Annotated in this window: 98 protein-coding genes, 3 tRNA genes and 1 pseudogene (2 of these 102 only partly in view); 47 read left to right on the top strand and 55 right to left on the bottom strand. The window is 68.2% G+C overall.

Annotated elements, in window-relative coordinates; genetic code table 11:
• From AC5WS7_RS20965 to AC5WS7_RS20975, 3 genes are all read left to right on the top strand, one after another.
• Positions 1 to 24: the 3' end of a RecQ family ATP-dependent DNA helicase gene (locus AC5WS7_RS20965; protein WP_495956442.1), read on the top strand. 2,076 nt of this gene lie to the left of the window's left edge; 24 of the gene's 2,100 nt are visible here — the last part of the coding sequence; its start codon lies off the left edge, out of view; it ends in the stop codon at positions 22 to 24.
• Positions 25 to 310: 286 nt separating this feature from the next.
• The gene (gene ligD, locus AC5WS7_RS20970; RefSeq protein WP_495956240.1) at positions 311 to 1,297 is read left to right on the top strand and encodes a non-homologous end-joining DNA ligase; all 987 of its coding nucleotides are present in this window, start codon (positions 311 to 313) and stop codon (positions 1,295 to 1,297) included.
• Positions 1,298 to 1,338: 41 nt separating this feature from the next.
• On the top strand, positions 1,339 to 2,268 hold the full coding sequence (locus AC5WS7_RS20975; RefSeq protein WP_495956241.1) for a D-isomer specific 2-hydroxyacid dehydrogenase family protein: 930 nt from the start codon (positions 1,339 to 1,341) through the stop codon (positions 2,266 to 2,268).
• Between the two features lie 24 nt (positions 2,269 to 2,292).
• Here the strand turns inward: AC5WS7_RS20975 and AC5WS7_RS20980 are convergent, their stop codons facing one another.
• Together AC5WS7_RS20980 and AC5WS7_RS20985 are read right to left on the bottom strand one after the other, a co-directional pair.
• Positions 2,293 to 2,802 (bottom strand): pyridoxamine 5'-phosphate oxidase family protein, encoded by a 510-nt coding sequence (locus tag AC5WS7_RS20980; RefSeq protein WP_495956242.1) that lies wholly within the window; start codon positions 2,800 to 2,802, stop codon positions 2,293 to 2,295.
• Positions 2,803 to 2,948: 146 nt separating this feature from the next.
• Positions 2,949 to 3,443, bottom strand: coding sequence for a DUF4254 domain-containing protein (locus AC5WS7_RS20985; protein WP_495956243.1), 495 nt, complete (start codon positions 3,441 to 3,443; stop codon positions 2,949 to 2,951).
• Between the two features lie 365 nt (positions 3,444 to 3,808).
• Between AC5WS7_RS20985 and AC5WS7_RS20990 the strand changes: the two genes are divergently transcribed.
• The 3 genes from AC5WS7_RS20990 to AC5WS7_RS21000 all read left to right on the top strand — a co-directional run bounded on the left by AC5WS7_RS20990 (position 3,809) and on the right by AC5WS7_RS21000 (position 6,008).
• Positions 3,809 to 4,513, top strand: a complete 705-nt coding sequence (locus tag AC5WS7_RS20990; protein ID WP_495956244.1) for an ESX secretion-associated protein EspG — start codon at positions 3,809 to 3,811, stop codon at positions 4,511 to 4,513.
• Positions 4,514 to 4,598: 85 nt separating this feature from the next.
• The gene (locus tag AC5WS7_RS20995; RefSeq protein ID WP_495956245.1) at positions 4,599 to 4,973 is read left to right on the top strand and encodes a hypothetical protein; all 375 of its coding nucleotides are present in this window, start codon (positions 4,599 to 4,601) and stop codon (positions 4,971 to 4,973) included.
• Positions 4,974 to 5,009: 36 nt separating this feature from the next.
• Positions 5,010 to 6,008 carry a hypothetical protein gene (locus AC5WS7_RS21000; protein WP_495956246.1) on the top strand — a complete coding sequence of 333 codons (999 nt, stop codon included), beginning with the start codon at positions 5,010 to 5,012 and terminating at the stop codon, positions 6,006 to 6,008.
• Positions 6,009 to 6,611: 603 nt separating this feature from the next.
• Here the strand turns inward: AC5WS7_RS21000 and proB are convergent.
• From proB to AC5WS7_RS21045, 9 genes are all read right to left on the bottom strand, one after another.
• Positions 6,612 to 7,712, bottom strand: coding sequence for a glutamate 5-kinase (gene proB / locus AC5WS7_RS21005; RefSeq protein ID WP_495956443.1), 1,101 nt, complete (start codon positions 7,710 to 7,712; stop codon positions 6,612 to 6,614).
• Positions 7,713 to 7,993: 281 nt separating this feature from the next.
• Positions 7,994 to 9,454: a GTPase ObgE gene (obgE, locus tag AC5WS7_RS21010; RefSeq protein WP_495956247.1), complete on the bottom strand. Its 1,461-nt coding sequence runs from the start codon at positions 9,452 to 9,454 to the stop codon at positions 7,994 to 7,996.
• Between the two features lie 175 nt (positions 9,455 to 9,629).
• Positions 9,630 to 9,896 carry a 50S ribosomal protein L27 gene (rpmA, locus tag AC5WS7_RS21015; RefSeq protein WP_067890806.1) on the bottom strand — a complete coding sequence of 89 codons (267 nt, stop codon included), beginning with the start codon at positions 9,894 to 9,896 and terminating at the stop codon, positions 9,630 to 9,632.
• A 108-nt stretch (positions 9,897 to 10,004) separates the two neighbouring features.
• Entirely contained in the window at positions 10,005 to 10,316 is a 312-nt protein-coding gene (gene rplU / locus AC5WS7_RS21020; RefSeq protein WP_040820290.1) for a 50S ribosomal protein L21, read from the bottom strand.
• A 428-nt stretch (positions 10,317 to 10,744) separates the two neighbouring features.
• Positions 10,745 to 14,374, bottom strand: coding sequence for a translation initiation factor IF-2 N-terminal domain-containing protein (locus tag AC5WS7_RS21025; RefSeq protein ID WP_495956248.1), 3,630 nt, complete (start codon positions 14,372 to 14,374; stop codon positions 10,745 to 10,747).
• A gap of 576 nt (positions 14,375 to 14,950) precedes the next feature.
• Positions 14,951 to 15,367 carry a nucleoside-diphosphate kinase gene (gene ndk, locus AC5WS7_RS21030; RefSeq protein WP_067683967.1) on the bottom strand — a complete coding sequence of 139 codons (417 nt, stop codon included), beginning with the start codon at positions 15,365 to 15,367 and terminating at the stop codon, positions 14,951 to 14,953.
• A 308-nt stretch (positions 15,368 to 15,675) separates the two neighbouring features.
• The gene (locus tag AC5WS7_RS21035) at positions 15,676 to 16,065 is read right to left on the bottom strand and encodes a DUF4233 domain-containing protein (protein WP_495956249.1); all 390 of its coding nucleotides are present in this window, start codon (positions 16,063 to 16,065) and stop codon (positions 15,676 to 15,678) included.
• The gene (gene folC, locus AC5WS7_RS21040) at positions 16,062 to 17,435 is read right to left on the bottom strand and encodes a bifunctional tetrahydrofolate synthase/dihydrofolate synthase (RefSeq protein ID WP_495956444.1); all 1,374 of its coding nucleotides are present in this window, start codon (positions 17,433 to 17,435) and stop codon (positions 16,062 to 16,064) included. Before folC ends, AC5WS7_RS21035 begins: the two co-directional genes overlap by 4 nt.
• Before the next feature lie 74 nt (positions 17,436 to 17,509).
• Positions 17,510 to 20,212 (bottom strand): valine--tRNA ligase, encoded by a 2,703-nt coding sequence (locus tag AC5WS7_RS21045; protein WP_495956250.1) that lies wholly within the window; start codon positions 20,210 to 20,212, stop codon positions 17,510 to 17,512.
• A 408-nt stretch (positions 20,213 to 20,620) separates the two neighbouring features.
• Here AC5WS7_RS21045 and AC5WS7_RS21050 point away from each other — a divergent pair, with 408 nt between their 5' ends.
• Positions 20,621 to 20,992: a hypothetical protein gene (locus AC5WS7_RS21050; RefSeq protein ID WP_495956251.1), complete on the top strand. Its 372-nt coding sequence runs from the start codon at positions 20,621 to 20,623 to the stop codon at positions 20,990 to 20,992.
• Between the two features lie 9 nt (positions 20,993 to 21,001).
• Here AC5WS7_RS21050 and AC5WS7_RS21055 read toward each other — a convergent pair whose 3' ends face one another.
• Positions 21,002 to 21,985, bottom strand: a complete 984-nt coding sequence (locus AC5WS7_RS21055) for a diacylglycerol kinase family protein (RefSeq protein ID WP_495956252.1) — start codon at positions 21,983 to 21,985, stop codon at positions 21,002 to 21,004.
• A complete protein-coding gene (locus AC5WS7_RS21060; RefSeq protein WP_495956445.1) occupies positions 21,982 to 23,559 on the bottom strand; it encodes an FAD-binding oxidoreductase in 1,578 nt (525 codons plus the stop codon). The genes AC5WS7_RS21055 and AC5WS7_RS21060 overlap by 4 nt, the downstream gene beginning before the upstream one ends.
• 152 nt (positions 23,560 to 23,711) lie before the next feature.
• Here AC5WS7_RS21060 and AC5WS7_RS21065 point away from each other — a divergent pair, with 152 nt between their 5' ends.
• The 3 genes from AC5WS7_RS21065 (at position 23,712) to AC5WS7_RS21075 (ending at position 26,799) form a co-directional block, all read left to right on the top strand.
• A complete protein-coding gene (locus AC5WS7_RS21065) occupies positions 23,712 to 24,329 on the top strand; it encodes a TetR/AcrR family transcriptional regulator (protein ID WP_495956253.1) in 618 nt (205 codons plus the stop codon).
• 166 nt (positions 24,330 to 24,495) lie between these two features.
• Positions 24,496 to 26,037 (top strand): glycerol-3-phosphate dehydrogenase/oxidase, encoded by a 1,542-nt coding sequence (locus tag AC5WS7_RS21070; RefSeq protein WP_495956254.1) that lies wholly within the window; start codon positions 24,496 to 24,498, stop codon positions 26,035 to 26,037.
• Positions 26,038 to 26,229: 192 nt separating this feature from the next.
• Positions 26,230 to 26,799: a DinB family protein gene (locus AC5WS7_RS21075; RefSeq protein WP_495956255.1), complete on the top strand. Its 570-nt coding sequence runs from the start codon at positions 26,230 to 26,232 to the stop codon at positions 26,797 to 26,799.
• A gap of 36 nt (positions 26,800 to 26,835) precedes the next feature.
• On the opposite strand, the gene AC5WS7_RS21080 is transcribed toward AC5WS7_RS21075, so the two are convergent.
• On the bottom strand, positions 26,836 to 27,633 hold the full coding sequence (locus AC5WS7_RS21080; RefSeq protein WP_495956256.1) for a VOC family protein: 798 nt from the start codon (positions 27,631 to 27,633) through the stop codon (positions 26,836 to 26,838).
• Between the two features lie 164 nt (positions 27,634 to 27,797).
• Between AC5WS7_RS21080 and AC5WS7_RS21085 the strand changes: the two genes are divergently transcribed.
• A complete protein-coding gene (locus AC5WS7_RS21085; RefSeq protein ID WP_495956257.1) occupies positions 27,798 to 28,487 on the top strand; it encodes an SDR family NAD(P)-dependent oxidoreductase in 690 nt (229 codons plus the stop codon).
• A 67-nt stretch (positions 28,488 to 28,554) separates the two neighbouring features.
• The gene (locus AC5WS7_RS21090; RefSeq protein ID WP_495956258.1) at positions 28,555 to 29,679 is read left to right on the top strand and encodes an S-adenosylmethionine:tRNA ribosyltransferase-isomerase; all 1,125 of its coding nucleotides are present in this window, start codon (positions 28,555 to 28,557) and stop codon (positions 29,677 to 29,679) included.
• Here the strand turns inward: AC5WS7_RS21090 and AC5WS7_RS21095 are convergent.
• A complete protein-coding gene (locus AC5WS7_RS21095) occupies positions 29,586 to 30,023 on the bottom strand; it encodes a MarR family winged helix-turn-helix transcriptional regulator (RefSeq protein ID WP_495956259.1) in 438 nt (145 codons plus the stop codon). The genes AC5WS7_RS21090 and AC5WS7_RS21095 overlap by 94 nt on opposite strands.
• A 100-nt stretch (positions 30,024 to 30,123) precedes the next feature.
• Between AC5WS7_RS21095 and AC5WS7_RS21100 the strand changes: the two genes are divergently transcribed.
• Together AC5WS7_RS21100 and AC5WS7_RS21105 are read left to right on the top strand one after the other, a co-directional pair.
• A complete protein-coding gene (locus tag AC5WS7_RS21100; protein WP_495956260.1) occupies positions 30,124 to 31,557 on the top strand; it encodes an MFS transporter in 1,434 nt (477 codons plus the stop codon).
• A 79-nt stretch (positions 31,558 to 31,636) separates the two neighbouring features.
• On the top strand, positions 31,637 to 34,900 hold the full coding sequence (locus tag AC5WS7_RS21105) for an arabinosyltransferase domain-containing protein (protein WP_495956261.1): 3,264 nt from the start codon (positions 31,637 to 31,639) through the stop codon (positions 34,898 to 34,900).
• Between the two features lie 103 nt (positions 34,901 to 35,003).
• Here AC5WS7_RS21105 and AC5WS7_RS21110 read toward each other — a convergent pair whose 3' ends face one another.
• Positions 35,004 to 35,444: a hypothetical protein gene (locus AC5WS7_RS21110; protein ID WP_495956262.1), complete on the bottom strand. Its 441-nt coding sequence runs from the start codon at positions 35,442 to 35,444 to the stop codon at positions 35,004 to 35,006.
• 273 nt (positions 35,445 to 35,717) lie between these two features.
• On the opposite strand from AC5WS7_RS21110, the gene AC5WS7_RS21115 reads away from it, so the two are divergent.
• The 4 genes from AC5WS7_RS21115 to AC5WS7_RS21130 all read left to right on the top strand — a co-directional run bounded on the left by AC5WS7_RS21115 (position 35,718) and on the right by AC5WS7_RS21130 (position 40,075).
• The gene (locus AC5WS7_RS21115) at positions 35,718 to 38,021 is read left to right on the top strand and encodes an FdhF/YdeP family oxidoreductase (RefSeq protein ID WP_495956263.1); all 2,304 of its coding nucleotides are present in this window, start codon (positions 35,718 to 35,720) and stop codon (positions 38,019 to 38,021) included.
• Between the two features lie 76 nt (positions 38,022 to 38,097).
• A complete protein-coding gene (gene fdhD / locus AC5WS7_RS21120) occupies positions 38,098 to 39,000 on the top strand; it encodes a formate dehydrogenase accessory sulfurtransferase FdhD (protein ID WP_495956264.1) in 903 nt (300 codons plus the stop codon).
• 63 nt (positions 39,001 to 39,063) lie between these two features.
• Positions 39,064 to 39,438, top strand: coding sequence for a nuclear transport factor 2 family protein (locus tag AC5WS7_RS21125; protein ID WP_495956265.1), 375 nt, complete (start codon positions 39,064 to 39,066; stop codon positions 39,436 to 39,438).
• A gap of 103 nt (positions 39,439 to 39,541) precedes the next feature.
• Positions 39,542 to 40,075: a hypothetical protein gene (locus tag AC5WS7_RS21130; RefSeq protein WP_495956266.1), complete on the top strand. Its 534-nt coding sequence runs from the start codon at positions 39,542 to 39,544 to the stop codon at positions 40,073 to 40,075.
• Positions 40,076 to 40,245: 170 nt separating this feature from the next.
• On the opposite strand, the gene AC5WS7_RS21135 is transcribed toward AC5WS7_RS21130, so the two are convergent.
• Positions 40,246 to 40,674, bottom strand: a complete 429-nt coding sequence (locus tag AC5WS7_RS21135) for a MarR family winged helix-turn-helix transcriptional regulator (RefSeq protein ID WP_495956446.1) — start codon at positions 40,672 to 40,674, stop codon at positions 40,246 to 40,248.
• Positions 40,675 to 40,843: 169 nt separating this feature from the next.
• On the opposite strand from AC5WS7_RS21135, the gene AC5WS7_RS21140 reads away from it, so the two are divergent.
• Entirely contained in the window at positions 40,844 to 41,440 is a 597-nt protein-coding gene (locus AC5WS7_RS21140; RefSeq protein ID WP_495956267.1) for a TIGR03086 family metal-binding protein, read from the top strand.
• Between the two features lie 245 nt (positions 41,441 to 41,685).
• On the opposite strand, the gene clpX is transcribed toward AC5WS7_RS21140, so the two are convergent.
• From clpX to AC5WS7_RS21165, 5 genes are all read right to left on the bottom strand, one after another.
• Complete coding sequence (clpX, locus tag AC5WS7_RS21145; protein ID WP_495956268.1) at positions 41,686 to 42,969, bottom strand: ATP-dependent Clp protease ATP-binding subunit ClpX; 1,284 nt, start codon at positions 42,967 to 42,969, stop codon at positions 41,686 to 41,688.
• Positions 42,970 to 43,295: 326 nt separating this feature from the next.
• Positions 43,296 to 43,964, bottom strand: a complete 669-nt coding sequence (locus AC5WS7_RS21150; protein ID WP_495956269.1) for an ATP-dependent Clp protease proteolytic subunit — start codon at positions 43,962 to 43,964, stop codon at positions 43,296 to 43,298.
• Between the two features lie 30 nt (positions 43,965 to 43,994).
• A complete protein-coding gene (locus AC5WS7_RS21155) occupies positions 43,995 to 44,585 on the bottom strand; it encodes an ATP-dependent Clp protease proteolytic subunit (RefSeq protein WP_495956270.1) in 591 nt (196 codons plus the stop codon).
• A 225-nt stretch (positions 44,586 to 44,810) separates the two neighbouring features.
• Complete coding sequence (tig, locus tag AC5WS7_RS21160; RefSeq protein WP_495956271.1) at positions 44,811 to 46,196, bottom strand: trigger factor; 1,386 nt, start codon at positions 46,194 to 46,196, stop codon at positions 44,811 to 44,813.
• Positions 46,197 to 46,424: 228 nt separating this feature from the next.
• Positions 46,425 to 47,000, bottom strand: coding sequence for an FKBP-type peptidyl-prolyl cis-trans isomerase (locus AC5WS7_RS21165; RefSeq protein WP_495956272.1), 576 nt, complete (start codon positions 46,998 to 47,000; stop codon positions 46,425 to 46,427).
• 133 nt (positions 47,001 to 47,133) lie between these two features.
• On the opposite strand from AC5WS7_RS21165, the gene AC5WS7_RS21170 reads away from it, so the two are divergent.
• The 3 genes from AC5WS7_RS21170 (at position 47,134) to AC5WS7_RS21180 (ending at position 53,699) form a co-directional block, all read left to right on the top strand.
• Positions 47,134 to 49,602 carry a phosphoketolase family protein gene (locus AC5WS7_RS21170; protein ID WP_495956273.1) on the top strand — a complete coding sequence of 823 codons (2,469 nt, stop codon included), beginning with the start codon at positions 47,134 to 47,136 and terminating at the stop codon, positions 49,600 to 49,602.
• A gap of 63 nt (positions 49,603 to 49,665) precedes the next feature.
• Entirely contained in the window at positions 49,666 to 51,123 is a 1,458-nt protein-coding gene (locus tag AC5WS7_RS21175; protein ID WP_495956274.1) for a 3' terminal RNA ribose 2'-O-methyltransferase Hen1, read from the top strand.
• Entirely contained in the window at positions 51,123 to 53,699 is a 2,577-nt protein-coding gene (locus AC5WS7_RS21180) for a polynucleotide kinase-phosphatase (protein ID WP_495956275.1), read from the top strand. Before AC5WS7_RS21175 ends, AC5WS7_RS21180 begins: the two co-directional genes overlap by 1 nt.
• A 24-nt stretch (positions 53,700 to 53,723) precedes the next feature.
• Here AC5WS7_RS21180 and AC5WS7_RS21185 read toward each other — a convergent pair whose 3' ends face one another.
• The 5 genes from AC5WS7_RS21185 to AC5WS7_RS21205 form a co-directional block, all read right to left on the bottom strand.
• Complete coding sequence (locus tag AC5WS7_RS21185) at positions 53,724 to 55,703, bottom strand: ArnT family glycosyltransferase (RefSeq protein WP_495956276.1); 1,980 nt, start codon at positions 55,701 to 55,703, stop codon at positions 53,724 to 53,726.
• A 151-nt stretch (positions 55,704 to 55,854) separates the two neighbouring features.
• Positions 55,855 to 57,195, bottom strand: a complete 1,341-nt coding sequence (locus AC5WS7_RS21190; protein WP_495956277.1) for a bifunctional glycosyltransferase family 2/GtrA family protein — start codon at positions 57,193 to 57,195, stop codon at positions 55,855 to 55,857.
• 86 nt (positions 57,196 to 57,281) lie between these two features.
• Positions 57,282 to 58,754, bottom strand: coding sequence for a sensor histidine kinase (locus tag AC5WS7_RS21195; protein WP_495956447.1), 1,473 nt, complete (start codon positions 58,752 to 58,754; stop codon positions 57,282 to 57,284).
• A gap of 97 nt (positions 58,755 to 58,851) precedes the next feature.
• Positions 58,852 to 59,325, bottom strand: a complete 474-nt coding sequence (locus AC5WS7_RS21200; protein ID WP_495956278.1) for an NUDIX hydrolase — start codon at positions 59,323 to 59,325, stop codon at positions 58,852 to 58,854.
• On the bottom strand, positions 59,322 to 59,870 hold the full coding sequence (locus AC5WS7_RS21205) for a VOC family protein (RefSeq protein ID WP_495956279.1): 549 nt from the start codon (positions 59,868 to 59,870) through the stop codon (positions 59,322 to 59,324). The genes AC5WS7_RS21200 and AC5WS7_RS21205 overlap by 4 nt, the downstream gene beginning before the upstream one ends.
• A 23-nt stretch (positions 59,871 to 59,893) precedes the next feature.
• On the opposite strand from AC5WS7_RS21205, the gene AC5WS7_RS21210 reads away from it, so the two are divergent.
• Positions 59,894 to 60,937, top strand: a complete 1,044-nt coding sequence (locus tag AC5WS7_RS21210; RefSeq protein ID WP_495956280.1) for a patatin-like phospholipase family protein — start codon at positions 59,894 to 59,896, stop codon at positions 60,935 to 60,937.
• Positions 60,938 to 61,355: 418 nt separating this feature from the next.
• Here the strand turns inward: AC5WS7_RS21210 and AC5WS7_RS21215 are convergent, their stop codons facing one another.
• The 4 genes from AC5WS7_RS21215 to AC5WS7_RS21230 all read right to left on the bottom strand — a co-directional run bounded on the left by AC5WS7_RS21215 (position 61,356) and on the right by AC5WS7_RS21230 (position 63,775).
• Positions 61,356 to 63,023 (bottom strand): alkyl sulfatase dimerization domain-containing protein, encoded by a 1,668-nt coding sequence (locus tag AC5WS7_RS21215; protein WP_495956281.1) that lies wholly within the window; start codon positions 63,021 to 63,023, stop codon positions 61,356 to 61,358.
• A gap of 181 nt (positions 63,024 to 63,204) precedes the next feature.
• Positions 63,205 to 63,555, bottom strand: coding sequence for a hypothetical protein (locus AC5WS7_RS21220; protein WP_495956282.1), 351 nt, complete (start codon positions 63,553 to 63,555; stop codon positions 63,205 to 63,207).
• Between the two features lie 51 nt (positions 63,556 to 63,606).
• A tRNA-Pro gene (locus AC5WS7_RS21225) sits at positions 63,607 to 63,683 on the bottom strand.
• A gap of 21 nt (positions 63,684 to 63,704) precedes the next feature.
• Positions 63,705 to 63,775: transfer RNA gene (locus tag AC5WS7_RS21230), tRNA-Gly, on the bottom strand.
• Between the two features lie 501 nt (positions 63,776 to 64,276).
• Here AC5WS7_RS21230 and AC5WS7_RS21235 point away from each other — a divergent pair.
• Positions 64,277 to 65,281 (top strand): diguanylate cyclase domain-containing protein, encoded by a 1,005-nt coding sequence (locus tag AC5WS7_RS21235; protein WP_495956283.1) that lies wholly within the window; start codon positions 64,277 to 64,279, stop codon positions 65,279 to 65,281.
• A gap of 32 nt (positions 65,282 to 65,313) precedes the next feature.
• A complete protein-coding gene (locus tag AC5WS7_RS21240) occupies positions 65,314 to 66,159 on the top strand; it encodes a DUF1542 domain-containing protein (RefSeq protein WP_495956448.1) in 846 nt (281 codons plus the stop codon).
• Positions 66,160 to 66,187: 28 nt separating this feature from the next.
• Here the strand turns inward: AC5WS7_RS21240 and AC5WS7_RS21245 are convergent, their stop codons facing one another.
• Positions 66,188 to 66,862: a TetR/AcrR family transcriptional regulator gene (locus AC5WS7_RS21245; RefSeq protein WP_495956284.1), complete on the bottom strand. Its 675-nt coding sequence runs from the start codon at positions 66,860 to 66,862 to the stop codon at positions 66,188 to 66,190.
• A gap of 162 nt (positions 66,863 to 67,024) precedes the next feature.
• Here AC5WS7_RS21245 and AC5WS7_RS21250 point away from each other — a divergent pair, with 162 nt between their 5' ends.
• Positions 67,025 to 67,255: a helix-turn-helix domain-containing protein gene (locus tag AC5WS7_RS21250; RefSeq protein ID WP_495956285.1), complete on the top strand. Its 231-nt coding sequence runs from the start codon at positions 67,025 to 67,027 to the stop codon at positions 67,253 to 67,255.
• Positions 67,256 to 67,289: 34 nt separating this feature from the next.
• Here the strand turns inward: AC5WS7_RS21250 and AC5WS7_RS21255 are convergent, their stop codons facing one another.
• Entirely contained in the window at positions 67,290 to 68,105 is an 816-nt protein-coding gene (locus tag AC5WS7_RS21255) for an Fpg/Nei family DNA glycosylase (protein ID WP_495956286.1), read from the bottom strand.
• A gap of 120 nt (positions 68,106 to 68,225) precedes the next feature.
• Positions 68,226 to 68,702, bottom strand: a complete 477-nt coding sequence (locus tag AC5WS7_RS21260; RefSeq protein ID WP_495956287.1) for a ribose-5-phosphate isomerase — start codon at positions 68,700 to 68,702, stop codon at positions 68,226 to 68,228.
• Between the two features lie 74 nt (positions 68,703 to 68,776).
• Between AC5WS7_RS21260 and AC5WS7_RS21265 the strand changes: the two genes are divergently transcribed.
• A complete protein-coding gene (locus tag AC5WS7_RS21265) occupies positions 68,777 to 69,823 on the top strand; it encodes a M48 family metallopeptidase (RefSeq protein WP_495956288.1) in 1,047 nt (348 codons plus the stop codon).
• A 109-nt stretch (positions 69,824 to 69,932) separates the two neighbouring features.
• Here the strand turns inward: AC5WS7_RS21265 and AC5WS7_RS21270 are convergent, their stop codons facing one another.
• Positions 69,933 to 70,583: a mycothiol-dependent nitroreductase Rv2466c family protein gene (locus AC5WS7_RS21270; RefSeq protein WP_495956289.1), complete on the bottom strand. Its 651-nt coding sequence runs from the start codon at positions 70,581 to 70,583 to the stop codon at positions 69,933 to 69,935.
• A gap of 147 nt (positions 70,584 to 70,730) precedes the next feature.
• On the opposite strand from AC5WS7_RS21270, the gene AC5WS7_RS21275 reads away from it, so the two are divergent.
• The 4 genes and pseudogenes from AC5WS7_RS21275 to AC5WS7_RS21290 form a co-directional block, all read left to right on the top strand.
• On the top strand, positions 70,731 to 71,951 hold the full coding sequence (locus AC5WS7_RS21275) for an NAD(P)/FAD-dependent oxidoreductase (protein ID WP_495956290.1): 1,221 nt from the start codon (positions 70,731 to 70,733) through the stop codon (positions 71,949 to 71,951).
• Between the two features lie 159 nt (positions 71,952 to 72,110).
• Positions 72,111 to 72,512 (top strand): YciI family protein, encoded by a 402-nt coding sequence (locus AC5WS7_RS21280; RefSeq protein WP_495956291.1) that lies wholly within the window; start codon positions 72,111 to 72,113, stop codon positions 72,510 to 72,512.
• 32 nt (positions 72,513 to 72,544) lie between these two features.
• Positions 72,545 to 73,759, top strand: a complete 1,215-nt coding sequence (locus tag AC5WS7_RS21285; protein ID WP_495956449.1) for an RNA polymerase sigma factor — start codon at positions 72,545 to 72,547, stop codon at positions 73,757 to 73,759.
• Between the two features lie 155 nt (positions 73,760 to 73,914).
• A pseudogene (locus AC5WS7_RS21290) lies at positions 73,915 to 74,208 on the top strand (Uma2 family endonuclease); the annotation flags it as partial.
• 25 nt (positions 74,209 to 74,233) lie between these two features.
• Here AC5WS7_RS21290 and AC5WS7_RS21295 read toward each other — a convergent pair.
• Entirely contained in the window at positions 74,234 to 75,070 is an 837-nt protein-coding gene (locus AC5WS7_RS21295; protein ID WP_495956292.1) for a phosphoribosylaminoimidazolesuccinocarboxamide synthase, read from the bottom strand.
• 303 nt (positions 75,071 to 75,373) lie between these two features.
• On the opposite strand from AC5WS7_RS21295, the gene pepN reads away from it, so the two are divergent.
• From pepN to AC5WS7_RS21310, 3 genes are all read left to right on the top strand, one after another.
• Entirely contained in the window at positions 75,374 to 78,106 is a 2,733-nt protein-coding gene (gene pepN / locus AC5WS7_RS21300) for an aminopeptidase N (protein WP_495956293.1), read from the top strand.
• A 185-nt stretch (positions 78,107 to 78,291) separates the two neighbouring features.
• Positions 78,292 to 78,897 carry a ClpP family protease gene (locus tag AC5WS7_RS21305; protein ID WP_495956294.1) on the top strand — a complete coding sequence of 202 codons (606 nt, stop codon included), beginning with the start codon at positions 78,292 to 78,294 and terminating at the stop codon, positions 78,895 to 78,897.
• A 31-nt stretch (positions 78,898 to 78,928) separates the two neighbouring features.
• On the top strand, positions 78,929 to 79,519 hold the full coding sequence (locus tag AC5WS7_RS21310; RefSeq protein ID WP_495956295.1) for a ClpP family protease: 591 nt from the start codon (positions 78,929 to 78,931) through the stop codon (positions 79,517 to 79,519).
• Between the two features lie 405 nt (positions 79,520 to 79,924).
• On the opposite strand, the gene AC5WS7_RS21315 is transcribed toward AC5WS7_RS21310, so the two are convergent.
• The 8 genes from AC5WS7_RS21315 to AC5WS7_RS21350 all read right to left on the bottom strand — a co-directional run bounded on the left by AC5WS7_RS21315 (position 79,925) and on the right by AC5WS7_RS21350 (position 86,435).
• Positions 79,925 to 80,335, bottom strand: coding sequence for a helix-turn-helix domain-containing protein (locus tag AC5WS7_RS21315; RefSeq protein WP_495956296.1), 411 nt, complete (start codon positions 80,333 to 80,335; stop codon positions 79,925 to 79,927).
• 70 nt (positions 80,336 to 80,405) lie between these two features.
• Positions 80,406 to 81,050 carry a TetR/AcrR family transcriptional regulator gene (locus AC5WS7_RS21320; RefSeq protein ID WP_495956297.1) on the bottom strand — a complete coding sequence of 215 codons (645 nt, stop codon included), beginning with the start codon at positions 81,048 to 81,050 and terminating at the stop codon, positions 80,406 to 80,408.
• A 21-nt stretch (positions 81,051 to 81,071) separates the two neighbouring features.
• Positions 81,072 to 82,283 (bottom strand): acyl-CoA dehydrogenase family protein, encoded by a 1,212-nt coding sequence (locus AC5WS7_RS21325; protein ID WP_495956298.1) that lies wholly within the window; start codon positions 82,281 to 82,283, stop codon positions 81,072 to 81,074.
• Positions 82,284 to 82,464: 181 nt separating this feature from the next.
• Entirely contained in the window at positions 82,465 to 83,169 is a 705-nt protein-coding gene (locus tag AC5WS7_RS21330) for a GAF domain-containing protein (RefSeq protein WP_495956299.1), read from the bottom strand.
• A gap of 191 nt (positions 83,170 to 83,360) precedes the next feature.
• Entirely contained in the window at positions 83,361 to 83,822 is a 462-nt protein-coding gene (locus tag AC5WS7_RS21335; protein WP_495956300.1) for a DUF5130 domain-containing protein, read from the bottom strand.
• Positions 83,809 to 84,081 (bottom strand): aa3-type cytochrome oxidase subunit CtaJ, encoded by a 273-nt coding sequence (gene ctaJ / locus AC5WS7_RS21340; RefSeq protein ID WP_495956301.1) that lies wholly within the window; start codon positions 84,079 to 84,081, stop codon positions 83,809 to 83,811. The genes AC5WS7_RS21335 and ctaJ overlap by 14 nt, the downstream gene beginning before the upstream one ends.
• 91 nt (positions 84,082 to 84,172) lie before the next feature.
• A complete protein-coding gene (locus tag AC5WS7_RS21345) occupies positions 84,173 to 85,756 on the bottom strand; it encodes a glycoside hydrolase family 13 protein (protein WP_495956302.1) in 1,584 nt (527 codons plus the stop codon).
• Positions 85,757 to 85,997: 241 nt separating this feature from the next.
• The gene (locus AC5WS7_RS21350; protein WP_495956303.1) at positions 85,998 to 86,435 is read right to left on the bottom strand and encodes a globin; all 438 of its coding nucleotides are present in this window, start codon (positions 86,433 to 86,435) and stop codon (positions 85,998 to 86,000) included.
• 413 nt (positions 86,436 to 86,848) lie between these two features.
• On the opposite strand from AC5WS7_RS21350, the gene AC5WS7_RS21355 reads away from it, so the two are divergent.
• On the top strand, positions 86,849 to 87,580 hold the full coding sequence (locus AC5WS7_RS21355) for an HNH endonuclease (RefSeq protein ID WP_495956304.1): 732 nt from the start codon (positions 86,849 to 86,851) through the stop codon (positions 87,578 to 87,580).
• Between the two features lie 25 nt (positions 87,581 to 87,605).
• Here AC5WS7_RS21355 and AC5WS7_RS21360 read toward each other — a convergent pair whose 3' ends face one another.
• Complete coding sequence (locus AC5WS7_RS21360; RefSeq protein ID WP_495956305.1) at positions 87,606 to 88,178, bottom strand: helix-turn-helix domain-containing protein; 573 nt, start codon at positions 88,176 to 88,178, stop codon at positions 87,606 to 87,608.
• Positions 88,179 to 88,254: 76 nt separating this feature from the next.
• Here AC5WS7_RS21360 and AC5WS7_RS21365 point away from each other — a divergent pair, with 76 nt between their 5' ends.
• From AC5WS7_RS21365 to AC5WS7_RS21375, 3 genes are all read left to right on the top strand, one after another.
• Positions 88,255 to 89,007: an AzlC family ABC transporter permease gene (locus AC5WS7_RS21365; RefSeq protein WP_495956306.1), complete on the top strand. Its 753-nt coding sequence runs from the start codon at positions 88,255 to 88,257 to the stop codon at positions 89,005 to 89,007.
• The gene (locus AC5WS7_RS21370) at positions 89,004 to 89,318 is read left to right on the top strand and encodes an AzlD domain-containing protein (protein WP_495956307.1); all 315 of its coding nucleotides are present in this window, start codon (positions 89,004 to 89,006) and stop codon (positions 89,316 to 89,318) included. The genes AC5WS7_RS21365 and AC5WS7_RS21370 overlap by 4 nt, the downstream gene beginning before the upstream one ends.
• A 119-nt stretch (positions 89,319 to 89,437) precedes the next feature.
• Positions 89,438 to 90,067 (top strand): phosphatase PAP2 family protein, encoded by a 630-nt coding sequence (locus AC5WS7_RS21375; RefSeq protein ID WP_495956308.1) that lies wholly within the window; start codon positions 89,438 to 89,440, stop codon positions 90,065 to 90,067.
• Between the two features lie 9 nt (positions 90,068 to 90,076).
• Here AC5WS7_RS21375 and AC5WS7_RS21380 read toward each other — a convergent pair whose 3' ends face one another.
• The 8 genes from AC5WS7_RS21380 to AC5WS7_RS21415 all read right to left on the bottom strand — a co-directional run bounded on the left by AC5WS7_RS21380 (position 90,077) and on the right by AC5WS7_RS21415 (position 103,218).
• A complete protein-coding gene (locus AC5WS7_RS21380; RefSeq protein ID WP_495956450.1) occupies positions 90,077 to 90,745 on the bottom strand; it encodes a DUF8185 domain-containing protein in 669 nt (222 codons plus the stop codon).
• Between the two features lie 10 nt (positions 90,746 to 90,755).
• On the bottom strand, positions 90,756 to 91,187 hold the full coding sequence (locus tag AC5WS7_RS21385; protein ID WP_495956451.1) for an acyl-CoA thioesterase: 432 nt from the start codon (positions 91,185 to 91,187) through the stop codon (positions 90,756 to 90,758).
• A 230-nt stretch (positions 91,188 to 91,417) separates the two neighbouring features.
• Positions 91,418 to 96,307 (bottom strand): NAD-glutamate dehydrogenase, encoded by a 4,890-nt coding sequence (locus tag AC5WS7_RS21390; protein ID WP_495956309.1) that lies wholly within the window; start codon positions 96,305 to 96,307, stop codon positions 91,418 to 91,420.
• Positions 96,308 to 96,587: 280 nt separating this feature from the next.
• Positions 96,588 to 98,264: an energy-dependent translational throttle protein EttA gene (ettA, locus tag AC5WS7_RS21395; protein ID WP_495956310.1), complete on the bottom strand. Its 1,677-nt coding sequence runs from the start codon at positions 98,262 to 98,264 to the stop codon at positions 96,588 to 96,590.
• 153 nt (positions 98,265 to 98,417) lie between these two features.
• Positions 98,418 to 98,915 carry a single-stranded DNA-binding protein gene (gene ssb / locus AC5WS7_RS21400; RefSeq protein ID WP_495956311.1) on the bottom strand — a complete coding sequence of 166 codons (498 nt, stop codon included), beginning with the start codon at positions 98,913 to 98,915 and terminating at the stop codon, positions 98,418 to 98,420.
• Between the two features lie 135 nt (positions 98,916 to 99,050).
• Positions 99,051 to 99,989, bottom strand: a complete 939-nt coding sequence (locus AC5WS7_RS21405; protein WP_495956452.1) for a threonine/serine dehydratase — start codon at positions 99,987 to 99,989, stop codon at positions 99,051 to 99,053.
• A 5-nt stretch (positions 99,990 to 99,994) separates the two neighbouring features.
• A complete protein-coding gene (locus AC5WS7_RS21410) occupies positions 99,995 to 102,031 on the bottom strand; it encodes a bifunctional copper resistance protein CopD/cytochrome c oxidase assembly protein (RefSeq protein WP_495956312.1) in 2,037 nt (678 codons plus the stop codon).
• A 101-nt stretch (positions 102,032 to 102,132) separates the two neighbouring features.
• Complete coding sequence (locus AC5WS7_RS21415; RefSeq protein WP_495956313.1) at positions 102,133 to 103,218, bottom strand: NAD(P)/FAD-dependent oxidoreductase; 1,086 nt, start codon at positions 103,216 to 103,218, stop codon at positions 102,133 to 102,135.
• A 112-nt stretch (positions 103,219 to 103,330) separates the two neighbouring features.
• Here AC5WS7_RS21415 and AC5WS7_RS21420 point away from each other — a divergent pair, with 112 nt between their 5' ends.
• The 3 genes from AC5WS7_RS21420 to AC5WS7_RS21430 all read left to right on the top strand — a co-directional run bounded on the left by AC5WS7_RS21420 (position 103,331) and on the right by AC5WS7_RS21430 (position 105,460).
• Complete coding sequence (locus AC5WS7_RS21420; protein WP_495956314.1) at positions 103,331 to 103,762, top strand: MarR family winged helix-turn-helix transcriptional regulator; 432 nt, start codon at positions 103,331 to 103,333, stop codon at positions 103,760 to 103,762.
• 134 nt (positions 103,763 to 103,896) lie between these two features.
• Positions 103,897 to 103,973: transfer RNA gene (locus tag AC5WS7_RS21425), tRNA-Arg, on the top strand.
• A gap of 1,283 nt (positions 103,974 to 105,256) precedes the next feature.
• A complete protein-coding gene (locus AC5WS7_RS21430; RefSeq protein ID WP_030515181.1) occupies positions 105,257 to 105,460 on the top strand; it encodes a cold-shock protein in 204 nt (67 codons plus the stop codon).
• A gap of 283 nt (positions 105,461 to 105,743) precedes the next feature.
• On the opposite strand, the gene AC5WS7_RS21435 is transcribed toward AC5WS7_RS21430, so the two are convergent.
• Entirely contained in the window at positions 105,744 to 105,875 is a 132-nt protein-coding gene (locus AC5WS7_RS21435; protein ID WP_495956315.1) for a MerR family transcriptional regulator, read from the bottom strand.
• A gap of 502 nt (positions 105,876 to 106,377) precedes the next feature.
• Between AC5WS7_RS21435 and AC5WS7_RS21440 the strand changes: the two genes are divergently transcribed.
• On the top strand, positions 106,378 to 107,445 hold the full coding sequence (locus AC5WS7_RS21440) for a fatty acid desaturase family protein (RefSeq protein ID WP_495956316.1): 1,068 nt from the start codon (positions 106,378 to 106,380) through the stop codon (positions 107,443 to 107,445).
• A 316-nt stretch (positions 107,446 to 107,761) separates the two neighbouring features.
• Here AC5WS7_RS21440 and rpoD read toward each other — a convergent pair whose 3' ends face one another.
• Positions 107,762 to 108,898, bottom strand: coding sequence for an RNA polymerase sigma factor RpoD (gene rpoD, locus AC5WS7_RS21445; protein WP_495956317.1), 1,137 nt, complete (start codon positions 108,896 to 108,898; stop codon positions 107,762 to 107,764).
• Positions 108,899 to 109,801: 903 nt separating this feature from the next.
• On the opposite strand from rpoD, the gene dnaK reads away from it, so the two are divergent.
• The 5 genes in view from dnaK to clpB are tightly spaced (at most 11 nt apart) and all read left to right on the top strand, a layout consistent with a single transcriptional unit that may run on beyond the window.
• Entirely contained in the window at positions 109,802 to 111,700 is a 1,899-nt protein-coding gene (dnaK, locus tag AC5WS7_RS21450) for a molecular chaperone DnaK (RefSeq protein WP_495956318.1), read from the top strand.
• Positions 111,701 to 111,711: 11 nt separating this feature from the next.
• Positions 111,712 to 112,212, top strand: coding sequence for a nucleotide exchange factor GrpE (locus tag AC5WS7_RS21455; RefSeq protein ID WP_495956319.1), 501 nt, complete (start codon positions 111,712 to 111,714; stop codon positions 112,210 to 112,212).
• A 6-nt stretch (positions 112,213 to 112,218) separates the two neighbouring features.
• The gene (locus AC5WS7_RS21460; protein WP_495956320.1) at positions 112,219 to 113,139 is read left to right on the top strand and encodes a DnaJ C-terminal domain-containing protein; all 921 of its coding nucleotides are present in this window, start codon (positions 112,219 to 112,221) and stop codon (positions 113,137 to 113,139) included.
• Positions 113,136 to 113,456, top strand: coding sequence for a chaperone modulator CbpM (locus AC5WS7_RS21465; RefSeq protein WP_495956321.1), 321 nt, complete (start codon positions 113,136 to 113,138; stop codon positions 113,454 to 113,456). Before AC5WS7_RS21460 ends, AC5WS7_RS21465 begins: the two co-directional genes overlap by 4 nt.
• A protein-coding gene (gene clpB / locus AC5WS7_RS21470; protein WP_495956322.1) for an ATP-dependent chaperone ClpB crosses the window boundary here: on the top strand, positions 113,438 to 115,343 show its 5' portion. Its footprint extends 725 nt past the window's final position; only the first 1,906 of its 2,631 coding nucleotides appear in the window; its start codon is at positions 113,438 to 113,440; the stop codon falls past the right edge of the window. The genes AC5WS7_RS21465 and clpB overlap by 19 nt, the downstream gene beginning before the upstream one ends.

Here is a 115,343-nt window from a genome sequence, read left to right on the forward strand (position 1 = left end):
TTTGCCCTCGCCACCCCCACCTGACGCCCGGCCGATGGCCCATCACAGCCGCGGCCCTCGTCGCGCCGCACAGGTGACCGCCACCACTCCGGAGTCTCGTACTCGATGGTCCAGGCTCTGGCGACGTCCGTTGCAAGCCGTGAAAATCTTCGTGACCGCGGCCGCGAATTTGGATCCGCACCGATATCGCCGAGTCGCGCGGAGCCCGACGACGTTCACACACGCCCTGCCGGAATACGGTGACCGCCGGAGGGGACGAGTGGGCATGTTCGCGTGCGGGAAGCATGATCGACTCGCTATCGTCGGTCGGGTGGCCAGTAAGTCTGCCTCGCCGGCGGTGGAGTTGACGGTCGGCGACCGTACGGTGCGGGTGTCCAACCCTGATCGGGTCTACTTTCCCGAGATCGGGGCCAGCAAGCTCGATCTGGTGCGGTACTACCTCGAGGTGGGCGAGGGCATCGTGAACGCGCTTCGGGATCGGCCCTGCATGTTGCATCGGTTTCCGAAGGGACTGCCGGGCGGGAAGGTGCATCAGAAGCGGCTGCCCGCGGGTGCACCGGACTGGATTTCCACTGTGCGCGTGTATTTTCCGCGTTACGGACGGCATGCCGACGAATTGTGTGTGCGCGAGCTCGCGGATGTCGCATGGGCCGTGCAGATGTCGACCGTGGAGTTCCATCCGTGGAATTCGCGCCGCTTCGACACCGAGAAACCCGACGAGTGGCGGATCGACCTGGATCCGATGCCCGAATGCCCGTGGTCGCGGGTGCAGCGGGTAGCGGGGGTGGTGCACGAGGTGCTGGACGAGATAGGTGCGGTCGGCTGGCCGAAGACCTCCGGCGGCAAGGGCCTGCACGTGTATGTCCGGATCGCGCCGGAATGGGGTTTCGCCGACGTGCGCAGGGCCGCACTGGCATTCGCCCGGGAGGTCGAACGCCGCGCACCCGACGACGTGACCACCACCTGGTGGCGAAAGGACCGCGACCCCACGCTGCTGTTCGTCGACTACAACCAGAACGCCCGCGACCACACCATCGCCGCCGCCTATTCGGTGCGCGGCGTCCCGGCGGCAACCGTCTCCACGCCGGTGCGCTGGGCGGAGATCCCGGATATCGAACCCCGCGATTTCACCATTACCACCGTGCCCGCCCGCTACGCCGAACTGGGCGATCTGCACGCGGGCATGGACGACGCGGTGTTCCGGATCGATCAACTCCTGGAATGGGCCGAACGCGAACCCGTCGAGATCGATCTGGACGAGGACACCGGCGACACCGAATCGGACGCGCCCGGCTAACGTCGGATCCGACCGGCCCGGACATCGCACAGGAGATCCTCATGACGGCGACCCCCATCGCGCTCGGACCAAACCGCACCCCGCTGCTGGAACGAGCGATCACCGGGGCCGGGGGCGAACTGGCCGACCTGGACGCCGCGCGGGCCCTGGTCTGGGATGCGGGCCCGGACGGATTTCCCGAGCAGTTGCCGGAGAACATCGAATGGGTGCAGCTGTTCTCCGCGGGCGTCGAGGAATGGTTCGACACACCGGTCTTCGAGCGCCATCCGAACGTCCTGTTCACCTCCGCCGCAGGCGCTTTCGCCAGGACGGTGGCCGAACACTCGCTGATGCTGCTGCTCGCGGGCGTGCGCGCGCTGCCCGAACATCTCGCGGCGCGTAGCTGGCGCAGGGCCGAGCTCGGCCGGAGTATCGGCACGCTGCGGGGCGCCACGGTCGCCGTCGTCGGCGCCGGGGGCATCGGCCGCGAACTGATCACCCTGCTCGCTCCGCTCGGTTCCCGGGTGATCGCGGTGAACCGGTCCGGCACCCCGGTGGACCTGCCCGGAGTGGTGGAAACCCTTCCCGCCCAGCAGCTCCCACAGGTCTGGCCACGCACCGATCACGTGGTGATCGCCGCCCCGGCCACTCCCGGCACCCGGCATCTACTCGGCAAAGCCGAACTGGCACAGCTGAAACCGCACTCGTGGGTGATCAACATCGCCCGTGGCACTCTGGTGGACACCGATGCGCTTCTCGGCGCGCTGCGCGAACGCCGGATCGGGGGCGCGGGACTCGACGTGACCGACCCGGAACCGCTGCCCGACGGCCACCCACTGTGGGATCTGCCCAATGTCCTGCTCACACCGCACGATTCGAATCCGCCGCAGCTGCGCACCGTCGCCTTCGCCGAGCACGTCGCGGAGAATGTGGGCCGTTTCACCCGGGGCCGCGAGCTGATCGCCCGCATCGACGTCGCCGCGGGGTACTGAACGGACGGGTCGTCTTCGGGCGTACTACTGCCCGGCGTCGGCCGGATCGACGAATTCGAGTCCGGTGACCATATCGGGCAGGATGCGCACCAGGTGTTCGCGCGGGCCCGGCAGCCACGGCCGCAGCAGTGCGCGGCAATGCTCGATCTCCTCGGGATCCTGCACCGGTTCCGCGGCCCCGGTGACGATCACGCACCACCCGCGACGAGTGTTCTCATCGATGACATCCGCCTCGTACGCGACCATCTGCCGCTCGGCCGAGAGTGCCGCGGCGCGATTGGCGTGGACGACGATCGTGTCGCCGTCGACGATGTGGTTGACCGGGCGAATGATCGGTAATGCATAGCGCGCGAACACGATCCGCCCGTATCGCACCAGCCCCAGCCGCCGCAGCGACTCGGCGGAGGTCAGATCTCGGGAGCCCTGCGGCGCGAACGCATCCGCGTCGGCGAGCATTCCCGCACCGTGCCCATCGCCCGCAGGCATGCCCGCCCCACCCGACTGCCCGGGGTATTCCTCGGCTCGGTTGTCCATTTGCGATATCTGCCCCGCTGATCATGAACCTGTTGTTCCGGGTCACCACAAGTTTCCCGCAATCGGCAACGATCAAACCCATCCCAGGCCACACGCACGGAAACAGCAGGCGAACAGCACCACCCTCGTCGGTCCCGAGACCGCCCTCACTGTCCGGCCGCGCGGGGCGGAACGATCGGTTCCGGGGTGACGGCCGGCGTCGTGCGGCGAACCAGTTCCGTCCATTCGTCCGCCAGGGCGGCCAGCAGGGACCAGGCGGAGTGGACGCGCTCGTCGCCCACGTCCGCACCGCCGCGCAGCACCGCGACCGCGCGCACCTGAGCCGCGGCCATGGCGTCCACCTCGGCGCCGAGCGATTGCGGAGCCGGACGCCTGGTGTGCGTGACCGCGGCGATCCAGTCGTCGATATGTGCGACGATTTCGGCACGGCGACAATCGATCTCGGCGGTGCGCAGCGGCGATTCCCGGCGAGTCAGGTGGAGTTCGGCGAGTGCGCGGGCCCAGCTCGTCACCGGGTGGGCATCGGGTTCCTCGCCGACGTGCCCGCAGAAAGCCGCGAGCAATTCGTGCCAATCCGGCAGGCGGGCGGCCGAATCGCCGCCCCGCCACTGTTCCGGATCTTCGGGTTGCGGTACGTACATGACGTGTACCTCCAGGACCGCGGCGAGCCGGTCCGGCGGCCTGCGTGCCCCGCAGTCAGTACCTCGCCCACCTTCACTACGTACACACCCGGCGCCACAAACGCGGGAACCGGACCGCGAGCCCGGTGTGGTAAGGGCGGACCACACCGGATCCGGTTGTGCCGCAATCTGCGAAGGGGACATCTCCTTGCGGCGCCGGGTGCACTTCCAGCATGCACTTTTCCGGCGGCCCTCCCACTGCCCTTTCCATGGCCTTCCGGTGACTGTCGGAACTCGGATTCCGCGACGTCGTCTGGCCGCTCCCGCGACGTCCCGTTACGCTTGTTCGGGTTCGGGGGACGGGACGGTGAAGGGTGAGTCTGGGCGTGAGTTGGTCTTTCACACCGGATGAGTTCGCACACATCTGGCGAGAGACCGACCTGGACCGGTACCCGTTCCCGATCCGGATTCTGGAAACCGCCCGCACCGAGCACGAGGCCGCCGCGCTGCGTCGCACGCTGGACGATCGCATGCCGCTGGGATCGGATCCGGACCTGTCCGCCTGCCTGCACATACTGGCCGAACCACATACCCGCGTGGTGGCCATCGGCGGCGCGCACGACCCCGATTCGCAGATCCGCGCGGTGGGTGCCGCGGTCTACGACCATGCCGTACTGGCCGTACAGGACTCCGGATCGTCACCGGATTTCGGTGGGCGGGTGCATATTTCGATCGGCCACACCGGCAAACTGGGCGCACGCATCGCCGCGCTGCTGCCGGACGCCCCGCCCGGACACGAACCGGCCCGATCGGCGACCGCGGCCGCGGTCCGCGACGAGGAAACCGTGGTGGCCACCGATCGACTCGCCGCACGCATCCGGCGGCTGCTGCTCAAACCGCACAGCGCCGAGGGGCAGATCCGGATCGAACCGCGGCTGGACCGGCCCACACCGCCCGCACCGGTCTACTACACCTGGTTCGACGTCACCGGAGACGGCCGCTACCTGGTCCGGGCGGGAGAGCAGGTGCACCTGACGCCCGCCTCGACCCAGCAGATCGGCGCCCACCTGCAGAAACGCATTCCGCGATGATGCCGCCGATACCGTCATCGACACACCGCCGACGTGCCCTGCGGTTAGGCTTGGCACGACCGACCGATTCTCGAGGGGGTGCGCATTGACGATCGATACCAGTCAAGCCGATATCGCCCGGTTCATGCAGGCAGCGCGCAGCGGCACGGTCCGTTTCGATCCCGACGCGGCACGGCGGTGCGCGGCGCAGTACGAGGAGCAGGCCGAGGGGCTGATCGCCCTGCAGCAGCAGTTGGAGTCGGTCTCACACCTGCACGGCTTCGGCGGATTCTTCTCCGCGGAGCAGTTGCAGGCCGGGTTCTCCCGAAAGGCCCGGGACGCGGCCGCACTGCTGGATCGGTACATCTCCGCCTCGTATCGGATGAAGGAAGCCTTCCTGCTCAGCGCCGGGCTGTACGAGGAGGCCGATATCGCGCACGCCGCCGCCCTGCGTGCGCTGTCGTCGAGGCAGCCGTGGTGAGCGTGTCCGGGGCCGCCGGCGCGAACGGGGCCGGTCATGAGTGAGCACGTCCTCGGTGCCACGCATTTCGGCCCGCACGCGCGGCCCGCCGATCCCGAATACATCAGCGCGATGGAGCATTTCGAGTCCGTACCGCACGAGCGGATCTACGCGGGCACGCAGCAGATCGACGCCGGTGAGATCGCGCGGGCGTCGCTGGTGTGGCTGAACGGCGCCGCCACGATCAACACGGCGATGCCGATCACCCGGTCCACCACGGACGGAGTGATGAATTCCATCGGCTGGGAAGGCGCCGCGGCCGACGCCGCATACGCCAGCACGCTCAGCTTCGCCGAGTCGCTCGACGAGCTGGCCGAGGTCATGGCCGAGGTCGGCGCGCGTTTGGGCACGGTTGCCGCCGCGGCCGAAGCTGTGAAGCTGGCGGTCGCCCCGCCCGGCGGCTCCGGGCCGATCGGCGCGGTCGCACGCGCCCTCGAGGCGGCACACGTCATCGATGCGGCACTGGCACAGGAGACGCTGCGCCAAGAGGCCGTACTGGCGATGAACATGATCTACAAACCGGCGTATTCCGGTGCGGGAACCGGCATTCCGGCGTTGCCCGCGCCCCCGGCACTGCCCGGGGACGCCTCGTCCGCGCCGAACCACTCGAATCACACCGTGCCGCAATCGGTCCCGTCCCAACAGCAACATCCTGCGGCACCGGAGCAACCCGAAGCGCCGCAGCCGCACCCAGAACCACAGCCGCACGCGGAACCGCAGCAGCCCGCGAAACCGCAAAACCCCACTCCCCCAGCGACTCCCGCGCCTTCCACCGAAGCCGCACCGGCACCGACGCCCCCGGAGTCTCGGCAGCCCCCGGCCACGGCCCCCACCCCAGCGCCCAAACCGCCGACCCCGCCGGCCTCTCCCGCGCCCGCACTCCCCGCGGACCCGCAACTCAGCGATCCGGGTGGTCAGCCAGGCATCACGGGCCCCATCCCGAACAACACCACCCCCACCACCCCCGACCAGCCCGGCATCTCCCCGGACCACTGACCTCACCCGCGCGAGGGAAACGCAGCGGCACGCAGGCCAGCGGCGCGGATGGCGTTTGGTAAGCCCGTCCTACCAGTTCCCCACGGGTCACCATGTCGCTGGAGCGTCGCCTGGCGCTTCTCGGGTGGGCGGGCGCGCACCGGAACCCGGATTGTCGAGAACGATCAGGACTGCGAGTTCTGTTACGAGGGAAACCGCGAACCCTGCGACCGGCGGCGTCTCGGGCTCGATGCGCACCGGCGTGTAGAACCAATCCGCAAGGTGCGCAGCGGAAGTCCGCATCTTCTGCCCGTTGACGACGAAAGTGATCGTCCGCGAGGGTTACGCGGGTCCGCAGCGCGAGCATGTTCGCTGCCGGCCTCGGGCTCGCCGTAGCGCGATCGGATCCCGGGGGCGAAGGGTGTCGTCGAAACCGTGTGGCGGGGCCGATTCCCCGACCGTGCGCCCCGCGTCGACATTGCGGAAGAACGCGGTCAGATACTGCTCGTTGACCGGATCGCCTGCCGCGGAACAGGTTTACCAGCAGAAGCCTTGCGCAGGCGCGGGATTCGTTATCCGGTGAACGCCACTCGCGACGTCACAGCACCAACCCGGACGACGCGGTCAGACCTTGACCAGGTCGTCGGCGTGGATGACGGGGCGGCGCATACCCTCCGGGAGTTCGCTGGTGGAGCGGCCGACCATGGTCTCCAGTTCGGAGCTGTCGTACTCCGCGACGCCGCGAGCGACGAGAACTCCGTCGGGGGCGACCAGGTCGATCACATCACCGCCGGAGAAGCGGCCGCGCACGCCCGTGATTCCGGCGGCCAGCAGCGAGCGGCGGCAGTTGGCGACCGCGCGCACGGCACCGGCGTCCAGCAGCACCGCGCCGCGGCTGTCGGCGGCGTGCCGGACCCAGAACTTCCTGGCGGACAAGCGAATCGGGCGGGCGGCGAAGGCGGTGCCGACAGTGGCCGAGGTCAGCGCGAGGGTGGCGTCCGACGCGGCGGCCAGCAGAACCGGAACCCCGGCGTCGGCGGCCAGGCGGGCCGCGGACAACTTCGAGGCCATTCCGCCGGTGCCCAGCGCACCACCGCTTCCGGCGATCACGCCGTCCAGATCGGCGCTGCCGCGCACCTCCGGGATGAATGTGGCACCGCCCTTGCGCGGATCACCGTCGTACAGCCCGTCCACGTCCGAGAGCAGCACCAGCGCGTCGGCGCCGACCAGGTGCGCGACCAGAGCGGCCAGGCGATCGTTGTCGCCGAAGCGGATCTCCTCGGTGGCGATCGTGTCGTTCTCGTTGACCACGGCGATCGCGTGCAGGGAACGCAGCCGATCCAGAGTGCGCTGCGCATTGCGATGATGTTCGCGCCGGGAGAAGTCACCGGCGGTCAGCAGAACCTGCCCGACCGTGCGACCGTAGCGCTGGAACGAGGTGCCCCAGGCGTGCGCCAGCGCCAGCTGACCGACGCTCGCGGCGGCCTGTTTGGTGGCGAGATCCTTTGGCCGCGAAGACAATCCGAGCGGCGCGATGCCCGCGCCGATGGCGCCCGAGGACACCACGACCACGTCGGATCCGGCACGCATGCGCGCCTCCACCGCATCGGCCAGCCGATCGAGCCGAGCGGTATCGAGCCCGCCTTCGAGACTCGTCAGCGCCGAGGACCCGATCTTCACCACCACACTGCGCGCCGACGCGATCACCTGTCGCGTCTCGCTCAGCGCGTGATCCGAATCCGCCCGCGTCATACCGGAACTCATCAACCTCACCTGAACCGATCAACACCACAACAGTTTTCGGGCTCCGGAATATCGCGCGATCCGCACACGCCCGGCCCACCCCGCCGCATCCGGAGCGCGATCTCGCGAGCGGCACCGACGAGCGCCCCTCGCCCACACCGACCGAGCCGCACCTGCCCGGAAAGGCAACCGCGCACCGAGCATGCCCGAGGCACCGCACCGTGAGTGCGGCGCGATCGTGGCAGTCGTGCGGCGGGCAGGGGTCATTCGACGGTCTCGTCGTCGGAGATCAGGCCGCGGCGGACCCGGGACGCGTGTTTGCGCTCGGCGGCGGAGATGCGCTCGGTCTGGTCGAGGCGGGGGTCGGTGCCCCGGCCGGTCATCACCATGTCCACGCCCGCGGAGATCTGCGGTTCCCAGTCGAAGGTGACGTCGCCGATCGTGACGGGCGCACCCGGTTCGGCGCCGAGCTTCTCGAGCTGCTCCTCGACACCCAGGCGGGCCAGCCGGTCGGCCAGATACCCGACGGCCTCGTCGTTGTCGAACTGCGTCTGGCGCACCCAGCGCTCGGGACGTTCACCGCGCACGATGAATCCGCCCTCGAGCTCGGCATCACGCTCGACGCTGAAACCGCTCTCCCCCGCGGCCACCGGACGAATCACCTGTCGCGGCGGGGCCGCCTTCGGATGCGCCTCGCGGTATTCGCGGACCATCTCCGCGAGCGCGAATGTCAACGGCCGCAACCCTTCCCGGCTCACCGTCGAGATCGTGTAGACCGGCCAGCCGCGCTCGCCGAACTCGGCTCGCACCATCTCGGCCAGTTCTGCGGCGTCCGGGATATCGGCCTTGTTCAGGATCACCACGCGCGGGCGGTCGGCCAGATCGCCGAGTTCGGCATCGGCCTTCAACGCGGGTTTGTAGGCGGCCAGTTCCGCCTCCAGCGCGTCGACATCGGACACCGGATCGCGGCCCGGTTCGAGTGTGGCGCAGTCCACCACGTGGGCGAGCACCGCACAGCGTTCGAGATGGCGCAGGAACTCCAGGCCCAGGCCACGTCCCTCGCTCGCGCCCGGGATCAGGCCTGGTACGTCGGCGACGGTGAAGGTGGTGTCACCGCTGGACACCACGCCGAGATTGGGCACCAGCGTGGTGAACGGATAGTCGGCCACCTTCGGCTTCGCCGCCGAGAGCACCGAGACCAGCGAGGACTTACCGGCCGACGGGAAACCCACCAGACCCACATCGGCGACCGACTTCAGCTCCAGGACGACATCGCGTTCCTCGCCGTCCTCGCCGAGCAATGCGAAGCCGGGCGCCTTGCGCGCCTTGGAGGCCAGCGCCGCGTTGCCGAGTCCACCCCGCCCGCCGCGGGCGGCGATATAGGTGGTGCCGGCGCCGACCAGATCGGCGAGCACCTCCCCGTCGGAACCGATGACCACGGTCCCGTCCGGAACCTGCAACAGCAGATCCGCACCCTGTTTGCCGTCGCGGTTACCGCCCTCGCCGGGTTTGCCGTTACCGCCCTTGGCGTGCGGATGGAAATGAAAGTCCAGCAGCGTGTGCACATTCGGGTCGACCTGGAGGATCACGTTCCCGCCGTGGCCCCCGTTGCCGCCGTCCGGGCCACCCAGCGGCTTGTACTTCTCGCGGTGCACCGAGGCACACCCGTGCCCGCCCTTACCTGCGCGGACGTGCAGCACGACGCGGTCGATGAACTTCGACATGCTGTTGATCATCCTCCGTAATTCGGGCAGTGCTCAATCTGCCTTCGCTGAGTTCCCCCGTTCCGCCGGTCCGCAATCGACCCGCCCGGCCGACGGCTGCCCCGGACGCACGAAACGGGCCAGGGTTTCTCACCCTGACCCGCTTCGAAGAATGTGTGGAAGGCTCCGGTGCGGCTCAGGCCTGCACCGGCTCCGGAACCACGATGTTCACGGTCTTGCGGCCACGCTTGGTGCCGAACTGGACCGCGCCCGCCGCGAGGGCGAACAGCGTGTCGTCGCCGCCACGGCCGACGTTGACGCCGGGGTGGAAGTGAGTGCCGCGCTGACGCACCAGGATCTCGCCGGCCTGGACGGCCTGACCGCCGAAGCGCTTCACGCCGAGCCGCTGGGCGTTCGAATCACGACCGTTACGGGAACTGGACGCACCCTTCTTATGTGCCATGGCTGTTTACTCCTCGCCTGAATGAAGTGCAGGTCCGGACGGACCTGCGGGAGGGGTTCTTCCCGGAGATTCCGACGGACGTGTGCGGGAGGGAATCCCGCAGGCCGTTTACTTGATGCCGGTGACCTTCAGGACCGTCAGCTTCTGACGGTGGCCCTGACGCTTGTGGTAGCCGGTCTTGTTCTTGAACTTGTGGATGCGGATCTTGGGACCCTTGGTCTGGTCGACGATCTCGGCGGAAACCGAAACCTTCGCCAGCTTGTCCGCATCGGTGGTCAGCTCAGCGCCATCGACGACGAGCACCGGGGAGAGCGATACCGCGCTGCCCGTCTCGCCCTCGATCTTCTCGACCTTCACCAGGTCACCGACCGCGACCTTGTACTGCTTTCCGCCGGTCTTGACGATCGCGTACGTTGCCATCGGTCGGCTGCCCTCTTTCTCTACTAGTGCTCGGCACTCTGCTCGCGCGGCCGCTGTCCGGTCAACACCGGAAACCGCCGCACGACTGGTCTGGTAATCACCGCCGCATCAGCGCCTGTGGCTCTCGTTCGAACCGGGCCACGGGCCAGCGCACAAGACAGTGCTGACGCCGAGCAGCGACTGTCCAAGGTTACAGGACGCGCACCCCAGCGACAAAACCAGGGTTGCGTCCGGTAATCCCGCCTCGACCACAGGGATTCGCGGCACCCCGAGCATTGCCGGTCGCTTCGCGCGGGACCCGGATGGCTCGACGCGGCGGCACGGTGTGCCTCGACCGGCCGACACCGAGCGCGGGGCCCGGGCACTGGCTGCCCGGGCCCCGCTGCCGGCAGGCCGGCTGTGACCAACCACTCAGCCGATCGGCCGGCTCACTCGCCCTGTTCCGGCGCGCCCGCGGCCCGCCCGGCACTGCGGCGGCGAGGACGACTGCGCGGCACCGCCACCGGTGTGAAGTCCGTCACCGAAGCCGCCGAGTTTTCCGTCTGGTCGGAGCTGGACAGTACGAATACCGCCGCGGCGCTGTCCGTGCTGAGCGCCGCCGAAGAGCGGGCCACCCGACGACGCCCCTTGCGGGGCGGTTCGGGTTGTGCGCTGTCCGAGCCGTCCAGGGCCTGATCGGCGGCGTCGTCGTGGTCCGCGACCAACTGCTCGGCGGAGATCGTCGGCGCAGCCGGTTCGGGCGTCCGCGACGGACCGGCCGATTCATCGACCGCACTCGATCGCGCGGGCTCGCCGTCCGGCTCGGCATCGACCACTCGCGCCGCGTCACCAGCAACAACCGGTACGGACTCACCCGTGCGGTCGGAACGATCGGCTTGTGCCGGTTCGCCGGACTCCGGCTCGATCGCCGCACCGCCGCCGGCCACCGGCTCCCGCGCACGATCCGAATCCCCGGCCTCCGCCGCTTCGTTCGCGCGCGCGGCCAGTTCTCGTGCCGCCTCGCGACCGGACCTGGAACGGCGTCGGCGTGACGGCCGCTCGGCGGTCTGCTCCGGCGCGGACGCCGCCGTCTCCGGCTCCGCGGACACCTCCGGCGTCACCGCGTCCGCCCGCGCCTCTGTCTCGTCACCGTGGTGCGCGGCCATCGCCAACGCCACCGGATGCGCCCGCTTGGCGGCGGCGTCCTCCTCGGCATGCGCGTCCGCGGGCGCCTGCGCCGCGGCGGGCGCGGGCGTACCGGCCTTGTCCTTGTCCTTGCGACGGCGACGGCCCTCACGGCGGCCGACACCTTCTTCGGCGGGGGCGGACTCCACCGGGTAGTCGTGCACGAGGATGCCGCGGCCGTGGCAGTGCTCACAGGTGGTGGAGAACGCCTCGACCAGCCCGGTACCCAGCTTCTTGCGGGTCATCTGCACCAAGCCCAGCGAGGTCACCTCGGACACCTGATGGCGGGTGCGGTCGCGGCCCAGCGCCTCGGTCAGCCGGCGCAGCACCAGGTCCCGGTTGGATTCGAGCACCATATCGATGAAGTCGACGACGATCATGCCGCCGATGTCCCGCAGGCGCATCTGGCGCACGATCTCCTCGGCCGCCTCGAGGTTGTTGCGGGTGACCGTCTCCTCGAGGTTGCTGCCGCCGGCGCCGGTGAATTTGCCGGTGTTGACGTCGATGACGGTCATCGCCTCGGTGCGGTCGATGACCAGGGTGCCGCCCGAGGGCAGCCACACCTTGCGGTCCAGCGCCTTGGACAGCTGCTCATCGATCCGGAAGCTGCCGAAAACGTCGACGCTGTCGTTGTCGTAGCGCTGCACCCGCGTCAGCAGATCCGGCGCGACGGTGCGGATGTAGTTCTCGACGGTCGTCCAGGAGCGCTCACCCTCGATGACGAGTTTGGAGAAGTCCTCGTTGAACAGGTCACGGATGACCTTGACCAGCAGGTCCGGCTCCTCGTAGAGGGTCTTGGGCGCACCCGAGCCGTTCTTGGACTGCTCCTCGATGGTCTTCCAGGTGGCCTGCAGCCGCTCGACGTCGCGGGCCAGCTCGGCCTCGGCCACGCCCTCGGAAGCGGTGCGAATGATCACGCCGGCGTCCTGCGGGACGATGTCGCGCAGGATCTCCTTGAGGCGCTTGCGCTCGGTATCGGGCAGTTTGCGGCTGATCCCGGTCGAGGTCCCGCCCGGCACGTACACCAGGAAACGTCCGGCCAGGCTGATCTGCGTGGTCAGCCGAGCGCCCTTGTGCCCGACCGGATCCTTGCTGACCTGCACCAGCACGGTGTCGCCTGGTTTGAGCGCCTGTTCGATCTTGCGCTCCTTACCGCCGAGCCCGGCGGCCTCCCAGTTCACCTCACCGGCGTAGAGCACGCCGTTGCGGCCGCGACCGATGTCGACGAACGCCGCCTCCATGCTGGGCAGCACGTTCTGCACCTTGCCCAGATACACGTTGCCGACCATGGATGCCGACCCGGTGCTGGTCACGAAGTGCTCGACCAGGACGTTGTCCTCGAGTACCGCGACCTGGGTGACCGCGCTCGGATGCTCGGTGAACGTCTTCTCGCGCACCACCATCACCCGGTCCACCGATTCGCGGCGGGCCAGGAATTCCGATTCGGTCAGGATCGGCGGTCGACGGCGCCCGGCCTCGCGACCGTCCCGGCGACGCTGCCGCTTGGCCTCGAGCCGGGTGGAACCGCTGATGCCCTGCACCTCGTCCACGGAGGACGCGGCGACCCGGCGCTTGTTGCGCGGTTCGCGCTCGTGCACGACGGTGTTCGGCGGATCGTCCTCGGATACCTCGTTCTCGGCATCCTCACCGGCCTTGCGACGGCGGCGACGACGGCGACGACGGGTCGATCCCTCGGGCACCGCATCGCTGTCCTCGGCGCTGTCCTCGGCCGACTCGGATTCGGTGCTGCCGGAATCCTCGGCCGACTCCTCCTGGTCCTCGGAATCGTCCGAGTCGTCGGTATCGCTGTCCGCGGACTGCTCGCCCCGGCCGCGGCCCCGGCCGCGACGGCCGCGACGGCGACGACGCGAACGGCCGCCGTCCTCGGAGTCCTCCCGGGACTGGTCGTCCTCCCAGTCACCCGATTCGGTCTCGGACTCGGCGGCCTCGGTGGTGGCGGTGTCATCGGCGCCGGCGCGGTCCGCGGCGGATTCGGCGTGAGCCGCCTCCTGCTGCGCGGCGGCTTCCTCGACGGCGGCCTGCTCCTCGGCGGCCTTGGCCTGGCGGGCGGCCCGGCGCTGGCGGCGCGCCTCCTCCGCGGCCGCGGCGTCGGGCGGCAGGAACAGCGGTGCGGCGACCATCGCGGGCGCTTCGAAGGTCACCGGCTCGGCGGCCTGGGGCTGTGCCGGCTGGAAGGGACTGGTGAACAGCGATTGCCGCTGCGGCGGTGCGACCGGAGCCGCGGCTTCGGGCTGCGCGGTCGCGGCGGGCGTTTCGGGCTGCGCGGCAGCGGACGCCGCCTCGGCCGCGGGCTGCGCCGCGGCGGTCTCGCCTTCCGGCGTCGAGGCGACCCCGCCGGATGCTGCCGCGCCCGTGCTCGGCACTGTCTCGGACGGGCTCGCGACCGACTCGGCGGTGCCCGTCGCCGGGGCGTTGCTCACCCCGGTCGCGGACGTAGCCGCCGACGGTTCGGAACCGCTCACTCCCGCATCGGACACAGTGCCCGCCGCCTCAGCGGAAGCACCGGTCTCGGCTTCTGGCACCGCGCCCGGGGTAGTGGTCGCCACCGACTCGGCGCCTTCCCGCGCTGCCGGACGCTCGGTTCCGGATTCGGCGGCCGCCGGAGACTGCTCCGGGGCCTGATCCGCGGGGACGAAGGCTTCGCGCACCGACTCGGCGACCGTACGATCCAGGCTCGACTGCGCGCTGCGGGCCTCGGCTCCCAGCTCGGTCAGATGGGCCAGAATGCGTTTGCTGGTGGTTCCCAGCAGCTTCGCCAGCGCGTGTACCCGGATACGTTCCGGCAACTGCGCCGCCTCCCCTACCCCTGGCGCCTGCTGCGGCGCGTGTCCATTCGTATCCTGCGACGTTTCCTGCGGCTCTTGATCGGCCACGAAATCTCCTCGGACCCCCGGGCGCGTCCCACTCGAACGAGAGTGACGCGGCCAACGCGGGGGCGCTGTCTGTTCGCCTCACGCCCCGTGGACGCAAGGCCAAGTGGTCTCCGCCCCGCGTGACCCGTTGTCACCCTGTCGGTCGTCGTTCGGGTAACCGATCACGCGGCGCCTGGCTGTTGGCTCCAACACCGGGTCCGAGCGCTCATCCAGCGTGCGGCCGGACGGCCGAGTCTTGGTAACCGTCCGGGGCAGCGATGATCGGCGTCGAGCCGCGGTGCCATCGGTCGCGCTCGCACCGGCCTGGGCGGCCGATCTCGAGTACTTCCACTGCCAGTATCCCACACGCTCCCGAGGTAATGGCTTCCGTGTCCAATTGCCTGCGCTTCGCTCCGGCATGTCCGCGGCCCGCAGGGGCACCGTGATACAGGCCCGGAGCCACGTCGGGCACGGGCGCGCGAGAACCCGCCGAGGCGGTAACGCCGCTCCTCGGACGGGGTGGCTGCGGGAGTCGGAGTGGGTCGGAACTCCGGGGCCTGCCCGGATCGCCCCCACTCCGGCGAATATCTCCGGCGACTACTGAGCGAACTCCGGGAACCACAGCGCGATCTCGCGCTTGGCCGACTCGGGCGCATCGGAACCGTGGACGAGGTTGTACTGCGTCTCCAGGGCGTAGTCGCCCCGGATGCTGCCGGGCACGGCCTTCTCGACCGGATCGGTGCCACCGGCGATCTGCCGGAAGGCGGTGATGGCGCGCGGGCCCTCGAGGACGGCGGCCACGACCGGACCCGAGGTGATGAACTCGATCAGCGAACCGTAGAACGGCCGCTCGGCGTGCTCGGCGTAGTGCGCCGCGGCAAGCTCCTGCGATACCTGCTTGAACTCCAGCGCGGCGATCTTCAAACCCTTGCGCTCGATGCGGGTGATGATCTCACCGACCAGGCCACGCGCGACGCCGTCCGGCTTGATGAGTATCAACGTCTGTTCAGTCACCGTGCCATTATTGCCTCCGCTTCGCTCCAGCGGGTTCGCGGGCTCTGTTTTCGGCGTCCGCTTCGCTCGGGCGGGTTCGCGGCCCGCAAGGCTCGCCGCTGAGCACTCGAGACCCGGGCTTCGCCCATGCGCGATTTCGATATGTTGTTCCGCGGATCGGGCTCATCCGGGGGCCGCATACAGAACCCACACGCTCGCCGACCGATCGGCACGCCCGCAAGGGCGGTCCGCGCGGATTGCGTTGGGAGCAGGCGTATTCGGTGCGCGTTCGGCGGGTTTACGCAGGCCGGGGCGACTCCGACGGGGTGTCAGGCCCGCTGGCTGGGGAGCATGCCCCGGTCCATCCGCTTCTTGACGTCGGCGCGCAGGACCAGGATGAACGCCCATACCGCGACGAACACCACGCCGATGATGCCGATCGACAGATGGACGAACGTGCCGAGCAGGAGCAGCACCTGCATGGCGATGTTGAACCGCATCGCCCAGGAACGCCGCTGCAATCCGGCGCCGAGGAACATCAGCACGGCCAGGCCGACCAGATAGGTGATCGACCACCAGCTCAATCCGCCGCCGACCGAGGCGACCACCGGCAGTGCCAGCAGCACGGTGATGGCCTCGAGGACCAGCGCACCGGCCATCACTCCGCGAAATCCCTTCCACGGATCGGTCGCCGGGGGCGGCACCGGCTTCTCACTCATGCGGGATCCTTTCCGAACAGCGAACGCGCGGCGCCCGCGGTGACGACAGATCCGGTGATGACGATCCCCGCGCCGGAGACCGGCTCCCCGCTCTCGCCCGCCTCCTCCGCGATGGCGATGGCGGTCTCCACCGCGTCGGCGAGCGTGGCCGCGGTGACCACTCGCTCGTCCCCGAATCGCTGCACCGCGATATCGGCCAGATCGTCGACCGGCAGGGCGCGCGGTGATCCGTTCGTGGTGACCACGACCTCGTCCAGCACCGGCTCGAGCGCGGCCAGGATGCCCGCGGCGTCCTTGTCGCCGAGCACGCCGACGACGCCGACCAATTTGCGGAAGTCGAACTCCTCGGTCAGGGTCGCGGCCAGGGCCTGCGCGCCGTGCGGGTTGTGCGCGGCGTCCAGGAAAATGGTGGGCGCGTTGCGCATGCGCTCCATCCGTCCCGGGCTGATCGCGTTCGCGAATCCGGCGCGCACCGCCTCGATATCGAGTTGCCGGTCCGCACCCGCACCGAAGAACGCCTCCACCGCGGCGAGAGCCACCGCGGCGTTGTGCGCCTGATGTTCGCCGTGCAGCGGCAGGAAGATCTCGTCGTACACCCCGCCCAGGCCCTGGATCTCGAGCACCTGCCCGCCGACCGCGGTCCGCCGGGACAGCAGCCGGAACTCCGAACCCTCGCGGGCGACCGCGGCGTCGGCCTCCACGGTGCGGCGCAGCAGCACATCCATCGCCTCGGGGTCCTGTTCGGCGATGATGGCCACGGTATCGCGCGGCACCAGCGGATCCTCGGGGGCCTTCTTGATGATCCCGGCCTTCTCCCCCGCGATCGAGGTCAGGTCCGGGCCCAGATAGTCCATGTGATCCAGGCCGATCGGCGTGATCACCGCGACCTGGCCGTTCACGACATTGGTGGCGTCCCAGGTGCCGCCCATCCCGGTCTCGACCACCGCGACGTCGACCGGCGCCTCGGCGAACGCCGCATAGGACATCGCCACCAGCACCTCGAACTTGCTCAGCTTCGGCCCGCCCGCGGCCTCGGACCGCTGGTCGATCATCTCGATGTAGGGCTGGATCTCCCGGTAGGTCTCGACATATTTCGCCGGGCTGATCGGCGCGTTGTCGATGGCGATGCGCTCGGTGGCCAGTTGCAGGTGCGGGCTGGTGATCCGGCCGGTGCGCCGGTGCAGCGCGGTGAGCAGCGCGTCGATCATCCGGGTGACCGAGGTCTTGCCGTTCGTCCCGGCCACCTGAATGGCCGGGTACGCGTGCTGCGGCGAGCCGAGCAGATCCAGCAGCGTCGCGATCCGGGTCAGCGACGGCTCGAGTTTGGTCTCGCCCCAGCGCTTGTCGAGTTCGGCCTCGACCAGCGCCATCTCCGCCAGGTCCACCGGGGAGGGCCCGGAGTGCAGCCGCTCCGAGGACCCCCGCTGGAATTCCGGTTCGGAGTTCACTTCTTCGCCGCCAGACGCTCGATCTCCGCCAGCCGCGCGCCGATCCGCGCCACTTCGGATTCGGCGACCTCCCGGCGGGTGCGGATCTTGGCGACCACCTCGTCGGGCGCCTTGGCCAGGAACGCCTCGTTGGCGAGTTTGGCCGTGGTGCTCGTCAATTCCTTCTGCGCCACACCGAGATCCTTCTCCAGACGACGGCGTTCGGCGTCCAGGTCGACGGTGCCGGAGGTGTCGAGTTCGACCGTGACGGTCGCTGCGGAAAGCCGCACCTGCACCGATGCGGTCGCGCTGAAATCGTCGCCGGGCTCGGTGAGCCGGGCCAGATTCGCGATCTGGACCGACAGCCCGGTCAGGTCGGCGGAGTCGATGCCGACCAGCGCGGCGGCCACCTTCTGCTTGTCGGTCAGCCCCTGGTCGCTGCGGAAACGGCGGATCTCGGTGATCAGGCGCTGGGCGTCGGCGATGCGGCGCGCGGCGGTCTCGTCGGTGGCGACGCCCGAGGACCGCGGCCAGGACGCGACGACGATGGACTCGCCTTCCGCCCCGCCGGTCAACGCCCGCCACAGCGATTCGGTGACGAACGGGATGACCGGATGCAGCAGGCGCAACACCGAATCCAGCACCGCGCCCAGCACGGTGCGGGTGTGCGCGGCACGCTCGTCCGATTCGGCGAACTGCACCTTGGCCAGCTCCAGGTACCAGTCGCACAGCTCGTCCCACGCGAAGTGGTACAGCGCCTCGCATGCCTTACCGATCTCGTACCGGTCGAACGCCGAATCCACCTCCGCGCGAACCTGTTCCAGCCGGTCCAGGATCCACCGGTCGGCATCGGTGAGGGCGGCGCGGTCGGCGATCTCACCCGGGGCCGCGCCGTTCATCAACGCGAACTTGGTGGCATTGAACAGCTTGGTGACGAAGCTGCGCGAGGCGGTCACGTGCGGCGGGCCGACGGACAGGTCACTGCCGGGCTGCGCACCGCGCGCGAGGGTGAAACGCGTTGCGTCCGCACCGTATTCGTCGATCCACACCAGCGGATCGACGCCGATGCCCTTGGACTTGGAGTACTTGCGGCCGAATTCGTCGCGAATCAGGCCGTGCAGGAACACATCCCGGAACGGCACCTGCAGCACGCCCGCCGGTTTGCCGGCGGTGATGGCCGGATCGTCGGACACGAACGTGCCGAACATCATCATCCGGGCAACCCAGAAGAACAGGATGTCGTAACCGGTGACGAGAACGCTTGTCGGATAGAACTTCTCGAGTTCCGGGGTGGCGTCGGGCCAGCCCATCGTGGAGAACGGCCACAGCCCCGAGGAGAACCAGGTGTCCAGCACGTCCGGATCCTGGACGTAGCCCTCGGGGGCCTGCTCGTCCGGCCCTACGCAGACGATCTCGCCTTCGGGGCCGTACCAGATCGGGATGCGATGGCCCCACCACAGCTGACGCGAGATGCACCAGTCGTGCATGTCGTCCACCCAGTCGAACCAACGCGGCTCCTGACTGGCGGGATGAATCACGGTGTCCCCGTTGCGAACCGCGTCGCCCGCCGCCTTGGCCAGGGATTCCACCTTCACCCACCACTGCATGGACAGCCGGGGTTCGATGGGTTCGCCGGAACGTTCGGAATGACCGACGCTGTGCACGTACGGCCGCTTCTCCGCGACGATGCGACCCTCCTCGGTGAGGCGTTCGCGGATCTTCACCCGCGCCTCGAAGCGGTCCATACCGTCGAATTCGGTTCCGGTATCGGCGATCTTGCCGGACTTGTCCATGATGGTGGGCATGGGCAGGTTGTGCCGCAGGCCGAGTTCGAAGTCGTTCGGATCGTGCGCGGGGGTGATCTTCACCGCGCCGGAACCGAATTCGGGATCGACGTAGTCGTCGGCGACGACGGGGATCTGCCGTCCGGTGATCGGATGGTAGAGCGTCGTGCCGATCAGGCTCGCGTAGCGCGCGTCCTCGGGGTGCACCGCGACCGCGGTGTCACCGAGCATGGTCTCCACCCGGGTGGTCGCCACGATGATGTGCGGTTCGTCGTCCCGGAGCGAGCCGTAGCGCAGGGAGACCAGCTCGCCCTCGACGTCCTCGTATTTGACCTCGACGTCGGAGATCGCGGTCTTCAGCACGGGCGACCAGTTCACCAGGCGCTCGGCGCGGTAGATCAGGCCCGCGTCGAACAGGCGCTTGAAGATCGTCTGCACCGCGCGGGACAGGCCCTCGTCCATGGTGAAGCGGTCGCGCGCCCAGTCCACGCCGACGCCGAGGCGGCGCATCTGGCCCTGGATGGCGCCGCCGGACTCGTGCTTCCAATCCCAGACCTTGTCGACGAACAGTTCGCGGCCGAAGTCCTCCTTGGTCTTCCCGTCGCGCGCGAGCTGCTTCTCCACCACGGACTGCGTGGCGATTCCGGCGTGATCCATACCGGGCAGCCACAGCACCTCGTAGCCCTGCATGCGCTTGCGGCGGGTGAGCAGATCCATGATGGTGTGGTCGAAGGCGTGACCCATGTGCAGATTGCCGGTGACGTTGGGCGGCGGCAGCACGATCGAGTAGGGGGCCTTCGCGCTCTTCGCGTCGGCGGCGAAGTAACCAGCGGCTACCCAGCCCTCGTACAGGTCCGACTCCACGTCGCCGGGATTCCAGCTCTTGGGGAGGGCATCGGCACGATTTCGTGAGTTCTCAGAGGCTGTGCTGGTCACCGTGTGATTCTAAGGAGTTGGGTCGCGGCCCGGACGACGGCCCCGGCGGAGCAGTTCCACATCGGCTCGCAGGCGGCTCCGCAGCGATCACGCCCGCGCGCCGAACGGGGGTGTGGATACCCGAGAGGGCGGGGGTTTCGGCGGATGAGGGACACCGAAAACCCCGCCCACAAGGTTCAGGCTACCGCCGATTCACGCGGTATTCCCGTTTCCATATCGAATTCTCAGGTTCGGACCGAATCCTTTGCGTTCGTGCAAGATTGCCGCACAGGCGTGCCACCGGCCGAGGCCGCGCACCGGTCTCTCGTGAGCGCGCACGTTCGGGCCGGCGGAGATAAAATTCGGCACCGAGCCGTGGGTTCGTCCGAACCCGCACTTCATCGAGGATTGGGTCGAAAGAGGATTCTCATGCGTGCTCGGACCGTTGTCATCGCCGCCGTGGCCACCGCGGCGGGTGTCACCGCCGGATTCGTCGGCGCCGGATCGGCCGCGGCGCTCACTCCCGTCACCGTGCCGCGGACCGGCGGGGTCGGGGTGGAGCTGAACCCCGGCGAGACCCGGATGTTCGCCAACGGCCCGATCCCGGCCCTGATCGATCAGGCGCTGCCGGCCGACGCCATCGCCGTCGGCATCGGACACGGTTCGCAACTGCCGCGGACCGGCGACCACATCCGGGCCGATCTGCCCAGCATCGTCAACGAGGCCGCGAACAAGCCCGGCGGCCGGGTCGCCCTGGTTCTGCAGCCGGGCCCGGAACTGGCCGTGGTGCAGATCTGGTAGCACTCCCGGTCAGGGCACGAGCACGGGCAGGGCGCCCGGTAACGCGCGGAAGGTCGTCGGCAGCACGCCGACCGGCTCACCGTCCGCGGTCACCGGCGCGTCCGGAGCCCGCAGCTCCACGGTTGCCGCGCGATACTGGCTCAGGGCCGGATGATCGACCCGCTGTCCCGCGGACAGAGCCGGAAGCAGGCGCACCATATCTCGCCGGGGCATCGCGCCGACCACGGTCACCTCGAGCAGCCCGTCGTCGATCACCGCGTCCGGGCAGATCAGCATGCCGCCGCCGTAGCTGCGCGCGTTGCCCACCGCGACCATCACCGCCTCGGTCTCGACGACCGAACCCACGGACTGCCCCGGCACGCCGGATAATTCGAGGCGATAGGGTACGGCCAGCCGCCCGGCCAGCTCCGTCACGGCGGCGAGGGTGTAGCGCAGGCGTCCCTTCGGGTAGCGCATCCGATTGGCGCGCAGGGTGACCCGCGCATCGAATCCGGTGCCCGCCACGGTCGCGAACCTGATCGGCCCCGGTATGCCGAAACCCGTTCCCGCCGAGCGCGTTCCGGCCGCGCCAGGCTCGGGGGCCCGGACCTGCGCCGCGCCGAGATCGATGGTGCGGATCGTGCCGCCCAGCACGATGTCCGCCGCCGAGATCGGATCGTCCTGCGGCACACCGAGTTCGCGGGCCAGATCGTTACCGGTCCCGCCCGGCACCAGGGCCAGCGGCACGCCGGTACCGGCCATGGCCTGCAGGGTGATGCAGACCAGGCCGTCGCCGCCCGCGCAGACCACCACATCGGGCACGGTGTCGCCGGCGAGCCGATCCCGAACCAGGCGAATCGATTCCGCGGCGCTGGCTCCGGTCAGCTCGTCCACCACCACACCACGCGCCCGTAGCCGCGCCGCCGCCATGGCGGCGGCGGCCTGTCCTTTACCGTGCCCGGACAACGGGTTGGTCACCAGTAGTACCGAACCCACCCCGGCGGGTCCGTTCACGGGATCAGCTTTCCGGGGTTGAGGATTCCGGCGGGGTCGACCGTCTGTTTGACCGCGCGCAACACCTGTACGCCCAGGTCGCCGATCTCCCCCGGCATCCAGGTGCGGTGGTCCCGGCCGACGGCATGGTGGTGCGTGATGGTGCCGCCGGACACGGCGATGGCATCGCCGACCGCGCGTTTGGCGATGTGCCACTGGGTGATCGGATCGTCGAGTTGTTTGGCGATGACCGTGAAGTACAGTGACGCGCCGGTCGGGTAGGTGTGCGAGATATGGCACATGACCAGCGGCGGGGTGCCCTGCCCGCCCAGCGATTCGGTCAGCGCGGCGGTCACTTTCGCCTTGAGCCCGGCGAGATCGGACCAGCTGGACGCGGTTTCCAGGGTTTCACAGAGAATCTCGTGATCCAGCAACGCATCTCGCAGATAGGGCGCGGCGAAGCGGCCGCGTTCCCACTCCCGCGCGGGTTCCTCGCCCAGCGCGACCCCACCGGCGGCGGCGAACAGCGCGTTCGCCTCGGCGCCGCGGGCTTCGACGTGGGCGGCGGTGCCCTCGAACGTGGTCACGGCCAGACATCCGGCCACCGGTGCGCCGCCGATATCGCCCGCGCGCGCCAGATTCAGGCCGGTCTCGGCCTCGTCGGACAATCGCAGCACGGTCGGGGCGGCCCCGGTCTGCACCACGGTGCGCAGCGCGGCCGCGCCGGTCGCGAAGTCCGGGAACGACCAGGCCTGATACCCAACGGTTTCCGGCACCGGATGCACCCGCAGCGTGACCTCGGTGATCACCCCGAGCGTGCCTTCCGAACCCGAGAAGAGCTCGCGCAGGTCGGGTCCCGCCGCCGAGGCCGGTGCCCGGCCCAGATCCAATGTGCCGCGCGGGGTCGCGACTCGCAGACGCTGGATCATATCGTCGAAACGTCCGTACCCGGCCGAGGCCTGGCCACTGGAACGGGTCGCGGCGAATCCGCCGATACTCGCGAATTCGAAGCTCTGCGGGAAGTGCCCGAGCGAGAATCCGCGCGCCGCGAGCAGTTCCTCGGCCTGCGGGCCGGTCAGACCGGCGCCCAGGGTCGCGGTGTGGCTGACCTCGTCCAGCTCCGTCAAGCTGGTCAACCGCCGAAGATCCAGGGCGACAACGGTTTCGAAACCGGCGCGAACGGGATCCACGCCGCCGACGACACTGGTGCCGCCGCCGAAGGGCACCACCGCGATCCCTCGCTCGGCGCAGTAGCCCAGGACGTCCAGAACCTCGCCGTGGTCCGCGGGGAAGACGACCGCGTCCGGCGCCTCCTGCGGCTCGCCGGACCGGCGGCGCAGCAGATCGGGAGTGCTCTTACCCCCGGCGCGCAACAGCCGGGCGCGGTGGTCGGTGCGGACCTGATCCGCACCGACCACCGCGGACAACCCCGCGAGGTGCGCCTGCGACAGGGCCGAGGCGCGCAATGGCACGTTGCCCTCATCGCGACGCGCCATCGAATCACCGGACACCCCGAACACCTGCACCAGCAAGGTCCGGATCTTTTCCGGGAGCGGCGCGTGCGCGGAGGGAATGCCCCAGGCGTCCCACACCATACTCGGGCGGGACGACAACTCGCCCGGCATTGCCGCAGAAGACGAATCCTGCCGTTCATCGACCATGCGTTACAGTCTTACATAGAATGTCAAGCAGTAATCAGCCGACGTGCGGACCGTCGACGTCCGCGCCCGACCCGACAAGTGATCCGATGCAGACAATCGACGTCGCCGGCACCGGCGACGAGCCCTCCGAGATCGACCTGGCGATCCTGGACGCCGCCCGCGCCTGCGTGGAGGAGTTCGGTGTGCGCCGCACCACGCTGACCGAGGTGGCCCGGCGCGCCGGCGTGAGCCGCCCCACGGTCTACCGCCGCTGGCCGGACACCGGCTCGCTGCTCGCCGAACTGCTGGTGCGGGAACTGCGCAAAATCGTCGGCCGGACCATGCCCGGAACCGGCCCGGCTCGGGCCCGCCTGGTCGACGGAGTCGTGGCCGGCGCGGCGACGATCCGCGAGAACGCGTTGTTCGCCAAGATATTCCGCACCGACACCGACCTGATGCTGACCTACGTCTTCGGCCGCCTCGGTCGCAACCAGCGTGAGCTGATCCTGCTGTTCGCCGCGCTGATCCGCGAGGGCCAGCGCGACGGCTCGATCCGCCCCGGCGATCCGGACGAACTGGCCACCATGGTGCTGCTGATCTCCCAGTCCGCCGTGCAGTCCGCCGGAATGGTCGGCCATATCCTCGAGGAGTCCCGCCTGGACGCCGAACTCGCCCGCGCCCTCGACGGCTATCTGCTGCCCGGCGACAGTCCCGGCCTGCGATGAGCACGCGGCGCCCGCACCGAGGCACAGCGGGCCGCGGTCGGCGGCGGTCGGGAGCCCGGTCACACTGCGGCACAACTGATGCCGGCCGCCCGCGAACCAACCGACGCGCGGCGGAGCCGAGCGAAGCCCGCACGGATATCCCGCCGAGGAGACATGGAGTGATGAGATGAGGGCAACGGCAGGAGGTTTCGGCGACTCCGCACTGAATGCCGCACGGCGGGAACGGGAATTGCGCGAGCTCGGGGACGGCGGAATCATCGATGTGCTGGTGATCGGCGGCGGGGTCACCGGGACCGGAGCGGCGTTGGACGCCGCGTCCCGCGGGTTGCGGACGGTGCTGGTGGAGGCGCGCGATCTGGCCTTCGGCACGAGCCGGTGGAGTTCCAAGCTGGTACACGGCGGGCTGCGGTATCTGGCCGGCGGCGGGGTCGGGATCGCACACGAGAGCGCCGTGGAACGGCATATTCTGCTCACTTCCACCGCACCGCATCTGACCCGGCCGATCCCCCAGCTGGTGCCCTTGCTGCCGGATATCGGCGCGGCCCAGCGGATGCTGGTGCGCGCGGGATTCGCCGCCGGAGATGTGTTGCGGCGCAGCGCCGGAACCCCGGCCTCGGTGCTGCCGCGCTCGCGCCGAGCCGCTGCCGCCGAGACGCTGCGGCTGGCTCCGACGGTGCGCCGCGCGGGATTGCGCGGCGGGCTGCTCGCCTGGGACGGGCAGCTGGTCGACGACGCGCGCCTGGTGGTGACCCTCGCGCGCACCGCGGCGGCGTACGGGGCGAGCGTACTCACCCGGGTCCGGGCCGAGCGGGTGAGCGGCGACCGCGCGGTGCTGCACGATGCGCTGTCCGGTGAAACGCTCAGCGTCCGAGCGCGTTCGGTGATCAACGCGACCGGCGTATGGGCGGATCGACTGGACCCGACCATCGAACTGCGGCCCAGCCGCGGCACCCACCTGGTTTTCGACGCGGCCGCGTTCGGCGGGCTCACCGCGTCGCTCACGGTGCCGATTCCGGGCAGTAGCAGCCGTTTCGTCTTCGCATTCCCCGCGGCGCACGGCCGGGTGTATCTCGGCCTGACCGATGAGGACGCTCCCGGTCCGGTGCCCGACGAACCGGAACCGACCGACGCCGAGATCGGCTTCCTGCTCGACACCGTCAACACCGTCCTGCGGGAGCCATTGCGCCGCAACGATATCCGCGGCAGCTTCGCGGGTCTGCGGCCGCTGCTGCGCACCGCCGAGGGCAGCACCGCCGACATCTCCCGCGAGCACGCGGTGCTGCACTCCCCGGACGGCCCGATCACCGTCGTCGGCGGCAAACTCACCACCTACCGCAAGATGGCCCAGGACGCCGTCGACGCCGCGGTCGCGCACGCGGGCTCGACCGCTACCCCGTGCCGGACCCGGCGAATCCCCTTGGTGGGCGCGATCTCCGGCGCGGCACGCGATCGCCTGGACGCGCCGCCGACGCTCATCGAACGCTACGGCAGCCAGGCGCGCGCGATCCTGGCTCTGGCACAGGACGATCCGGCTCTGGCCGAACCCGTCGCTCCCGGAATCGACGTGCTGCGTGCCGAATTCGCGTATTCGATCAGCCACGAGGGCGCGCTGGACGTGGACGATCTGCTGGATCGCCGCACCCGGATCGGCCTGGTCGCCGCGGATCGCGCGGCCGCCGCGTCCGCCGCGGCGCAGCTGTTCCGGTGACACGGACGCCCCGCGCGCCGATAGCGGCGGGGCTGCTGTCGGGCGCGGCGGCGTTTTCCTCCGTACGCTGAGACCGATGTGCCGCCGAACGTTCCGATGAACCGCCACACGCGATATCGTCCCGATCGTGCCCGATCGGCCGAGCCCCAGGTTTGCCGGTCCGGCAGCTGGACCAATGCGAAGGAGGCGGGAGTGGCCGAGACACGGCAGACGCCGACCGATACCCGACGGGCCGAGATGTTCGTTGCCCCGGAACACGATCCCCGAACCCGCCTCCACACCACCGGTGACGAACGCAGCGTCCTGACCGAGATCTTGGCCGGTCAGCGCGCCACGCTCGAACTGAAGTGCGCGGGATTGGGCACCGAGCTGGCCCGCCGGTCGGTCGCCCCGTCCACGCTGTCGCTACTGGGGCTGGTGCGGCACCTGGCCGATGTCGAGCGGCGCTGGTTCCGGCGGGTGCTCGCCAAGGAGGACGCCCCGCCGCTGTTCACCTCCGACGACCGTCCCGACGACGACTTCGACGGGGCCAACACCGATTCCGGCTCGATCACCGCGGCCTGGGGCGCCTGGCGGGCCGAGGTCGCCTTCGCCGAGCGCTTCACCACCGCCACCGCCGATCTCGGGGTCACCGGCGTGGACATCTGGCTCGGCGAGGTGTCGCTGCGCTGGGTGCTGGCCCACATGATCGAGGAGTACGCCCGCCACAACGGCCATGCCGATCTGCTGCGTGAGCGCATCGACGGCGCGGTGGGCCTGTAGTGACGCCGGACGCCGCGCGGACATCCGGCGTCCGGCTCAGGAGTTGTTGCCGCCCAGGCTGAATCGCACGCCGCCCGGATCGACCACGGCGGCCATCCGCCCGTACGGGGAGTTCTCCGGTTCGCGTTCCACCGAACCACCCAGGGCCACCAGCGTTTTCACCGCGGCATCGACATCCTCCACGCCGAAGTAGACCCGCCAGCCGCCCGGAGCGCCGGCGGGCAGGAATGCCGCGGAGTCCATCACCCCGCCCAGCATCGGGCTCGTCGAATGGATTGTGGTGTAACGGAATTCCGGAGCATCGGAGACGGTGAACGGGTCCTGCCAGCCGAAGACCTCGCGGTAGAAATTCAATGCCTCGCCGTAGGCGGGGGTGTGCAGTTCGAACCAGGACGGCACGCCCACGTGCTCGCTCCACTGCCCACCGCTGACATCGCCGAGCGCGCCGAACCCGGTGTGCACACCGGGCTGCCACACCCCCACGCCCGCGCCGCTCGGGTCACCGAGAACGGCCATCGTGCCGAGTTCGCCGACCTGCATCGGGGGCACCACCACCCGGCCGCCGTTGGCGGTGGCGGCCGCGGTGGTCGCCTCGGCGTCGGCGCTGGCCAGGTAGATCGTCCACTGATCCGGCCCGCCGGAGGATCCGTCGTTGCGCATACCGCCCGCGACGGCGTTGCCGTCCTTGCGGAACGTGATGTAGCCGCCGTATTCGGGTCCGGCCTGTTCGGCGGTCCAGCCGAGCAGTTCGGAGTAGAACGCGATGGAACGCTCCGGATCCGAGGTGAACAGCTCGACCCAGCAGGGGTCTCCGGGTTTGAAGGTGTAGGTCATGGTGTCTCCTGGGAAGGTGTTGAGGACTCGCACATTGAGACGGCACCGCGAGAGGGAATTCATCGGCCGCGAGAAACACCGGCCGACCACGGACCGGACAGATTTCACTCCAGGCGGAAATCCGTTCTTGACCTCGAGTTGACTTCAGGTTTCACGATGAGATCATGTCCGAGAACCGCACAGCACTCATCACCGGGGCCTCCGCCGGGTTCGGCCGCGCGGTAGCCCTGGCCCTGGCCCAGCAGGGTTGGGAGCTGATCATCACCGCACGCGGTCCGGAAGCGCTGGAGCGGGTGCGAGCGGCGACCGGCGCGACCGCGGTACCGGGCGACGTGGCCGATCCGGCGCATCGCGCTGCGCTGGCCGCGGTGCTCACCGGCCTGGACCGGCTCGATCTGGTGCTCAACAACGCCAGCGCGCTGGGGCCGAGCCCGATGCCGCGCTTGGCGGACTATCCGCTCGACGAATTCGCCACCGTGCTGCGGACCAATGTCGTCGCACCGCTTGCCGTCCTGCAATTGGCGCTGCCGAGGCTGCGGGTGCGCGACGGCACGGTGATCGATGTCAGCTCCGACGCGGCGGTGACGCCCTACGCGGGCTGGGGCGGTTATGGCACGTCGAAGGCGGCGCTGGACCAGCTGACCGCCATCTTCGCCGCCGAGAACCCGCGACTGCGCGTCTACGGCTTCGACCCCGGGGATATGCGCACCGCCATGCACCAGGCCGCATTCCCGGCCGAGGACATCTCCGACCGCCCCGAACCCGGCGCCGTCGTCCCGGCGTTGCTGCGGCTGATCGACACCCGGCCGCCCAGCGGCCGATACACCGCCGCGGAACTGTCGGCCACGCGCTGACGTCCCCGGCAGCACCCATCCGGACCGGACCGCACCCGCCGATTCCGGCCGAACATCGGAGACAGCCATGACCGCCGCCCCACGTGAATTCGTCCTACCCGCCGACCGGGCCGCGACCGCACCCGCGGAGGCACGCGGCCTGGCCCGCGACGAAGTGCGCCTGCTGGTGTCCGGCGGCGCGGGCATCACCCATGCCCGATTCCGCGAGCTGCCGCACTTCCTGCGCCCGGGAGATCTTGTCGTGGTGAACAATTCGTCGACGCTGGCCGCGGCGGTCGATGCCCGGTACCGGGGAGTCCCGGCCGTCCTGCATTTCGCCGCGCGACTGGATCACGGCCGCTGGGCGGTCGAACTCCGCACCCCCGAGGGCACGCCGTTCACCGCGACCGAACCGGAATCCGATGCCCGCGTGGAACTTCCGGGAGCCACGGCGATGCTGCGCACCCCCTGGCTACCCCCGGCCAGACGCCTGTGGATCGCCGAGGCCGACACCGAGGTGACCGCGCTTCTGGCCCGGCACGGCCGCCCGATCACGTATTCCTATGTGACGCAACGGTGGTCACCGGACTTCTACCGGACGATCTTCGGCCGTGAGCCCGGGAGCGCCGAGATGCCCAGCGCCGCAAGGCCGTTCACCGACACTCTGGTCACCGACCTGGTGACCGCCGGGATCACGCCGGCGCCGATCACCCTGCACACCGGCGTATCCTCCCCCGAAACGGGCGAACCACCGAGCCCGGAACGCTATCGCGTCCCGGAAACCACGGCCCGCCTGGTGAATTCGACTCATGCCTTCGGCGGTCGCGTGGTCGCCGTCGGCACGACCGTCACCCGCGCCCTCGAATCCGCCGCCGACCCGTCCGGCCTGGTCCACCCGGCGTCCGGATGGACCGATCTGGTTCTCGGGCCGGACCGCCCCGCCCGCACGGTCGATGCCCTCATCACCGGCTGGCACGAACCCGGCGCCTCCCACCTGGATCTACTGGAGGCGGTCGCCGGAACCGAGCGGGTCGACGCGGCCTACCGCACGGCCCTGGAGACCGGCTATCTCTGGCACGAATTCGGCGATACCGCCCTGCTCTTCGCGGATCCCCGAACCTATTCCGCCGCTTCGAGTTTCGGAACAAGGCGCGCGAGCATGCCCGCGAGCAGCCGTTCCTCCTCGGGCGTCAACTCGGCCAGGGCGCGGTAGGCCCGCACCTGCGAACCGCGGATCTGCGCGGCCAGGTCGCGGCCCTGCTCGGTGGATGCCAGATATTTCACCCGGCGATCGGCCGGGTTGACCGTGCGCAGGACCAGGCCGCGGGACTCCATGCGGTCCGCGACACCGGTCAGATTGGACGGGTCGCAGGCCAGGCGACCGGCCAGCTCGCGCATGGGCAGTTCGGCGGGGGGTTCGTTGAGCGCCAGCAGCAGTTTCGCCTGGGTCAGGGTCAGGCCGTGTTCCTCCGCGGCGGTCAGGAAGTCCTGCAGATAGGCCGAGACGAACCGTCCGATCAGTAACGCAAGCGGACTCGGTTCTGTGGCCTGACTCATAGCGGCGATCCTACCGGTGCGATTGACAACGAATATATTTGAAGCCTTAGATACTTGAGGACTTCAAATGTATCTGCCCTCAAGCTTATGGAGGTGTCACATGACGCGGAAGGCCGCGCTGCTGACCGGCGTCCTCGCGTTCGCCGCGATGATCGTGACCGTCATGCAGACCCAGGCGGTACCGATCCTGGGCCTGATCGCGACGAAACTGCACGTCTCCACCACCTCGGTGAGCTGGGTGACCACCGCGACACTGCTGTCCGCGGCGGTGTTCACCCCCTTGCTGGGCCGCATCGGCGATCTCTACGGCCGCAAACCCACGCTGCTGGGCGTCCTGGTCGTCGCGATCGCCGGCTCGGTGGTCTCCGCGACCGCCGGATCACTGGGCATGCTGCTGGCCGGACGCACCCTGCAGGGTGTGGCGACCGCGATCTTTCCGCTCGCGCTGTCGGTGCTGCGCGACGAACTCCCGGTCGAACGCCTGCACGGCGCGATGGCCATCGTGAGCGGCACCCTCGCCTTCGGCGGCGGTATTGGCCTGGTCACCACCGGTCTGCTCACCCAGGGCAGCGATCCCGGCTACCACGTGGTGTTCTGGTTCACCGCGGGGTTCGCGGCAGTCGCCCTGGTCCTGGCCGCGGTCGTGGTGCCCGTGACCGGCGCGCGGCATACCGGCAGCATCGACCTGCCCGGCGCGATCACCCTCGGCGCCGCGCTCGTCCTGCTGCTGCTGCCGATCTCACAGGGCCACGAATGGGGATGGACCTCGGCCGCGACGCTGGGCTGCTTCGGCGGCGCGATCGTCACGGCCGTGCTGTGGGTCCTGATCGAACGCCGCTCGGCCGCGCCACTGGTCGATCTGGGGATGTTCACCCACCGGCCGGTGCTGTTCACCAACCTGTCCGGCGTCTTCATCGGCTTCGCGATGTTCCTGCTGTTCATGGGCCTGTCGTATCTGGCGCAGATGCCCGCGCGCATCGCCGGATACGGATTCGCCGCATCGATCCTGCGCGCCTCGGTGGAATATCTGCTGCCCAGCACGATCGCCTCGATGCTCGCCGCGCCCCTGGGCGGACTGCTGGTCGGCCGCATCGGCGGCCGGTACGTGCTGGCGCTGTCCGGCGTCGTCGGCGCGGCCGGATTCGCCTGGCTGGCCGTGGCGCACGAGGCGACCGGCACCGTGATCACGGCCGGCGTGGTCGTCGGCATCGCGATCAGCTTCGCCTACGCCGCCATGCCCGCGCTGATCGCGGCCGGCGTCGCGCATCGGCACAACGGCGTCGCGAACGGGATCAACTCCATCTCCCGCACCGTCGGCAGCGCGCTGGGCAGCGCCGTCATCACCACCCTGCTGACCGCGAAGCTGCTGCCGCATCTGCCGCTGCCGCGGGAGGGTCAGTTCACGGTCGCGTTCTGGGTGGGCGCGGGGGCCTGTGTGGCGACCATCGCAGCCGCACTGCTCGGCCTCCGTCCGCAAACCCGCTCGGCCACAACCGAACCCACCGCATCGGAGCTGGTGAGCGCGGTCGGCTGAGGACAATGCCCTATAGCATCGATCGAGGTGTCAGTCGAGCTGGACACGGTCTCAGTTGCGGTTGATAGCATGCCCGACCGTGACCCAGACGCTCAGTCGACACCCGGCCGATGACCGGCCGCTGGACCAGCCCGCCCCCCGACGTGGGAGCAGTCGACTGTGGCGGACCCTCGCCATCGTGACCGGCCTCCTCGGCGCACTGCTGGCCGTGGCGGTACCGCTGCTGCCGGTGCATCAGGAGCAGTCCTCGCTGTCCTGGCCGCAGGCGGGCCGCGCGGCGAGCGTCACCGCGCCGCTGGTGTCCTATTCCCCGACCAGCGTGCACGCCGACATCCCGTGCGGCGCCGCGGCCGCGCTGGGACCGCGCGGCGGGACGCTGCTGTCCACGGTCCCGGCGGCATCCGGGGCATCCTGGCACTACGGCCTGAACGTCCTGGTCGCCGCCGCGCCCGCCGGCAACCGGCTGCAGGTGGTGCTGCGGGATCAGACGCTGATCGACACGCCGGTGCGCGAGCTGCCGCGCGACTGCACGATCACGATCTCCTCCGACAGCACCGCCACCACCGTCGCGGCCGGCGGCGCGCCCGTCACCCTGGCCGGTGAGCACCGGCCGCAACTGGTCGGCCTGTTCACCGATCTGACCGGCGCCGCACCGGCGGGGATGCACGCCGACGTGGTGATCGACTCGCGATTCACCACCTCCCCGACCGTGCTCAAGCTGATCGCGATCATCGGCGCGGTCATCGCCACCGCCGCGGCCCTGTACTCGCTGCACCGGCTCGACTGCCAGGACGGCCGGGGCAATCGACGCGTACTGCCGCGCCGCTGGTGGCGGCCGCGCCTGGTCGACATCGCGGTACTGGGCACGCTCGTGCTGTGGTACTTCATCGGCGTCGGCACCGCGGACGACGGCTACATCTTCGGCATGGCGCGCACCGCCGGGCCCGCCCGGTACCTGGCGAACTACTTCGCCTATTTCGGCGTGCCGGAGACGCCCATCGGCATTCCCTACGACAACCTGTTCGAACTGCTCGCGCGCCTGTCCACCGCCAGCATCGTGGTGCGACTGCCGGAACTGATCTTCGGCATCGCGTGCTGGTTCCTGATCAGCCGCGAGGTGGTGCCGCGACTGGGCGTCGGCGCGCGCACCGAGCGTTCGGCGATCTGGGCCGGCGGGCTGGTCCTGCTGGCGTTCTGGCTGCCCTACAACAACGGCCTGCGCCCCGAACCGGCGATCGCGCTGGGCGTCCTGCTCACCTGGGTGTCGATGGAGCGCGCACTGGCCACCCGGCGCCTGGCCCCGGCGGCGGTCGCGCTGATCCCCGCGGCACTGGCCGTGGTCACCAACCCCTCGGGCCTGATCTGCTTCGCCGCCCTGCTGGCCGGGGCGCGACCGCTGGTGCAGATCATCGTGCAACGCGCCCGCACCTCGGGATACGTCGCGCTGATCGCGCCCGCGCTGGCCGCGGGCCTGGTCGTGCTGACCATCGTCTTCGCCGGACAGCCGCTCGCCGAGGTGTCGGCGATGCGTCAGGCGCACAAGGTCGTCGGCCCCGATATGCCGTGGTACACCGACTATCTCGTCTATCAGGATCTGCTGCAGCCGACCCCCGACGGTTCGCTCGCGCGGCGCTTCGCGATGCTGGTGATGTTCCTGGCGCTCGCGGCCGCGGTGATCACACTGCTGCGCAAGAGCGGCCGGATTCCCGGACTCGCGGCCGGACCCACCCGGCGCATCCTGGGCACCACGGTCGCCGCGGTTCCGCTGATGATGTTCTCGCCCACCAAGTTCACCCATCACCTGGGCGTATTCGCCGGTCTGGGCGGCGCGGTCGCGGTGGTCGCCGCGGTCGCGGTGGGCTCGCGGTCGCTGCGGTCCGCGCGCAACCGCGCACTGTTCGCCGCCGCGGTCTTCGCCATGCTGGCCCTGTCGTTCGCCAGTTCCAATGGCTGGTGGTATGTGGCGAGTTATCGAATCTCCTGGTGGGACAAGCCCATTTCGATCCACGGAATCAAGGCGGGCACGGTGCTGCTGGCGATTTCGCTGCTGCTGATCCTCGCGGCGGGGTGGTTCCACATCCGCGAGCCGTTCCACGGCGCGCGACGCACGCCGCGTCGCCCGATCCCGATCCTCGCTGTCGCGGCGGCACTGGTCGTCGCGTTCGAGGTGCTCTCGTTCGTCAAGGCGGCAGCCCAGCAGTACCCGGCGTTCTCCCTGGCCTCCTCGAACGTCAAGGCGCTGACCGGCGACGCCTGCGGTATGGCGAATGACGTACTGGTCGAGCCGGACGCGAACGCCGGTGTGCTGCAACCGTTGTCGGGCAGCCCGGCGCGCGCGCTGGGCGGCGACACCAACGACGGCTTCACCCCCGACGGCCTGAACCTGGCCGACCTGACCCCGGACGGTTCGGCCGCGGCCGCCGCCTCGGTCGGCCAGTCCCTCGGCAGCGCGGGCACCACCACCAAGACCGGTAAGGACAACACCGGAGCCGGTGGCGAGGCCGCGAAGCCCGGCATCAACGGCAGCACCATCCCGCTGCCGTTCGGGCTGGATCCCGCGATGACCCCCATGCTCGGCAGCTTCGGCAGCCCCGGCGCGCAGAAGTCGCTGATCTCGGGCTGGTACCGCCTGCCCGCCGCGGACTCCTCGGGCAGCCGCGGCCAGATCGTCTCGATCGCGGCCGCCGGGCGCATCGCCTCCACCGATATCGACAACCTGCCCGTGGCCGGACAGAACGTCCAGCTCGAGTACGGCGTCGCCGGGCCCGGTGGGGTGCAGGCGCTCGGCCGGGTCACCCCGGACGATGTGAGCGTATTGCAGCCGTCCTGGCGCAACCTGCGGGTTCCATTGCGCCAGTTGCCTTCCCAGGCCGACGTCGTGCGCGTGGTCGCCTCGGTGAACAGCTCCGATCCGCTGCAGTGGGTCGCGGTGACCCCGCCGCGCGTGCCGCGGTTGCAGAGCCTGGACTCACTCGTCGGGCACAGCGATCCGGTTATGCTGGACTGGCTCGTCGGCCTGCAGTTCCCGTGCCAGCAGCCGTTCCGGCACCGGGACGGCGTCGCGGAGGTCCCGAAGTACCGCATCACCCCGGATTTCGCGGCCGCGATCATGACCACCAACTGGCAGAGTCACGCCTCGGGCGGCCCGCTGGGTTACCTCCAGCTGCTGACCCGCTCGGAGGTGATGTCCTCGTATCTGAAGGACGACTGGAAGCGCAACTGGGGTGAGATCGAGCGCCTGGTTCCGCTGGATCCGAAAGCGACTCCCGCCCAGCTGGCTACGACCACCGAGCAGCGGTCCGCCAACTGGAAGCCCGGTCCGCTGAACTTCGACATCAGATAGCGACGCGGACAGCAGTGCGGGCGGCCCCTCCGGGAGGCCGCCCGCACCTGTTTCGCGGAGTGCTACACCCGGCGCTGTCCGGATGCGTCGAAACCGTTGCCGCTCAACCGAAGACGGCGCAGTTGTTACCCATGTGCGCGCCGTTGGCGGCGCGGATGTCGACGTACGGCGTCGGCGCGCCGGGCGGCGTCGCCGCCTGCACGGCGGTGATGTGGTGCCAGCCGACCGTGGCCGGCACCCAGGGCGCGACCACCGTGGCGCCCGAGGGCCGGAACCAGCCGATCGACCGATTGTTGTCGAAGACCTGGACCGGCTGGACCGGGTCGGTGACCGTCACCTGCACGGCGGACTGGCAGCCCACCGCGTAGTTGGTGCCCAGTCCGTAGTTCATACCCGGTTCGGCGCCCACCTGCGTCGCGGTCGCACCGGCGGGTGCGGCGAGCAGCGCGGCCGGGGTGAGCAGCAGCGCCGCCACGACCGGCGCCGCCGCGGCGGAACGTGCGATGCGCCGACGAATCCGCGCGGTCCTGAGTCCTTTGTCCATCCTGTTCCGATCCTTGCTGTCCGGTTCCGGGGCAGCCACCCCGGCGGTCGCATCGATACTTGCCTCCCGAGGCCCGCGATGGGGCCGATTTCGCGGCATCCGCGGCAACTGTGTCGTACCCGGACACGGCACGATCGTCCCGATTCGTGAACGATCCCGAACATCGTCCGCGACCGCCGTGACACCCCACGCAGGCTCGGCATTCGGCTCGCGGTCGCCGATCGCGTACGGGGCCGATTGTCCGGATCGTTCGGTCAGGAGGACGATGGAGCCATGCACCGCAGCGCTCCGTCCCACGATATCGACGAATCCAAGGTCGCTGTCTCGCCGCCGAAGCGTCAGGCGGCCGGCGTCACGGCCGTGACGGTCGCACTCGAGCGGGCCGTCGAGGAGATGGGCGTGGTCCGCACCGCCCGCACCCTGACCAGGATCAATCAGCGGCACGGGTTCGACTGCCCGGGATGCGCGTGGCCGGAGCCGACCGACCATCGGCGCCCCGCGGAGTTCTGCGAGAACGGCGCCAAGGCGGTCGCCGAGGAGGCGACGCTGCGCACGGTCGATCCGCAGTTCTTCGCCCGGCATTCGATCGCGGAGCTGTCCGGCAAGTCCGGCTACTGGCTGGGCCAGCAGGGCCGGCTGACCCATCCGATGGTGTTGCGGCCGGGCCAGGACCGCTACACCCCGATCGCGTGGGACGAGGCGTACCGGCTGATCGCGGACGAACTGCGCGCCCTCGACTCCCCCGACGAGGCCCTGTTCTACACCTCCGGCCGCACCGCCAACGAGACCGCCTTCCTCTATCAGCTGCTGGTGCGCAGCTTCGGCACCAACAATCTGCCGGACTGCTCGAACATGTGCCACGAATCCTCGGGCACCGCGCTGAGCGCCTCGATCGGCATCGGCAAGGGTTCGGTGACGATCGACGACTTCCCCGCGGCCGAGGTGATCGTCGTGGCCGGTCAGAATCCCGGCACGAACCACCCTCGCATGCTCTCGGCGTTGCAGAAGGCCAAGCAGCACGGGGCCCGGGTGATCGCGGTCAATCCGCTGCCCGAGACCGGATTGCTGGGCTTCCGCGATCCGCAGACGCTGCGCGGGCTGACCACCGGGATCGATATCGCCGACGATTTCCTGCAGATCCGCCTCGGCGGGGATATGGCCCTGTTCCAGGGCCTGGCCAAACTGCTGTTCGAGGCCGAGGACCGCGCGCCCGGTACGGTCGTGGACCGCGCCTTCGTCGACACGCACACGGCGGGTTTCGCCGAATACGAGAAGCAGATGCGTGCGGTCGATCTGGACACGGTCGTCGAGGCGACCGGTCTGACCCGCGACGACCTGGACCGCACCGCCGGACTGCTGGCCGCCTCGAAGTCCACGATCATCTGCTGGGCCATGGGCCTGACCCAGCAGCGGCACGGTGTGGCCACCATCGAGGAGGCCACCAACCTGCTGCTGATGCGCGGCATGATCGGCAAGCCCGGCGCGGGTGTGTGCCCGGTGCGCGGGCACTCCAACGTGCAGGGCGACCGCACCATGGGCATCTGGGAGAAGATGCCCGAAAGCTTCCTCGCCGCACTGGATTCCGAATTCGGCATCACCAGCCCGCGGCAACACGGCTACGACACCGTCGATGCCATCCGGGCCCTGGACGAGGGCCGGGCCAAGGTGTTCTTCGGCATGGGCGGCAATTTCGTCTCCGCCACCCCCGACACGGCGGTCACCGAGGCCGGGCTGCGCCGGTGCGCGCTGACCGTGCAGGTCTCCACCAAACTCAACCGCAGCCACGTCGTGCACGGGCGGACCGCGCTGATCCTGCCCACCCTGGGCCGCACCGATCTGGACCTGTCTCCGCTCGGGGTGAAACAGCAGGTGTCCGTGGAGGATTCGATGTCGGTGGTGCATCTGTCGACCGGCCGCCTGACGCCGGTGAGCCCGGAGCTGCGCAGCGAGGTGGCCATCGTCTGCGAACTCGCCCAGGAACTGCTCGGCCCCGGACATCCCGTGCCATGGGCGAAATTCCGCGACGACTACGACGCGATTCGCGACTCGATCTCCCGCGTGGTCCCCGGATGCGCGGACTACAACACGAAGGTGCGCGCCCGCAACGGTTTCCAGCTGCCGCATCCGCCGCGCGACGCCCGCGAATTCCGAACCGCCACGGGTAAGGCGAATTTCGCGGTCAACGAGTTGCGGTGGCTGCCGGTCCCCGAGGGCAGGCTGATCCTGCAGACCCTGCGCAGTCACGATCAGTACAACACCACCATCTACGGCCTCGACGACCGTTACCGCGGTATCCACAACGGCCGCCGGGTGGTCCTGGTCAACGCCGAGGACATCGCCGAATTCGGTTTCGCCGAGGGCGATCTGGTGGACCTGATCTCGGAGTGGACCGACGGCGTGGAACGCAGGGTCACCGGCTTCCGGCTCGTCGCCTACCCCACTCCGCGCGGTAACGCGGCCGCCTACTATCCCGAGACCAACCCGCTGGTCCCGCTGAACCACGTGGCCGAACGCTCCAACACTCCGGTGTCCAAGGCCGTCACCATCCGGCTGGAACCCCACGTCCACACCGCGTGAGCGGCTACACCGTACGTCCGCGGCGCGGTTTCGCCGAACCGATGACGCCGCGCGAGGACAGGAACGAGGCACAACCATGAGCAGGGTGACGGCTCGGCGCAAGACGCTGCGGATCTCCGCCGACGGGCAGGTGCGGCGGCCGGACACCCTGGCCGTGGAGGAACCGCTCGAGCTGCGCGTCGACGGCGAGTCGCTGACGGTGACCATGCGCACTCCGGGCAACGACATCGACCTCGCGCACGGATTCCTGTTGAGCGAGAACATCATCGGATCGGCACAGGACATCGTCTCGGCCCGGTACTGCGCCGGTGCGGACCGCTGCGCGCCCGGCGCGAGCAACCTGCGCAATCACCTGGGGTTTCCGGAGGCGCCGCCGGACACCACCGCCGGACAGAACACCTACAACATCCTCGACATCGAATTACGCACGCCCACACCGATTTCCGCCCGGAAGATCCTGACCACCAGCGCCTGCGGCCTGTGCGGCAGAACCACCCTCGACGAGGTCCGCACTCGCAGCCGCTATCCCCTGCCCGCGCACGGCCCGGCCGTGGCTACCGCCACCCTGGCCTGCCTGCCGGACGAATTGCGGGACCGCCAGAAGGTTTTCGCCTCCACCGGAGGCCTGCACGCGGCGGGCCTGTTCACCGCAGACGGCGAGGCGGTGGCCGTGCGCGAGGACGTCGGCCGGCACAACGCGGTGGACAAGGTGATCGGCTGGGCCCTGCGCGAAAACCGGATTCCCGCAGACGATCTCGTCCTGATCGTCAGCGGACGCGCCTCCTTCGAACTCGTCCAGAAGGCCGTGATGGCCGGGATCCCCATGCTGGGCGCGGTGTCCGCCCCCAGTTCCCTCGCGGTGGACCTGGCCCTGGAGACGGGGCTGACCCTGGTCGGCTTCCTGCGCGGGCAGACCATGAACGTCTACTCCGCACCCGAGCGCCTCACCGGCGTCCCGCTCACCGCACACGCCGACTGATTTCGGGCCCCGCGACTGCTACGCTGCAAAACTGAAACACGTTTCAATCCACTGGGAGCAGGCATGGGTACGCAGCAGAGTCGCGCGACGGTCGAACGGTACGTGGAGCTGGTGGCGAGCGGAACGGCCGCGCAGATCCTCGAGCTCTACGCCCCCGAGGCGGTCGTGGAGGATCCGATCGGCAGCGAACCCCGGCGCGGGCTCGAGGCCATCCGCGAGCTGTACGCGGTCCTGGAACCCTTGCAGCGCAAGGCCGAAGCGACCACGATCCGGGTATCGGGCAAGCACGCCGCGGTGGCCTTCACCATGGTGTCCGAGGGGCACGGACATCGGATGACGATCTCCCCCATCGACATCATGGAATTCGACGACGAGGGTCGCATCCTGAGTATGCGCGCCTACTGGAGCCAGGACGACCTGCAGGTCGAACCGGTCTGACCCACACCGGCTCCGACTCGCGCCACGCCGCCGGTCTTGTCCGGGCCATTCGCCCGAATTACCGTGATCGTGCAACGCGATCGCGGCGAGGCGGGAGGATCGGATGCGGATCTCGGTCGAACGTGCGGGAAACAACCTGCGGGTGCGAATGCGCCTGGACGTCAATCGGCGACGCTGGTTGATCACCCGAATCGCGCTGGGGATTCTGGCGGTCGCGGGCATCCTCACCGGCCTGTGGGGCGTGCTGGCGCCCGGGCCGTTCTACCGCGCCATGCCGGGCCTCGGCCTGAACTGGGTCGCGGCGGACGGCCCCTACAACCACCACCTGGTCGCGGATACCGGAGCGTTCTTCCTGGCGCTCGGCGCGATGACCGCCGTCGCGCTGTTCTACGGCGACAGCCTGCCGGCTCGGGTGGTCGGCGGCGGCTGGGTGGTTTTCGGGGTGCCGCACATGATCTATCACCTCGCCCACCGCCCGGCCGAAATGTCCACGGGCAACTACATTCTCGAGATCGTCGCCGCCATCGCGCTGCCGCTGCTCGGCTTGGTCGCGGCGCTGGCCGCACCGCGCGAACGCGTCCAGGTCCGCGACCCGGCGCCGATGACTTTCCGGCTGCCGGGCCGTCGTAACAGATGAACGGATCGACGGTAACGAGCTCACTACGACCGGCGATTTCATCAATAGCGGACGAAGGTTCAACGGCGAACCAGGGAGGTCAACGGCGACCTCCGGCAACGGGCACGACCGGGCATATCGGCCGTCACCGGTCCGGGGCGAGTGCAATACGATGCGCACTCGCCCAGTGATCAAGGGGGTGTGGAACCGTCCTGCCCGACGATCTCCTCGCGCGGTACCGCCGAGAGGATCATCAGGGAGTTCAGCAGGCCGCGCCGGTCGGCGGCACTGAGCCTGCTCAGCAATAGCTCCTCCTTGGCCTGAATATCGGCCTGCGCGGCGTCGCAGACCGCTCGCCCCCGCGCGGTCAACGCCAGAACTCGTGCACGCCGGTCGGCGGGGTCCGGTCGACGCTCGATCAGACCGCGCTGCTGCAGATCGTCCAGGACCGGGATGATCCGCGTCTTGTCCGCGCCTATTTCCTGAGCCAGCACGCCCTGCCCGCGAGCCGGCCCCCGGCCGAGCCCGAGCAGCACGGAATAGGCCCACATCGTCAGCCCGTGCTCGTCGAGTACCGGCTGTTCCGCCGCCATCAGCGTGCGCGCGAGCGGCGCGATCATCGCCGCCAGGTCGGGACGCCGGCCGCCGGGCTCGCCGGATGTGCGCGGCCCGGCCGACCGCGCAGAGCCTTGCGATGCGCCACCGTCGAACTCGCTCATGTCAGCAGACTTTACGTGTTCTCAATTAGTAAGCATGGACATACGATACGCATTCGCTTACTATTCGAGCATGAGCATTCCCGATATCCGCGATCTGAATCGCCGCGCCGTCGACTACTCGGTCGAGATCGTCTCCCACCTGAAACCCGGCCATCTCGAACAACCCACTCCCTGCGCGGCATGGACCGTCGCGGATCTGCTGGCGCACATGACCGTTCAGCACCGAGGCTTCGCCGCGGCCGCCCGCGGCAACGGCGCGGACCTCGACGTCTGGAAGGTGCAGCCGCTCGCCGCCGATCCGGTGCGCGACTACGCCGACGCCGCCGCGGAGGTCACCGCCGCCTACGACCGGCCCGACATCCTGGACCGCACCTTCGATCTGCCCGAATTCGGCCCCGGTGTCCAAGCACCCGGAAGTATGGCCCTGCGCGCCCACTTCATCGATTACGTCGTGCACGGCTGGGATATCGCCCGCGCGCTGGATGTGCCCTATCGGCTCGCCGACGACTTCGTCGAGCCGTCCCTGGAGATAATTCGCATGGTCCCCACCGGCGAGGACCGCAAGGCATCCTCGGCCTTCGCCACGGAACTCCCGATCGCACCGGATGCCGCTCCCCTGGATCGAATCCTCGCCCACCTGGGCCGCAACCCGTCCTGGCCGCACTGACCGGCCGCGGCCGCCGATCGGCAGGCCCCGGAGGCCCGCCCCATCACGCCATCGACCGATCCGCGTCATCCGGCCCCTGGGGCGCCGACCCACTCACGATGAGGCGGACGAGCGCACCGATCGATGACGAACCACACGCGGCCCCGCGGGTTTTCCGCGATCCGCGTAGCGGCGACGTGCGCCGAAACCCGGACGGGCCCCGGAAGATTCACTCTCCCGGGGCCCGTTCGGACGTATCGGCGAACTCAGGCGGACTTCTCGCGACGCTCGGTGCGCTGGGACTGCTTGCGCGGCACGATCGTCGGCAGCACGTTGTCGTTGACGGTGTCGGCGTTCACGACCACCTTCGCGACGTCGTCGCGGCTCGGGATGTCGTACATCACCGGCAGCAGCACCTCTTCCATGATGGCGCGCAGACCGCGAGCGCCGGTGCCGCGCAGGATCGCCTGGTCGGCGATGGCCTCGAGGGCGTCCTGGGTGAACTCCAGGTCGACGCCGTCCATGTCGAACAGCCGAACATACTGCTTGACCAGCGCGTTCTTCGGCTCGGACAGGATCTTGACCAGCGAATCCTTGTCCAGGTTGGTGACCGAGGCCACGACCGGCAGGCGGCCGATGAACTCCGGGATCAGACCGAATTTGATCAGGTCCTCGGGCATCACGTCGGCGAAATGATCGGTGGTGTCGATATCGGCCTTCGAGCGGACCTCGGCGCCGAATCCGATGCCGCGCTTGCCGACCCGGTCCTGCACGATCTTCTCCAGGCCCGCGAACGCGCCCGCCACGATGAACAGCACATTCGTGGTGTCGATCTGGATGAACTCCTGATGCGGGTGCTTGCGCCCGCCCTGCGGCGGCACGCTGGCCTGGGTGCCCTCCAGAATCTTCAGCAGCGCCTGCTGCACGCCCTCGCCGGAGACGTCGCGGGTGATCGACGGGTTCTCGGACTTGCGGGCGATCTTGTCGACCTCGTCGATGTAGATGATGCCGGTCTCGGCGCGCTTGACGTCGTAATCGGCGGCCTGAATCAGCTTGAGCAGGATGTTCTCCACATCCTCACCGACATAACCGGCCTCGGTCAGCGCCGTGGCGTCGGCGATGGCGAACGGGACGTTCAGCATCTTGGCCAGCGTCTGAGCCAGGTAGGTCTTACCGCAACCGGTGGGGCCCAGCATCAGAATGTTCGACTTGGTGAGCTCGACCGGCTCGCCACGGCCGTCGCGACTCTTGTCACCGGCCTGAATGCGCTTGTAGTGGTTGTAGACCGCGACCGCCAGAGTGCGCTTGGCGGTGTCCTGCCCGATCACGTAGTTCTCCAGGAAGTCCCGGATCTCGGCGGGCTTGGGTAGTTCGTCGAGTTTGACCTCGCTCGATTCGGCGAGCTCCTCCTCGATGATCTCGTTGCACAGGTCGATGCACTCGTCGCAGATGTACACCCCCGGTCCCGCAATGAGCTTCTTGACCTGCTTCTGGCTCTTTCCGCAGAACGAGCATTTGAGCAAGTCGCCGCCATCACCGATGCGCGCCATCTCGTGGGTCCCTACTTCCTTGTCCGCGTGCAACCGTCTGTTCCGGTCGCCGACAAGCCGCCTCCAAACAACGCTACCCGCAACACCCTGTGCGGTGTCGGCCGCCGGACGATACTCCCGGGCGCCGACCTGTCGAGTTTGTGCGGTCCTTGCCGACAACCACGAGCGAAGGTCCCTGGAATGACCGTACCTGTTGGGCCCGATGGAGGGCGACAACTTGGCATGTTTCCCACGACGCCGTGTCCGGATCGACCGGACGCGATGTCGTGGCCGGCGCGTCCCAGTACCGACAGCCTACGGCCACCGGGACGCCGCCGCCGAACCACTCACTTCTTCTGGGCGCTCAGCTTGCGGTAGTCGAAGACCTGATCGACGATGCCGTAATCCTTGGCCTCTTCCGCGGTGAGGATCTTGTCGCGGTCGGTGTCCTTGCGGACCTCCTCGGGGCTCTTGCCCGTGTGCCGGGCCAGGATGGCCTCCATCTGGGACCGGATCCGCTCGATCTCCGCCGCCGCGATCTGCAGGTCCGAGACCTGGCCCTGGATGCCGCCGGTGCGGGGCTGGTGGATCAGCACGCGGGCGTTGGGCAGCGCGGCGCGCTTGCCCGGAGTGCCCGCCGCCAGCAGCACCGCCGCCGCCGAGGCCGCCTCGCCGAGGCAGACCGTGGCCACGTCGGCGCGCACGTACTGCATCGTGTCGTAGATGGCCATCAGCGCGGTCACGTCGCCGCCGGGCGAGTTGATGTACATGGTGATGTCGCGGTCGGGGTCCAGCGACTCGAGCACCAGCAACTGCGCCATGACGTCGTTCGCGACGGTGTCGTCGATCGGCATGCCGAGGAAGATGATTCGCTCCTCGAACAGCTTGTTGTACGGGTTCGACTCCTTGACACCGAAGCTCGAGTGCTCGATGAACGACGGCAGGATGTAGCGCGACTGCGCGCCTCCGAACGCCTTACCGCCGAGGCCCGCACGCGGGTCGAAAAGATTGGCCATCTTCGTCTCCAAAGTCCTTGTGGGGTGTGCTTATTCGCTGCGGCCGTTACCGGCCTGGGCCTCGCGGCTGATCACGCGGTCGATGAATCCGTAGTCCAGGGCCTCCGCGGCGGTGAACCAGCGGTCGCGGTCGGCGTCGGCCTCGATCTGCTCGACCGTCTTGCCGGTGTGTTCGGCCTGCAGGCGGTTCATCTCCTCTTTGTTCTTCGCGTACAGATCGGCCTGGATGGCGATATCCGCAGCGGTGCCGCCGATGCCCGCCGACGGCTGGTGCATCATGATCCGCGCGTGCGGCAGGGCCAGACGCTTGCCCTTCGCACCGGCGGTCAGCAGGAACTGGCCCATCGAGGCCGCCAGGCCCATACCGATGGTCATGACGTCGCACTCCACGAACTGCATGGTGTCGTAGATGGCCATACCGGCCGAGACCGATCCGCCGGGCGAGTTGATGTAGAGCGAGATGTCGCGCGTCGGATCCTCGGCCGACAGCAGCAGCATCTGGGCGCACAACTTGTTGGCGATGTCGTCGTTGACGTCGGTGCCCAGGAAGATGATTCGTTCCCGCAGCAGGCGCTCGTAGACCGAATCACTCAGGTTGAGCCCAGAAGTTGGGGATGTCATTAACGGATACCTGCCCTCTCTCACCGGCTCGCTGCTTGCAAGCACGCAGTCTCTATCCAACGTGCGATCTCCCGTGGGCACGTCGTCCGGCGTCACCCGAACCGCCCCTCCGCTCGACCGCATATCTGATTCGCTGACACAAACCCTAACGAAGCAGGGCGGCACCGAACTCCCGGTACCGCCCTGGCTTCGCTCACAGCGCAACTTCGCCGCGCATTCCTTCTATCACTCGGCGGTCGCGGTAGTCGTCTCCGCGGCCTGCTCGTCCTGTCCCTCGTCCTCGGAATCGGCAGCGCCGCCGAACATTTCGTCGGTGTCCACGGTGTTGCCCGCGGTGTCGGTGACCGTCGCCTGGCCGACCACACCGGCCAGCGCCTTGCCGCGGCGCACGTCGGCGAAGATCGCGCCGAGCTGACCGGCCTGCTGGATCTGCTGGATGAACTGCTCCGGCGACAGGCCGTACCGCTGCGACTGGAACAGGATCCGCTCGGTCAGCTCGTCCTGGCCGACCTGGGTGTCCTCGGCGTCGGCGACCGCGTCCAGCAGCAGCTGGGTCTTGACCGACTTCTCCGCGGACTCCTTGGTGTCCTTGTCGAACTCCTCGCGGGAGGAGCCCTGCGCCTCGAGCGCCTCGGCGAACTTGGCCTCGTCGTGGTCGAAGCCGTGCACGGCGTCGTGCAGGACCGCGTCGATCTCGGCCTGCACCGCGCCCTCGGGCAGCGGCACCTCGGTCTGCTCGAGCAGCGACTCGAGCACCTTGTCACGGATGACGCCCGCCTGCTCGACCTTCTTCACCCGCTCGACGCGGGTGCGCAGATCGTCCTTCAGCTCGTCGATGGTGTCGAATTCGCTGGCCAGCTGGGCGAATTCGTCATCGGCCTCGGGCAGCTCACGCTCCTTGACCGAGTTCACCTTGACGGTGATGACCGCCTCCTTGCCCGCGTGCTCACCGGCGACCAGGGTGGAGGTGAACTCCTTGGACTCCTCGGCGTTCATACCTATCAAGGTCTCGTCCAGGCCCTCGATCAGCTGGCCTGAGCCGACCTCATGGGACAGGCCGGTGGTGGACGCCTCCGGAACCTCCTGGCCGTCGACCGTCGCGGACAGATCGATGGAGACGAAGTCGCCGTCCCGCACCGCGCGCTCGGCGGTGGTCAGGGTGCCGAACCGCTGGCGCAGCGACTGCAGCTGCTCCTCGATGTCGGCGTCCTCGATCGAGATCGGGTCGACCGTGACCGCGATGCTGGAGAAATCGGGCAGGTTGATCTCCGGGCGAACGTCCACCTCGGCGGTGAAGGCCAGCTCCTGGCCGTCCTCGATCTTGGTGATCTCGATCTCCGGACGGCCGATGACCTTGACATCGCTGGTGGTCACGGCCTCGCTGTAGCGGGCCGGGAGCGCGTCGTTGACGACCTGTTCCAGGACCGCGCCGCGTCCCAGCCGGGCCTCGAGCAGTTTGGCCGGGGCCTTACCCGGGCGGAAGCCCGGAATACGAACCTGACCGGCCAACGCCTTGTAGGCCCGATCGAAGTCCGGCTTCAGCTCCTCGAAGGGCACCTCGACATTGATGCGGACCCGGGTCGGGCTCAGCTGCTCGACGGTGCTCTTCACGGACATGCTCCTTGTTCGTTGTTCACTGGATGAAGGTCTTCTCTTCGTCCCCCCGGACGCATCCCGAATAGCCTAGCGGGCCCGCCTCCCCGCGCCTAAGCGGGCTCCTGCGCCTCCCCGCGGCTTCAGCGGGCCGTTCGGCGCGGAGAGACCGCCGCTTCGGACCGGCGGCAGAGTGACTCGTCACCGCTCGGACGTCCCCGGGGAGTTACCCGTGTACTCCGCGAATCAACTCCCCACTTTCACCGCGTCGGTGACGAAGACCAGGGTTTCGTTGGGTTTGATGCCGTTGCCGCCCTCGCCGTAGCCGAGGTTGGGCGGGATGATCAGCAGCCGGCGACCGCCCTGCTGGATTCCGACCAAGCCCTGATCCCAGCCGGGGATGACCTGGCCCGCGCCCAGTTGCAGCGGGAAGGGCTCGTGCCGATCGAAGGAGCTGTCCAGCTTCTTCTTGTCCGACCAGGTGACCAGTGTGTAGTTCATGCTGACCTGATCGCCGGTCTTGGCTGCCGGTCCGGTGCCGGGGATCAGATCCTTGGTCACCAGATGGGTGGGCGGATCGCAGTCGTCGGGGATGGTGATCGTCGGCGCCTGGCCGAATCCGCCGGTGGTCTTGACGTCGTCGGCGGTGCATTCGTGCCCGTGGCTCGCCGTTGGGGCGGCCTGCGCCGACGCGGCCGTCGAGGTCGCGGCGGTGGTCGAGCTCGCCGAGGACGACGAGGTGCTGCCGCTACTGCACGCGGTGAGCGCGACCGCGGCCGCCGTGACCGCCGTCGCGCCGAGGATTCTGGCCAGTGTGTGCATGCGCCGCACCCTAATCCACCATGCCGCCGCACGCCGAGCCCGGTAGCGTGGCAGCCGATATTCCGGCCCGAAGCGGGTATCTCGCACTCTGTCCGAGCCCAGCACAACTGCGTTCGAGAGGGGCACTTCGCGCATGACCGAACTGGCTTCCCAGGGTGGCGACACCTCGGCCGACAACATCGACAGCGGCGGGGGCGAAACACTCGCGCCGCGGCCTTATCGCCTGTCCGATGCTCCCGGACCGCTCGGCCGCGAGGAACTCGAGGGCCTGGACATGTGGTGGCGCGCGGCCAACTATCTGGCGGTCGGGCAGATCTATCTGATGGCCAACCCGCTACTGCGTACACCGCTGGAACCCGCGCACATCAAGCCGCGCCTGCTCGGGCATTTCGGCACCGTTCCCGGGTTGAATCTGATTTGGGCACATGCCAATCGGGCGATCCTGGCCCGTGACCTGGACGCGGTGTTCGTGGCCGGGCCGGGCCACGGCGGGCCGGGCCCGAACGCCTGCGGCTGGCTCGAGGGCACGTATTCGGAGCTGTACAGCCACATCGGCCGCGACGCCGAGGGGATGCGCGAGTTGTTCGCCCAGTTCTCCTATCCCGGCGGTGTGCCCAGTCACTGCGCGCCCGAGACGCCCGGCTCGTTCCACGAGGGCGGCGAGCTGGGCTATTCGCTGTTGCACGCATTCGGCGCTGCACTGGACAATCCGGATCTGACGGTGTTCTGCGTGATCGGCGACGGTGAGGCGGAGACCGGTCCGCTGGCGGGCAGCTGGCATGCGAACAAATTCCTCAACGCGGGCCGCGACGGGGCGGTGCTGCCGATCCTGGCGCTGAACGAGTACAAGATCGCCAATCCCACTGTGCTGGCACGAATTCCGGAGGCCGAACTGACCTCACTGCTGCGCGGATACGGCTACGAGCCGATCATCGTGGCAGGCAGCGATCCGGGCGAGGTCCATCAGGCCACGGCCGCGGCCGTGGACCGCTGCCTGGATCGCATCGCCGAGATCCAGCGCGCCGCCCGCCGAGACGGCGTCGACGATCGCCCGGCCTGGCCGATGATCGTGCTGCGCACGCCCAAGGGCTGGACCTGTCCACCCGTGGTCGACGGCGATCGGGTCGAGGGCACCTTCCGCGCCCACCAGGTGCCGCTGCCCGCCGCGCGTACCGATCCCGGGCATCGCGCGGTCCTCGAGCAGTGGCTGCGGTCCTACCGCCCGGAGGAGCTGTTCGACGAGACGGGCGCGCCGATGCCGCAGGTGCAGGCGCTCGCGCCGCCGGGGGATCGGCGGATGAGCGCCAATCCGGTGAGCAACGGCGGCACGCTCGTTCGCGATCTGCGGCTGCCGGATTGGCGGAACTACGGCGTCGAGGTGCCCGCACCGGGCGCGACCAGTCACGAGGCCACCCGGGTCCTGGGTGGCTGGCTGCGCGATGTCACCGCGGCCAATCCGGACAACTTCCTCACCTTCGCCCCGGATGAGCTGGCCAGCAATCGATTACAGGACATTCTCGAGGTGACCGGTCGCGGCTGGCAGGCCGAGATCGGCGAGAACGACGTGAAACTCGATCGCACCGGCAGAGTCGTGGAGGTGTTGTCCGAGCACATGTGCCAGGGGTTGCTGGAGGGGTATCTGCTCACCGGCAGGCACGGGGTGTTCACCTGCTACGAGGCGTTCATCCACATCGTCGATGCGATGTTCAACCAGCACGCCAAATGGCTCGATGCCAGCGCCGCGGTGCCGTGGCGACGCCCTATCGCGAGCCTGAACTATCTGCTGTCCTCGCACGTGTGGCGACAGGACCACAACGGTTTCACCCACCAGGACCCGGGATTCCTCGACGTCGTGCTGAACAAGAGTCCCTCGATCGTGCGGGTGTATCTGCCGCCGGACGCCAACACCCTGCTGTCCACCTACGATCACTGTTTGCGTTCGCGTCACTACGTGAACGTCGTCGTCGCGGGCAAACAGCCTCAGGCGGACTGGCTTTCGGTATCCGACGCCTTCGCGCACTGCACCCGCGGCATCGGCATCTGGGAGTGGGCGGGGCACAACGACGAGATCGGCACCGGCCCCGACGTGGTCCTGGCCTGCGCCGGTGACGTGCCGACGCTGGAGACCCTGGCCGCCGCGTCGATTCTTCGAGAACGACTGCCGCAGTTACGCATCCGCGTGGTCAACGTGGTCGATCTGATGCGCCTGGTGCCCCGGGAGGAGCATCCGCACGGCCTGTCCGACAGCGAGTTCGACACCCTGTTCACCGCCGATCGCCCGGTGATTTTCGCCTTCCACGGTTACCCGTGGCTGATTCACCGCCTGACCTACCGCCGGACCAACCACAGCGGCCTGCACGTCCGGGGATACAAGGAAAAGGGCACCACGACAACGCCTTTCGATATGGTCATGCTGAACGACCTGGACCGGTACCACCTGGTCATGGATGTCGTGGACCGGGTGCCCGGCCTGCGCGAGCGCGCGGCCGGGCTGCGGCAGGAGATGGTGGACGCCCGGCTGGCGGCCCGCGCCTGGACCCGCGAGCACGGGGTGGACATTCCGGCGGTCGCCGAGTGGAAGTGGCCGTATCGCACGGAGTGAGCCGCGGCCGCGGTGTCCGGAATTCGGTTGCCGCGCCGGTCGGCCGGGCGCGAAGATCGCAGGGTGTTGCTGACCATCACCTGCACCCGAGCCGAAGGCGTCGATTGGGCCGCCACCGATTTGGGCTTTCTGCTGCACAAGAACCCCGCGCGAGCGCAGGTGTTCGGGCAGTCCTACGGGTCGGCGCACGTGTTGTACCCCGAGGCGACCGAGCAGCGCTGCACCGCCGCGCTGCTGCTGGAGATCGATCCGGTCCGGCTGGTTCGCGGAAAGAGCCGTGACGCGGCGGAATTCAGCCTCGGGCAGTACGTCAACGACCGCCCGTACGCGGCGTCCTCACTGCTGTCGGTGGCGATCTCGACGGTGTTCTCCAGCGCCCTGCACGGCCGCTGCGACCAGCGGCCCGAACTCGCGTCCGCTGCGCTGCCGCTGCGCATCGAACTGCCCGCGGTGCCGTGCAAGGGCGGCCCGGACACGGCCGAGCGGATGTTCGCACCGCTGGGCTGGCGGGTCCGCGCCACCCCGATCGTCCTGGACCCGGCGTTTCCCGAGTGGGGCGAATCCCATTACGTACAACTGGAATTGACCGGCACGCTGCGTCTGGCCGAGGCGCTCTCGCATCTGTACGTGCTGCTGCCGGTCCTGGACGGCAGCAAGCACTACTGGCTCGCAGCGGACGAGATCGACAAACTGCTGCGCGCGGGTTCGGGCTGGCTCCCCGGCCACCCCGAACGCACCTGGATCACTCGCCGCTACCTGGCCCGCAAGCACGCCCTGGTCCGCACCGCCCTGGCTCGCCTGGCCGAGCTCGACGACGCCGCCCCGGAGTCCCTCGATGCGGTCGACGAGATCGATTCGGAGGACGGGACCGCCGCCGGAGAACCCGCGCGGCCCTCGTTGGCGATTACCCGGCGTGCCGCCGTGCTGCGCGCACTGCACGCCGTGGGCGCCCAGCGGGTGCTGGATCTCGGCTGCGGTGAGGGGGCGCTGCTGCGGGAACTGCTGGCGGACAGGACGTTCACCGAGATCGTCGGAGTGGACGTGTCGATGCGGGCGTTGCGGATCGCGCAGCGACGGTTGCGGCTGGACCGCGCGCCGCGCCCGGTGGCCGAGCGGATCACATTGCGGCAGGGGGCGCTGACCTATCGTGACGCCGCGCTGCGCGGATTCGACGCGGCGGTACTGATGGAGGTCGTCGAACATGTCGATCCGCCCCGGCTGGGCGCGCTCGAGCAGGCGGTATTCGGTTCCGCCGCACCGGGATCGGTGATCGTGACGACGCCGAACGGTGAGTACAACACGCTGTTCGAGACGTTGCCCGCCGGATCGTTCCGGCATCCGGACCACCGATTCGAGTGGAGCCGTGCCGAATTCGAGTCGTGGGCGCGTCGTGTGGCCGGAACGTACGGGTACGACGTACGTTTCGAGCCGGTCGGCCCGCTGGATGCGGCCTATGGCTCGCCGACGCAGCTGGCGATCTTCGGCAAGCCCGCGCGGGCTGCCGGGAAGGGAGCGGCGTGATGGTCGAACTGTCCGTCCCGGAATTGTCCCTGGTCGCGTTGGTCGGCTGCACCGGCTCGGGTAAATCCACCTTCGCGCACAAGCATTTTCCGCGTACCGCCATCGTCTCCTCCGATGCCTGCCGCGGCATCGTCAGCGACGACGAGAACGATCAGTCGGCGACCGGCGAGGCCTTCTCGCTTCTGCATCACATCGCCGGCATTCGGTTGCGCCGCGGGCTGCGGACCGTGGTCGATGCCACCAACGTGCAGCCGCACGGGCGTCAGGAGCTGATCCGCCTGGCCCGCGAACACGACGTGCTCCCGGTCGCGATCGTGCTGGACGTGCCCGACCGGGTGTGCCTGGAGCGCAACTCGCGCCGCGCCGAACGCGCCCACGTCGGCGCGCACGTGGTGACCCGGCAGCAGCGCGATCTGCGCCGCAGCCTGCGCGGGCTGGAACGGGAGGGTTTCCGCCGGGTGTACGTGCTGCGCGGCGTCGAGGAGATCGACGCGGCGAACGTCGTCGACGAGAAGCTCTGGAACGACCGGCGCGAGCTGACCGGACCGTTCGACGTGATCGGCGACGTGCACGGCTGCCGGGCCGAATTGGAGACGCTGCTGGGCGACCTGGGCTACACCATGCGACGCGACGAGGCCGGACGTCCGGTGGACGCGCAGCACCCCGACGGGCGCACGGCGGTGTTCGTCGGCGATCTGGTCGATCGCGGCCCCGACACTCCCGGTGTGCTGCGGCTGGTCATGGGCATGGTCGAGGCCGGACACGCACTGTGCGTCACCGGGAACCACGAATTCAAGCTGGTTCGCGCCCTGGACGGCCGGAAGGTCACCGTCGCGCACGGATTGGCCGAATCGCTGACCCAGCTGGAGCGCGAGGACGACGACTTCCGCAGGGCCGCACACGAATTCTGCCGCGGACTGATCGGACACTACGTCCTGGACGGCGGCAATCTCGTGGTCGCGCACGCCGGCCTGAAGCAGGAATATCACGGCCGCGCCTCGGGCCGGGTGCGCCAGTTCGCCATGTACGGCGAAACAACCGGGGAGACCGACGAATTCGGCCTGCCGGTCCGCTATCCGTGGGCGCGGGACTATCGCGGCCGGGCGATGGTGCTGTACGGGCACACCCCGACCACCGAACTGCGCTGGGTCAACAACACGCTGTGCCTGGACACCGGCGTGGTCTTCGGCGGACGTCTCACCGCCCTGCGCTATCCCGAACGCGAACCGGTATCGGTTCCGGCACAACAGGTCTGGTGCGAGCCCGCGCGCCCGCTGGCCGACGATGCCGTAACGACGGACGGTGCGACGCACCGCGATCCGGGTGTCCTGGATCTCGACGACGTCCTCGGCCGCCGCGTGGTGGAGACCCGCAGGCTCGGGCGGGTGAGCGTCCAGGAGGAGAACGCCGGCGCGGCGCTCGAGGTGATGAGCCGATTCGCCGTCGACCCGCGCTGGCTGATCTACCTGCCGCCGACGATGTCGCCCTGTGCCACAGCCGATTCCGAGAATCTCCTGGAACATCCGGCGCAGGCGTTCGAGTACTACCGCACCGAGGGCGTCCCGGCCGTGGTGTGCCAGGAGAAGCATATGGGCTCGCGCGCGATCGCCGTGCTGACCCGCTCGGCGACGATTGCCCGCGACCGGTTCGGCATCGACGACGGCAGCACCGGTGCGCTGTACACCCGCACCGGCCGCCCGTTCTTCGACGATCCGGCGCTGACCGAGGCGGTGCTGAGCCGGATCCGCGTCGCGGCCGAAAGTTCGGGCCTCTTCGCCGAATTGGATTCGGATTGGTTCGCCCTGGACGCGGAGCTCATGCCGTGGTCGGCCAAGGCGATGGGTCTGCTGCGCGAACAGTACGCGGCCGTCGGCGCGGCGGCACGGGCATCGCTCGGGGCAGCCGCGCAGATCGTCGCGGCCGCGGCCGCACGCGGTCAGGACGTCGGCGAACTCGCCGACCGCACGGCCGCCCGCCGGGCCGACGCCGACGCGTTCACCACCGCCTACGGCCGCTACTGCTGGCCGGTGGCGGGGTTGGACGGCCTGCGGCTCGCGCCGTTTCAGATCCTGGCCGCCGAGGGTGTGAATCACGCTGTGCGCGACCACGAATGGCATCTCGGCAAGCTCGACGCGTTGGCCGCCGCGGACAGCGAGCTGTTCGCCCGGACCCGCCGGATGATCGTGCGACTGTCCGACCCGGAATCCGTGGCCGAGGCGACGGCCTGGTGGACCGCCCTCACCGCGAGCGGCGGCGAGGGCATGGTGGTCAAACCGGTCGAGGCGCTGACGCACGGAACCGCCACGCGCAGCGGCCGTCCCGTACAACCCGGCGTGAAATGCCGTGGGCCGGAATACCTTCGAATCATCTACGGCCCGGAGTACCTGCGCCCCGACCAGTTGCGCCGCCTGCGCTCTCGCGGCCTCGGCCGCAAGCGCTCCATGGCCCTGCGCGAATACGCCCTGGGCCTGGAAGCGCTCGATCGCTTCGTCGCGGGCGAGCCGCTGTGGCGCGTCCACGAGGCCGTCTTCGCGGTCCTGGCCCTGGAGTCCGAACCGGTCGACCCGCGCCTGTAGCTGACGCGCGCCGACCCGGACGCGTCAGCGCGCAGCGCGTTGCGGCGCGGTGAGGTCGTAGACCGGCAGGTCACCGATCGTGGTCGGCGTGTAGTGCTGTTCGACCCACTGGGTTATCCGCGCCGCCGCGGAGGTCCGATCGCGCGAGCCGGGACCGCGCACACCCGCGGGGCGGCCGATGAAGTAGTGGATCCGGCCGTGCGCGACGTAGTCCTGGAACTGCGGCAATGTCGGCGACGGATCACCACCGGCGAAACCGCCGACCGGCATCACCGGATAACCGGCCGCGAGTTGTAGGTCCGAGGACGTCATCGACCCCACCGACGCCGCGGCCCAGGTGTGGTTCGGGCCTCCGGCGCGCAACGTCGCGATCAGCGCCGGATCGGGCGGGCCGCCGAACGGTCCCCGGTGCCCGCTGTCCGCCGGGTTCGGCGCGCCGGGGGGTGTGCCGCGGCCGTTCCGCTGCCCCGGCGCGTTCGCATTGTCGTTCGGCGGCGGGCCGAAGGGGAAATCGCCGGACCGCGTCCTGGGACCGGCCAGCACGATGCCGCCGGAATGCGCCGTCCCGATCGTCTGTAGCGAGTAGGCGACCGGACCGGCCAGCGCGGTCAGCACGGCGGCCACCGCCGCCGGCACCGCGAGGCCGGGCGACCGGGGAAGCAGCAGCGCCGCCGTGGCCACGACGCCGACGACCAGCACCGCCCAGCGCAACCACGGCACGAAATCGGGGGTGCGCGAGAGCAACAGGATCGCGGCGGCGGCGCTCAGCGCGACGGCCAGGGCCGCGGCGAACCGCACCCATGTCCGGTCGCGGGCACGCCACACCATCACCGCGCCGAGTCCGACGGTTCCGGCGACCGCGGGCGCCAGGGCCACGGTGTAGTACTGGTGGAAGATCCCCCGCATGAAGCTGAACACCAGACCGGTGACCAGCATCCAACCACCCCACAGCAGCAGTGCGGCCCGTTGCGGATCGGTCCGGGAAGCCTTGCCGCGCAGCAGGATTCCCGCGACGAGCAGCACGATGGCGGCCGGGATCAGCCAGCCGATCTGACCGCCGACCGTCTCCTGGAACATCCGGGTGATCCCGGGCGAGGACCCGAAGAATCCCCCCTTCGGCCGGGGCCCGCCCGGCGGCGGCCCGGGAAAGGGACCCGGCGACGACCCGACCCCCAGCCGGCCGAGCCCGTTGTAGCCGAGGGTCAGCTCGATGATCGAATTGTGTTCCGAGCCACCGAAGTACGGCCGCGAGGTACTCGGCCACAACTGGGCCACGAGTACCCACCAGCCCGCACCCGCGATCATCGCCACCCCGGCCGCGCACAGTTGCAGCAGCCGGGTGAGCACCCGCGGCGGCCCGGCGATCAGATAGGTCACCGCCAGCGCGGGCAGCACCAGCAAAACCTGCAATTGCTTTGCCAGAAAGCCGAATCCGACGAATACTCCGCACAGCACGAGCCACCGCCAGCGTCCGTGCTCGAGCGCGCGGGTCATCGCCCACACCGCGGCGAGCATCAGGAATACCAGCAGCGCATCGGGGTTGTTGAAGCGCAACATCAGCGCCGCGACCGGAGTGGCCGCCAGCGCGAGCCCGCCGAGGACACCCGCGGCGCTGCCGTGCGTGCGCCGCAGCGTCGCCCACAGCAGCGCCACCGAGGCGATGCCCAGCAGCGCCTGCGGCAGCATCATGCTCCACGGATGCATGCCGAACAGCCGCGCCGAGATCTCCATCGGCCACAGCGAGGCCGGGGTCTTGTCGACGGTGATCGAATTGCCCCAGTCGGAGGAACCGAAGAAGAACGCCTTCCACGAATGCGCACCGGACTGCACCGCGGCCGCGTAGAACGAGTTGGCCCACCCGTTGACGCCGAGATTCCACAGGTAGGCGACCGCGGTCCCGGCCAGCAGCAGTGCCACGGCCAGATTTTCCCCGCGCAGGAGGCGTCGCCCCTGGCGGGCGGGTGGACTGCTCGGCACACTCGGCGCGATCGCGGTGTCGGTCATGGCGACCAATCATGGACCATCTGCCCAGGCCGGGGCTGGGACCCCGCTGAGAACAAGCTGGGAGCCGCCTTTCCGGCCCGCGTTCACCCTGGTCACAGGCCGCGGCCGCGATCCCGTGAGATCCCGGCCACGGCCTGTGACCGATTCGGTATCAGTCGGCGTACAGCCGCTCCCCCTGGGCGGCCAGCGCCATCTCGGCGGTCGCGGGCTGCGGGTCGACCGCGTCGGCGGCGACCATCTCGCTCGCGGCCCGCTCGCTGCGGATCGCGGCGGCGGGAACGGCGTTGCGGAACACCCAGCGCAGGGCGACGAACCGGATCAGGGTGGCGACCAGATTCGCGACCACCAGCACCAGCAACTGCGCGTGCACGGACGCGCCGGGAACCCAGTGGTGCAGAACGAACAGCGAGCCGCTGGTCAGGAACCAGGTGAACGCGAAGATCAACAAACCCTGCACCTGGTGTGAGACCGCCTTGGCCGAGCCGCGCACACCGAAGGTGAACGCCCGGTTCGCCGCGGTATTGCCGACGGCGGTGATCAGCAGCGCGAGGAAGTTCGCGGCCTGCGGTCCGGTCAGCGGCTGCATCACCAGATACAGCAGCATGTAGGCCAGCGTCGAGATCACCCCGATGATGCCGAATCGCACCAACTGCCCGACCATGCCCAGCGGCACCCCGTCGACCAGCGGCTCCCGGCCGATGGCCGCGCGCAGCTCGTTCACCGGCAACGTTCCCTTGGCCAGCCCCTTGCTGACCCGCCAGACACCCTCCAGATCCTTGCGCGCGGTGTCCACGATGTTGACGCTCGAGTTCGGATCATCGATCCAGTCCACTGGGACCTCGTGAATCCGCAACCCGGCACGCTCCGCCAGCACCAGCAGCTCGGTATCGAAGAACCATTCGCCGTCCTGCACCAGCGGCAGCAGCTTGCGCGCCACATCGGTGCGCATCGCCTTGAACCCGCACTGCGCGTCGGAGAACCGCGCCTGCAGCGAGGCCTTGAGGATCAGGTTGTAGCAGCGGGAGATGAATTCCCGCTTGGGCCCGCGCACCACACGCGAGGACTTCGCCAGACGGGTGCCGATCGCCAGGTCCGAATGTCCGGACACCAGCGGCGCGACCAGCGGCAGCAGTCCGTTCAGATCGGTGGACAGGTCGACGTCCATATAGGCGACGACCTGCGCGTCCGATGCCTCCCAGACCGCACGCAACGCACGGCCGCGGCCCTTGCGGTCCAGATGCACCACCCGCACGCCGTCCAGTTCGGCCGCCAGATAGTTCGCGACATCGAGGGTGGCATCGGTGGACGCGTTGTCGGCGATGGTGATCCGCGCGCTGAACGGGAAGCCGTCGCCGAGGAACTCGTGCAACCGGCGCACGCAGACGCCGAGATCACGTTCCTCGTTGTACACGGGAACAACCACATCCAGGACGGGCGCGGTGACGGCCGCGCCCGCGCGGGCCGAAGCGGTAACGGTCGAAGTCTCGGTCATGTCATCAAGATTCGCGGGTCCGCCTTGGCGGGCACTGGATCGCAGCTGCGAGATCGCTGGGAGCCGATTTCGCTCTCGGCCTGCGGCTATTGCGGGCGAGTGCGCGGCAGCACGACGGTGAAGGTCGCCCCTTCGCCCGGGGCACTGTCCACACGCACGGTACCGCCGTGCGCGGTCACCAGGGCCTGCACGATCGACAGCCCCAGTCCGCTCCCGCCGCTGGACCGCGCGCGGGAGGCGTCGGTGCGGTAGAAGCGTTCGAAAACGCGCGCGGCCGCCTCGGGCGACAGCCCCGGCCCTTTATCGCTCACCTCGATCCGCACGTCATCCTGGCCGGGCGTCAGCCGCACCGTCACCGGCGTGCCCGGCGGCGTGTGCGCCATCGCGTTGCCGACCAGATTCGCCAGCACCTGCCGCAGCCGGGCCGCGTCGCCGGCCACCTCGAGCGTCCCCGGCCCGGACCGAATATCAAGTGCGACAGGGTGATTCGGGCCGTCCTGGTTGGCGTCCATCGCCTGTGCGCCGTGCACCACGTCACCGGCCAGTGCCAGCAGATCCACCGGGACCGATTCCAGCGGCCGTTGCGCGTCCATGCGGGCCAGCATCAGCAGATCCTCCACCAGCAGGCCCATCCGCCCGGCCTCGGCCTCGATGCGTTCGAGCACCAGCGCCGGATCCTGACTCGCGCCCTGGCGATACAGTTCGGCGAATCCCCGGATGGTCGTCAGCGGGGTGCGCAGTTCATGACTGGCATCCGCGACGAACTGCCGCATCTTGGCCTCCGAACGCCGCGCCGCCTCCTCCGAGGCCTCGGTCGCGGTGACGCCGTGCTGGATCTGGGTGAGCATCACATTGAGTGAACGAGCCAGGTGATCGACCTCGGTGTCCACGTCGCGCACCGGCACGCGACGGCTCAGGTCGCCCCCGGCGATCGCGGCCGCGGTCTCCTCCACCTGGCTCAGCGGGCGCAGGCTGCGCCGCACCACCAGATAGCCGCCGGCACCGAGCAGGACCAGCGCGCCCACACTGGTGGCGATCTCGAAGCCGATCAATTTGGACACGGTGTCGACATTGTCGGTGAGCGGCAGGCCGATGATGGTCGAGCCATGGCTGTTGGTGGTCAGCAGAACTCGCCAGTTGGTGTCCGAACCGTCTGAGGAAGGGACCGTTACCGGCGTGTGCGCTTTCAGCCCGGACAGTTTCGGCATCGATGCGGTCTTGTCGGGCTGGATGCGATACAGCTCTCCCTCGGGCCCGCGGCGCAGTTCGAAGAAGCGGTGCGGCTGGTCGGCCGAGCCGAGTTTCGGCGGCGGCGCGGTCGCATCGGCGGGAACCCAGGTCATCTCGCCGTCGGCGGTGCTGATCAGCTTCATCGGCGTAGGCCGGGCCCAGCTGTGCGCGGCATCGAACAGCTGCTCGTCGGTGCGGTCGGTCAACGACTTCGACAGGGCGGAGGTCACCGCGATTCCGGAGACGGCCAGAACGGCTCCGGCCAGGCTCACCATGGCGACGACCAGTGCGATTCGCAGCGGGACCGCCGATACGCGGCGCCCGAGCATCGCGCGGGTGCGCCGGAATACGGTAGTCACCGCCCTATCTCTACCGAGCGAAGCTGGGAGAATCCTGCAAGCCGACTGGGCGTTTGCTGCAGGCGCGTCAGCCGGGTGCGAGATGTTCGGCGAGACGTTCCAGACAGGGGCGCTGACCCGCGCTCAGCTTGTCCCGGGCGACGGTGGTGTCGAACCATTCGGCGCGATCGACCTCCGGAAACCGTTGCGTCCGGCCGGATCGCGGCGGCCATTCCATCTCGAACATTCCCGGATTCACCTGTGCGGTATCGAGATTCGCCTCGACCGCCCATACGGTCAGCTCTTTCCTGCTGCCGCCGCTGCCGTAGCGGACCTCGCCGAGATCGATCCACTCCCCTTCCGGCACCGGCAGTCCCAGCTCCTCGGTGAATTCCCGGCGCGCGGCCACCCGCGCGACTTCGGATCCGGGATCGTATTCTCCCTTGGGAATCGACCAGGCACCCAGGTCCTTGCGTGCCCACAGCGGCCCGCCCATATGCCCCAGCAGCACCTCGATTCCCGAGGTACGGCGGAACAGCAGGACGCCGGCGCTGAATCTCATGTCCGGAGTCTATATTTCGCGCTCGGGGTCGTACCGGCCGCTCGAGATTCCCGCCGGATCCGGTCGAACATCTTCCGCATGTTCGGGCCGATCTCGGCGAGTTCGAGGAACGGCACACCGGCGGCCGCACCGTCGAGATACGCGAACCGCATTTCGCCGAACATATCGCCCTGCTGCACGATCTCGATGCCGCGCGAGCGAGCGGCCGCCACCGCCGCATCGAAATCCGCGGGCTCGGAACAGATGTGGTGCAATCCCGGTCCGGACCGGTCGAGGAATTCGGAATAGATGGACACTCCGCGCACCGGTTGAATCAGCTCCAATTGCACTGCGCCCCGATAAGACAGCCCGATATGCGCGGTGAAATCCGCGGGTTCGCCGCGGTAGGAACAGGTTTCGGGACCGAAGTGCACATCCGGCATCCGGGTCCAGGCCCGCACGCCGAAACAGGCGCTCAGGAATTCCTCGGTCGCGGCGATATCGGTCACCACCCAGGCAACCTGTGTGATCGCCTCGCCACCGAGGGCATTGTCGAAATCGGTCACACCGGTGACCCTACGATGAGGTGATGGCCGGACCGAAGCGAGTGATCCTCGCCCTGGGCAGCGGTGGCGCCCGGGGGTACGCGCACGTGGGCGTCATCCGGGAGCTGCAGGCGCGCGGGTTCGAGATCGCCGGTGTGGCCGGATCGTCGATGGGCGCGTTGGTGGGCGGCGTGTTCGCTGCCGGGAAGCTGGAGGACTACGCGGACTGGGCGACCACGCTGAACCAGTTCGAGGTGGTGCGCCTGCTCGATCCCTCGTTCTCCGAACCCGGCGCGATCCGCGCGGCCAAGATCCTCGGCCGCATCCGGGAAATGCTGGGCGACACCGTCATCGAGGAACTCCCGATCCCGTACACCGCCGTCGCCACCGATCTGACCAGCGGCCGATCGGTGTGGTTCCAGCGCGGGCCGGTCGACACCGCGATCCGCGCCTCGATCGCGATCCCCGGAGTCATCTCCCCGCTGGTGATCGGCGAGCGGGTGCTCGCCGACGGCGGCATCCTGGACCCGCTCCCGGTGGTACCGACCCTGGCCATCCAGGACGCCGACATCACCATCGGCGTCAGCCTCACCGGCAACGATCCGATCGCCGAGACCCCGCAGCACGCGACCGCGCCCAAGGAACCGGGCGCGATCGACGAATGGATGGACCGCATCCGCCGCGGCGCCGCCCAGATGACCTCGACCATCATCGACCGCTTCGGCGGCACCCCGCAGATCATCGGCGACCCCCACCACCGCGTAGCCGAAACCTCCCCCGCCGCCCCGAAACTGGGCCGCGTAGACCTGCTCAACCGCTCCCTGGACGTCATGCAGGCGGCCCTCACCCGCCACCAACTCGCCGCCCAACCCCCCGACCTGCTGATCGAAATCCCCCGCTCGATCTGCCGCACCCTGGACTTCCACCGCGCCGCCGACGTCATCCCCGCCGGCCGCGAAATAGCCGCCGCGGCACTGGATGCCGCGGGTTTGCGAGGACCGTCGGCAGCACCACCGGAACCACGAAATCAGCAGGAGATCACCGCGCCGGAATCGGCCCCGGAGTCCGGAGTGACCGGATCTCGTTGAGCGGCAAGGAATTACACTCGGGATCCCGGACGATACTCGAGCCGATATCCCAGCCTCCCGCCAATCCGGACACTGGGCCGATGGCTCTCGACAGACCGTCGATTACCCAGTCAACGGGCCGGCGGCCCGAATCGCGCCACGCGCATGATCGGCGTACTCAACCTCGCCTTCGCCGGCACCATGACTCGACCTGGATCATGCCCTGAGGCAGGGTTGTTCCGAGCGGGCCGTTGCGCATATGCCTGTCGCATGTGTCCGCATGGACACTTGGACGCCTCGGGGGCATTCCCGGCCAGGAGTGAGACGGGGAGGCTTTGGGGGACGACACCGGTGTCTTGCGTCAACCACTTGGCAGGATCCAGCTGGTCAGCGAGGCAACGCCACGGATCTTCAGGCACAGAACACTGGTCGCGGTGATTCACCGCATGTGCATGTGGAAGGGTGTCCATTCTGTGTCCAGGAGATTGTGGAGCTGGGCCCACGCCGTCACGTCACCTGAGATCACGGTCGGGTCTTCTGTGCCGGTGAGCTGTGCGGGGTTGGCCTCGATGATGACGTCCGCATCGGACGCGAGCCCGTTCTCGACGTGGAGCACGCGATTGCGGATGCGAACGGTGAGCTCCCTGCCGCCGTCGGCCGGGCGGATTCCGACGGCCAGGTTGACTCCTTTCGCTTTCTCTGCGTCCAGTTGGTACCGCCAGCGGCGGACCGTGTCCGCGACCGGCAGGTCGACCGACAACAGCCGCCCGAATGCGGCGAGGATCTGCGCGGGATCCACTGTCCCTTCGAGTTCGAGCGCGCCGGTGAGATACCACGACCGTGCGATCGGGTTGAGTTGCTGGTAGCCCAGTGCTCGAAGCGCCGCGGCTTTCACCAGGCGCGCATCCTCGTTGTCCGGGTCGGCGCGCAGCGCGATCTGAGCGAGCTCGGCCGCAAGTTGGTGGTCGCCCGCTGCATGGTCTGCTTTCGCCGCATCCAGGACCTTGTCGAGGCCCCCCATCAACTCGGTGAGGCGTGCGGCCTTGTGTGCGGGCGGGGACGGGAACAGGTCGGTCGAGTCACCGCTGAACCAGCTCACCGACCCGGTGAAGAACTCCGGGACGGCGGTAATCGGTGTCCCGTACAGGGGCACCGTGTACGGCGGGTCCCACGTCTCCTCGGGCAGATCCTTCAACGCATGCTGCAACTCGACGGGCGTGTAGCCCTTGTTGATCAGCCGGATCGACTGATCCCAAAGGTACTTCGTCGCGTCGATGTACTTTTTCACGTGGTCCGCGATCACATCCTTGCCGTGAATAGGTCGCAGATGAGAGCCGACCAGCCACTCGGGCTTCACCTGCAGGACCTTGTTCAGCGCGGAAATGTAGTTGTCCGGAATGCGCGGCTTGGAACCGCGGATGCTGTGCAGGTTCGGGATACCGGTGAAGAACTCGTCGGCGATCGCGATCAGGTCGAACTCCGGGATATGCAGGCCGAACTCGCTGATCGCCTCACCGCCGGTGTAGAACGCGGTCAGTTCCAGGCCTGCCACGGTGAGCGTGGTGTCTTCGGATAGGAACTTCGTCGGCGGAATGTACGCCGGCGTGCCTCCGCCGCGAATCAGCCCGATGCCGTGGTGATGCATTTCTTCCGGGCCGAGGAAAGCGCCACCGAAGTACCCGGCACCCATGGCTTGGCGTTGCAGCAGCTCGCCGAACTCGTTGGCCATTTCCTCGAGGAAGTTCGACCAGGCGTAGATGTCGACCTCACCGGCGGCCACTGCGGCCGGATCCACGATTGCTGCTGCTCCGTTGTAGTGGTCCGCGTGGTGGTGGGAGTAGAACACTGCCTTGATCGGCTTGTCCGAGATCTTCTTGATCTCTGCTGCGATGAACTCGCCCGCTTCGCGGTTGATGCCGGCGTCGTAGATGATCAGGCCCTCGGGTGCATCGATGATGATGCTGTCTCCGATGAGGCCGTCCGGGCAGTACACCGTCCATACGGGCAGGTCACCGCACTGATAGGTGCCCTGCTGTTCGACGGTCAGTCGACGATGCTCCAAGAAATAGTCCGGCCAGGAGCGTTCGACATCGTATGGATTAAGCATCCCGCCCTCCTTCGCTATGCGAATCTCGCGGGAGATCGCGACCGAAATTTCCACACCGGTATTGCGTGCCCGCGGGTCGTTGTGGAAGTCGCTCCAGGGGTCAGGATAACTCCGCACGAACGACCGCGGTACCCGCCGACTGGACGGTGCAAGGGAGGCGACCAGGCGGGCGGCGTCGTGTTCAGAGACGCCGCGCCCACCACGGCGCCGGCGCCTCAACGAGACCGACGTCTACTACAGTCGCCCGGACGTCGACTTCATGAAAACCGTTGAGTGCCTGAGAGTCCGGCGGCGTGACGGATTCGCGGAGATCACCTGCGAGCCGCCGTCCGGCGCCGATACTCACCGAGCTGGTGACGTGATCGCGAAACGCGAGACGAAACGTCCAACTGTCGGAGCCGGAACAGGCCGACGCCGCGATGGCGCTGCTGTCCTCGGTCGGGATGATCGAGCTTGCGAAGGTCGAGAAGGCCCGAACTCGATACCAGCATCCTGAGCACGACAACGTCCTCATCGCGATCGACGTCGTCACGGGCCGACAGAAGCCCGAGGGGGCCTGTAGTGGCTGGTAGATCGCGAAATATGGTCGGGATGACAGGATTTGAACCTGCGACCCTCCGCTCCCAAAGCGGATGCGCTACCAAGCTGCGCTACATCCCGGAGGATCCGTGTGGACCACAGAGCGGGCGACGGGAATCGAACCCGCACCATCAGCTTGGAAGGCTGAGGTTCTACCATTGAACTACGCCCGCAGGCACACGACACCGACGGGATCGCCTCGATGTCGTCTGCGTCTGAGACTGTACCGAACCTCACTTCGGAAATGCCAATCGCCCGGTCGGCCGCGCTGCCGGGGCACCGAGATCGAGCCCGGGGACGAGCCCGGATCGGACGCGCCGACCGGTGAGCGAGACGGATATCACAGCGATGACCGCCCAGGTGGGCCAGGGCCGCTCGGCGAGTCGCGAGAGACACGCTGGCTGTGGGTGTAACACGGCGTCCGTCGGGACGATGACCTATGCGTTGCCATTCGCCGAATTCCGGAAGAGGTTGGAAAACAGCATTTTTCGGAGTCGGCCGGCTTGCTAGGATCCTTTTTGCCGGACGGGGGTATCTGGAAAGGGGGCGGTGAGCATGCACCGAGTTCGGTGGAGCGGACCGCATAGCACTAGGCACGATCCGGAGGGTTTGGGTCCGGAGAGCACAGTCGGCGCGCCCGGCGCGCCCCGTGACGTCTGTACGAGGTGAGCGCCATGCTCGCCGACATCGATCCGGTGACCGCCGCCGCGGTCACCACGACGTCCCGGTCCTGGGTCTCCGCGGTCTACCCCGGCAGTGGGCTGACGATTCAGCCGACACATCTCGAGCGGGTCTTCGCCTCGATCATCAACGAACTACTCGATCTGGCGCGCTCGGAGCCGTTTCCGGTCCGACCGGCCCGCGGCATCGGGCGGCGACTGGCCGAGGCGCCGTTCGATCGCACCCGCATGCTGGCTCCCGCCAGCCGCGCGCTGCTCGGCTTCGCACCCGGATGTCCCGGCTCGCTCGTGGCCACCCGCTGGCCGCTGGTGGCCAGCCACGCCATCGAAAGCTACGCCGAGGCGCTGCAGCAGCAGGCCCTCGCGCAACAGGAGGCCAACCTCGAGGAGCGGGTCTCGGTCCGGGTCCAGGAGATCGCGGAGCTGCACCACCAGCTGCGGCACGAGGCCACTCACGACGCGCTCACCGATCTGGCCAACCGGTCCCTGTTGCAGGAGCGGGTGCGCCTGATGGCGGCCGACCGCTCACGCGGCGTCGGCCTGCTACTGATCGACGTGGACGACTTCAAGCGGATCAACGACGGTTACGGACACAGCGTCGGCGACGAAGTGCTGGTGGAGATTTCGCGTCGGCTGCGCGTCACCTGCCCGCAGGACACGGTCGTGTGCCGGTACGGCGGCGACGAATTCGTGCTCGCGCTCTCGGCCCGCCGCAACACTGTCGAGGAAGTGGCGATGCGTGTGCTGGCCGCGCTGAACGATCCGGTGCCCACCGCCTCGGGCCCGATTCCGGTGTCGGCGAGCGTGGGTACCTCGTACTGCCCGCCCGGACGCGCCTGTGAGTTCTCCGACCTGCTGCGCAACGCCGACCGAGCCATGTATTCGGCGAAAACGGCGGGTAAGCGGCGGTTCGCGGTCGCCGAGCCGGAGGACGAGGAGTCCGAGCCGGGAATGTCCATCTCCGCGCGGCTGCGGTACGACGTGGCCGTCGCGGGATAAGGGCAGCCGGGAGGCCGTTCGAGCCGCGTACGCTGGACGGGGTGATGATACTCGTGGTCATCCTGGTCGTCGTCCTCGTGGCTTTCCTGGCGGTGAGCTTCGCCGGGCGCAATACCGCCCGGGACAATCGAGCGACTCAGCTCGCCGATGCCAAGGCCGACGCCCGTCGGCTGATCGAACGTCTCGGCGGGCAGGTCTACAACCTCACGGGCACCGATCAGGCTTCCAAACAGGCCCTCGCCGACGCCGGTGAGCGGCTCAACGCCGCCGGTTCGCAGATCGATCAGGCGGCCACCGTCGCCCAGGCCCACCTGGCGAAGGAGACCGCCCTGGAGGGTCTCTACTACGTACGGGCCGCGCGGACCGCGATGGGCCTGGATCCGGGCCCGCCGGTTCCCGAACTCGACGGGCAGCGCTCGGCCGGACAGGTCTCGGAGGATCGCGCGGTCGATTTCGACGGCCGTCGCGTGCAGGCCTCCCCCACGCCCTCCCCGCAGACCCCGAACTACTACCCGGGCGGCCGGGTCGCCGGACGTCCCGTCCCGGCCGGCTGGTACTCCGAGCCGTGGTGGAAGACCGCGCTCGTGGCCGGGGCCTGGGGCGTGGGCTCGGCGTTGTTGTTCGACACGCTGTTCCACGGCATGTCCGGTGTGGGATACGGCGCCGCCGGGTTCGAGGGCGGCTACGGCTCCGGTTACGACGACGGATTCGCCGCCGGACAGGACTATCAGGCCGGTTATGACCAATCCGGTTACGACAACGGCGGATTCGACCAGGGCGGTTACGACAACGGCGGCGGCTTGGACAGCGGCGACTGGGGCGGCGGATTCGACGGCGGCGGCGACTGGGGCGGCGGCGGATTCGACGGCAGTTTCTGACCGCGCATTCGCGGCCGCCGTGCATCGGCTACTTCGCGGCGGCCGGTCCCGGGGAGGAGGACCGCGCCCGCGCGAGTTCGGTGATCGCGCTCGTCGCGTGCCGGTCGAACCTGTCCCGTGAGACGTCCAGCGCACCGTCCAGCCAGGGCCGGTACAGAAACGCCAGCGCGCCGAAGATGGCGTGCGCATTGAGCCGGATATCGATCTCGTCCGGCGGATTCTTCCGCTTCTGGCCGCCGGCCAGACTCAGCGCGATCGGCTCGGTGAATTCGACGATGAGCTGATTGCCGCGTTCAGCCAGCGCCTGAGTCGCCTGGGATTCCACGAACATGATCCGCCCGCGCCGCGGATCCTCGTCCATGTAGTCGGTGAAGCGCGACACCACGTGCGCGAAGACCCGCTCCGGCTGGGGCGGCGCGTCGGCCAGCGCGGCGAGCAGGCGATCCCGGGCGCCGAGGACCACCTCGTCGAGGATATCCAGTTGCAGCGCACCGAGATTCGCGAAGCTCTCGTAGAAGTATCGCTCGGTCAGCCCAGCGGCACGGCATACCGCCCGCATGGACATCTCCGCCGCCCCGATGGTCCCCATCAGTTCCAGCCCGGCGTCGAGCAGCTGCCTGCGGCGGGTGGCGGTGCGGTCGGCGGGCTCACGTCCCCGCCAGCGCCGTGGCTCGCCCTTGGGCTCCTCGGGGGCGGTCTGCATGTGTGTCCTCTCACAACATTTCACCGGGCAGATGTTGACATCACACGCTGTTGACAGCATGTGATGTCGATATTTATCCTGGTCAGTGTAACCCCCCGCGATTCCAGCGAATTCAGGGCTCTGCCTATACCTTTCGGAATTCGAGCATTTCGAGGAGAAGCCATGAAGTTCGGCCAGGCAGCACAGTCGGTGGTGCTGAGCATCCTGCGTCCCGGCGGGCTGTTGTCCGAGGTGCAGATCCAGCGCCAAGCACAGCTCACCGGATGGAGCACTCGAAACGCACTCGCGCGCTTACAGGCTCGCGGCCTGATCGTCGCCATCCCCTACAAGGGCTGCTGGCAGATCAGCGATCGCGGCCGCGACCTCGCCCTGACCAGCCGGGCTCCGTACTGAGCGAATTGATCGCCGGCGATGCCCCGGTGAATCGTCAGCCGGGCTGGCAGGCCGGGCACCAGAACAGATTCCGGCCGTCCAGCACCGAGTGCAGGACGGTCGAATGGCACAGGCGGCAGGGATCCCCGGCCCGGCGGTAGACATAAGTACGCGGTTTTCCCTCGGCGTACGACGGTGCGCCGTGGTCGTGTTCGCGGCGCACGACGACGATCTTGCCGCGCCGCACCCCGACCCGCATCAACTCGACCAGATCCTCCCAGAGCCGATCCCATTCGGCCGAGCTCAGCTCGCGGCCGGGCCGATGCGGTGAAATCCCGTGCCGGAACAGCAATTCCGCGCGGTAGACGTTGCCGACTCCGGCCAGCACCTTCTGATCCATCAGCAACGCGCCCAGCGGGCGTGCCGAACGGCGGATGCGCTCCCAGGCCAGGGCGGGATCGGCGTTGCGGCGCAACGGATCCGGGCCCAGTCGAGCGGTGAGCGCGGCGACCTCCGGCTCGTGCAGCACCTCGCAGGCGGTCGGCCCGCGCAGATCGGTGCCGTACAGCTGCGCACCGGCGCGACCGGCTCCGGCCATCCGCATCCGCACCTGCCCCACCGGATCGCCCAGTGCCCCGGCGAATTCGGAGAAGGTCCCGTACAACCCCAGGTGCACGTGTACCACCAGGCCCGAATCGTAGTGGTGCAGAAGGTGTTTCCCCCATGCCTCGGCACGTACCAGCACCCGGCCGTCCACCAGCGCGGCCCCCTCGGCGAACCGGCCCTGCGGACTGGATACCCGCACCATTCCCCCGGCGAACCGCTGATGATGCAGTTTCGCCAGCCGATGCAGCGTATGCCCCTCCGGCATGACCCGTCCTCACCTCATCGTTCACCGAGACCGACCGCGCACGCGCCACGAACGACCGCACCCCGCCGGGCTCCGTGAGGAGTTCCGTGGACGGGGTGCGAGCGATTCCTGGTGGCGGGGTCAGCCGGCCGCTGAAATCTCCGGCGCCTTACCGGTCTTCTCGTATTCGGAGATGATATCGATGCGCCGCTGGTGCCGCGGCTCGTCCGACCACGGAGTGGCCAGGAAGGCGTCGACGATGGCCAGCGCCTCGGGCAGCGGGTGCATCCGGCCGCCGATGCCCATCAGCTGAGCGTTGTTGTGCTGACGGGCAAGCTGCGCGGTCTCCACACTCCAGGCCAGTGCGCAGCGCGCGCCCGGCACCTTGTTCGCGGCGATCTGCTCGCCGTTTCCGCTACCGCCCAGCACGATGCCGAGGCTGCCCTCGTCGGCGACCACGCGGCGGGCGGCATCGATGCAGAACGCCGGGTAGTCGTCGGCGGCGTCGTATTCGTGTGCGCCGCAGTCGACCACTTCGTGGCCGGCCTGCTTCAGGTGATCTTTGATGTGGTTCTTCAGCTCGAAGCCGGCATGGTCGGCACCCAGGTATACGCGCATGGCAGCGATTGTGTCAGGCCCCGCGCATCGCTCCGACGCGGGGCCGACGGCGAAATTTCTATAGAGTTCACGGCATGCAGCCCGAGCACCACCCGCCGCCCTCGACACCGCAGCAATCACCGGGCTGGAACCCGGTCACCGGCATGTCGGGGTGGGATCCGCGGCTGGGCCCGCCCGGCTGGTCACCGCAGACGCCCTACACACCACCGCAGCCGCCGCTGGTGCAGCACGCCCGGGGACTGTCGCCGTACGGTATGCCCGCCCGGCACAGCTGGGAGATCCCGATGTTGATCATCGTGATCGCGGTGACCGTGCTGTCCTATCTGGTGACCTCGGTTCTGGTGCTGCTCGGCGTGATCAACTACTACACGCTGGCATTGCTGGCAGCGCCGATCCTGCTGTGGTTCGGCCGCGGCGCGAATTACGCGATGCAGCGCGTCAACGCGGTGAAGATGTCGCGGACCCAGTTCCCGGAGGGCTACCGAATGGTGGCCGAGGCGGCGGCGCGCTACGGCATGCCCACCCCGCCCGAGGCCTATGTGGTGCTGGGCAACGGCCAGATCAACGCCTTCGCCTCCGGCCACGGCTTCCGCCGCTACGTCTGTGTGTACAGCGATATGTTCGAGGTCGGCGGGCGGGCCCGCGACCCGGACGCGCTCGCGTTCATCATCGGCCACGAGGTCGGCCACATCGCCGCCGGGCACACCTCGTACTGGCGCAATCTCGGCATGTTCCTGGTGCCGTTCCTGCCGATCCTCGGCAACGCGCTGATCCGCACCCAGGAGTACACCGCGGACAATCACGGCTACTGCAACCGGCACATGGGCGCACCCGGCGCGATGCGCGTGCTGGCCGCCGGAAAGTATCTGAACGCGCTGGTCGACATCAACGAGATGGCCGACCGGGCCCCGCAGGAGAAGGGCTTGTTCATCTGGGTGGCCAATGCGATGTCCTCGCACCCGGTGCTGACCTGGCGCATCTGGGCACTGCGCGACCGCAGCAGGCACGGGAAACTGTTCCTGCGACCCAGCGCACCGAACCCGGTGCAGCACAACGGGTCTCATCTTCCCGGCTACCTGCCGCCCGGGCAGCACGCCGAGATTCCGAGCAACGTGCGCTGACCGCGCGGAACCCGCCGCCGATCGAACCGCCGCTCCCGCACCGGGTTCCGCCCCGCGGTCGGTCGCGACAGCACGGGGCGCACCGCATTGCGATGCGCCCCAAGGCTTTTCAGTCGAAGACCGGCCCCTCGGTGCGGGTCCGCTTGAGTTCGAAGAAGTGCGGGTAGGAGGCCAGCGCCACCGCGCCGTCCCACACCTTCCCGGCCTCCTCGCCGCGCGGGATGCGGGAGATCACCGGGCCGAAGAAGGCCACGTCGTTGATGTGGATGGTGGGGGTGCCCACGTCGGGGCCGACCTTGTCCATCCCGGCGTGGTGGCTCTCGCGCAGCGCCTCATCATACTCGGTGCTGGTGGCGGCCTCGGCCAGTTCCGCGGGCAGGCCCACCTCGGCGAGGGACTCCGCGATCACCACGGCGAAGGTCTCGGCGCGGTCCTCGCGTTCGTACTCGTCCTTGCGGTTGTGGATGCGGGTGCCCATCGCGGTGTACAGCGGGGCGAGTACCTCGTCACCGTGCTTCTGCGCGGCGGCGATGGCCACCCGCACCGGTCCCCAGGCGGACTTCATCAGCTCCACATACCGCTCGGGCAGACCCTCACGTCCCTCGTTGAGCACCGCCAGGCTCATCACGTGGAAACGAGCCTCGATATCGCGGACCTTCTCGACCTCCAGAATCCAGCGGGAGGTGATCCAGCACCAGGGGCACAGCGGATCGAACCAGAAGTCCACCCGGTCCTTGGCGCCGGTTGTCGCATCGCTCACGTCGCAGTCGTCTCGAAAGTTCGGGGCGGTGGTGCACCACCACCGTCAATTCTGATCAACCACGGAAAGTTCCGGATATTTCCCGACCGTGTCGGTGCCTGGCAGTAGGGTCGGACACGACCTGGTCACCGTCGCACGGAGGGTTCCATGAGCACAGATTCCAGGTTCGTCATCGTCGGCGGCGGGCTCGCCGCAGCCAAGATCGCCGAGAATTTGCGCTCGGGCGATTTCGCCGGTGCGCTGACGTTGATCTCCGCGGAGAACCATCTTCCGTACGAGCGTCCGCCGCTGTCCAAGGAACATCTGCTGGGCAAGCAGGCACTGCCCGATTTCACCGTGCAGCCCGCCCAGTGGTATCGCGAGCACGACGTCGAGGTGATGCTGGGCACCACCGTGGCCGGAATCGATCGCACGACGAAAACCGTTGCGCTACCGGATGGTTCGACCCTCCCCTACGACAAACTCGCCCTGGCGACCGGCTCGCGCCCGCGTCGGCTGCCGCTGCCCGGCGCCGACGCCGAGGGCGTTCACCACCTGCGGACCATCGAGGATTCCGATGCGCTGATCGCGCTGTTCGGCTCGATCCGGCGGCTGGCGGTGATCGGCGCGGGCTGGATCGGCCTGGAGGTCACCGCGGCCGCCCGCGCGGCGAACGTCGAAGTGACGATGTTGGAGACCGAATCCGTCCCGCTGCGCGCCGCGCTCGGGCCGCAGATGGGGCAGGTCTTCGCCGAGCTGCATCGCGCGCACGGGGTGGATCTGCGCTGCGGCGTCCGGGTCGCGGAGATCATCACCGATCGGGGGCGCGCCGCCGGAGTCCGGCTCGACGACGACAGCGTCATCGAGGCCGACGCGGTACTCGTCGCCGTCGGCGCGCGGCCCAACACCGATCTGGCCACCGATGCCGGGCTCGCCGTCGAGGGCGGGGTTCTGGTCGACGAGTCGCTGGCCACCAGCGATCCGAATATCGTCGCCGTCGGTGACATCGCCGACCAGCAACATCCGGCGCTGGGCCGGCGAATCCGGGTGGAGCACTGGGCAACCGCGCTGAATCAGCCCACCGTGGCGGCGCAGACCATGCTCGGCATCCCGGCGGTCTACGACCGCATTCCGTACTTCTTCACCGATCAGTACGACCTGGGTATGGAGTACACCGGCTACGTCGGCCCGGACCAGGAGACCACCGTCGTGGTGCGCGGCGATATTTCCATTCGTGAATTCGTCGCCTTCTGGCTGGACTCCGGCGACCGGTTGCTGGCCGGGATGAATGTCAACGTCTGGGATGTCACCGACCGGATCAAGGAACTCATCCAGTCAGGTCGGCCGGTCGATCGCCGGCATCTCGCCGACACCTCCGACGCACTGTGACGCAAGTCACTATCGAGATGCGATGAATCTTCGCCCTCGACTCCGACCTCTCAGCAGACATCCGAAGCGAAGCGGAGACAGCCAACACATTCGCGGCCCGCTGCGAACCGTGCGCCTGCCGAAGCGGAGCGACGTCCGAGGAGATACGAGGAGCCGACCGTGAAATACATGCTGCTGAAGACCTATTCGCCCGCCGAATACTGCGACACGCCGCTCACCGAGTGGACGCCCGAGGAGATCGCCGCGCATATCGAGTTCCAGCGGATGCTGGGCGAGCAGTTGCGTGACTCCGGCGAACTCGTCGACGCGCAGGGCTTGGCCTACCCGGATCAGGCGCGGGTGGTCAGCTCGGACGGCCGCTCGGCGCCGGTGGTGACCGACGGTCCCTTCCCCGAGACCAAGGAGTTCCTGGCCGGGTACTGGATCGTCGATGTGGACACTCCCGACCGCGCCGTGGAGATCGCGGCCCAGGCCTCGGCCGCTCCCGGCCCGGGCGGAAAACCCATCGGCGAGCGGATCGAGGTCCGCCAGGTCATGGACGCTCCGGCCACCGACTCGTGAGTTCGGGTCGCGCCGTGACAGATCGGCGAAACATGGAAGTCGCCTATCTCCTGCGGGAGGTGGCTCCGACCGTGCTCGGGGTGCTGGCCCGGCGGTTCGGGGACTTCGACGCCGCCGAGGACGCGGTGCAGGAGGCGATGCTGGCGGCCGCGACGCAGTGGCCCGAGACCGGACTGCCGGACAATCCGCGGGCCTGGCTGATCCAGGTCGCGCAGCGGCGGATGGTCGACGCGGTCCGGGCCGACATCGCCCGGCGCAACCGGGAAGTCACCGCCGCGACACGAGAGGTCCGGCCGCACAACGATATCGAGCCCGCCCGCGAGGACACCATCACCCTGTTGCTGCTGTGCTGCCACCCCGCGCTGTCACCGGCGAGTGCGATCGCACTGACTCTGCGCGCGGTCGGCGGGCTCACCACCGAGGAGATCGCACATGCCTTCCTGATCCCGGAAGCCACGATGGCGCAACGTATTTCACGTGCCAAGAAACGTCTGGGGACGTTGGAACGCCCCTTCGCGCTGTCCGAGCGAACCGAGACCGCCGCATGGGCCGACCGGCGCGAGTCGGTTCTGCACGTGCTGTATCTGATGTTCACCGAGGGCCACACCGCCTCCACCGGCCAGGCGGTGCACCGCGCCGACCTGGCCGCCGAGGCGATCCGGCTGACCCGGACAGCCCATCGGCTGCTGCCGGAGGATTCCGAGGTCACCGCCCTGCTGGCGCTGATGCTGCTCACCGACGCCCGCCGCGCGGCCCGCACCGGCCCGAGCGGCGAACTCATCCCGCTACCCGAACAGGATCGGACCCGCTGGAACCGCGCCCAACTCGCCGAGGGCATCCGCCTGGCCACCGACGCCATCGCCGCCGGCCTCGACGGCCCCTACCGCCTGCAAGCCGCGATCGCGGCCCTGCACGCCCAGGCCCGCCGTGCCGAAGACACCGACTGGCCCCGAATCCTGTTGCTGTACACCAGATTGGAAGCCCGCACCGCCAACCCCATGATCACCCTGAACCGAGCGGTGGCCACTGCCATGGTGCACGGCCCCGCGGCGGCCCTGGCCCTCACCGACACGGTCGCCGCAGCGCTGTCCGGCAATCACCGCCTCGACGCCGTACGCGCCCACCTGCACGAGATGGCCGACGACCGGCCCGCGGCAATCGCCCGCTACACCGCCGCGGCCCACCGCACGGCCAGCGTCCCCGAACGCGACTACCTGCTCCTGCGCGCCGCACGACTGCGGCGGTAACCATGAGCGGTCGCACACCGAGAGTCGCCGACCAATAGCCGGTCGCCGGGTGCTCCCAGCCGGACGCCGAACGACGTCACCGAATATTGTGAAATCGCATGTAGCCGAACGTTTCCGAGCAAACGCGGGAGCCGAGAGCAACCACCTCCGGTGTCAAGATTCCCGGAACCGGCGAGCACGCCGAAGCACCCGACTTCGGCATTCTCCACGAGAGCTCCGAACTGCATGCCTCCAATGCGCTGGCCTTCGTGGAAGTCGTCTCGCAAAACAGCCGGGAAACCGATTGCGTGGATAAAGCACGCATCTACGCGGCGGCCGGGGTTCCCGAGTACTTGATAGTCGACCCGGAGCGTGCGGTGTGGACGTTGAACACCGCGCCGACCGAGACCGGTTATCGAACCACCGTTACGAAACCGCTCGGCACTCCGGTCGAACTCGCCGGCCCATAGATCGAACTCGACCGCTGACGAACGATCAGGCGCGCGGCGCGGCCCACGGCTTTCCGGTGATCAGCTCGTACGCTTCCTGATACTTCTGCCGGGTGGCAGCGACGATGTCGTGCGGGATCTCCGGACCCGGGTACTCCTTGTTCCAGCCCGTCGAGGTGGCCCAGTCGCGGACGAATTGCTTGTCGAAGGAGGGCTGGGCGTGGCCGGGCTGCCACCGGTCGGCGGGCCAGTAGCGGGAGGAATCCGAGGTGAGGACCTCATCACCGAGCGTGAGAACGTCTGCGTCCCAGCCGAATTCGACCTTCGTATCGGCGATGATCACACCGCGTTCGGCGGCGTGCGCCGCGCCGCGCGTGTAGATCTCCAGGGTCAGATCGCGCAGGCGCTCGGCCACCTCGCGGCCCTCCTGGGCGACGACGTCGTCGAACGTGATCGCCTCGTCGTGCCCTACCGAGGCCTTGGTGGTCGGGGTGAAGATCGGCTCGGGCAGCCGGTCGCCCTCGCGCAGCCCCGGCGGCAGCGCGATTCCCGAGACCGAGCCGGTGGCCTGGTACTCCTTCAGGCCCGAGCCCGACAGATAGCCGCGGGCGATACATTCCACCTGCACCATTTTCAGCGACTTCACCCGGACCGCGCGACCGGCGAATTCCGCCGGCACATCCGTCGTGGACAGCACGTGGTTGGGGATGCCGGTCAGGTGCTCGAACCACCAGTTCGACAGCTGGGTCAGCAGCGCACCCTTGTCCGGGATCGGCGTCGGCAGCACCACGTCGTAGACCGAGACCCGGTCCGACGCGACCAGGATCAGCGAATCGCCGTCCTCGTACAGATCGCGCACCTTACCCGCGTGGATGTGCTTCAACTGTCCTCCTCGTATGCGCGCCGGTGATACACCCGATTGCCGACCTGCGCGCTCGGGCCCGAGCGGCGCGGACGCGCTCAGCCTACCGAGGCACACTCCGCCGGTCGCGGGCACGTACCCGCCCCCGCCGCCCCGCGACGTGGCATTCTGGGCAACGTTGCGTTCACACCCGTGCACGACAGGCGATCCCGATCGCGCCACGGGAGGCGAACGGCACGACGCACCGAGCCGACAGCGCCGCCCACCCATGGACCGGATGGGCAGTCTGCCCGGCACAGTTCTCCGACCAGCGAAGGAGTCTCCTTGTCCGCACCGAACCTCACCCGTGAGCAGGCGATCGCACGGGCCGCGACGATCAGCGTGGAGAACTACCGCGTCGAACTCGACCTGACTGGCCGACCGTCCGCGTCCGAAGCTGCGCCGGATGGCGGCACTCGCGAGTCCGCCGCGGTGACGCAAACCGCCGCCGCCGGGGCCGAGGCGAGCGCCGCGGTCGAGACGTTCTTCTCCCGGTCCACGATCACGTTCACCGCGCGGCCCGGGGCGGAGACATTCGTCGACTTCGTCGGGGCCGGAGTGCGGTCCGCGGTGCTCAACGGCGTGCCGGTCGAGATCGGCGAGTACGACGAATCCGCGGGGATCACGCTGACCGGGCTGGCCGAGCGCAACGAACTCGTCGTCGAGGCCGACGCGGAATATTCGCACACCGGCGAGGGTCTGCATCGGTTCGTCGACCCCACCGACGACAAGGTCTATCTCTACTCGCAGTTCGAGACCGCCGATGCCAAGCGGATGTTCGCCTGCTTCGACCAGCCCGACCTCAAGGCCACCTACGACATCACCGTCACCGCGCCGCGGGACTGGGAGGTCATCTCCAACGGCGCGGTCACCGGTACCGAGCGGACCGGCGAGGCGGTGCGGCACACCTTCGCCACCACCCCGAAGATGAGCACCTACCTGGTGGCGCTGATCGCCGGCCCGTACGCGAAGTGGACCGACACCTACACCGACGACCACGGCAGCATTCCGCTGGGCATCTACTGCCGCGCCTCGCTGGCCGAGCACATGGACGCCGAGCGGCTGTTCACCGAGACCAAACAGGGTTTCGGCTTCTACCACGCCAATTTCGGTGTGCCGTATGCGTTCGGCAAGTACGACCAGCTGTTCGTCCCCGAATTCAACGCCGGCGCAATGGAGAACGCGGGCGCGGTCACCTTCCTCGAGGATTACGTGTTCCGCTCCAAGGTGACTCGCGCCTCCTACGAGCGCCGCTGCGAGACCGTGCTGCACGAGATGGCGCACATGTGGTTCGGCGACCTGGTCACCATGAAGTGGTGGGACGATCTGTGGCTGAACGAGTCCTTCGCGACCTTCGCCTCGGTGCTAGCCCAGACCTCGGCGACCGAATACACCGGCGCCTGGACCACATTCGCGAATGTGGAGAAGTCCTGGGCGTACCGCCAGGATCAACTGCCCTCCACCCATCCGATCGCCGCGGACATCCCGGATCTGGCCGCGGTCGAGGTCAACTTCGACGGAATCACCTACGCCAAGGGCGCTTCGGTGCTCAAGCAGCTGGTCGCCTATGTGGGCCGCGAGCCGTTCCTGGCCGGTCTGCGCGAGTACTTCGCCGACCACGCCTACGGCAACGCCACCTTCGACGATCTGGTGGGCGCCCTCGAAAAGTCCTCGGGCCGTGACCTTTCCAGCTGGGGTGCGCAGTGGCTCAAGACCACCGGCCTGAACATCCTGCGCCCGGAATTCGAGGTGGCCGACGGTAAGTTCACCTCGTTCGCGGTGGTGCAGGAGGGGGCCGCGCCCGGTGCGGGAGAGCACCGGGTGCATCGTCTGGCCATCGGCGTCTACGACGATCAGGACGAGGCGGGAGCGACGGGCGCGGAGGAGGCAGCCGGCGTTACCACGCAGCGCCCCGCGGACGCCTCCATCCGGCACCGCAAGCTGGTGCGCACCAAGCGCATCGAGCTGGACGTGGACGCCGCCGCGCGCACCGAGGTGCCCGAGCTGATCGGCGTGGAGCGCGGCAAGCTGGTGCTGATCAACGACGACGATCTCACCTACTGCTCGGTGCGGCTGGACCCGGAGTCGCTGGAAACCGTCACCACCCGCATCGCCGATATCGCCGAATCGCTCCCGCGCACCCTGTGCTGGTCGGCGGCGTGGGAGATGACCCGGCAGGCCGAGATGCGGGCCCGCGATTTCGTCGCGCTGATTCGCCGCGGCGTCGGCGCGGAGTCGGAAATCGGTGTGGTGCAACGTCTTCTGATGCAGGCGAACACCGCGCTGAGCAGCTATGCCGATCCGGAATGGGCCGCGGGCACCGGCTGGCCGGAATTCGCCGATCGGCTGCTGGAACTGGCGCGCGCCGCCGAAGCCGGATCCGATCACCAGCTCGCCTTCGTCAACGCACTGACCGCGGCGCGATTGTCGCCTGCGCACACCGAGGTGCTGAACGCGCTGCTGTCCGGCGATCCCGCGAGCGCCGGACTGCCCGGCCTGGTGGTCGACACCGACCTGCGCTGGCGAATCGTGCAGGCGCTGGCCGCATCCGGGGTCATCGACGCCGACGGCGACGACACTCCGGTCATCGACGCCGAATTGGATCGCGACCCGACCGCCGCGGGCCGGCGGCAGGCCGCGGCCGCGGCGACCGCGCGTCCGCAGGCCGGGGTCAAGGAACGCGCCTGGGATTCGGTGCTGACCGACGATACGTTGCCGAACATCACCACCCGCGCGATCGTGAGCGGCTTCGCACCGGCCGGTCAGGACGAACTGCTCGCCCCCTACGTCGCGCGCTACTTCGCCGAGATCCCAGCGGTCTGGGAGCGGCGCTCGAGCGAGGTCGCCCAGACCGTCGTGGTCGGCCTCTACCCGCACTGGGCGATCACCGACGAGGCCGTCGCCGTGGCGGACAAGTTCCTCGCCGACGACCACCCACCGGCCCTGCGCCGCCTGGTCGTGGAGGGTAAGGCCGGGATCGAACGTTCCTTGCGCGCAAGGGCTTTCGACGCTCGCTGAGTGATTCGCACGCGGCATCACCGACCCCCTGCCACTACTGGGGCAGGGGGTCGGCCCGCACCCGGACGCTGCTTCGCCTGTTGCTGGCCAACTTCTTTCGCGCACCGATCTTCCCGCTGCTGTGAGCAGATCCGCTCTGGGCAGCGCGCGGCGATTTCGCGCCGTTCGCCCGGCACTGTGGAGGCATGGCTCAGGACGACAAAACCCCGATGTTCGGTTGGCGGATGCGCGAACAGCTGTTCGGCCGCCGCATTCTGGTACTGGACGGACCGCTGGACGACGACAACGGCACCGTGCTGATGACGCAGCTGCTCACCTTGGCCGCGGAGGATCCCGATGGTGCGGTCTCGCTGTGGATCCACTCCCCCGGCGGCTCGGTTCCCTCCATGCTCGCGATCCGCGACACCATGCGGCTCATCCCGTGCGAGGTGTCCACGCTGGCGCTCGGTTTGGCTTGCAGCGCAGGCCAATTCCTGCTCTCGGCGGGCAGTCCGGGGCGGCGGTTCGCCCTGCCGCACGCTCGGATCCTGATGCACCAGGGCTCCTCCGGCATCGGCGGCACCGCCGGTGAGGTCGAGGTGCAGGCCGACGATCTGCGTCACACGGTGAACACGGTGCTCGGCATCATCGCCGAGGACACCGGCCAGCCGTTCGACCGGATCTACGAGGATTCGCTGCACGACCGCTGGTTCACCGCCGAGCAGGCCCGCGATTACGGCTTCATCGACCACATCGTCGATTCCTTCGACCAGGTCGTCCCGAAACGGCCGCGGGTGGGGATCAACGCATGACCGACCGGACCACGACCACCGAGGTGCACTCATGACCAGCTACACGATTCCGAACGTCATCGCCCAGCATCCGCACGGCGAGCGGATCATGGACGTCTACTCGCATCTGCTCACCGAGCGGATCGTCTACCTGGGCACTCCGATCGATGCGGGCGTCGCCAACGCTCTCATCGCGCAACTGCTCCACCTGGACGCGGACAGTCCGGGACAGGACATCAACCTCTACATCAACTGCGAGGGCGGCGATCTGCCCGCCATGCTCGCGGTCTACGACACCATGCAGTACATCCGCTCCCCGGTCGTAACGACCTGCGTCGGCCAGGCCATCGCGGTGGGCGCGGTCCTGCTCGCGGGCGGTACCGCGGGCCGCCGCTCGATGCTGCCGCACGGCCGCGTCGTCCTGCATCAGCCCGCCACCCGGGGCCAGGGCGCCATACCGGACCTGATCCTGCAGGCCGACGAGCTGGTCCGGATGCGCGCGGAGATCGAATCCGTCCTGTCCCGGCACACCGGTCAGGAGATCGAGACCCTGCGGCACGACACCGACCGCGACCGGGTCTTCACCGCCCGGTCCGCCGTCGACTACGGCCTGATCGACCACATCCTCGACCCGATCGGCTGACCGTTTCCCCGGGGGCGGCAACCGGTTTCGACCTCGCAATGAGACTCGAAATCGGTTGCCGCCGACGAGCTTCGCCCCAGCGCCGGACAGGTCTGCGCTGGAGCCGTCCGAGAGCGTCGCCGAGGCCGGCTCAGAACCGCTGCCCGGTAACGACTGCACCGTGGCCTCGCTGGAGTCGTTCGTGCCGCCGGCGAGAAAATCTCCAAGGCCGCAATGGAAATAGCCCAGCAGGCTTCGGTCGAGCGGTCGGCGCACCTCCCGGGAACACCCACGGCCGCACGAGGCGTACCAGGCCGGAATCGGGGTCGCGGCACACACCCACGGCGACGCGGGAATTCGCGCCTGCATCTGCGCGGTGTGGACTGTATCGAGCACGGTTGTCCGGAGTGACGTGGCAGTCGCCAGTTAAGCGGCCAGGGCGTACATCGTCGGCCCCGAGGTGCGGCGCGGCGCTCCCGTGGCGAATGCGGTGCGGCGCTGCTGATGCAGGTCACGCACGACCAGTTCGGTGAGGCCGATCAGCGTGGTGCCGAGGGCTCCGGCCAGCGCGGCGATCATCTCGCTGGAAGGGTCCTTGCGCCCGCGCTCCACCTCGGACAGGTATTGCGGCGAAACCCCGGCGCGCCCAGCGGTTTCGACGAGCGTCTCGCCCTGTTCGGTGCGCAGGGTCCGAAGCCTTCGCCCCAGCGCCTCCCGCCACAGCGGCTCGCCGGTGTGCCGCACGGGTTCTCGAACAGGTTCCGGGCGAGCCGAATCCGGCCCGGATCGTTGGTCACGTCCGCCGGGGATCGCATGAAGTCGCGGATGCTGGGCCATGATCCGAGCCTACGAGCACCCTGCCCGCCGCACGTGCCGATTCTGCTCACAGCAGATATCGGCTCGGGCGTCACCCGCGAGCGCGAGCGGGCGTGGTCAGATACGCGATGGCCATATCGGATGTCTCCTCGGTCCAGCGCGGCCAGGAGATGCCGTCCGGGACGGCCTGCACCGTCAGCATGCGGTGGATGCATCCGCCGAGCACGATGCGGAAGACCATGGTCAACGCCGTCACGGGGTCGGCACGCCGCACCTGCGCCACGTAGGGGCCAGCGGCGTCGAGGAACAGGCGTTGCATGACGGCCACCGCGCGCCCGGTCCGCTCCTCCTTCGACTCACCGCCCTTACCGCTCAGCAGATACGGGAACACATCGGTGCCCGCGGACACCCCGCGCACGATCGCCCCGACGAAGGCGTCCACGACCCCTTCGAGTCCGGCGTCCGCGTCGTCCAGCGCCGCAGACAACTCCTGCGCCATATTCTCGGTCAACCGGTCCTTCACCGCGTTGAGCAGTTCTTCCCGGCCGGTGAACCTCCGATACACCGCACCGATCGACACACCGGCCCGCTCCGCGACCCCCGCCATGGTGAACGCGTCGGGGCCGTCGGTCCGCAGGATGTCCTCGGCGGCGTTCAGCACCTTGCGCAGTGCCTCCCGGCTCCGCTCCTGCTGCGGGGGACGCGGACCCGCGGCACCTGTTCCCTCGGCGCTCATGGCATGGAGGCTACCCGGGCGCTACACCCGCAAGCGCGCGACCATCGGCGGCTCGGCCCCGGTCAGGTGGTAGTCACCGACCCAGACCTCCTTGGCATCGGTCGGGTCGTGCAGGGAGAACGTCCGGGCATTGCGCCAGAAGCGGTCGAAGCGATAGCGGTTCGACGCGCTCCGGGCTCCGGTGAGATCGAAGATGCCCGAGGTGACCTCGAGCGCGGCCTTCACGCACGCGACCTTGACCGCGAACGACTCGATGGTCAGCTCCGGGTCGTCCTGCTCCTCGGACACCCGTCGCGCGGTGCGGAGCAGATAGGCCCGCGCGGCGCCCAGGGTCGCCACGTACTCCCCGATCCGCCGACGCACCAGGGGATCCTTTGTGGCGGAGTCGAATTCACCCGGCAGGGTCGATCGGTCCAGCTTCCTGACGTAATCCAGCGCCGCGTCCAACGCGCCGTAGCCGGGCCCGAGCATGATCGCGGAATGCTCGAGGAACAGCGCCGACAACGCCGCACCCGACATGCCCGGGCGCGGGAAGTGATAGCCGTCGGGCACGAACACATCGTTGTATTCGATTGTCTGGCTGTGCGTTCCGCGCTGGCCCATCATGTCCCACTCGTGAACGCACGTCACGCCCGGGCTGTCCAGCGGAACCAGCGCGTGGTAACTCATCGGGTGGTCGTCCGGCGACATCCGCAGCCCGACGTTCGCCCAGCCGCCCGCACCGCTGTTGGTGTTGAAGGACTTCACCCCGTCGATCCGGATCCCGCCCGGCACCACGCGACCGAGAACCGGTCGCGCGGAACCGGTTTCGGCGTTCGAGGCGACCAACCGAACCCCGTCCCGCGCGATCAGGCCGGCCAGCTCGGCCTTCGTGGATTCGGGCAGACCGTTGTCGGTTCCGAAGATCTCGGTGGTCACCAGCGTCTGCACGGTGTAGTTCATCCCCGCGGCCGAGTCGCCCGCACACAGATCCACCACGATCTCGAGGAAATCCTCCGTCAGCACCGCCGGATTGCCGTCGGTGATGCCGCCGTACCGCCGAGGCAGATGGAACTCGTACAGTCCCGCCTCCCAGATCCGCCGCATACTCTCGGCCGAATCGACATTCTCGGCGTCGGCCACGGCCGCACTCTCCGGTAGCTCCCGCCGGAGCCGGCGCGCCCGCGCCTTAAGCTCCGCCACCCGGCCCGCCACATCGGACGGGCGCACTTCGAACTCTTCTCGGACCGTCATCCCGGCCCTCCAATCGACACGATATGAGAATCACCATTCCGGTTTACTCCAGTGTGCCGAGCGAACCCGACGCGGTCAATCGCGTCCGCCAAACAGCTTGCACCGAGGTCATTCTCAGGAATACACAGCGCCACCGACATCGGAGTTGGATGACGTCACATCGAACCAGCGGAACCCGCGTTCACATTACCGAGCACAAGCAACGCCGGCCATGGCCCGCCCCTGCGCCGACCCGGATATGCACCGAAGCCGGGCGCTGCCCGGGTGCGGCGGAGCATATGCAGATCGAAACGCCGCCCGTGCGCCACATGGCTGCGCGGCGGCAGGGGTATCTCAGACCTGTGCCGATGAGGCAGCCGACGACTCGGACGAGTAGCGCGGAAGGTGCTTGCCGAGGGCGTCGGCCCACTGCCCGGCCCACGGGACCGGGTCTTCCCGGTAGGTGATGATGTTGTCCCAGTACAGGCAGAGGGTTGCCGCGTGCAGTGTCGCCGTTGCACACCGGCATGCCCAGCCAGCTGTGGAAGCCTTCGGAGGCAACGACTTCGGTCACCGATCGGAAGAGCGGATCGGTCCGGGCGTCGGCCACGAAGACGTGTTGGTCGTGTGTGACGATGTTCGGGAGGATGCCCCCTCGGCCCGGCCGTCGACGCAGATCTCTCGACGCAGCGGGATGACAGACCCGCCAGCGCATCGTGGACGGCACCGGATCGGCGGGCCCGAACCTGTACGACGGGACATGGCCGTTCGCGCTGCGCGACGCCGTCCTGGCCCGGAAGACTCGGTCCTGCACAGCCGGGTTGCCGTGGTACCAGCCATTTTCCCGCTGGGCCGCTGATCGGACCGTACTCGTCGCAGACGCGGCGCAGGCCATGTCCCCGCACATCGGTTCCGGGTGCCGCTGGGTATCGAGAATGCGCGGGTGCCCGGCGACTGCCTCGGCCGCGCTGACATCGCACCGGCATCGGCCACGCACCAGGACGACGGGCTCGACAGTTACCGGCACGTGCGGCGGTACGCAAGCCCGAGCCTCCCCGCGCCCGACGACAACGCCGAAGTAGCGGGGAGGCGGGCAAGCTAGCTGATGGCCGAGCCCATGACCCGGACCGCGGAGACCAGACCGTCGATCAGCTGCCCCTGACGCAGCGAGCTGAGCAGAGCGGTCAGTCCGAGCTGGCAGATCCGGTCGTTGACCCGGTCGGCCACATCGCGACCCGAACGCACCTCGACGGCCTTGTCGTTCGGCGAGACGGCGATGAGCACCGAACGCGCCGCCTCGGGAGTGGTCGGGAAGATCGCGTCGGCGCCGGCGGCCGGATCCGCGCCCAGATCACCGATGAAGATGTTGAACCGGACCTTGGTGGCGCGAGTGACCTCGGTGAGCGTGTTGTCCATGATCAACCGCTCGGTGTCGCTGAACGGCGCCTCGCGGAAGACGGTGCCTGGCTCGTGCACTCCGGACACCCGTCCGCTGGTGGTGACGACCCATCCGTGCGGAAGGTCGGCCTCGACCACCGCGGGCCACTTAGAACTTGCCACTTGCCCGGCCTCCGATCAGGTCCGACTCGGCGGATTCGATTGCATCGTGGGTGCCGTGCGAGGTGTCGTGATGGCCATGGCCGGTCACCTCGTCGGTCGCGCTCCACAGCACCGGGTCCGCGGTCCACTTGTCGCCGAGGTTGTAGTGGACCGGCTTCTCCCCGGGATACGGCTTGCCGAGGAACGACAACCCCGCGATGACCGCGTAGATCACCAACGGAATGCCGACAAAGATCAGCACTGTCTCGAGAATGCTCACGACCCAACGGTAGTCGATGCGCTCGAGAGGGCGTCGCACTGGTGGAGCCACTCGCCGGCGCGGGTCGATTCCCCACCCGCCGGCCCGCGCGCTACACCAGCCACGCCGCCGTATCCGGGGGCAGTGTCGCGCCCTGGATCGGCACACTGGACAGCAGCACCTCTCCGGGCGGCAGCGGCGTCGGCACGGACGAGGTGTTGAGTACGCAGGTCAACCCGCCCGTGCGCCGGAAGGCCAGGCATCCCGCCGGACTGCCGTACCACTCCAGTCCGGTTCCGGCGAATTCCGGTCGCACACTGCGCAATTCGATAGCCATCCGGCAGAGTGACACCATCGAGTCCAGTCGCTCGAGCTGCGACTCCACGGTCAACCCGGCCCACTGCGGCGGAATCGGCAGCCAGGACCGCTCCGCGCTGGTGAAGCCGAACGGCGGCTGCCGCCCCTCCCACGGAATCGGCACACGGCATCCGTCGCGACCGCGCTGGGTGTGCCCGGACCGCTCCCAGACCGGGTCGCGCAACGCGTCGTCGGGCAGGTCATCGACGTTGGGCAGGCCCAATTCCGAACCGTTGTAGAGGAATACCGCACCCGGCAGCGCCAGCTCGAGCAGGAGCATCGCCCGCGCCCGGCGCAGCCCCACGGGCCCGCCGCCGTACCGGGTCACCTCGCGTTCGATGTCGTGATTGGACAGCGTCCAGGTCGGCACGGCACCCACCGAGGCCACCGCCGCAATCGAATTATCCACTGCGGCACGAATTTTCGCGGCGTCGAAGGGCGTCTCGGCGAGCCGGAAGTTGAAGGCCAGATGCAATTCGTCGGGCCGCACGTATTCGGTGAACCGCGCGTTGTCGTCGACCCACACCTCGCCGACCGATACCGCGTCCGGATATTCGTCGAGCACCTTGCGGAAGCGGCGGTGGATGTCGTGCACGCCCGGATTGTTGAACCGCGGATCGCTGTCGTCGTGCACCAGCATCCGGGTGTCCACGCGGTCCATATCGGGCAGCCCGGGCGGTTTCGCCATACCGTGCGCCACATCGATGCGGAATCCGTCGACGCCGCGATCCAGCCAGAAGCGCATGGTCCGCTCGAAATCCGCGGTCACTTCGGGGTTGTCCCAGTTCAAATCGGGCTGTTCGGCGGCGAAGATGTGCAGGTACCACTGGCCGGGCGTGCCGTCGGCTTCGGTGACGCGCGTCCAGGCGGGTCCGCCGAAGATGCTGGGCCAGTTGTTCGGCGGCTCCGCGCCCCCGGGGCCGCGGCCGTCGCGGAAGATGTAGCGATCGCGTTCGGGGCTGCCGGGCGCCGCCGCGAGCGCGGCGGCGAACCACGGATGCCGGTCACTGGTGTGATTGGGCACCAGATCCATGGTGACCCGCATCCCGCGGTCGTGCGCCTCGGCGATCACCTCGTCGAACACCGCGAGATCGCCGAAGAGCGGATCGATGTCGCGCGGATCGCTGACGTCGTAACCCCCGTCGGCCATCGGTGAGCGCATCACTGGGCAGATCCACAGCGCGTCCACGCCGAGCAGTTCGAGATAGCCGAGCCGGTCCAGCAGGCCGCCCAGATCTCCCACCCCGTCGCCGCCGGAGTCGGCGAACGAGCGCGGATAGACCTGATAGAACACCGCCGAGCGCCACCAGCGCTCCGCGGGCGCATCGGGCGCGGCCACTACTGAATCGTCGGAAACCTCGGGCCCGGACGAGGCCGTCGGCACAACCACGGAGGGCCCCTTATCCGGCCTTACCGCCGGATCTCCGGGTGATGAAGGCGTCACGACACCCAATAGTGCCAAAGGTTTCCGGCGAAGGTGCGGCAACTACGTACTGTTGGCGACATTTGGCAAATGATCAGCAGACGTCGCCGATCGTCCGGAAAAGCTCTGGGTTGCACCAGGTTTTGTGCCACTCCATTCAGAAAGGCGAGTTGACCAGCGAATTCGCCGCCATCTCCAGATAATCCAGCAGGGCGCGGCGGTGTTCGTCGTCCATCACATCGCTGCCGATCTCGTCCACGGCGATGCGCATGCAGCGCAGCCACGCATCGCGCTCGATCGGGCCGATCCGAAACGGCATGTGCCGCATGCGCAGTCGCGGATGTCCGCGCTCGTCGGAATAGGTGCGCGGACCGCCCCAGTACTGCTCCAGGAACATCCGCAGGCGCCGCTCGGCAGGCCCGAGATCCTCCTCCGGGTACAGCGGGCGCAACACCTCGTCGGCGGCCACCTCGCGATAGAACGTCGCGACCAGCCGCCGGAACGTCTCCGCACCGCCGACAACCTCGTAGAACGTCGCCGGATCCGCCGCCCGTCCCGGAGAGCTCGCGGCCCCCGCGCCCGAACGCTCAGCCATATGCGACCTCGCTCGGTCCGGCGTGCTCGCGACCGTTCGCGGCTCGTCGTTCACCGGCCACCTGTTCGCTCCATTCGTCGCCTCGTTCGCGGCCATCGGAGGCCGAATGCGCCCCCGCGCCGCATGCCGTCGCTCCAGCCGATCCCCGCCCTCCTCGCAGCATAGTCGGCCGACGAGGATCGCCCGGTCGGGCGCGGATCGCGGAATCGCCCGCGCGCCGATCGGCCAGATTTCCCATCGGCGGGAATATCGCCCGGCCTCCGTTCGCGACAACCGCCGATCACGTGCTGTTCATCCGAACGTGCCCGACAATGTGCGAAATAATCGTGCATTGGTACGAGTTCCGTGGTCAACTGGGTGGCAGTGTCTGCCCAGATACCACACGAACCGGACTACACGAATTCGGGGTCCTCATGAAGCAGCGGCACGGCGCCCGGTCCCAGGAGGCCAGAGCGCATCGACAACTCCAGCCCGCCGACGTCCACAACCGTGGGTCGGGGGCTTCTCCGCTGCACATCTTGTCCGAGTATTCCCATCCCGATCGTGACCACACCGATCGCGAGCATTCCGATCACTCTCCCTGCGACACCCCGGTACATCGCAATCTGGAGACTCCATCGCAGGCCGCATGGCGCAAGCGCCGGGTGCTGCTTCTGAACGCCACCTACGAGCCGCTGACCGCCCTGTCCGCGCGTCGCGCCATCGTGCTGCTGATCTGCGACAAGGCCGACGCCATCCACCACAACGCCGAGGGCCCGGTCGTACATTCGGCCGGTGCGTCGATCGCGCTGCCCTCGGTCATCCGACTTCGCAACTACGTCCGAGTGCCCTACCGCGCGCGCGTCCCGATGACCCGCGCGGCCCTGATGCACCGCGACCGATACCGCTGCGCCTATTGCGGCGGCAAGGCCGAAACCATCGATCACGTGATTCCGCGCAGTCGCGGCGGCGCGCATTCCTGGGAGAACTGCGTCGCGTCCTGCGCGCCGTGCAATCACCGCAAGGCCGACAAACTGCTCAGCGAACTGGGCTGGACCCTGCACCACCCGATGGTCGCCCCGAAAGGGCCGCACTGGCGGCTGCTGTCGACCACGGCCGACCTCGATCCGGTGTGGTTGCAGTACCTCGGCGAGGGGGCCGCGTAGTCGCCCGGCGGACGGCGTCCTGGCCTCAGGCGTAATCGCTGGCGAGCATGCCCCAGGTGCCGGGTTCGAGGGCTTCGAAGACGTGCGGCCGGTCGCCGGGGTAGCAGATGTAGTCGCCCGGACGCAGTTCGGCCGGGTCGTCGGCCGGGCCGACCATCGCGCGGCCCGCGGCCAGCAGGACGTGTTCCACGATGCCGTGCAGATGCGGGTCCGAATCGCGCGGATGTCCGGGTTCGGCGGTGACGCGGAACAGGTCGCGACGCACATTGGGCGGGGAGGCGGCCAGTAGGGTGGCCCGGTAGCGCGAGGTGGAGGACGCCACCTCGGGCCCCTCGCCGGCGCGGATCACCCGCACCTGGGGCTGCGGGGGATCCAGCAGGTTCGAGAACGGGATGCCCAGAGCGGTGCACAGCGCCCACAGGGTTTCGATGCTCGGATTGCCCGAACCCGACTCCAGTTGCGAGAGTGTGGATTTCGCGATTCCGGCGCGTCGGGCCACCTCGGTGAGCGAAAGCCCGGACCTGGCGCGCTCACGGCGCAGCCCGGCCGCGATCGCCTGCTGCGGGGTCGATTCGGAGATGCTGTCCTGCTCGGTCATCGTGATTCCAGAGCGTACATGGGGTGTGCCCGGGGCGACGTTGACGAACCAGCTCGCCGCGTTCACTATAAAAGGCGTGCGTTCGATACAACGAACACTGACTCGACGTGATCTGACCGGTATCGCGGCGGTCTGCCTGGCCGTCTGCGTGATCGGCGTGTCCTACGGGGCCACGGCGATCACCTCCGGACTGCCCGCCTGGCTGCCGATCGTACTCAGCGTGCTGGTGCTGGCCGGTGGCGCCGAATTCCTCTTCGTCGGCATCATCGCCGCAGGTGGCGGCCCGATCGCGGCGGTGCTGGCCGGACTGCTGGTCAACGCCCGGCATCTGCCCTACGGGCTGGCCCTGCCGGATGTGCTCGGCACCGGCTGGCGCCGGCTGCTCGGTACGCATGTGATGAACGACGAATCGGTCGCGATGGCGCTCGGCGAATCCGACCGGGAACGCAGCCGCGCGTCGTATTGGCTGTGTGGTCTGGGCGTCCTGCTGGCCTGGCCGCTGGGCGCACTGCTCGGTGTCGGCCTCGGCGCCGCGGTTCCGAATCCGGACGAATACGGCCTGGACGCGGTCTTTCCCGCGGTACTCATCGCGCTGGCGCTGCCCGCCCTGCGGGATCGAGGAACGCGCCGCGCCGCGCTCGCCGGAGCCGTGGCGGCGGCCGCCGCCGTCCCGCTTCTGCCCGCGGGCATTCCGGTGCTGCTGGCGCTGCCCGCCGCCTTCCTCGCGCTGACCGCGGGGGCGGCGCTCGGCAGAATCCGCGCCGCGCGCCGGGAGAGCCGGGGCGTGCCGTCGAACGGGCCGAGTGCCGAACGAAGCACCGCGTCATGACCGCCGCACTGATCGCCGGAGCGGTCTGTCTCGCCATCGGCACCTTCGGCTTCCGATTGGCCGGCCCGGTCCTGCGTCGTCGCCTGACTTTCCCGCCGCGCATCGCCCAACTGCTCGAGATCGGCTCAGTGGTCCTGCTGATCGCGCTGGCCGTCACCACGCTCGTCCCGGCCGATCACCGGGTCCGCTGGGCATTGCCCGGGGGTGTGCTGGTCGCGGCGATTCTTGCCTGGCGCAAAGCCCCGCTGGTCGTTGTCGCCCTCGCCGCGGCATCGACGACCGCACTGTTGCGCCTGGCCGGAGTGGCCTGAGCGCTGCCCGCGCCCCGAGAACTCAGCAATCTCTCAGCAGAGGTGTGCGAGCCTGGATGATCCGCGCCACCACGGTGCGAGCGATGATCCGCCCGCACCTCGACCGAGAAATCGAGGCTATGACCAGCGACCTCCAGGGCATGGATCCGTCCGGTATCGACGGATCCTGGTACGTCGACATGACCAGGTTCGCCAAGGACACGCCCTGGCTGAACACGCCGATGGCGGTGTACAGCGGTATCGGAGTCGGGTTGTTCGTGGTGTTCATGGTCATCGCCTGGTGGCTGGCTCGCCGGCGCGACGCATCGGCGATGGCCGCGGCGCTGGCGGTTCCGCTCGCGGCGCTCATCGCCTACGTCGTCAACGACGCCCTCAAGCTGATCGTCTCCGAACGACGCCCCTGCTATCGCTTCCCCACCGCATTCCTGCTGGAGAAATGTCCCGCGCCGGAAGACTATTCCTTTCCCAGCAATCACACCGTCGTCGTATTCGCCATGGCCGTGGCATTACTGGCGGTCAACCGGCGACTGGGGATCTGGGGGTTCGTCGCGGCGACGGTCATGGGCGTCTCCCGGGTGTACGTGGGCGCGCACTATCCGCACGACGTCCTCGCCGGCGCGGTCGTGGGTGTGGTCATCGGCTACTTCGCTGCGATTCTGTTGCGGCGCGGCATCGCTCCCCTGGTGACGAGACTGTCGAGCGGACCGTTGCGTCCCATGCTCACCACCTCCGAGCCGGTACTCCGATAACCGCGCGGGTCAGCGGGCCAGCAGTGCGGGACCGCGGCGGCGCGCCACCGAACCGTACCGGGCGTCCAGGCGCAGCCAGGTCCGGCTGGCGCGGACCCGGACGATCTCACCGGGAGCGATCCGGCGCGGATCGGGACGGTCACCCGCGTGCGGAATGAAATCCATTGCGGTCAGTGCGAATACGACCCGCATCGGGACCTCGGCCCGCTCCCCCGCGCCGGTGACGGTCAGCACCGTCTGCTCCAGCAGGGAGGCCGGCGGACCGTGGCCGCTGCCGTGCTCGGCCGCCAATTCCACGCCGCGCTCGGCCAATTCGACCAGCGAGCGAGCCGGGATGTCATCGATGTGGGTGAAACCCGCCACCGGCGGCAGGGCGGTGCGCCACGCCGAGTCCATGGAGAATCCGAGGTCGATCCGGCCGTCCGGGGCGGGGGCGCGCAGGCCGGACAGCAGCACGTCACCACCGGCGGTCACATCGTCGACACCGAGTTCACCCAACACCGTGCGCACCGCCAGGACCTCGAAACTCGTTGCGGCCCAAGCGGAGATGTAACGGTCGTCGCGGCGGCGCAGCCGGATCACCGCGGCCGGGTCCAAGCGCACCGCACGGCCGACGAAGGTGGCGAGGTTCTCTCGTTCGGCGGGATCGGGAATCAGGAGCGCCCCCTGTCCGGGCATCATCGCCGTGTCATCGCTTCCACAGCGCCAGGTAGTCGCGTTCGGCCGCGGTGATGCGGCGCAGGCGCTGAGTATCGATGTCGAACGCGGCCATCTGGGTGGTGGCGATCACCGATGCCCGCGAATCGGGCGCGGTGCCCGAGGCCCGCACCTCGTAGCCGATGGTGAAGTCCACCGCCCGCAGTTGCTCGATCCACATCGCCACGTCCAACGGGGTGTCCTCGTGCCGGAGTTGCCCCTTGTACTGCACGTGCAGGTCGACCAGGACGCAGCCGGTGCGCAGCCCGTCGGTGGGCTTGTCGTCGCCGAACAGCCACGGAATCCGCGCCTCCTCCAGCAACGTCACCATCCGGGCGTGGTTGATGTGCTGGAAGACGTCCATATCCGACCAGCGAACCTCGACCTTGGTGTGGAAACGCCGGGGCAGCGCGACACCCTCGATACTCGCCTCGCTGTCCGGCGAACCGACACTCGTCACGCGATACCTCCCGATCGGATGGCCGCCCGCTCGTCGCGGGCGGCCGCAGTTGATGAGCACCTGTGCCCGTCCGGCTCCGCCGCCGCACCGCGTGCGGGCCGAATCGGCTATCCAGTATGCCGCCCACCCGCGATCACCAGGGGACCGGACCGGCCCCGCCGGTCACCCTCGATCGGGGACCGGCAGGACGCCGCTCAGCGCATATCGGACTGGACACCCACTCCGCTGACCATGCTGCGGACCTGGCGAGCGGCCACCGACAGAGTGGCCAGGTCGTGGGTGCCGGATTCGAACAGTTCCGACAGGGCAGCGCGAGCGCGGCCGAGGCGGGCCTGGTTCTTGGACTCCCAGTACGCGATCTTCTCCTCGGCGGTCTCCTCCGGATCACCGGCCGAGAGCACGTCCAGAGTGAGCGAACGCAACGAGGAGTACATATCGTCACGCAGCGCGAGCCGGGCCAGGGCGTGCCAGCGATCGCCACGTTCGAGGTGGCTGACCGCCTGCAACAACCAGTCCACCTTGAGGTGCTCGTTGAGTGCGTAGTACAGCGCGCCCACCTCGGCGCCGTCGCGTTCGGTGATATCGGCGATATCGATGACGTCCAGCAGCGGGAACAGGTTGAGCAGGCCGAGTACCTCGGTGGCCAGGGCCTCCGGCGCGCCGCGGGCGATCAACTTCGTCGTCTGTTGCTCGAGCGTGTCGATGTGGTGACCGCGCAGCCATCCCGGCACCTGCGGCGCCAACTCGCGCACCGCTTCGCTGTACCGATGAATTTCCGAACCCACGGCGATCGGCTGTGGCCGGTTGCTCAGCAACCAGCGCGACGCCCGGTCGAGGGTGCGCTTGGTCTCGAGCTCGAGATCGTCCTTGACCGCGACCGAGGTATCCGCGGCGCGGATACGCCGCCAGATCGAGTGCAGATCGAAGATCTGACTCGCCGCCGCGAACGCACGCGCCGAATCGCCCGTGCTCGCACCGATCTCCTCGTTCAGCCGATGGGCATAGGTGATGCCGCCCAGATCCACCATCTCGTTGACGACCATGGTGGTGACGATCTCGCTGCGCAGTCGATGCCGCTTGATCGCCGCGCCGAATCGCTCGCGCAGCGGCGCCGGGAAGTACTCCGGCAGCCGCGCCGAGAACCACGGACTTTCGGGCAGATCGGTCTCGAGCAGATCGGCTTTGAGCGAAAGCTTCACGTGCGCCATGAGATTCGCCAGTTCGGGTGAGGTCAGACCGATACCGGCCTCGGCCCGGCGATTCATCTCCGCTTCCGAGGGCAGCGCCTCGAGTTCGCGGTCGAGTCCGCGGCGCTCCTGCAGATCGTCGATCACGCGCATGTGCACATTGAGCATCCGCGGCGCCTCGGTCCGGGACATACCCATCAGGAAGTTCTGGGACACGTTGTCCGCCAGGACCATCGCCGACACGTCGTCGGTCATCGAGGCCAGCAGCGGATTGCGGTCGGCCGCGGGCAGCTCGCCGCTGGTGACCACGCCATCGAGCAGGACCTTGATGTTGACCTCGTGGTCCGAGCAGTCCACGCCCGCGGAGTTGTCCAGCGCGTCGGTGTTCATCTTGCCGCCGTTGGCGCAGAACTCGATCCGGCCCAGGGCCGTGGCACCGAGGTTGCCCCCCTCGCCGATTACCTTGACCCGCATGGCATTCGCGTTGACGCGGATCGCGTCGTTGGCCTTGTCGCCGACGTCGGCATTGGACTCGGTGGACGCCTTCACATAGGTGCCGATACCGCCGTTCCACAACAGGTCCACCGGGGCCAGCAGGATGGCGCGGATCAACTCCGGCGGCGAGAGCGAGGTGATGTTGTCGGCCAGCCCCAGCGCCGCGCGCACCTGCGCACTGATCGGCACCGCCTTGACCGTGCGGTCGTAGACGCCGCCACCCGCACTGATCAACGACCTGTCGTAATCCGCCCACGACGACCGCGGCAACGCGAACATCCGCTCCCGCTCCCCGAACGACACCGCCGCATCCGGATCCGGATCCAAGAAAATATGCCGATGATCGAACGCAGCCACCAGACGAATATGCCGCGAGAGCAACATCCCGTTACCGAACACATCACCCGACATATCCCCCACCCCGACCACCGAGAAGTCCTCGGACTGGGTATCCACACCCATCTCGGCGAAATGCCGCTTCACACTCTCCCAGGCACCCTTGGCCGTAATCCCCATCGCCTTGTGGTCATAACCCGCCGAACCACCCGACGCGAAGGCATCACCCAGCCAGAACCCATACGACCGCGCCACCTCGTTCGCGATATCGGAGAACGTCGCGGTCCCCTTGTCCGCGGCCACCACCAAATACGTGTCATCACCATCACGACGCACCACACGCTCGGGCGGAACCACCGCACCCGAGGCATGATCCACGTTGTCGGTCACATCCAGCAGACCCGAAATGAACGTCCGATAGCACGCCACACCCTCGGCCTGCATCGCCTGCCGATCCGCCACCGGATCACCCGACGGCGCCGGCGGATGCTTCACCACGAAACCACCCTTGGCGCCCACCGGCACGATCACCGCGTTCTTCACCGCCTGCGCCTTCACCAAACCCAAGATCTCGGTCCGGAAATCCTCCAGCCGATCCGACCACCGCAACCCACCACGCGCCACCGGACCGAACCGCAGATGCACACCCTCCACCCGCGGCGAATACACGAAAATCTCGAACTGCGGCCTCGGCCTGGGCAATTCGGCTATCGCATGCGGCTCCACCTTGATCGACAGGTAGGACCGCGGCTCACCGTTCTCGTCGGTGCGGTAGTAGTTGGTCCGCAACGTCGCCTTCACCAGGCTCAGGATCGCGCGCAGGATACGGTCGGCGTCGAGACTCACCACCTCGTTGATCCGCTCGACCACCTCTTGCTCGAGTTCGGCAGCCCGTTCCGGCGAGGCGGAATCCGGATCGAACATCGCCGCGAACAGGTCCACGAACAGCCGAGCCGCATCGGGCGCGGCCAGCAGCACACGGGCGATATTGGCCTGGCTGTATGGGAAGTCGGCCTGCTGCAGGTACCGCGAGTAGGCGCGCAGGATCGACACCGTGCGCCAGTGCAGACCGGCGCGCAGGACCAGTTCGTTCAGCGCGTCCGCCGAGGCGCGGCCGTACCACAGCGCGTCGAACGCCTCGGTGAACCGCTCGCGCAGACCACGCTCCCGGGCCGCGACCACCTCGAGCCGATCGGAGGTCTCGATGAGTTCGGCATCCATGTTCCGGTCGAGCGCGCGGCTCAGCAGGTCCGGGCGGGCCTGCAAGCCGAAATCGTAGATCCAGCACTGCCGCTCGTCCTCGAACGCCACCTGGTACGGGCGCTCGTCGACCACCTCGACGCCCAGGCTCTGCAACAACGGCAGAACCTGACTCAGCGAGATGCCGCTTCCGACATAAAGGGTGAAACGCCATGAGCCGGAAGCAGATCCGGGCCGCCGATACAGGTGCTGCTCGATGCGGTCGCCGCCCAGATGCTCGAGCCGCACGATATCGGCCAGCGCGCGGGCCGAGTCGAAATCCTCCTTGTACGCCTCGGGCAGGGCGGCGGAATACCGTTGCACCACAGTCGGGTCGAGCACCGTGGAGCGAGAGACCTCTTCGCGCAGATCGTCGTCCCAGGTATGGCTGGCGCGCCCGAGCAGATCCTGGATGCGCAGCCGGTTCGCCTCCGAGGTATCCACCGGCGTGCCCGGCTGGGCGAGCCGCACCGTGAAATACACACTGGCGAGCTCGTTCTCGGACACTCGCGCGGAGTAGTCGATGGAGACGCCGCCCAGTTCACGAACCAGGATGTCCTGCATTTCCAGGCGGACCGCGGTGGTATAGCGATCGCGGGGCAGATACACCATGCAGGCCACGAAACGGCCGTAGGAGTCCGAGCGCAGGAACAGCCGAACCTGCCGCCGCATACCGACATTCAGCACCGCGCTGGCCGTGCGGCGCATCGTCTCGGCATCCGAGGAGAACAGTTCGGTGCGCGGGAAGGACTGGATCACCTCGAGCATGGCCTGCCCGGAAAAGGAATCCAGGTCGAATCCGCTGGCCTCGATGACCGAACGGACCCGGCGTTCGATCACCGGAATATCCAGCACGTTCGCATGCAGGGCGGTCACCGTGAACACACCGATGAAAACGTGTTTGCCGACGAGCGCACCGGAGTCGTCGAAGTCCGCGACGCCGATGAAGTAGGGGTAGACCGAGCGGTGGACCGTGGCCGGGACCAGGCCCTGGGTCAGCATCAGCAGCGGCCGGTCGCGGCCGTTGACCGGAACGCGGAAGTCGGTGCCCACGTCCGGACGCAGCACGCCGAGGCAACTGTCCGGCACCACAACGGATTTCGCCTCCGTCTCGGCGCGCTCGTAACGGGCGTAGCCCAGCACGGTGAAGTGGCCGTCCGCCAGCCAGCGCAGCAGATTCGCGCAGTCGATCAGATCCGTCGCGGAGAAGGGCGGGGTGCCCTTCCTCGCGGCGCGCTTCAAATCCTCGGCGAGCGTGTCCTGCATCGCGCGCATGGCCTGGGTGTCGCCGATGACCTGACGCACGTCGGTGAGCACGTCGGGTATCTCGTTCTCCACGCGTGCCAGCAGTTCACGGCTGGTCGACGGGTGCAGTTGGACATGCATCCACGACTCGCGCAGCCCGATCATGCCGTGCCCGTCCACCTCGTGCGCGGCCGCGGATTCGAGCCGGCCGTCGGCGTCGCGGATCACCTCGAAGATCGGGTGGATCACCTCGCTGACGCTGACTCCGATCCGGGTCAGCGCGGCCGTGACCGACTCGACCAGCATGGGCATATCGTCGGTGACGAGCTGCACCGCCGCGCCCAGTCCGGTGTTGTCGTCGGGATGGTGGACCAGAACACGGCGCTCGCCCGCACGCCGCTGCATGCCGAGCTCGAGGTGTCGGCGGAACACCTGGCTCGAACTTCCGCTGATAGCACAGTCCACATCGCCGGCGTCCACGTGGCGGAAATAGGCTTCCTCGAGCGTCGCGAGTTCGCCTCGCAGCGGCTCCGGTAACCCCGCCGCCCACGCGGCACTGGACAATTCGGACGAGACCGTCATTTTCTTCGCCAACTCCTCGGATTCGGTTCCGTAACAAAGTGACGCCGGAGTCGAGGGTAGCTGGGCGTCGCGAACACCGGAGGAAATACTTCCCAAAGTCCCGGCGACGCCCAGCCGCCAATGCGGCCCGGTTGGTCCTACCTCACGCGGGCATGACCGCACTACCAGGTGAAAGCCCGACATATGTTGCGCCCGTTGCCTATTGGGCGATTGTATCCAGTTGTGGCGAAAGACACGTTTCGTCTGAGGGTTACCGTGCGGTAGCCGAACCGCGCCGGGATCAGTCCCTGGTCAGCTTGCGGTGGGTGACCCGATGCGGGCGGGCCGCCTCCGGGCCGAGCCGCTCGATCTTGTTCGCCTCGTACGCCTCGAAGTTGCCCTCGAACCAGAACCAGGACGCCTCGCTGTCCGAATCACCTTCCCACGCAAGGATATGCGTGCAGGTGCGGTCCAGGAACCACCGATCGTGGGAAATGACAACGGCGCAGCCGGGGAACTGCTCGAGCGCGTTCTCCAGCGAGCTCAGCGTCTCCACATCCAGGTCGTTGGTCGGCTCGTCGAGCAGGATCAGGTTGCCGCCCTGTTTGAGGGTCAGAGCGAGGTTCAGGCGGTTGCGCTCACCGCCGGAGAGCACCCCGGCCGGCTTCTGCTGATCCGGGCCCTTGAAGCCGAACGCGCTGACATACGCGCGCGAGGGCATCTCCTGCGTGCCGACCTCGATGAAGTCCAGACCGTCCGACACGACCTGCCACACGTTCTTCTGCGGGTCGATCCCGGCGCGGTTCTGGTCGACGTAGCTGAGCTTGACCGTCTCGCCGATCTTCACCTCGCCACTGTCCGGCGATTCGAGTCCGACGATGGTTTTGAACAGCGTGGTCTTACCGACACCGTTGGGTCCGATGACACCGACGATCCCGTTGCGCGGCAACGTGAACGACAGGTCCTTGATCAGCTGACGATCGCCGAAGCCCTTGTCCAGGTGCTCGACCTCGACCACGACATTGCCCAGACGCGGCCCCGCGGGAATCTGGATCTCCTCGAAATCCAGCTTGCGGTGCTTCTCGGCCTCCGCGGCCATCTCCTCGTACCGCCCCAAGCGCGCCTTGTTCTTGGCCTGCCGGGCCTTGGCTCCCGAGCGGACCCAGGCCAGCTCCTCCTTGAGGCGCTTCTGCAGCTTCTGGTCCTTCTTGCCCTGGACCTCGAGCCGCTGCGCCTTCTTCTCCAGATAGGTGGAGTAGTTGCCCTCGTACGGGTAGGCACGACCGCGGTCGAGCTCGAGGATCCACTCCGCGACGTTGTCCAGGAAGTACCGGTCGTGGGTCACGGCCAGGACGGCGCCCGCGTAACCGGCCAGATGCTGCTCGAGCCACAGCACGCTCTCGGCGTCGAGGTGGTTGGTCGGCTCGTCCAGCAGCAACAGATCCGGCTTGCTCAGCAGCAGCTTGCACAGCGCGACTCGACGGCGCTCACCACCGGAGAGGTTGGTGACCGGCTCATCCGGCGGCGGGCAGCGCAGCGCGTCCATCGCCTGTTCGAGCTGGGAGTCGATATCCCACGCGTCGGCGTGGTCCAGATACTCCTGCAGCTTGCCCATCTCGTCCATGAGCTCGTCGGAGTAGTCGGTCGCCATCAGCTCGGCGATCTCGTTGAAGCGGTCCAGCTTGACCTTGACCTCGCCGAGGCCCTCCTCGACATTGCCGCGGACGGTCTTGTCCTCGTTCAGCGGAGGTTCCTGCTGCAGGATGCCGACGGTCGCGCCGGGCGCCAGGAACGCATCACCGTTGTTGGGCTGATCCAGTCCGGCCATGATCTTGAGCACGCTCGACTTACCGGCGCCGTTCGGCCCGACGACACCGATCTTGGCGCCGGGAAGGAAGTTCAGCGTCACGTCGTCCAAGACGACCTTGTCGCCGTGCGCCTTGCGAACTTTCCGCATCTGGTAAATGAACTCAGCCATATCCCTCACCCTAGTGGTTTCGAACCGACCAGCCGCACGCGCCCAGCGAATCCGCCCAGCTAGGCAACGGGTTTTGCCCCGGTTCCGGAAGCCGTGCCGATCACGGCATCGATGGCAGCGCGGAGCGATCGTATCGCCCGCTCCCGAACGGCCTCATCCGCGCCCGCAGGCGTCGCCATCCAGCGCGGGAACGAGCGACTCGACGGGCTCCGGCGACGGTCTTTCGGCCTCGCCGGGCGACACGGCGGCTCCGGAGTCGGAGAATGCCGGGTGCGACGGTCTGCCGGGCCCGCCGCGACGCACGACGCTGGCCGTACAGCGGCCCAGATCCGGTCCAACCGCGCTCGCGCGCAGTTCCAGATCCTGCCGGGAATGCCCCTCCCGGGTGCGATATTCGCTGAGACGCAGCTGACCGTAGACCAGGATCGGATCGCCCACACTCAGCGAGGCGCCGACCCCCTCGACCAATCTGCGCCAGCAGTTCACCGTGACGTATACGGTTCCGTTGTCGACCCAGTCGCCGCTGGCGCGATCGAGCCGGCGCGCGGTACTGGCCATCCGGAAGGTCACCAACTGCCGACCGCTGGGCAGACTGCGCCGCACCGGATGGGTGACCACATTGCCGACCAGTGCCGTATATGCCTCGTACATGACTCCACCCCTTGACATTTCGACGTTGTGGTCAAGCCTCGCCGATCGCCGAGGGGCACACCAGAGCGAATCCCGATTTGGGGATAACTTTCGCCTTGTGAGCAGGCGGCATTCCGGATTCCTGCGGCCGCGGCGCTAGAACGTATTGAGATCCGTATTTGCCCCGGACAGCACCACGACCGGCCGTTCCTCCGGCTGCGGCACATACGCGCCGCTCTGGATCGCGGCCAGCGCGGTCGCACCCGCGGGCTCGACCACGATCCGGAACTCGCGCCACAGATACTCCCGCGCCATCGCGATCGCGTCGTCGCTCACCAGTACCGAGCCGATCCGGTAGCGCTGCGCCAGCTCCATCGCCATATCGCCGATCCTGGTGGCGCCCAGGGCATCCGATGCGATGGTGTTGACGTGCACGTCCACCGGGCGTCCGGCGGCCAGGGCCGAGTGCAGGGTCGGCGCGCCCACGGGCTCGACCCCGATCACCCGTCCGCGCAGGCCCAGCGCGGCCGCGATTCCGGCCGCCAGCGCGCCACCGCCCACCGGCACCAGAATGGGCGGCCGGGCCCGCACCTGACGTTCGATCTCCAGCCCGATCGTGCCCGCACCGGCGATCACCTCCGGCAGGCCGTAGGCGTGCAGGCACAACGCTCGGCGTTCGGCGGCGAGTTCCTCGGCGTACCGGGTCGCCTCGACGTAGGTCGTTCCGCGCCAGAGCACTTCGGCGCCGTAGGCCCACATCGCGGCGACCTTGGTGTGCGGAGCGGACTCGGGCACCACCACCGTGCACGAACGTCGCCGGATCGCGCAGGCCAGCGCGGCCGCGATGCCCGCGTTACCGCCGGAGGCGATGACCACCGAACGCTCGTCGTTCCCGGACGCGAGCAGCGCGTTCAGGCTGCCGCGCACCTTGAAGGTGCCGCCGTGCTGGAGATATTCGAACTTCAGGCTCACCGCGACCGAACCGTTCGGACCGGCGACCTCGGTATGGCAGACGGGCGTGACCCGGATGTGCCGCCCCAGACGCCGACGAGCGGCACGCACGTCGGAGCGGTACAGCCGCGGCCCCCGCCCCACCGTGGTCAACGCTGCTCCCGGTCGTGCCTGGCCAGTTCGGCGAACATGGCGTTGTGCGCGGCCAGCTCGGCATCGTGATCGCGGTCGGCGGCGCGGTCGATGCGTTTGGCCTCCCGCGAATCGCTGCGGGACCACTGGATCAGCAGCGCCAGCATGACCACGACCAGCGGCAACTCACCGCTGGCCCAGGCCAGGCTGCCGCCGGTGTGCTGATCACCGAGCAGATCGTTGTTCCAGCTCAATCCCAGTGAGCGATAGAACCAGCCGCCCATCACCGTGGTCATACTCATCAGCGCCACACCGAAGAAGGCGTGGAACGGCAGTGAGCCGAACACCATGCCGACCTTCGTCAGCGGCTGCACCTGGCGGGGCTTGGGGTCGATGCCCAGTACCACCCAGTAGAACAGGTAGCCCGACACCAGGAAGTGCAGATTCATCGCCAGATGCGCGCCGTGCTGGTCGAGCACGGAGTTGAATATCCCGCCGAGGTACAGGGCGTAGAACCCGGAGATGAAGAACACCGCGGCGACGACGGGATTGGTCATGAACCGCGAGACCGGATTGTGCACCGCGGCCAGAATCCATTCCCGTGGACCGGGCGGCGCGTCGCGACCGGCCGCGGGCAGTACCCGCAATGCCAGCAGCACCGGGCCGCCCAGCGCGAACAGGATCGGCGCCAGCATCGACAGCATCATGTGCTGTGCCATGTGCACACTGAACATCGCCGGTGCGTACCGGCCGACGCCGGAGCTGGTGGCGATCAGCAGGATCGCGCATCCGCACAGCCAGGAGATGGTGCGCCCGGCCGGCCAGGCGTCACCGCGCGCACGCAGCCGCCGCACGCCGACCAGATACAGCACGGCCAACACGATCGACAACGTCCCGAAGATCAGGTCGAATCGCCAGTCGAACAGGAGCCGGGTGATCGTCGGCGGTCCGGGCAACTCGTACCCGATCTCCACCTCGACGGGTGTGGGCACGGTCTTCAGATCCGGCGGCGGGGTGCGGCCCAGCCCGACCGCGAGCCCGATCGTGGCGGCGAAGACCAGCGCCTCCACACCGGCGAACCGGATGAGCGCGGCGCGGTCCCCCGGATCGGCCGCCAGGGCGGGAATCGCCTTGCGCCGCTGCAGGAATCCGATCACACCCAGTGCGCACAGCGCGATCGTCTTGGCGACGACCAACTGGCCGTAGGTCGTAGTGAACAGATCGCTCAACGGCACCCGCACCCAGGCGTTGATCACACCGCTGATCGCGACGACGACGAAGGCGCAGGTCGCGACAGCCGAGAACCGCCGAGTGGCCAGGGCGGTATGCGCACCGCCGCGCACCGCGTGCGCGAGCACTGCGAACAGTCCGCCCGTCCACACCGTCATCCCGACCAGGTGCAGGATCAGGCTGTTGGTCGCCAGATCGTGCGCACCGCCCGCGGAGGAATGCCCGGTCAGTGCGATCGGCAGCAGACAGGCCGATGACCAGGCGAACAGCGGCGGCGTCCAGCCCCAGCGCAGCGCGAGCCGGCACCCCACCGCGAGGAGGAAGGCCATGATGGCCGTCACCCGCCAGGCCCCGGCAACCTCGACCTGGCCGATCGCATGCCATACCTGTTCCGGCCGCAGGGTTTTCAGCACCGGTTGCCCGGTGGTGTCCGACAACGTCAGCGGGACCAGCAGAGCCGCCGTGCCCGCCCACACCAGCGCGCAGATCCCGGCCCGGCGCAACGCGCGATATCCGGCCACGTCGAGCAGGCCGTTGTGCTGCGGCGGGGTGAGAAACGCGGCGAACAGCAGCGATCCGATCGCCAACGCCCCGGACAGGTCCGCGATCGCCCGCACCGCCGGAAGTCCATAGGTCGTCAGCGAGCCCGGATCGGGAATGCCCAGCAGGGTCAGCGCCTGCGCCGCGGACAGCCCGACGATCAGCGGCGCGACGAATGCCGCGACCGCGATCGCCATCGTGGTCAGCGCGGGAAACGCCGCCGCGGACTCCGACCGAGGGGCCTGGCTGTCAGGTTCGGTGGACGGGTCCTGCGGTGACGACATGCATCGAGCGTAATGCGGTCCGCACCGCACATCTGCCGCACCCCGGCCGTCGGCGCACCTGCTGTGACCCGGCCGACATGCCCGCGAATCGCCGGCTCGAGTCACCGCGCCGAGAGCCCGAACAGCTCTCGATACGCGGTGATCCGGAGATCGGCTCCTTTCAATCGCGCGGTGGCCTCGGCACCGAGTAACCCCGCCTCGGGCGAATAGGACGCACCCGCCCGAGGCCCGAGCGGCAGCGCGATCCCCTCCGGCCCCGGGCGGTAGGCGCGTAACTCGTCCGCTCCGCCGATCAACGCACGGATATTGGCCGCGACCACCTCCGCGTGCAGCCCCGCGGCCTTGGCGGTCCTGCCCTCGGGCATGGCGACCAAATCACCGACCGCGAATACCCGGGCCTGGCCGCGCAGCCGAAGTTCGGGAGTCACCTCCAGATACCCGTCGGCCCGCCGCGCCGAGGACAGTTCCCCCGCGAGGTAATCGGTCATCGGTCGCACACCGAAGCAGCGGAACCAGAAATCGGCCTCGATCGAGCGGCCCGACCGAGTGACAGCGGTGAACGTCGCGAGGTCTCCGGCGCGCGACGGCGGATCGTCGCGCAGACCCGTGCCCAGGACCAGCTCGACACCGAGTTCGGTGAGCTGCCGCCGCAGTTCGGCGCGGAGATCCGGATGGTAGCCACCGCGGAGGATGTCCTGCGCCGGGTCGACGATCGTCACCGATCTGCCCGGCCGGACCGCGGTGATCTCACCGGCCAACTCGAGGCCGACCGCGCCCGCACCGAGCAGCAGGACCCGCTCGGCCTGCGCCAGGCCCGCCCGGGCGGCGCGAAAACGCGCCTTCGCGTCGGCGCTGTCGTCATCGCCGGTCTTGGCGGGGAACGGATAGGCCGAACCGGTCGCCAGCACAACGAAATCGGCGTCGATCCGCTCCCCGGAGCCGAGTTCGATCTTCGAGGCATCGACCCGCACAGCACGGTCGCGCACGACCCTGCCGCGGCGCAAGAGCCCGTCGTAGGGGAAGAAGATGCGGTCGGTCCACGCGGGATCGGTCAGCGCGCGCAACGCGGCAACGTTGTAGACGAAGGCGTCACGGGGCTCGACGATGGTCACCTCCGCGATGTCGTCCAGTGCCTTCGCCACCGCGGTACCGCCGAATCCCCCGCCGATGACAACCACGTCGACCATGACACCTCCAAGTTCGTACAACATACTATTGGTTGTGCGAACTAATTTAGTTCGTACAACCAACAACATGCAAGCGGCAGTAAAATGACGACGACCGGCATCAGGAGGTTTCGTGACCACAACCGTCGAACAGCTGCCCCTCGCCGAGGCTCTGGTGCGCCTGTCGCATCGGGTGCAGCAGGTGTTCGCCGAGGTCAGTCGTAGACACGACCTCACCCCGCAGCAAGCTCAGCTCCTGTGCCGGCTCGCGGCCGGCCCGGTCGGGATGTCGGATCTGACGCGCTGGCTTGCGCTGGAGAAATCAAGCCTGACCGGCTTGGTCGATCGCGCCCAGCGTCGAGGCCTGGTCGTGCGCATCCCGCATGAGACCGACAGACGCGCATTCCAGATCGCCCTCACCGACGCCGGGTCCGCCCGCGCCGAAGCCACCCACCAGGCGGTGATCGCGTGGTTGAACGACCTACTGACCTCCGTCGACCCCGCCCACCGCGAGCAACTCTCGGCCCTGATCACCGGATCGATCCTCGACGCCGGCCGCCGATAGCCGCCGCACATCCGGCACGGCACCGGAAATGTCCGAGAGTTGCTCTCCGAAAACCAGGACAAACCTGGACGGTCGCTATACTCCCCTCACTGGACAGCACGCCTCCAAAGCGGCATGGTGTTTGGTGCCGCACTGCCTCCGTAGCTCAGTTGGATAGAGCAAGGGCCTTCTAATCCCTAGGTCGCAGGTTCGATTCCTGCCGGGGGCACCAAGAGGCTGTAACCATCACCCAAAGGCCAGGCCGCAGGTACGAATCCTGCCGGGGCACCAACCTGCGACGACGTTTCCGCTGGTTAGCGGGTTTACTCGATTCATGGACCGCTGGCAGTCCAACCAGACAGAACGGAACTGTGCAGGTCAAGGCGGTTGTCCGGCGCGAGCCCCAGGGAAACACTGAACATGGGCAACCAGGCCGAAGGGGGTTGCGATGCCCAGTTTGGAAGAGCTTTACAACGAGCTCATCGCGAAGCCGAAGCGGCTCGGCAGCAATCGCCTGTTTACGCACACTACGTGAAGAACTCGACCAGCTCGACTACCGGATCCACGTCGAAGTTTCGGCAGATGAGCGGCATTACGAGCTGAATCTGCCTAGCGATAGGTCAATACGACTCTCACTGCTGCGGACTTCCACGCTCAGATCGCCCGCAACGTCGCCCGCGCCGAGCGTGAGCGTGAAGCGCACGACGCGGCGCACCTGTCATGGGGAGGGTCGGTGACCGGCCGGCCACCCCCTGGATGCGGTGTCGGGCCGGGTCGCGCAGCGGCGAGATCCTGGAGGTGCGTGACCGCGAGGGTGAACCCTCGTATGCGGTGTGCTACCTGCCTGACAAACGGCCGCCGGGCGGTGCACGCCCGGCGACACGATCAGCAAAAGGCGATGGAAGGGGTTGTCGGTCAGTAGAACTCGACAGGAGGCGGAGTAGTTGTCATCGTCGCACTTCTCGTTCGCGGTCGAAGGTCCAGAAATCGTGCGGTCGCCGCCACACGCCGAAGTGCCCCGGCGCCGCAGGCGCCGGGGCACCGAAAAGGGGGGAATTACTGCGTCTTCCGACATGTAACCGAAACGTCGGCGATCACCCGAACCACACATCTTCACGGTGACCCGACGGGCAACGCCTCCTCTCTCCTGACGGACAACTTCATCCGTCCGTGCAACTTCATCGTGTTACCCAGCGGGCGGTGGGACCTCGTACATGCTGGTCCCGTGGCCGCGCCCGCCGTCCTATCGTCACGGGCAGTTCATCATCTCCCGTGCAGTTTCGACTCTTCCTTCTCCGTCAACGAGAGAGAAATTACCGCGCAATGAACCGGATGTCTACTGTCATCACTGAAGAGTTTTTGTAGCGCGTCTTGCCGGAGCGGGGCTCCCGATCGCTGACGAGCCGTCACGCGGCTCACCCACCCCGCGTACAGGGGAGGTGTGTGGCATGCTGGGTGTCGAGCACGGGTTGTTGCAGTGATCGCCCGGCTCGCTACAGGAAGTCACCAAAAAGTATGTCGCAAGGCAGTGTGAAGTGGTTTAACGGCGAAAAGGGCTTCGGGTTCATCGCGCAGGACGCGGGCGGCCCGGATGTGTTCGTCCACTATTCCGAGATTTCCGGCTCCGGCTATAAGTCCCTCGACGAGGGCCAGCGCGTCGAGTTCGAGGTCGGGCAGGGCCAGAAGGGCCCGCAGGCTCAGAGCGTCCGCGTCATCTAGGAGCAGATGAGAGCAGAAACCCGCGCGATCCGCGCGGGTTTCGTGCTTTTTCGGCGCGGACCCCGCAAGGCGTGCGTCGTGGCCCTGCGGTGTCCGTCGGATTGATGACCAGGCTGCTATGTCCGGTTGGCGATCAAACAGTGGCCTGCTTGGCTTCACGCAAAACCTGCTTCTCGTGGCGGGAATCGAGGGTTACGAGGCCATGAACGTTCACCGCCGGGCCCTCTTCGAACAGCGGTGGCCCCGACATCCTCGCGCGGTCGCCACGTCACGACCGCCACCACTACCAACCGGATCGCCGGCAGGCCCCTTCCAGGGAATTGCCGGTGTCGATCAGTTCGCGCACGCGTGCGGCGATCCGCAGCTGGTAGCGCGAGTAGCGGCGCCGCCCGCCCGCGGAGCGCTGTGGGGTCAACAGCTGCGCGGCGTCGAGGCTGCGCAGGAACGCCTGGGTAACGCCGAGGATTCCGCCGCACGGCCCATGCTGTAGGCGGGGAAATCCTCGTCATCGAGCCTGCCGTTCCCCTGGTCCCCCGGCACCGCCGGTTGGAGTCGTATCGCTGCCTCCACCGACGACCTGCGCGAATAGAATCGGGAACGGTGTGCATCGTGGGCTGCTGTCAGATTCGGCGCTCCCCATGATCAGGGATCGGCGACCGACAACGTCCACCCTTTCGTGTCGCGGTTCGCCCCCTGCCGCTAGGCTGCGGCGCGCCGCCGCTATCACACCTCAACCCGATTCCAGGTCATACCAAGGGATTACATCGAACGAGAATCCGGTCGATAACTTCGAATCGTCCCTCCCGCTCTCGACACAAGCAGCCTCCGCTGAAATCGAAGCCCCCGATCGACATCGGTCGATCGGCATCGAGGACGCGCGAAGTTGGCATCTCCGACCCAGCTCTCAGGAAGATTTCATGACCACACCAGCCTTGGTTCCACAGTCATTTCCACGATCAGCGCGACCCGGCGCCGACGGTGACTACGCCCGTCTGTTGCGACGGATCTCCGACGCGGGACTGATGACCCGGCGTCCCCTCTACTACACGGTCCGGCTCAGCCTCGTCGGGATCGCGTTCACCGCCGGCTGGGCAGGGTTTGTCCTGGTCGGTGACTCGTGGTGGACGCTCATGATCGCGGCGTTCATGGCCGTGACGTGCGCTCAGGTCGCCCTGGTCATGCACGATGTCGCGCACCGCCAAGTCTTCCGGCTACGACGGCCGACCAAGATCATGGGCCGGGTCGTCGGCAACGCCGGAATAGGCCTGGCCTACGGGTGGTGGCAGGACAAGCACACCCGCCATCACGCCAACCCGAACCACGAGGAACTCGACCCCGACGTCACACCCGACATTCTCCTCTGGTCACAACGCCAAGCACGCGCCAGCCGCGGCGTGGCCCGCCTCATCGGGAGGGCACAAGCATTCCTGTTCTTCCCCTTGCTGATGCTGCTGGGCCTGAACCTGCACCTGTCCAGCGTCCGCGCGCTCGCAAACCGATCGGTCAAACACCGCGCACTGGAAGGCGCGCTGCTGTTCGGCCACTTCACCACCTATACAGCCGCACTGTTCGCGATTCTGCCCGCCGACAAAGCCTTCGCGTTCCTCGCCGTACACCAAGCGCTGTTCGGCCTGTACATGGGCTGCATCTTCGCCCCCAACCACAAGGGCATGCCGACCTTGACCGGCGACGACCGCCCCGACTACCTACGCCGGCAAGTGCTGACCTCCCGCAACGTGCGCGGCGGCGTGCTGACCGACATCGCCCTCGGCGGACTCAACTACCAGATCGAGCACCACCTGTTCCCGAGCATGCCGACACCGAACCTGCCCCACGCCCAGGTCATCGTCCGCGACTACTGCGCCGAAATCGGCGTGCCCTACCACGAAACCGGGCTGCTCTCCTCCTACCGCGAAGCACTGCAGCACCTGCACTACGTCGGCGCACCCCTGCGCACCACCGCCACACAACAGAACGCCGGATGAAAGTTCCCGCACTACACTGCGTCTCACGTCCGCAACCGTTCAACCCGGCATCCAGCATGTCGGACAATGAGCACATCCCCGGGGGACCGACGGTCACTGGTCGACACGGTTGAGTGGGTCGCGGCCAGTAGCCACCGATTATCTCGCCGACAGCGACGTCGGTGTCACGGTCTTTCCGACCCTCGCTGATGGTCTCGTACGAAAACCGCCGGAGGTGCGCCAGTGTCTCGACCGACCGCGCGGCGTTCTCGATGACACCGGACAACTGCGGCAGGGCCCGCTGCTGACCTTCAACCGTCCGCAGCACCATCGCCCTCTACTCGAGGTAATCCCGAAGCAACTGTGAGCGCGACGGGTGACGGAGCTTCGACATCGTCTTCGACTCGATCTGCCGGATCCGCTCACGGGTGACACCGTAAACCTTGCCGATGTCATCGAGCGTTCGAGGCCGCCCATCACCCAAGCCGTAACGCAGACGCATGACGCCGGCTTCACGCTCGCTGAGCGTATCGAGCACCGACCGCAACTGCTCCTGCAACAGGGTGAACGCCACCTTCTCGACCGCCACGACCGCCTCGGAGTCTTCGATGAAATCACCGAACTGGGCCGCGCCCTCGTCACCGAGCGGCTGGTCCAACGAGATCGGTTCCCGTGCGATCTGCCGAACCTCGAGAACCTTCGCGGGTGCAATACCCAACTCCGAGGCAAGCTCTCGGGCTGTCGCCTCACGGCCCAGCTGCTGAAGCAGTTCACGCTCCGCACGCCCGAGCTTGTTGATCATCTCCACCATGTGCACAGGGATCCGTATGGTGCGGGCCTGGTCGGCCATGGCCCGAGAAATCGCCTGGCGAATCCACCATGTGGCATACGTCGAGAACTTGAAACCTCTGCTGTAGTCGAACTTTTCCACCGCCCGCACCAGACCCAGATTGCCCTCCTGGATCAGGTCGAGGAACGCCATACCCAGACCGGTGTACCGCTTGGCGATCGAGACCACCAGCCGCAGGTTCGCCTCGAGCAGATGATCCTTGGCCGCGATGCCGTCCTGCACCAGCCAGGTCAGGTCCCGGCGACGAGCGATCGCCAGACCCGAAGGTCCCTCGCATTCGGCCCGCAGTTTCTGCACCGCATACAGACCGACTTCGATCCGGACCGCGAGATCGACCTCCTCGGCCGCGGAGAGTAGAGGGACTCGCCCGATCTGCTTCAGATACGCCCGTGTCGAGTCCCCACCGGCGGCGAACTCGGCTTCCTCGCGCGCCCGACGCAACGCCGGAGACTCCTCCGCATCCCAGATGTCGTCCGCAGCGTCTTCGTGTCCCGCCGAGTCGCCAGTGGAATCTTGGTCATTCATTTCGCCTGCGGTCGTTGCCACATTCGCCTCTCCGAGAGATTCGGGCGGCATCGCGATTCGAGAAACAGGACCGCAGAGAGGCCTTGAGCGGCTCGGCAATCACCGGGACCACCGACCAGCGTACTGGTCGACACCCGAAGTAGACGACTGACGGCCCCACCTTCCACTACGCTTCGGTGCGATCTGCCATGTGGTCAGCTTCAGTAACTCCAGGCAGCGCCCGTCAGTTGCGACATGGCATGTCCACCGAAACGTCAAATCGGATAAGCATTCACGATGACCAGACGTTTTCCGGTTGCCCATGTTTTGCGATTCCTGCCGGGGGCACCAACCTGCATACACGTTTGCGCAGGTAAGCGGGTACATCGGACACGCACCACTCCTCCGGATGATGAAATGCGCAGGTCAAGCGGTTGCCCTGGTTTGAATCCTCCGAAGAACCACAAAACATGGGCAACCAGGCCCGCCCCCGCTGAGAGGGAGGATCAGCTGACCTCGGAGTAGCCCGCGTGCCACTTCAACAGGGCCGCAATCGCTTTCGCCTGCGCCGCAACGAGACGCTCGCCTTCTACCGACGTATCGAACGTAATAAGACGCGGTCAGCTCGCCAATTCGCTGGACGGAGCCCCTGAGCTGCCCTGAGGTTTCCCCGCTGAGCCGGAGAGCTGATTATCTGGCTCCGGCTGGACCCCGTTGATGGTAGCTGGCCCCGTATTCGTCCGGTGACCGCCAGTCCAGCTTCTGGTGTCGGACAAAACTGCCACTGCGGGTACCGACCGTGGTGCCCGCAGTGCCCAGCGGCAGCGCCACCCGGAGGGGTGGTCGATCGCGGCGACCATCGCGTCGCAATCCCCATAGTGATCGCCCCCTGTTCCGGCAGGACCAATCGGTTTCGCGTTTTTCGCCTTGTCGGACCGTGTCGCGCCTTCGGTGTGGCCGGAAGGATTGACGGTGTCGAGTATCCCGGCGGCCGGCCGGTCGCGCCGATCCGAAGGAATTGATATGGCCACTGCTGTAGGAATCGATCTGGGGACGACGAATTCTGTCATCGCGAGCTGGCAGGGCGGCGAGCCGGTGGTGATCGCCAATGCCGAGGGCGCGCGCACCACACCATCGGTGGTTGCGTTCACCGAAAGCGGTGAGCGGCTTGTCGGTCAGCTTGCCCGCAGACAGTCGATTTTGAACCCGAAGGGCACCATCTATTCGGCGAAGCGATTCATCGGCCGCCACTTCGACGAAATATCGGAGGAAGCCAAGGCGGTGAGCTTCGACGTCGTCGAGGGCGACGGCGGCGTCGCTCGATTCGATGTGCGAGGCAAGAAGTATGCGCCCGAGGAGATCAGCGCGCTGGTGCTGCGCAAGCTGGTAGATGACGCGAGCAAATATCTGGGTGAGCGGGTCAAAGAAGCGGTGATCACCGTGCCTGCCTACTTCAACGACGCACAGCGCAATGCCACCAAGGACGCGGGCCGGATCGCGGGACTCGACGTCCTGCGCATCATCAACGAACCGACTGCCGCTGCTTTGGCGTACGGATTGGACAAGAAGACCCACGAGACGGTGCTCGTCTTCGATCTCGGCGGTGGCACCTTCGATGTCAGCCTGCTCGACGTCGGTGACGGTGTGGTCGAGGTCCGTTCCACCGCGGGTGATTCCCATCTGGGCGGGGACGACTTCGACCGCCGCATCGTCGACTATCTCGCCGACGAATTCCAGCGTGCGGAGCACATCGACCTGCGTGCCGATCCGCAAGCGCTGCAACGGCTTTTCGAGGCAGCGGAGAAGGCCAAGGTCGAGCTGTCCTCGGTGACCCAGACACAGGTGAATCTGCCGTTCGTGACCGCCGACGCGAACGGACCCAAGCACCTCACCACCACGATCATGCGCTCGAAGTTCGAGGACTTGACCGCGGATCTGGTGCAGCGCTGTCTCGGCCCGGTGGAACAGGCCATGCAGGATGCCAAAGTCACCGCCAACGACATCGACGAGGTGATCCTGGTCGGCGGATCCACCCGCATCCCGGCGGTACAGGCGCTGGTGCGGCGGTTGACCGGCGGCAAGGATCCGAATATGAGCGTCAACCCCGACGAGGTCGTCGCGCTCGGCGCGGCGGTCCAGGCGGGCGTGCTCAAGGGAGAGGTCTCCGATGTGCTGCTGCTGGACGTCACGCCGCTGTCGCTCGGTGTGGAGACTCAGGGCGGGGTGATGACGAAGATCATCGAGCGCAATACCACCATCCCGGCCCGGCGCAGCGAAGTCTTCTCCACCGCGGAGGACAACCAGCGCGCTGTCGATGTGGTGGTGCTCCAGGGTGAACGCGAGCGCGCTTCCGACAACCGCGTGCTCGGCCGGTTCCGGTTGGAGGACATCCGGCCGGCGCCACGCGGCCAGGCGCAGGTCGAGGTCACTTTCGATATCGACGCCAACGGCATCCTGAATGTCACCGCGCGTGACAAGGACACGGGCAAAGAGCAGAGCATCACCATCAGCGAGCAGTCCAATCTGGACCAGAGCGAGGTGGACCGGATGCTCGCCGAGGCCGAGCAGCACCGCCGCGAAGACGAGGAACTGCGCAAGGCCGTCGATGCCCGCAACGCGTTGGATTCGGCCGCGTACCAGGTGGAGCGGCGCCTGGCCGAACTCGGTGACAGCGCGCCGCCGCACGAGCGGGCACGCGCTGAGATGCTGATCGCCGACGCCAGACAGGCGGTCAAAGAAGAAGCGCCGCTGGATCGGGTGCAGTCGCTCACCTCGGAACTGCAGCAATTGCAGTACGGGTTGCAGTCCGCGCAATCCGGTGGCGACCGACAAGCGAGCTACGCGGGCACCGCCGGTACGGGCGGGGGTGCGGGCTCATCCGGTGACGATGACGTGATAGACGCCGAATTCGACCGGAGTTGAGGGAACTTCCCATGGATTCCTCTGCTGACCAGTCGACTGCCGATGATGCACCTGATCCCGATGCGGCGCCGGAACAGCTCGACGCCCGGGTCGCCGAGTTGGAAGATCGCTGGCGTCGCACGGCCGCCGATCTGGACAACCTACGCAAGCGCTACGCCAGAGATCTCGATCGAGAGCGCGCGGCCGAACGATCGAAGGTGGCGGCCGCCTGGCTACCGATGCTGGACAACTTGGAACTGGCCCTTGCGCATGCGAACGGCGAGGCGGACCCGCTCGTCGCGGGCGTCCGCGCGATCCGGGACCAAGCGGTGCAGGTACTCGAACAGCTCGGCTACCCGAGACATTCCGAGGTGGGGGTACCGTTCTCCCCGGAAATGCACGAGGTGGTCAGCGTGGTCGACCGGCCCGATTTCCCGCCGGGGACCGTGGTCGAGGTGCTGCGCCCCGGATACGGCGAGAACGGACGGCAACTGCGTCCGGCAGCCGTAACCGTCAGCAGACGCGAGGGGTGAGCGTCGATGGCGCACGACTACTACGAGGTCCTCGGGGTTCCCCGCGACGCCGACAAGGACCGGATTCAGCAGGCATATCGCACGCTGGCGCGGCGATATCACCCGGATGTGAATTCCGATCCGGCAGCGGAGGATCGGTTCAAGGAGGTCAGCGAGGCGTACGAGGTGCTGTCCGACCCGTCGACGAGGAGTCGCTACGACCGCTTCGGTGAAGACTTCCGGCGGGTGCCGGAGGATTACGACGAACGGGTCGGCGCGGCCACCGGCGGATTCGGTGGCGGCAGAGGTGGTTTCGGTGGCGGGACCCGCGTGCACTTCGATCGCGGCTTCGACGGCAATGTCGACTTCGGCGACATTTTCGGCGATATCTTCGGTGGCCGGGGCGGCGGATACGGACCGATTCCGGGGGCCGATCAGGAGGCGGTCCTGGAGCTGACCCTCGAGGAGGCCTACCGCGGCGGCAAGCGCAAGCTCGGGCTCGACGGGCGCAGCTACGACGTCGACATCCCGGCCGGGGTGATCGACGGCCAGCGGATCCGGCTGGCCGGGCAAGGCGGCAGAGGCAGCGGCGACGCGCCTGCCGGAGATCTCTACCTCGTCGTGCACATCAAGCCACATCCGCGCTTCCGGCTGGTCGGCCGCGACATCTACCTCGACCTGCCTGTTTCCCCGTGGGAGGCGGTGCTCGGCGCCACCGTCGCGGTCCCCACTCCCAGCGGCGAGGCGAAGGTCAAAGTGCCGCCGAGCTCGTCGACCGGGCGCAAGCTGCGATTGCGTGGCGCGGGCATGCCCAACGCTCGCGGCGCCGACGGCAACCTGTATGCCGAGGTCAAGGTCATGGTGCCGTCGAAACCGACCGCGCGGGAACGGGAGTTGTTCGAGCAGTTGGCCGCCGAATCGAGCTTCGATCCGAGGAGAGAGCAATGAGTGCGCCCACACCGCGATACCTGCTCGTGCGGCGACCGGGACTGCGGCTCGACGAGTTTTCGCGGCGGTCCGGTCTGCATCCGGACATGGTGCGCAAATTGGTCGCGCTCGGGCTGCTCGACTGTGCCCGCGAAGGTAGCGAACTTCGCTTCGAGCCGTCCATGGTCGCCGTTGTCGCCCGAATCCAGCGCTTGCGGTCCGGGCTCGGATTGAACTATGCGGCAATCGGGTTGGTGCTCGATCTGCTGAAGCGAATCGAAGAACTCGAAGCCGCCCCTCGTCGAAGGAGGACGTCGCGATGGACACCAGCAAGCTGACGGAGAAATCTCGGGAAGCCTTGAGCGAAGCGCAGAACGCGGCCACGCGATCGGGGCACAGCGAGGTGGACGGCGAGCACCTGTTGCTCGCCTTGATCGACCAGCGCGACGGGCTGGTGCCCCGGCTGCTCGACCAAGCGGGTGCGGATCTCGACGCATTGCGCGCCGATCTGGATCGCGAGTTGGCCCGCCGCCCCAAGGTCAGTGGTCCGGGCGCCGCACCGGGGCAGGTGATGGTCACCCAGCGATTGGCGGCGCTGCTCGAAGCGGCCGAGCGAGAAGCCAAGCGGCTCAAGGACTCCTACGTTTCGGTGGAGCACCTGGTGATGGCGCTGGCCGAAGAGGGATCGGGCACTGCGGCGGGCCGGATCCTCGCCGGTCAGGGCATCACCAGAGAGTCGTTCCTGCAGGCGCTCACCACGGTTCGCGGCAATCAGCGAGTGACCTCGGCGACCCCGGAGGGCGCTTACGAGGCACTCGAGAAATACGGCCGCGACCTCGTCGCCGAAGCAAGCGCGGGCAAGCTGGACCCGGTCATCGGCCGAGACGCCGAGATCCGCAGGGTGACACAGATTTTGAGCAGAAAGACCAAGAACAATCCGGTATTGATCGGCGATCCCGGCGTCGGCAAGACCGCGATCGTGGAGGGCCTGGCCCAGCGGATCGTCCGGGGCGATGTGCCGGAAGGCCTGCGCGACAAAACGATCTTCTCCCTCGATATGGGTTCGCTGGTCGCCGGGGCGAAATATCGAGGCGAGTTCGAGGAACGTCTGCAGGCCGTGCTGTCGGAGGTGAAGGCGGCCGAGGGCCGCATACTGCTGTTCGTCGACGAGCTGCACACCGTGGTCGGCGCGGGATCGGTCGGCGGTGAAGGATCCCTCGACGCGGGCAATATGCTCAAGCCGATGCTCGCCCGCGGCGAGCTGCACATGATCGGCGCCACCACGCTGGACGAGTACCGCAAACACATCGAACCCGACGCGGCCCTGGAACGTCGATTCCAGACTGTCCTGGTGGACGAGCCCAGCGTGGAGGACGCGGTGTCCATCCTGCGCGGCCTGCGCGAACGGCTCGAGGTCTTCCACGGCGTGAAGATCCAGGACGGCGCGCTGGTGGCGGCCGCGACACTGTCGCATCGCTACATCACCGACCGCTTCCTGCCGGACAAAGCCATCGACCTGGTCGACGAGGCGTGTGCTCGGCTGCGCACCGAAATCGACTCCATGCCGGCCGAACTCGACGAACTCACCAGAAAGGTGACCCGCCTCGAGATCGAAGAGGCGGCACTGTCCAAGGAGACCGACGCGGCCAGCAAGGCTCGCCTCGAGGAGCTTCGAAAAGAACTCGCCGACCTTCGGGCCGAAGCCGACTCGAGGCATGCCCAATGGGAGGCCGAACGGCAGGCGATCCGGCGGGTGCAGCAATTGCGTGGGCAACTCGAGCGACTGCGCCACGAAGCTGAAGAGGCCGAACGCAATTACGACCTCAACCGCGCGGCCGAGTTGCGCTACGGCGAGATCACCAACCTGGAACGCAATCTGCAAGCGGCAGAGGAACAATTACGGTCCAAGCAGGGCAAGCAACCGTTGCTGCGCGAGGTTGTCACCGCGGACGAGATCGCCGAAATCGTCGCCGCGTGGACCGGAATCCCGGTAGCCCGGCTACAGGAGGGCGAGCGGGAAAAGTTGCTACGGCTCGACGAAATCCTGCACGAGCGGGTGGTCGGGCAAGAGGAGGCAGTACAACTTGTCGCGGACGCGGTGATCCGGGCCCGGTCGGGCATCCGCGACCCACGCAGGCCGATCGGATCGTTCATCTTCCTCGGGCCCACCGGCGTCGGCAAGACCGAACTCGCGAAGACCTTGGCCGCGGCGCTTTTCGACAGCG

The sequence above is a fragment of the Nocardia sp. PLKS1-43 genome (assembly GCF_059510335.1).

Bases quoted from the DNA above. Each gene is read 5' to 3' on its own strand.
- AC5WS7_RS21235 (WP_495956283.1), top strand. From the start codon at position 64,277: ATGCTCGCCGACATCGATCCGGTGACCGCCGCCGCGGTCACCACGACG.
- AC5WS7_RS21080 (WP_495956256.1), bottom strand. From the start codon at position 27,633: ATGACCTACACCTTCAAACCCGGAGACCCCTGCTGGGTCGAGCTGTTC.
- AC5WS7_RS21050 (WP_495956251.1), top strand. From the start codon at position 20,621: ATGCGTGCTCGGACCGTTGTCATCGCCGCCGTGGCCACCGCGGCGGGT.
- AC5WS7_RS21210 (WP_495956280.1), top strand. From the start codon at position 59,894: ATGGCCGGACCGAAGCGAGTGATCCTCGCCCTGGGCAGCGGTGGCGCC.
- AC5WS7_RS21310 (WP_495956295.1), top strand. From the start codon at position 78,929: ATGACCAGCTACACGATTCCGAACGTCATCGCCCAGCATCCGCACGGC.
- AC5WS7_RS21455 (WP_495956319.1), top strand. From the start codon at position 111,712: ATGGATTCCTCTGCTGACCAGTCGACTGCCGATGATGCACCTGATCCC.
- AC5WS7_RS21390 (WP_495956309.1), bottom strand. From the start codon at position 96,307: ATGACGGTCTCGTCCGAATTGTCCAGTGCCGCGTGGGCGGCGGGGTTA.
- AC5WS7_RS21315 (WP_495956296.1), bottom strand. From the start codon at position 80,335: ATGGCCCAGCATCCGCGACTTCATGCGATCCCCGGCGGACGTGACCAA.
- AC5WS7_RS21415 (WP_495956313.1), bottom strand. From the start codon at position 103,218: ATGGTCGACGTGGTTGTCATCGGCGGGGGATTCGGCGGTACCGCGGTG.
- AC5WS7_RS21245 (WP_495956284.1), bottom strand. From the start codon at position 66,862: ATGCAGACCGCCCCCGAGGAGCCCAAGGGCGAGCCACGGCGCTGGCGG.
- AC5WS7_RS21065 (WP_495956253.1), top strand. From the start codon at position 23,712: ATGCAGACAATCGACGTCGCCGGCACCGGCGACGAGCCCTCCGAGATC.
- AC5WS7_RS20975 (WP_495956241.1), top strand. From the start codon at position 1,339: ATGACGGCGACCCCCATCGCGCTCGGACCAAACCGCACCCCGCTGCTG.
- AC5WS7_RS21150 (WP_495956269.1), bottom strand. From the start codon at position 43,964: ATGGCCAATCTTTTCGACCCGCGTGCGGGCCTCGGCGGTAAGGCGTTC.
- AC5WS7_RS21115 (WP_495956263.1), top strand. From the start codon at position 35,718: ATGCACCGCAGCGCTCCGTCCCACGATATCGACGAATCCAAGGTCGCT.
- AC5WS7_RS21170 (WP_495956273.1), top strand. From the start codon at position 47,134: ATGACCGAACTGGCTTCCCAGGGTGGCGACACCTCGGCCGACAACATC.
- AC5WS7_RS21355 (WP_495956304.1), top strand. From the start codon at position 86,849: ATGAAGCAGCGGCACGGCGCCCGGTCCCAGGAGGCCAGAGCGCATCGA.
- AC5WS7_RS21085 (WP_495956257.1), top strand. From the start codon at position 27,798: ATGTCCGAGAACCGCACAGCACTCATCACCGGGGCCTCCGCCGGGTTC.
- AC5WS7_RS21125 (WP_495956265.1), top strand. From the start codon at position 39,064: ATGGGTACGCAGCAGAGTCGCGCGACGGTCGAACGGTACGTGGAGCTG.
- AC5WS7_RS21360 (WP_495956305.1), bottom strand. From the start codon at position 88,178: ATGACCGAGCAGGACAGCATCTCCGAATCGACCCCGCAGCAGGCGATC.
- rplU (WP_040820290.1), bottom strand. From the start codon at position 10,316: ATGGCAACGTACGCGATCGTCAAGACCGGCGGAAAGCAGTACAAGGTC.
- AC5WS7_RS21185 (WP_495956276.1), bottom strand. From the start codon at position 55,703: ATGACCGACACCGCGATCGCGCCGAGTGTGCCGAGCAGTCCACCCGCC.
- AC5WS7_RS21370 (WP_495956307.1), top strand. From the start codon at position 89,004: ATGACCGCCGCACTGATCGCCGGAGCGGTCTGTCTCGCCATCGGCACC.
- AC5WS7_RS21460 (WP_495956320.1), top strand. From the start codon at position 112,219: ATGGCGCACGACTACTACGAGGTCCTCGGGGTTCCCCGCGACGCCGAC.
- AC5WS7_RS21070 (WP_495956254.1), top strand. From the start codon at position 24,496: ATGAGGGCAACGGCAGGAGGTTTCGGCGACTCCGCACTGAATGCCGCA.
- AC5WS7_RS21190 (WP_495956277.1), bottom strand. From the start codon at position 57,195: ATGACCGAGACTTCGACCGTTACCGCTTCGGCCCGCGCGGGCGCGGCC.
- AC5WS7_RS21180 (WP_495956275.1), top strand. From the start codon at position 51,123: ATGGTCGAACTGTCCGTCCCGGAATTGTCCCTGGTCGCGTTGGTCGGC.
- rpmA (WP_067890806.1), bottom strand. From the start codon at position 9,896: ATGGCACATAAGAAGGGTGCGTCCAGTTCCCGTAACGGTCGTGATTCG.
- obgE (WP_495956247.1), bottom strand. From the start codon at position 9,454: ATGTCGAAGTTCATCGACCGCGTCGTGCTGCACGTCCGCGCAGGTAAG.
- AC5WS7_RS21275 (WP_495956290.1), top strand. From the start codon at position 70,731: ATGAGCACAGATTCCAGGTTCGTCATCGTCGGCGGCGGGCTCGCCGCA.
- AC5WS7_RS21200 (WP_495956278.1), bottom strand. From the start codon at position 59,325: ATGAGATTCAGCGCCGGCGTCCTGCTGTTCCGCCGTACCTCGGGAATC.
- AC5WS7_RS21430 (WP_030515181.1), top strand. From the start codon at position 105,257: ATGTCGCAAGGCAGTGTGAAGTGGTTTAACGGCGAAAAGGGCTTCGGG.
- AC5WS7_RS21195 (WP_495956447.1), bottom strand. From the start codon at position 58,754: ATGCTCGGGCGCCGCGTATCGGCGGTCCCGCTGCGAATCGCACTGGTC.
- AC5WS7_RS21035 (WP_495956249.1), bottom strand. From the start codon at position 16,065: ATGAGTGAGAAGCCGGTGCCGCCCCCGGCGACCGATCCGTGGAAGGGA.
- AC5WS7_RS20980 (WP_495956242.1), bottom strand. From the start codon at position 2,802: ATGGACAACCGAGCCGAGGAATACCCCGGGCAGTCGGGTGGGGCGGGC.
- AC5WS7_RS21100 (WP_495956260.1), top strand. From the start codon at position 30,124: ATGACGCGGAAGGCCGCGCTGCTGACCGGCGTCCTCGCGTTCGCCGCG.
- AC5WS7_RS21260 (WP_495956287.1), bottom strand. From the start codon at position 68,702: ATGCGCGTATACCTGGGTGCCGACCATGCCGGCTTCGAGCTGAAGAAC.
- AC5WS7_RS21110 (WP_495956262.1), bottom strand. From the start codon at position 35,444: ATGGACAAAGGACTCAGGACCGCGCGGATTCGTCGGCGCATCGCACGT.
- AC5WS7_RS21350 (WP_495956303.1), bottom strand. From the start codon at position 86,435: ATGGCTGAGCGTTCGGGCGCGGGGGCCGCGAGCTCTCCGGGACGGGCG.
- AC5WS7_RS21305 (WP_495956294.1), top strand. From the start codon at position 78,292: ATGGCTCAGGACGACAAAACCCCGATGTTCGGTTGGCGGATGCGCGAA.
- AC5WS7_RS21320 (WP_495956297.1), bottom strand. From the start codon at position 81,050: ATGAGCGCCGAGGGAACAGGTGCCGCGGGTCCGCGTCCCCCGCAGCAG.
- AC5WS7_RS21410 (WP_495956312.1), bottom strand. From the start codon at position 102,031: ATGTCGTCACCGCAGGACCCGTCCACCGAACCTGACAGCCAGGCCCCT.
- AC5WS7_RS21440 (WP_495956316.1), top strand. From the start codon at position 106,378: ATGACCACACCAGCCTTGGTTCCACAGTCATTTCCACGATCAGCGCGA.
- fdhD (WP_495956264.1), top strand. From the start codon at position 38,098: ATGAGCAGGGTGACGGCTCGGCGCAAGACGCTGCGGATCTCCGCCGAC.
- AC5WS7_RS21265 (WP_495956288.1), top strand. From the start codon at position 68,777: ATGCAGCCCGAGCACCACCCGCCGCCCTCGACACCGCAGCAATCACCG.
- AC5WS7_RS21465 (WP_495956321.1), top strand. From the start codon at position 113,136: ATGAGTGCGCCCACACCGCGATACCTGCTCGTGCGGCGACCGGGACTG.
- AC5WS7_RS21130 (WP_495956266.1), top strand. From the start codon at position 39,542: ATGCGGATCTCGGTCGAACGTGCGGGAAACAACCTGCGGGTGCGAATG.
- AC5WS7_RS20985 (WP_495956243.1), bottom strand. From the start codon at position 3,443: ATGTACGTACCGCAACCCGAAGATCCGGAACAGTGGCGGGGCGGCGAT.
- AC5WS7_RS21090 (WP_495956258.1), top strand. From the start codon at position 28,555: ATGACCGCCGCCCCACGTGAATTCGTCCTACCCGCCGACCGGGCCGCG.
- AC5WS7_RS21135 (WP_495956446.1), bottom strand. From the start codon at position 40,674: ATGATCGCGCCGCTCGCGCGCACGCTGATGGCGGCGGAACAGCCGGTA.
- ettA (WP_495956310.1), bottom strand. From the start codon at position 98,264: ATGGCTGAGTTCATTTACCAGATGCGGAAAGTTCGCAAGGCGCACGGC.
- AC5WS7_RS21000 (WP_495956246.1), top strand. From the start codon at position 5,010: ATGAGTGAGCACGTCCTCGGTGCCACGCATTTCGGCCCGCACGCGCGG.
- dnaK (WP_495956318.1), top strand. From the start codon at position 109,802: ATGGCCACTGCTGTAGGAATCGATCTGGGGACGACGAATTCTGTCATC.
- AC5WS7_RS21380 (WP_495956450.1), bottom strand. From the start codon at position 90,745: ATGCCCGGACAGGGGGCGCTCCTGATTCCCGATCCCGCCGAACGAGAG.
- folC (WP_495956444.1), bottom strand. From the start codon at position 17,435: ATGGCGCTGGTCGAGGCCGAACTCGACAAGCGCTGGGGCGAGACCAAA.
- AC5WS7_RS21140 (WP_495956267.1), top strand. From the start codon at position 40,844: ATGAGCATTCCCGATATCCGCGATCTGAATCGCCGCGCCGTCGACTAC.
- AC5WS7_RS21155 (WP_495956270.1), bottom strand. From the start codon at position 44,585: ATGACATCCCCAACTTCTGGGCTCAACCTGAGTGATTCGGTCTACGAG.
- AC5WS7_RS21255 (WP_495956286.1), bottom strand. From the start codon at position 68,105: ATGCCGGAGGGGCATACGCTGCATCGGCTGGCGAAACTGCATCATCAG.
- ssb (WP_495956311.1), bottom strand. From the start codon at position 98,915: ATGTACGAGGCATATACGGCACTGGTCGGCAATGTGGTCACCCATCCG.
- clpX (WP_495956268.1), bottom strand. From the start codon at position 42,969: ATGGCGCGCATCGGTGATGGCGGCGACTTGCTCAAATGCTCGTTCTGC.
- AC5WS7_RS21095 (WP_495956259.1), bottom strand. From the start codon at position 30,023: ATGAGTCAGGCCACAGAACCGAGTCCGCTTGCGTTACTGATCGGACGG.
- AC5WS7_RS21250 (WP_495956285.1), top strand. From the start codon at position 67,025: ATGAAGTTCGGCCAGGCAGCACAGTCGGTGGTGCTGAGCATCCTGCGT.
- AC5WS7_RS21375 (WP_495956308.1), top strand. From the start codon at position 89,438: ATGACCAGCGACCTCCAGGGCATGGATCCGTCCGGTATCGACGGATCC.
- AC5WS7_RS21330 (WP_495956299.1), bottom strand. From the start codon at position 83,169: ATGTGCGGGGACATGGCCTGCGCCGCGTCTGCGACGAGTACGGTCCGA.
- AC5WS7_RS21285 (WP_495956449.1), top strand. From the start codon at position 72,545: ATGGAAGTCGCCTATCTCCTGCGGGAGGTGGCTCCGACCGTGCTCGGG.
- AC5WS7_RS21165 (WP_495956272.1), bottom strand. From the start codon at position 47,000: ATGCACACACTGGCCAGAATCCTCGGCGCGACGGCGGTCACGGCGGCC.
- AC5WS7_RS21325 (WP_495956298.1), bottom strand. From the start codon at position 82,283: ATGACGGTCCGAGAAGAGTTCGAAGTGCGCCCGTCCGATGTGGCGGGC.
- AC5WS7_RS21215 (WP_495956281.1), bottom strand. From the start codon at position 63,023: ATGCTTAATCCATACGATGTCGAACGCTCCTGGCCGGACTATTTCTTG.
- AC5WS7_RS21060 (WP_495956445.1), bottom strand. From the start codon at position 23,559: ATGGTGTGGGACGCCTGGGGCATTCCCTCCGCGCACGCGCCGCTCCCG.